This window comes from Pseudomonas sp. 1 (genome assembly GCF_056626735.1).
In genome coordinates this window covers 223,659-334,142 of record NZ_JBWXMQ010000003.1, presented here as the reverse complement: position 1 = coordinate 334,142, position 110,484 = coordinate 223,659, and the positions used below count along the sequence as shown (strand labels likewise).

The 110,484-nt window shown below is 58.6% G+C and carries 120 protein-coding genes and 1 tRNA gene (2 of these 121 running past the window's edge); 37 read left to right on the top strand and 84 right to left on the bottom strand.

From position 1 onward, the window contains the following. The 5 genes from AC1MDC_RS07135 to aceK form a co-directional block, all read right to left on the bottom strand. Nucleotides 1-24, bottom strand: the 5' end (the start) of a protein-coding gene (locus tag AC1MDC_RS07135; protein WP_085700642.1) for an anti-sigma factor family protein. It extends 213 nt beyond the left edge of the window; the window shows 24 of its 237 coding nt (coding positions 1-24); it begins with the start codon at nt 22-24; the stop codon falls past the left edge of the window. After that, nucleotides 18-629, bottom strand: a complete 612-nt coding sequence (locus AC1MDC_RS07130) for an RNA polymerase sigma factor (RefSeq protein WP_085700641.1) — start codon at nt 627-629, stop codon at nt 18-20. Before AC1MDC_RS07130 ends, AC1MDC_RS07135 begins: the two co-directional genes overlap by 7 nt. A gap of 149 nt (nt 630-778) precedes the next feature. Further along, nucleotides 779-1,900: a beta-ketoacyl-ACP synthase III gene (locus tag AC1MDC_RS07125; RefSeq protein WP_085700640.1), complete on the bottom strand. Its 1,122-nt coding sequence runs from the start codon at nt 1,898-1,900 to the stop codon at nt 779-781. 319 nt (nt 1,901-2,219) lie between these two features. Then, nucleotides 2,220-6,131: an ATP-dependent RNA helicase HrpA gene (gene hrpA, locus AC1MDC_RS07120; protein WP_480392748.1), complete on the bottom strand. Its 3,912-nt coding sequence runs from the start codon at nt 6,129-6,131 to the stop codon at nt 2,220-2,222. Between the two features lie 105 nt (nt 6,132-6,236). Next, nucleotides 6,237-7,958, bottom strand: a complete 1,722-nt coding sequence (gene aceK, locus AC1MDC_RS07115; protein ID WP_480392747.1) for a bifunctional isocitrate dehydrogenase kinase/phosphatase — start codon at nt 7,956-7,958, stop codon at nt 6,237-6,239. Between the two features lie 415 nt (nt 7,959-8,373). Here aceK and AC1MDC_RS07110 point away from each other — a divergent pair, with 415 nt between their 5' ends. Together AC1MDC_RS07110 and AC1MDC_RS07105 are read left to right on the top strand one after the other, a co-directional pair. After that, nucleotides 8,374-9,999, top strand: a complete 1,626-nt coding sequence (locus AC1MDC_RS07110; protein WP_480392746.1) for a methyl-accepting chemotaxis protein — start codon at nt 8,374-8,376, stop codon at nt 9,997-9,999. A gap of 84 nt (nt 10,000-10,083) precedes the next feature. Then, nucleotides 10,084-10,992 (top strand): DMT family transporter, encoded by a 909-nt coding sequence (locus AC1MDC_RS07105; RefSeq protein ID WP_085703801.1) that lies wholly within the window; start codon nt 10,084-10,086, stop codon nt 10,990-10,992. A gap of 57 nt (nt 10,993-11,049) precedes the next feature. Here AC1MDC_RS07105 and AC1MDC_RS07100 read toward each other — a convergent pair whose 3' ends face one another. Beyond that, complete coding sequence (locus tag AC1MDC_RS07100) at nt 11,050-11,913, bottom strand: DMT family transporter (RefSeq protein WP_480392745.1); 864 nt, start codon at nt 11,911-11,913, stop codon at nt 11,050-11,052. A gap of 451 nt (nt 11,914-12,364) precedes the next feature. Between AC1MDC_RS07100 and AC1MDC_RS07095 the strand changes: the two genes are divergently transcribed. Continuing rightward, complete coding sequence (locus tag AC1MDC_RS07095) at nt 12,365-12,910, top strand: hypothetical protein (protein ID WP_480392744.1); 546 nt, start codon at nt 12,365-12,367, stop codon at nt 12,908-12,910. Beyond that, a complete protein-coding gene (locus tag AC1MDC_RS07090) occupies nt 12,907-13,107 on the top strand; it encodes a hypothetical protein (RefSeq protein WP_085700632.1) in 201 nt (66 codons plus the stop codon). The genes AC1MDC_RS07095 and AC1MDC_RS07090 overlap by 4 nt, the downstream gene beginning before the upstream one ends. A gap of 57 nt (nt 13,108-13,164) precedes the next feature. Here the strand turns inward: AC1MDC_RS07090 and AC1MDC_RS07085 are convergent, their stop codons facing one another. Next, the gene (locus tag AC1MDC_RS07085; RefSeq protein ID WP_085700631.1) at nt 13,165-14,103 is read right to left on the bottom strand and encodes an aspartyl/asparaginyl beta-hydroxylase domain-containing protein; all 939 of its coding nucleotides are present in this window, start codon (nt 14,101-14,103) and stop codon (nt 13,165-13,167) included. Between the two features lie 187 nt (nt 14,104-14,290). Beyond that, the gene (cysK, locus tag AC1MDC_RS07080) at nt 14,291-15,265 is read right to left on the bottom strand and encodes a cysteine synthase A (RefSeq protein ID WP_085703805.1); all 975 of its coding nucleotides are present in this window, start codon (nt 15,263-15,265) and stop codon (nt 14,291-14,293) included. 128 nt (nt 15,266-15,393) lie between these two features. Between cysK and AC1MDC_RS07075 the strand changes: the two genes are divergently transcribed. From AC1MDC_RS07075 to AC1MDC_RS07065, 3 genes are all read left to right on the top strand, one after another. After that, nucleotides 15,394-16,470: a DUF748 domain-containing protein gene (locus AC1MDC_RS07075; protein ID WP_234204667.1), complete on the top strand. Its 1,077-nt coding sequence runs from the start codon at nt 15,394-15,396 to the stop codon at nt 16,468-16,470. A 176-nt stretch (nt 16,471-16,646) separates the two neighbouring features. Continuing rightward, on the top strand, nt 16,647-17,492 hold the full coding sequence (locus tag AC1MDC_RS07070) for an AAA family ATPase (RefSeq protein WP_007911294.1): 846 nt from the start codon (nt 16,647-16,649) through the stop codon (nt 17,490-17,492). 12 nt (nt 17,493-17,504) lie between these two features. After that, nucleotides 17,505-18,683, top strand: coding sequence for a vWA domain-containing protein (locus AC1MDC_RS07065; RefSeq protein WP_007956512.1), 1,179 nt, complete (start codon nt 17,505-17,507; stop codon nt 18,681-18,683). A 129-nt stretch (nt 18,684-18,812) separates the two neighbouring features. Here AC1MDC_RS07065 and AC1MDC_RS07060 read toward each other — a convergent pair whose 3' ends face one another. From AC1MDC_RS07060 to AC1MDC_RS07045, 4 genes are all read right to left on the bottom strand, one after another. After that, the gene (locus AC1MDC_RS07060) at nt 18,813-19,736 is read right to left on the bottom strand and encodes a 5-oxoprolinase subunit C family protein (RefSeq protein WP_480392743.1); all 924 of its coding nucleotides are present in this window, start codon (nt 19,734-19,736) and stop codon (nt 18,813-18,815) included. After that, entirely contained in the window at nt 19,733-20,437 is a 705-nt protein-coding gene (locus AC1MDC_RS07055) for a 5-oxoprolinase subunit B family protein (protein ID WP_266200396.1), read from the bottom strand. Before AC1MDC_RS07055 ends, AC1MDC_RS07060 begins: the two co-directional genes overlap by 4 nt. After that, the gene (locus tag AC1MDC_RS07050) at nt 20,434-21,186 is read right to left on the bottom strand and encodes a 5-oxoprolinase subunit PxpA (RefSeq protein ID WP_085605606.1); all 753 of its coding nucleotides are present in this window, start codon (nt 21,184-21,186) and stop codon (nt 20,434-20,436) included. Before AC1MDC_RS07050 ends, AC1MDC_RS07055 begins: the two co-directional genes overlap by 4 nt. 66 nt (nt 21,187-21,252) lie before the next feature. Beyond that, on the bottom strand, nt 21,253-22,539 hold the full coding sequence (locus AC1MDC_RS07045; protein WP_480392742.1) for an MFS transporter: 1,287 nt from the start codon (nt 22,537-22,539) through the stop codon (nt 21,253-21,255). A 146-nt stretch (nt 22,540-22,685) separates the two neighbouring features. Between AC1MDC_RS07045 and AC1MDC_RS07040 the strand changes: the two genes are divergently transcribed. Next, nucleotides 22,686-23,597, top strand: a complete 912-nt coding sequence (locus AC1MDC_RS07040) for a LysR family transcriptional regulator (RefSeq protein ID WP_085703809.1) — start codon at nt 22,686-22,688, stop codon at nt 23,595-23,597. Between the two features lie 54 nt (nt 23,598-23,651). Here AC1MDC_RS07040 and AC1MDC_RS07035 read toward each other — a convergent pair whose 3' ends face one another. From AC1MDC_RS07035 to ltrA, 4 genes are all read right to left on the bottom strand, one after another. Then, nucleotides 23,652-24,194, bottom strand: coding sequence for a DUF2937 family protein (locus AC1MDC_RS07035; protein ID WP_007956487.1), 543 nt, complete (start codon nt 24,192-24,194; stop codon nt 23,652-23,654). A 12-nt stretch (nt 24,195-24,206) separates the two neighbouring features. Next, complete coding sequence (locus AC1MDC_RS07030; protein WP_266200399.1) at nt 24,207-24,983, bottom strand: class II glutamine amidotransferase; 777 nt, start codon at nt 24,981-24,983, stop codon at nt 24,207-24,209. A 16-nt stretch (nt 24,984-24,999) separates the two neighbouring features. Further along, nucleotides 25,000-25,500, bottom strand: coding sequence for an MFS transporter (locus AC1MDC_RS07025; protein ID WP_085700623.1), 501 nt, complete (start codon nt 25,498-25,500; stop codon nt 25,000-25,002). Between the two features lie 95 nt (nt 25,501-25,595). After that, nucleotides 25,596-27,293, bottom strand: coding sequence for a group II intron reverse transcriptase/maturase (ltrA, locus tag AC1MDC_RS07020; protein WP_085703811.1), 1,698 nt, complete (start codon nt 27,291-27,293; stop codon nt 25,596-25,598). A gap of 1,150 nt (nt 27,294-28,443) precedes the next feature. On the opposite strand from ltrA, the gene AC1MDC_RS07015 reads away from it, so the two are divergent. Both AC1MDC_RS07015 and AC1MDC_RS07010 read left to right on the top strand, forming a co-directional pair. Beyond that, complete coding sequence (locus AC1MDC_RS07015; protein WP_266200400.1) at nt 28,444-30,498, top strand: S9 family peptidase; 2,055 nt, start codon at nt 28,444-28,446, stop codon at nt 30,496-30,498. 139 nt (nt 30,499-30,637) lie between these two features. Continuing rightward, nucleotides 30,638-31,111: a cyclic nucleotide-binding domain-containing protein gene (locus AC1MDC_RS07010; RefSeq protein WP_480392741.1), complete on the top strand. Its 474-nt coding sequence runs from the start codon at nt 30,638-30,640 to the stop codon at nt 31,109-31,111. Here AC1MDC_RS07010 and AC1MDC_RS07005 read toward each other — a convergent pair. Next, entirely contained in the window at nt 31,108-31,392 is a 285-nt protein-coding gene (locus AC1MDC_RS07005) for a hypothetical protein (protein WP_085700621.1), read from the bottom strand. The two genes, AC1MDC_RS07010 and AC1MDC_RS07005, sit on opposite strands and share 4 nt — an antisense overlap. 79 nt (nt 31,393-31,471) lie before the next feature. On the opposite strand from AC1MDC_RS07005, the gene AC1MDC_RS07000 reads away from it, so the two are divergent. The 4 genes from AC1MDC_RS07000 (at nt 31,472) to AC1MDC_RS06985 (ending at nt 33,704) form a co-directional block, all read left to right on the top strand. Next, a complete protein-coding gene (locus AC1MDC_RS07000) occupies nt 31,472-32,158 on the top strand; it encodes a spermine/spermidine synthase domain-containing protein (protein ID WP_085700620.1) in 687 nt (228 codons plus the stop codon). Between the two features lie 48 nt (nt 32,159-32,206). Continuing rightward, nucleotides 32,207-32,578 carry a YajD family HNH nuclease gene (locus AC1MDC_RS06995; protein WP_007944009.1) on the top strand — a complete coding sequence of 124 codons (372 nt, stop codon included), beginning with the start codon at nt 32,207-32,209 and terminating at the stop codon, nt 32,576-32,578. Between the two features lie 196 nt (nt 32,579-32,774). Then, nucleotides 32,775-33,245 carry an RNA methyltransferase gene (locus AC1MDC_RS06990; protein WP_007958066.1) on the top strand — a complete coding sequence of 157 codons (471 nt, stop codon included), beginning with the start codon at nt 32,775-32,777 and terminating at the stop codon, nt 33,243-33,245. 81 nt (nt 33,246-33,326) lie between these two features. Next, a complete protein-coding gene (locus AC1MDC_RS06985) occupies nt 33,327-33,704 on the top strand; it encodes a YgaP family membrane protein (protein WP_085683107.1) in 378 nt (125 codons plus the stop codon). 127 nt (nt 33,705-33,831) lie between these two features. Here the strand turns inward: AC1MDC_RS06985 and AC1MDC_RS06980 are convergent, their stop codons facing one another. Then, entirely contained in the window at nt 33,832-35,061 is a 1,230-nt protein-coding gene (locus AC1MDC_RS06980; protein ID WP_480392740.1) for a hypothetical protein, read from the bottom strand. 20 nt (nt 35,062-35,081) lie between these two features. Further along, the gene (locus AC1MDC_RS06975) at nt 35,082-35,531 is read right to left on the bottom strand and encodes a YcgN family cysteine cluster protein (RefSeq protein WP_085700618.1); all 450 of its coding nucleotides are present in this window, start codon (nt 35,529-35,531) and stop codon (nt 35,082-35,084) included. A 279-nt stretch (nt 35,532-35,810) separates the two neighbouring features. Between AC1MDC_RS06975 and AC1MDC_RS06970 the strand changes: the two genes are divergently transcribed. Beyond that, complete coding sequence (locus AC1MDC_RS06970) at nt 35,811-36,404, top strand: nitroreductase family protein (RefSeq protein ID WP_085700617.1); 594 nt, start codon at nt 35,811-35,813, stop codon at nt 36,402-36,404. A gap of 116 nt (nt 36,405-36,520) precedes the next feature. Here the strand turns inward: AC1MDC_RS06970 and AC1MDC_RS06965 are convergent, their stop codons facing one another. The 4 genes from AC1MDC_RS06965 to AC1MDC_RS06950 form a co-directional block, all read right to left on the bottom strand. Continuing rightward, nucleotides 36,521-37,453 carry a D-2-hydroxyacid dehydrogenase gene (locus AC1MDC_RS06965; protein ID WP_007958054.1) on the bottom strand — a complete coding sequence of 311 codons (933 nt, stop codon included), beginning with the start codon at nt 37,451-37,453 and terminating at the stop codon, nt 36,521-36,523. 106 nt (nt 37,454-37,559) lie between these two features. Then, nucleotides 37,560-37,853: a YcgL domain-containing protein gene (locus AC1MDC_RS06960; RefSeq protein ID WP_085703814.1), complete on the bottom strand. Its 294-nt coding sequence runs from the start codon at nt 37,851-37,853 to the stop codon at nt 37,560-37,562. Then, nucleotides 37,850-38,983 carry a ribonuclease D gene (gene rnd / locus AC1MDC_RS06955; protein WP_085700615.1) on the bottom strand — a complete coding sequence of 378 codons (1,134 nt, stop codon included), beginning with the start codon at nt 38,981-38,983 and terminating at the stop codon, nt 37,850-37,852. Before rnd ends, AC1MDC_RS06960 begins: the two co-directional genes overlap by 4 nt. A gap of 129 nt (nt 38,984-39,112) precedes the next feature. Continuing rightward, complete coding sequence (locus AC1MDC_RS06950; RefSeq protein ID WP_227234744.1) at nt 39,113-40,762, bottom strand: phosphoethanolamine transferase; 1,650 nt, start codon at nt 40,760-40,762, stop codon at nt 39,113-39,115. 297 nt (nt 40,763-41,059) lie between these two features. Between AC1MDC_RS06950 and AC1MDC_RS06945 the strand changes: the two genes are divergently transcribed. Continuing rightward, entirely contained in the window at nt 41,060-42,244 is a 1,185-nt protein-coding gene (locus tag AC1MDC_RS06945; RefSeq protein ID WP_480392739.1) for a cyanate transporter, read from the top strand. Between the two features lie 209 nt (nt 42,245-42,453). Further along, complete coding sequence (locus AC1MDC_RS06940; RefSeq protein WP_085700612.1) at nt 42,454-43,389, top strand: LysR family transcriptional regulator; 936 nt, start codon at nt 42,454-42,456, stop codon at nt 43,387-43,389. A gap of 3 nt (nt 43,390-43,392) precedes the next feature. On the opposite strand, the gene AC1MDC_RS06935 is transcribed toward AC1MDC_RS06940, so the two are convergent. The 6 genes from AC1MDC_RS06935 to AC1MDC_RS06910 form a co-directional block, all read right to left on the bottom strand. Beyond that, the gene (locus AC1MDC_RS06935; protein WP_085700611.1) at nt 43,393-43,758 is read right to left on the bottom strand and encodes a 5-carboxymethyl-2-hydroxymuconate Delta-isomerase; all 366 of its coding nucleotides are present in this window, start codon (nt 43,756-43,758) and stop codon (nt 43,393-43,395) included. A gap of 57 nt (nt 43,759-43,815) precedes the next feature. Continuing rightward, the gene (locus tag AC1MDC_RS06930) at nt 43,816-44,742 is read right to left on the bottom strand and encodes a LysR family transcriptional regulator (protein WP_085700610.1); all 927 of its coding nucleotides are present in this window, start codon (nt 44,740-44,742) and stop codon (nt 43,816-43,818) included. A 72-nt stretch (nt 44,743-44,814) separates the two neighbouring features. After that, nucleotides 44,815-46,911: a DUF6311 domain-containing protein gene (locus AC1MDC_RS06925; RefSeq protein WP_480392738.1), complete on the bottom strand. Its 2,097-nt coding sequence runs from the start codon at nt 46,909-46,911 to the stop codon at nt 44,815-44,817. Next, nucleotides 46,908-47,291, bottom strand: a complete 384-nt coding sequence (locus AC1MDC_RS06920) for a GtrA family protein (protein ID WP_480392737.1) — start codon at nt 47,289-47,291, stop codon at nt 46,908-46,910. The genes AC1MDC_RS06925 and AC1MDC_RS06920 overlap by 4 nt, the downstream gene beginning before the upstream one ends. Beyond that, complete coding sequence (locus AC1MDC_RS06915) at nt 47,291-47,998, bottom strand: class I SAM-dependent methyltransferase (RefSeq protein WP_085703818.1); 708 nt, start codon at nt 47,996-47,998, stop codon at nt 47,291-47,293. Before AC1MDC_RS06915 ends, AC1MDC_RS06920 begins: the two co-directional genes overlap by 1 nt. 3 nt (nt 47,999-48,001) lie before the next feature. Next, entirely contained in the window at nt 48,002-48,970 is a 969-nt protein-coding gene (locus AC1MDC_RS06910; RefSeq protein WP_480392736.1) for a glycosyltransferase family 2 protein, read from the bottom strand. A gap of 276 nt (nt 48,971-49,246) precedes the next feature. Here AC1MDC_RS06910 and AC1MDC_RS06905 point away from each other — a divergent pair, with 276 nt between their 5' ends. Continuing rightward, entirely contained in the window at nt 49,247-49,438 is a 192-nt protein-coding gene (locus AC1MDC_RS06905) for a YegP family protein (RefSeq protein WP_085700605.1), read from the top strand. 264 nt (nt 49,439-49,702) lie between these two features. Here the strand turns inward: AC1MDC_RS06905 and AC1MDC_RS06900 are convergent, their stop codons facing one another. Continuing rightward, on the bottom strand, nt 49,703-50,374 hold the full coding sequence (locus AC1MDC_RS06900; RefSeq protein WP_480392735.1) for a lipopolysaccharide kinase InaA family protein: 672 nt from the start codon (nt 50,372-50,374) through the stop codon (nt 49,703-49,705). Between the two features lie 1,599 nt (nt 50,375-51,973). Here AC1MDC_RS06900 and AC1MDC_RS06895 point away from each other — a divergent pair. Genes AC1MDC_RS06895 through AC1MDC_RS06885 form a run of 3 tightly spaced genes read left to right on the top strand, consistent with a single transcriptional unit; the run spans nt 51,974 to nt 55,210 of the window. Then, nucleotides 51,974-53,281, top strand: a complete 1,308-nt coding sequence (locus AC1MDC_RS06895; protein WP_480392734.1) for an HD domain-containing protein — start codon at nt 51,974-51,976, stop codon at nt 53,279-53,281. After that, the gene (locus AC1MDC_RS06890) at nt 53,268-54,452 is read left to right on the top strand and encodes a DNA methyltransferase (protein ID WP_471879167.1); all 1,185 of its coding nucleotides are present in this window, start codon (nt 53,268-53,270) and stop codon (nt 54,450-54,452) included. The genes AC1MDC_RS06895 and AC1MDC_RS06890 overlap by 14 nt, the downstream gene beginning before the upstream one ends. 17 nt (nt 54,453-54,469) lie before the next feature. Further along, the gene (locus tag AC1MDC_RS06885) at nt 54,470-55,210 is read left to right on the top strand and encodes a class I SAM-dependent methyltransferase (protein ID WP_471879166.1); all 741 of its coding nucleotides are present in this window, start codon (nt 54,470-54,472) and stop codon (nt 55,208-55,210) included. A gap of 2 nt (nt 55,211-55,212) precedes the next feature. Here the strand turns inward: AC1MDC_RS06885 and AC1MDC_RS06880 are convergent, their stop codons facing one another. The 3 genes from AC1MDC_RS06880 to AC1MDC_RS06870 form a co-directional block, all read right to left on the bottom strand. Beyond that, entirely contained in the window at nt 55,213-55,767 is a 555-nt protein-coding gene (locus AC1MDC_RS06880) for an AAA family ATPase (RefSeq protein WP_471879165.1), read from the bottom strand. Continuing rightward, nucleotides 55,743-56,720: a hypothetical protein gene (locus AC1MDC_RS06875; protein WP_480392733.1), complete on the bottom strand. Its 978-nt coding sequence runs from the start codon at nt 56,718-56,720 to the stop codon at nt 55,743-55,745. Before AC1MDC_RS06875 ends, AC1MDC_RS06880 begins: the two co-directional genes overlap by 25 nt. A gap of 264 nt (nt 56,721-56,984) precedes the next feature. Continuing rightward, complete coding sequence (locus tag AC1MDC_RS06870) at nt 56,985-57,779, bottom strand: DNA adenine methylase (RefSeq protein ID WP_480392732.1); 795 nt, start codon at nt 57,777-57,779, stop codon at nt 56,985-56,987. 173 nt (nt 57,780-57,952) lie between these two features. Between AC1MDC_RS06870 and AC1MDC_RS06865 the strand changes: the two genes are divergently transcribed. Next, nucleotides 57,953-58,387, top strand: coding sequence for a hypothetical protein (locus tag AC1MDC_RS06865; protein WP_480392731.1), 435 nt, complete (start codon nt 57,953-57,955; stop codon nt 58,385-58,387). A 60-nt stretch (nt 58,388-58,447) separates the two neighbouring features. Here AC1MDC_RS06865 and AC1MDC_RS06860 read toward each other — a convergent pair whose 3' ends face one another. From AC1MDC_RS06860 to AC1MDC_RS06700, 33 genes are all read right to left on the bottom strand, one after another. Continuing rightward, a complete protein-coding gene (locus tag AC1MDC_RS06860) occupies nt 58,448-58,984 on the bottom strand; it encodes a lysis system spanin subunit (protein WP_480392730.1) in 537 nt (178 codons plus the stop codon). Beyond that, nucleotides 58,966-59,529 carry a glycoside hydrolase family 19 protein gene (locus tag AC1MDC_RS06855; RefSeq protein ID WP_480392729.1) on the bottom strand — a complete coding sequence of 188 codons (564 nt, stop codon included), beginning with the start codon at nt 59,527-59,529 and terminating at the stop codon, nt 58,966-58,968. Before AC1MDC_RS06855 ends, AC1MDC_RS06860 begins: the two co-directional genes overlap by 19 nt. Nucleotides 59,530-59,859: 330 nt before the next feature. After that, nucleotides 59,860-60,909, bottom strand: coding sequence for a phage late control D family protein (locus AC1MDC_RS06850; protein ID WP_480392728.1), 1,050 nt, complete (start codon nt 60,907-60,909; stop codon nt 59,860-59,862). 74 nt (nt 60,910-60,983) lie between these two features. Further along, nucleotides 60,984-61,307 (bottom strand): hypothetical protein, encoded by a 324-nt coding sequence (locus AC1MDC_RS06845; RefSeq protein WP_480392727.1) that lies wholly within the window; start codon nt 61,305-61,307, stop codon nt 60,984-60,986. 88 nt (nt 61,308-61,395) lie between these two features. Next, nucleotides 61,396-61,602: a tail protein X gene (locus AC1MDC_RS06840; RefSeq protein ID WP_095049228.1), complete on the bottom strand. Its 207-nt coding sequence runs from the start codon at nt 61,600-61,602 to the stop codon at nt 61,396-61,398. Beyond that, nucleotides 61,577-62,422 carry a phage tail protein gene (locus AC1MDC_RS06835; protein WP_480392726.1) on the bottom strand — a complete coding sequence of 282 codons (846 nt, stop codon included), beginning with the start codon at nt 62,420-62,422 and terminating at the stop codon, nt 61,577-61,579. Before AC1MDC_RS06835 ends, AC1MDC_RS06840 begins: the two co-directional genes overlap by 26 nt. A 9-nt stretch (nt 62,423-62,431) precedes the next feature. Next, nucleotides 62,432-64,930 carry a phage tail tape measure protein gene (locus tag AC1MDC_RS06830; protein ID WP_480392725.1) on the bottom strand — a complete coding sequence of 833 codons (2,499 nt, stop codon included), beginning with the start codon at nt 64,928-64,930 and terminating at the stop codon, nt 62,432-62,434. Between the two features lie 155 nt (nt 64,931-65,085). Beyond that, a complete protein-coding gene (locus AC1MDC_RS06825) occupies nt 65,086-65,400 on the bottom strand; it encodes a phage tail assembly protein (RefSeq protein ID WP_480392724.1) in 315 nt (104 codons plus the stop codon). Nucleotides 65,401-65,411: 11 nt separating this feature from the next. Continuing rightward, nucleotides 65,412-65,915: a phage major tail tube protein gene (locus tag AC1MDC_RS06820; protein ID WP_480392723.1), complete on the bottom strand. Its 504-nt coding sequence runs from the start codon at nt 65,913-65,915 to the stop codon at nt 65,412-65,414. Between the two features lie 12 nt (nt 65,916-65,927). After that, complete coding sequence (locus AC1MDC_RS06815; RefSeq protein ID WP_480392722.1) at nt 65,928-67,094, bottom strand: phage tail sheath subtilisin-like domain-containing protein; 1,167 nt, start codon at nt 67,092-67,094, stop codon at nt 65,928-65,930. A gap of 102 nt (nt 67,095-67,196) precedes the next feature. Next, complete coding sequence (locus tag AC1MDC_RS06810) at nt 67,197-67,622, bottom strand: phage tail protein (protein WP_480392721.1); 426 nt, start codon at nt 67,620-67,622, stop codon at nt 67,197-67,199. Nucleotides 67,623-67,631: 9 nt separating this feature from the next. Then, complete coding sequence (locus AC1MDC_RS06805; RefSeq protein WP_480392720.1) at nt 67,632-69,134, bottom strand: phage tail protein; 1,503 nt, start codon at nt 69,132-69,134, stop codon at nt 67,632-67,634. Continuing rightward, entirely contained in the window at nt 69,131-69,736 is a 606-nt protein-coding gene (locus tag AC1MDC_RS06800; protein ID WP_480392719.1) for a phage tail protein I, read from the bottom strand. Before AC1MDC_RS06800 ends, AC1MDC_RS06805 begins: the two co-directional genes overlap by 4 nt. 1 nt (nt 69,737) lies before the next feature. Next, the gene (locus AC1MDC_RS06795; RefSeq protein WP_480392718.1) at nt 69,738-70,622 is read right to left on the bottom strand and encodes a baseplate assembly protein; all 885 of its coding nucleotides are present in this window, start codon (nt 70,620-70,622) and stop codon (nt 69,738-69,740) included. Then, nucleotides 70,619-70,945: a GPW/gp25 family protein gene (locus tag AC1MDC_RS06790; RefSeq protein ID WP_480392717.1), complete on the bottom strand. Its 327-nt coding sequence runs from the start codon at nt 70,943-70,945 to the stop codon at nt 70,619-70,621. The genes AC1MDC_RS06795 and AC1MDC_RS06790 overlap by 4 nt, the downstream gene beginning before the upstream one ends. Before the next feature lie 5 nt (nt 70,946-70,950). Then, the gene (locus AC1MDC_RS06785; RefSeq protein WP_480392716.1) at nt 70,951-71,181 is read right to left on the bottom strand and encodes a hypothetical protein; all 231 of its coding nucleotides are present in this window, start codon (nt 71,179-71,181) and stop codon (nt 70,951-70,953) included. A gap of 53 nt (nt 71,182-71,234) precedes the next feature. Then, on the bottom strand, nt 71,235-71,822 hold the full coding sequence (locus AC1MDC_RS06780; protein WP_480392715.1) for a phage baseplate assembly protein V: 588 nt from the start codon (nt 71,820-71,822) through the stop codon (nt 71,235-71,237). Next, nucleotides 71,819-72,340 (bottom strand): hypothetical protein, encoded by a 522-nt coding sequence (locus tag AC1MDC_RS06775; RefSeq protein WP_480392714.1) that lies wholly within the window; start codon nt 72,338-72,340, stop codon nt 71,819-71,821. The genes AC1MDC_RS06780 and AC1MDC_RS06775 overlap by 4 nt, the downstream gene beginning before the upstream one ends. A 1-nt stretch (nt 72,341) precedes the next feature. Continuing rightward, complete coding sequence (locus AC1MDC_RS06770; protein ID WP_480392713.1) at nt 72,342-72,998, bottom strand: hypothetical protein; 657 nt, start codon at nt 72,996-72,998, stop codon at nt 72,342-72,344. Further along, the gene (locus tag AC1MDC_RS06765) at nt 72,995-73,315 is read right to left on the bottom strand and encodes a head-tail joining protein (protein ID WP_480392712.1); all 321 of its coding nucleotides are present in this window, start codon (nt 73,313-73,315) and stop codon (nt 72,995-72,997) included. Before AC1MDC_RS06765 ends, AC1MDC_RS06770 begins: the two co-directional genes overlap by 4 nt. Nucleotides 73,316-73,317: 2 nt before the next feature. Then, nucleotides 73,318-74,313: a major capsid protein gene (locus tag AC1MDC_RS06760; RefSeq protein ID WP_460129528.1), complete on the bottom strand. Its 996-nt coding sequence runs from the start codon at nt 74,311-74,313 to the stop codon at nt 73,318-73,320. A gap of 60 nt (nt 74,314-74,373) precedes the next feature. Then, nucleotides 74,374-74,718: a head decoration protein gene (locus AC1MDC_RS06755; protein WP_471879155.1), complete on the bottom strand. Its 345-nt coding sequence runs from the start codon at nt 74,716-74,718 to the stop codon at nt 74,374-74,376. Beyond that, a complete protein-coding gene (locus tag AC1MDC_RS06750) occupies nt 74,715-75,857 on the bottom strand; it encodes a head maturation protease, ClpP-related (RefSeq protein WP_480392711.1) in 1,143 nt (380 codons plus the stop codon). The genes AC1MDC_RS06755 and AC1MDC_RS06750 overlap by 4 nt, the downstream gene beginning before the upstream one ends. After that, the gene (locus AC1MDC_RS06745; RefSeq protein ID WP_480392710.1) at nt 75,854-77,338 is read right to left on the bottom strand and encodes a phage portal protein; all 1,485 of its coding nucleotides are present in this window, start codon (nt 77,336-77,338) and stop codon (nt 75,854-75,856) included. The genes AC1MDC_RS06750 and AC1MDC_RS06745 overlap by 4 nt, the downstream gene beginning before the upstream one ends. Continuing rightward, nucleotides 77,338-77,544, bottom strand: coding sequence for a phage head-tail joining protein (locus AC1MDC_RS06740; RefSeq protein WP_266200793.1), 207 nt, complete (start codon nt 77,542-77,544; stop codon nt 77,338-77,340). Before AC1MDC_RS06740 ends, AC1MDC_RS06745 begins: the two co-directional genes overlap by 1 nt. 1 nt (nt 77,545) lies before the next feature. Continuing rightward, nucleotides 77,546-79,570, bottom strand: a complete 2,025-nt coding sequence (locus AC1MDC_RS06735) for a phage terminase large subunit family protein (protein ID WP_480392709.1) — start codon at nt 79,568-79,570, stop codon at nt 77,546-77,548. Nucleotides 79,571-79,574: 4 nt separating this feature from the next. Then, nucleotides 79,575-80,177, bottom strand: a complete 603-nt coding sequence (locus tag AC1MDC_RS06730; protein WP_480392708.1) for a terminase small subunit — start codon at nt 80,175-80,177, stop codon at nt 79,575-79,577. Nucleotides 80,178-80,343: 166 nt separating this feature from the next. Continuing rightward, complete coding sequence (locus AC1MDC_RS06725; protein ID WP_137215294.1) at nt 80,344-80,688, bottom strand: phage holin family protein; 345 nt, start codon at nt 80,686-80,688, stop codon at nt 80,344-80,346. A gap of 528 nt (nt 80,689-81,216) precedes the next feature. Next, nucleotides 81,217-81,576 carry a PA0613 family protein gene (locus tag AC1MDC_RS06720; RefSeq protein ID WP_480392707.1) on the bottom strand — a complete coding sequence of 120 codons (360 nt, stop codon included), beginning with the start codon at nt 81,574-81,576 and terminating at the stop codon, nt 81,217-81,219. Then, nucleotides 81,569-83,785, bottom strand: coding sequence for a VapE domain-containing protein (locus tag AC1MDC_RS06715; RefSeq protein WP_480392706.1), 2,217 nt, complete (start codon nt 83,783-83,785; stop codon nt 81,569-81,571). The genes AC1MDC_RS06720 and AC1MDC_RS06715 overlap by 8 nt, the downstream gene beginning before the upstream one ends. After that, nucleotides 83,775-84,005 (bottom strand): TraR/DksA family transcriptional regulator, encoded by a 231-nt coding sequence (locus AC1MDC_RS06710; protein WP_122611979.1) that lies wholly within the window; start codon nt 84,003-84,005, stop codon nt 83,775-83,777. The genes AC1MDC_RS06715 and AC1MDC_RS06710 overlap by 11 nt, the downstream gene beginning before the upstream one ends. Beyond that, nucleotides 83,998-84,516 carry a phage regulatory CII family protein gene (locus AC1MDC_RS06705; protein WP_480392705.1) on the bottom strand — a complete coding sequence of 173 codons (519 nt, stop codon included), beginning with the start codon at nt 84,514-84,516 and terminating at the stop codon, nt 83,998-84,000. Before AC1MDC_RS06705 ends, AC1MDC_RS06710 begins: the two co-directional genes overlap by 8 nt. 331 nt (nt 84,517-84,847) lie before the next feature. After that, on the bottom strand, nt 84,848-85,108 hold the full coding sequence (locus tag AC1MDC_RS06700; protein WP_480392704.1) for a hypothetical protein: 261 nt from the start codon (nt 85,106-85,108) through the stop codon (nt 84,848-84,850). 79 nt (nt 85,109-85,187) lie between these two features. Here AC1MDC_RS06700 and AC1MDC_RS06695 point away from each other — a divergent pair, with 79 nt between their 5' ends. Then, nucleotides 85,188-85,919 carry a LexA family protein gene (locus AC1MDC_RS06695; protein WP_471879148.1) on the top strand — a complete coding sequence of 244 codons (732 nt, stop codon included), beginning with the start codon at nt 85,188-85,190 and terminating at the stop codon, nt 85,917-85,919. A 38-nt stretch (nt 85,920-85,957) separates the two neighbouring features. Here AC1MDC_RS06695 and AC1MDC_RS06690 read toward each other — a convergent pair whose 3' ends face one another. From AC1MDC_RS06690 to AC1MDC_RS06680, 3 genes are read right to left on the bottom strand one after another with little or no spacing between them, the layout of a single operon-like run. Beyond that, nucleotides 85,958-86,773 carry a hypothetical protein gene (locus AC1MDC_RS06690; protein WP_480392703.1) on the bottom strand — a complete coding sequence of 272 codons (816 nt, stop codon included), beginning with the start codon at nt 86,771-86,773 and terminating at the stop codon, nt 85,958-85,960. 2 nt (nt 86,774-86,775) lie between these two features. Beyond that, a complete protein-coding gene (locus AC1MDC_RS06685) occupies nt 86,776-87,024 on the bottom strand; it encodes a hypothetical protein (RefSeq protein WP_480392702.1) in 249 nt (82 codons plus the stop codon). A 10-nt stretch (nt 87,025-87,034) separates the two neighbouring features. Further along, nucleotides 87,035-87,436 carry a hypothetical protein gene (locus tag AC1MDC_RS06680; RefSeq protein ID WP_471879145.1) on the bottom strand — a complete coding sequence of 134 codons (402 nt, stop codon included), beginning with the start codon at nt 87,434-87,436 and terminating at the stop codon, nt 87,035-87,037. A 253-nt stretch (nt 87,437-87,689) separates the two neighbouring features. Between AC1MDC_RS06680 and AC1MDC_RS06675 the strand changes: the two genes are divergently transcribed. From AC1MDC_RS06675 to AC1MDC_RS06640, 8 genes are all read left to right on the top strand, one after another. Next, nucleotides 87,690-88,280, top strand: a complete 591-nt coding sequence (locus tag AC1MDC_RS06675; RefSeq protein WP_471879144.1) for a hypothetical protein — start codon at nt 87,690-87,692, stop codon at nt 88,278-88,280. Between the two features lie 10 nt (nt 88,281-88,290). Continuing rightward, nucleotides 88,291-88,575, top strand: a complete 285-nt coding sequence (locus AC1MDC_RS06670; RefSeq protein WP_480392701.1) for a phage antirepressor KilAC domain-containing protein — start codon at nt 88,291-88,293, stop codon at nt 88,573-88,575. Between the two features lie 158 nt (nt 88,576-88,733). Beyond that, complete coding sequence (locus tag AC1MDC_RS06665) at nt 88,734-89,051, top strand: pyocin activator PrtN family protein (protein ID WP_122505817.1); 318 nt, start codon at nt 88,734-88,736, stop codon at nt 89,049-89,051. Nucleotides 89,052-89,108: 57 nt separating this feature from the next. Continuing rightward, nucleotides 89,109-89,528: a hypothetical protein gene (locus AC1MDC_RS06660; protein WP_471879143.1), complete on the top strand. Its 420-nt coding sequence runs from the start codon at nt 89,109-89,111 to the stop codon at nt 89,526-89,528. Further along, entirely contained in the window at nt 89,525-90,067 is a 543-nt protein-coding gene (locus tag AC1MDC_RS06655) for a phosphohydrolase (protein ID WP_471879142.1), read from the top strand. The genes AC1MDC_RS06660 and AC1MDC_RS06655 overlap by 4 nt, the downstream gene beginning before the upstream one ends. Beyond that, nucleotides 90,064-90,567, top strand: coding sequence for a hypothetical protein (locus AC1MDC_RS06650; RefSeq protein ID WP_480392700.1), 504 nt, complete (start codon nt 90,064-90,066; stop codon nt 90,565-90,567). Before AC1MDC_RS06655 ends, AC1MDC_RS06650 begins: the two co-directional genes overlap by 4 nt. After that, on the top strand, nt 90,564-90,779 hold the full coding sequence (gene xisR, locus AC1MDC_RS06645) for an excisionase family protein (RefSeq protein ID WP_471879140.1): 216 nt from the start codon (nt 90,564-90,566) through the stop codon (nt 90,777-90,779). The genes AC1MDC_RS06650 and xisR overlap by 4 nt, the downstream gene beginning before the upstream one ends. Then, a complete protein-coding gene (locus tag AC1MDC_RS06640) occupies nt 90,776-92,011 on the top strand; it encodes an Arm DNA-binding domain-containing protein (protein WP_480392699.1) in 1,236 nt (411 codons plus the stop codon). The genes xisR and AC1MDC_RS06640 overlap by 4 nt, the downstream gene beginning before the upstream one ends. Nucleotides 92,012-92,098: 87 nt before the next feature. On the opposite strand, the gene AC1MDC_RS06635 is transcribed toward AC1MDC_RS06640, so the two are convergent. From AC1MDC_RS06635 to dapA, 6 genes are all read right to left on the bottom strand, one after another. Beyond that, nucleotides 92,099-92,848, bottom strand: coding sequence for a restriction endonuclease (locus AC1MDC_RS06635; protein ID WP_471879138.1), 750 nt, complete (start codon nt 92,846-92,848; stop codon nt 92,099-92,101). A gap of 251 nt (nt 92,849-93,099) precedes the next feature. After that, nucleotides 93,100-93,189 (bottom strand) — tRNA-Ser (locus AC1MDC_RS06630). A gap of 83 nt (nt 93,190-93,272) precedes the next feature. Beyond that, entirely contained in the window at nt 93,273-93,986 is a 714-nt protein-coding gene (gene purC / locus AC1MDC_RS06625) for a phosphoribosylaminoimidazolesuccinocarboxamide synthase (RefSeq protein ID WP_007963288.1), read from the bottom strand. A 28-nt stretch (nt 93,987-94,014) separates the two neighbouring features. Further along, the gene (locus tag AC1MDC_RS06620; protein WP_085700603.1) at nt 94,015-94,773 is read right to left on the bottom strand and encodes an MBL fold metallo-hydrolase; all 759 of its coding nucleotides are present in this window, start codon (nt 94,771-94,773) and stop codon (nt 94,015-94,017) included. A 4-nt stretch (nt 94,774-94,777) separates the two neighbouring features. Then, entirely contained in the window at nt 94,778-95,893 is a 1,116-nt protein-coding gene (gene bamC / locus AC1MDC_RS06615; RefSeq protein WP_085700602.1) for an outer membrane protein assembly factor BamC, read from the bottom strand. Nucleotides 95,894-95,910: 17 nt separating this feature from the next. Beyond that, the gene (gene dapA / locus AC1MDC_RS06610) at nt 95,911-96,789 is read right to left on the bottom strand and encodes a 4-hydroxy-tetrahydrodipicolinate synthase (RefSeq protein ID WP_085683177.1); all 879 of its coding nucleotides are present in this window, start codon (nt 96,787-96,789) and stop codon (nt 95,911-95,913) included. Nucleotides 96,790-97,102: 313 nt separating this feature from the next. Here dapA and AC1MDC_RS06605 point away from each other — a divergent pair, with 313 nt between their 5' ends. Further along, on the top strand, nt 97,103-97,663 hold the full coding sequence (locus AC1MDC_RS06605; protein WP_007958014.1) for a glycine cleavage system transcriptional repressor: 561 nt from the start codon (nt 97,103-97,105) through the stop codon (nt 97,661-97,663). 10 nt (nt 97,664-97,673) lie between these two features. Further along, complete coding sequence (locus AC1MDC_RS06600) at nt 97,674-98,147, top strand: peroxiredoxin (RefSeq protein WP_064594118.1); 474 nt, start codon at nt 97,674-97,676, stop codon at nt 98,145-98,147. 34 nt (nt 98,148-98,181) lie between these two features. On the opposite strand, the gene AC1MDC_RS06595 is transcribed toward AC1MDC_RS06600, so the two are convergent. After that, nucleotides 98,182-99,252, bottom strand: coding sequence for an AI-2E family transporter (locus AC1MDC_RS06595; protein WP_085700599.1), 1,071 nt, complete (start codon nt 99,250-99,252; stop codon nt 98,182-98,184). Between the two features lie 32 nt (nt 99,253-99,284). Further along, nucleotides 99,285-99,524 carry a sulfurtransferase TusA family protein gene (locus tag AC1MDC_RS06590; protein WP_085700598.1) on the bottom strand — a complete coding sequence of 80 codons (240 nt, stop codon included), beginning with the start codon at nt 99,522-99,524 and terminating at the stop codon, nt 99,285-99,287. A gap of 97 nt (nt 99,525-99,621) precedes the next feature. Here AC1MDC_RS06590 and AC1MDC_RS06585 point away from each other — a divergent pair, with 97 nt between their 5' ends. Continuing rightward, a complete protein-coding gene (locus tag AC1MDC_RS06585; protein WP_085700597.1) occupies nt 99,622-101,055 on the top strand; it encodes a M48 family metalloprotease in 1,434 nt (477 codons plus the stop codon). A gap of 78 nt (nt 101,056-101,133) precedes the next feature. On the opposite strand, the gene AC1MDC_RS06580 is transcribed toward AC1MDC_RS06585, so the two are convergent. The 4 genes from AC1MDC_RS06580 to rpoE form a co-directional block, all read right to left on the bottom strand. Beyond that, the gene (locus tag AC1MDC_RS06580; protein WP_085700596.1) at nt 101,134-102,582 is read right to left on the bottom strand and encodes a DegQ family serine endoprotease; all 1,449 of its coding nucleotides are present in this window, start codon (nt 102,580-102,582) and stop codon (nt 101,134-101,136) included. 206 nt (nt 102,583-102,788) lie between these two features. After that, nucleotides 102,789-103,751, bottom strand: coding sequence for a MucB/RseB C-terminal domain-containing protein (locus tag AC1MDC_RS06575; protein ID WP_085700594.1), 963 nt, complete (start codon nt 103,749-103,751; stop codon nt 102,789-102,791). An 8-nt stretch (nt 103,752-103,759) separates the two neighbouring features. Beyond that, nucleotides 103,760-104,347 (bottom strand): sigma-E factor negative regulatory protein, encoded by a 588-nt coding sequence (locus AC1MDC_RS06570; RefSeq protein WP_011332903.1) that lies wholly within the window; start codon nt 104,345-104,347, stop codon nt 103,760-103,762. A gap of 31 nt (nt 104,348-104,378) precedes the next feature. Beyond that, nucleotides 104,379-104,960 carry an RNA polymerase sigma factor RpoE/AlgU gene (gene rpoE / locus AC1MDC_RS06565; RefSeq protein WP_003172477.1) on the bottom strand — a complete coding sequence of 194 codons (582 nt, stop codon included), beginning with the start codon at nt 104,958-104,960 and terminating at the stop codon, nt 104,379-104,381. Between the two features lie 556 nt (nt 104,961-105,516). Between rpoE and nadB the strand changes: the two genes are divergently transcribed. Further along, nucleotides 105,517-107,133 (top strand): L-aspartate oxidase, encoded by a 1,617-nt coding sequence (nadB, locus tag AC1MDC_RS06560; RefSeq protein ID WP_227234733.1) that lies wholly within the window; start codon nt 105,517-105,519, stop codon nt 107,131-107,133. Here nadB and AC1MDC_RS06555 read toward each other — a convergent pair. Both AC1MDC_RS06555 and AC1MDC_RS06550 read right to left on the bottom strand, forming a co-directional pair. Beyond that, nucleotides 107,102-107,554 (bottom strand): protein YgfX, encoded by a 453-nt coding sequence (locus AC1MDC_RS06555; RefSeq protein ID WP_480392698.1) that lies wholly within the window; start codon nt 107,552-107,554, stop codon nt 107,102-107,104. The genes nadB and AC1MDC_RS06555 overlap by 32 nt on opposite strands. Next, nucleotides 107,538-107,792 carry an FAD assembly factor SdhE gene (locus tag AC1MDC_RS06550; protein WP_007957989.1) on the bottom strand — a complete coding sequence of 85 codons (255 nt, stop codon included), beginning with the start codon at nt 107,790-107,792 and terminating at the stop codon, nt 107,538-107,540. Before AC1MDC_RS06550 ends, AC1MDC_RS06555 begins: the two co-directional genes overlap by 17 nt. 149 nt (nt 107,793-107,941) lie before the next feature. On the opposite strand from AC1MDC_RS06550, the gene ygfZ reads away from it, so the two are divergent. Both ygfZ and AC1MDC_RS06540 read left to right on the top strand, forming a co-directional pair. After that, entirely contained in the window at nt 107,942-108,883 is a 942-nt protein-coding gene (gene ygfZ, locus AC1MDC_RS06545; protein WP_480392697.1) for a CAF17-like 4Fe-4S cluster assembly/insertion protein YgfZ, read from the top strand. 35 nt (nt 108,884-108,918) lie between these two features. Beyond that, complete coding sequence (locus tag AC1MDC_RS06540; protein WP_085700590.1) at nt 108,919-109,740, top strand: HDOD domain-containing protein; 822 nt, start codon at nt 108,919-108,921, stop codon at nt 109,738-109,740. Here the strand turns inward: AC1MDC_RS06540 and AC1MDC_RS06535 are convergent, their stop codons facing one another. Then, a protein-coding gene (locus AC1MDC_RS06535; RefSeq protein ID WP_085683188.1) for a sensor histidine kinase crosses the window boundary here: on the bottom strand, nt 109,741-110,484 show its 3' portion. It continues 642 nt past the right edge of the window; only the last 744 of its 1,386 coding nucleotides appear in the window; its start codon lies beyond the right edge, outside the window; it ends in the stop codon at nt 109,741-109,743.

Genomic DNA, 110,484 nt, shown 5'->3' with positions numbered 1-110,484 from the left:
CACTTGCTCCTTGCAGGTCAACATTCTCCCGTCTCCTCAAAATGCTCCACGGTCGCAAAGACCTTCAAGCGTGCCCGATGCAGCAGCACGCGGACATTGGAGAGCGAGATCTCCAGAAGATTACAGATTTCCTCCAGCTCCAGGCCCTGCCGCTCACGAAGCGACAGCACGCTGCTTTGCAATTGCGACAGGCTCGACAGCGTGTGCTCAAGGCATTCACGCAGCTCGCCTTCGGTCAGCAGCGCTTCGGGTGTGTCCTGGTGCCAGGCGAACGGTGCGACCAGCCAGTGGCCGTCGCCGGGAGAAAAACGATCGTCGTCGATGGTGCCGTGGGGTGACGGCAGATCATCCAGCAACACTTCGCGACGATTGAGTTTGTAGCGGCTCTTGGCCGAGTTGGCAGTGATGGTCAGCAACCAGGTCTTTAGGCTGGAGCGCCCCTCGAAACGGCCGATATTGCGCACCACCGACAGCCACGCGTCCTGTACCACTTCTTCGACATGGCGCTGGCCGACAATCGCGTAGGCCACCGCGCGCATGGGGCTTTGATAGGTACTGACCAGTTCCTTGAAGGCTTTCTGTTCGCCTGCCAACAACCGTTCGAGCAGTTGTGTGTCGTCAACCGCCATCCATCAATCCCCTTTTTCCCGCCCGAAAATGATTGCGGCAGGAGGTCGCTTGAAGCGACGTCCTGCCGCAGTCTCCGAAAGTTACAGCGTTCTCGCTGATTCGGATGCAGGAAAGATTAGCGCGATTAAGAGGACATGAACGAGTCCACTCAACGTTTGCGCAGAATCACGCTGCCGATCGAGTAACCGGCACCGAACGAGCTCAGTACCGCCAGCGAACCGGCCGCCAGATCGTCCTGATATTTGTGGAACGCGATCACCGAACCGGCGGAGCTGGTGTTGGCGTAGGTGTCGAGAATCACCGGGGCTTCTTCTTCGGTGGCTTCGCGGCCCAGCAGCTTGCGCACGATCAAGTGGTTCATGCTCAGGTTGGCCTGGTGCAGCCAGAAGCGCTTCACGTCACCGACGTTGAGCTTGTTCTCTTCCAGATGCTCGCCGATCAGTTCTGCCACCATCGGGCAGACGTCCTTGAACACCTTGCGGCCTTCCTGCACGAACAGTTTGTCGCGGGCGCCAATGCCCTCTTCCGCTGCGCGGTTGAGGAAGCCGAAGTTGTTGCGGATGTTGTTGGAGAACTTGGTCAGCAGTTTGGTGCTGACCACATCGAACTGGTGCTTGGAGGTTGCCAGATCGGCGCGCTCGATAATCACGGCGGTGGCCGCGTCACCGAAGATGAAGTGGCTGTCGCGGTCACGGAAATTCAGGTGACCGGTGCAGACTTCCGGGTTGACCATCAGGATCGCCCGGGCCTGGCCCAGTTGCACGGTGTTGGCCGCTTGCTGGATGCCGAAGGTCGCCGACGAGCAGGCAACGTTCATGTCGAAACCGAAACCCTGGATGCCCAGCGCTTCCTGGACTTCGATGGCGATCGCCGGGTAGGCGCGCTGCAGGTTGGAGCAGGCGACGATCACGCCGTCGATGTCGGCGGCGGTCTTTCCGGCACGTTGCAGGGCTTGTTCGGCAGCGCCGATGGCCATCTGGCAGAGCACCGACCATTCGTCGTTGGAACGCTCCGGCAGGCGTGGCGTCATGCGCGCAGGGTCGAGGATGCCGTCCTTGTCCATGACAAAGCGGCTCTTGATGCCGGAAGCTTTTTCAATGAACGCGGCGCTGGACTCGGTCAGGGCCTGGACTTCACCGCTGGCGATGGCTTCGGCGTTGTCCGCGTTGAACTGGGCGACATAGGTATTGAAAGACTGCACCAGCTCTTCGTTGGAGATGCTGTTGGCCGGGGTATACAGGCCGGTGCCGCTGATGACGACGTTATGCATGGTCGTTTCTCTAATCTGTTCAGGCAGAAAATGCTGGCACCGACGTGCCAACACGCAAAGGGTCCATTCCCGTATCAAGGGACGCAAAAACCTGGCATCGCTTTATTCCGACCTCGCCCGCGGTTGAGAAGGCTCAAAACCGCGGGGCCGGCGTTTATAGGCGCGAAGTTTGCCATAAACCCGAGGTTTTGGCGCCTTTTGCTGATCGTTCCCACGCTCTGCGTGGGAATGCAGCCAGGGACGCTCCGCGTCCCAAAAGCGGACGCAGAGCGTCCGTGGAAGCGCTACCAAGCAGAGCGTGGGAGCGATCAGGCACTCGCTAGGGTTCTACCTGGCTCCACTGCTTGTTCAGCCGTTTGTCGGAGATCGGCACTTTCGTTCCCAACTGCTGGGCAAACAGCGAAACCCGATACTCCTCCAGCCACCAGCGATACAGCTCAAGCTGCGGATCACGTTTGCCTTCCTGTGCATGTTTGGCGACGCGGGTCTGGTATTGCGTCCAGAGCCCGGCAAGTTCGCCGCTCCACACTCGATCCTTCTGCACCTGCGCGCCCAGCTTCTCGAAACGCTGTTCGACCGCTTTCAGGTAACGCGGCAACTCCTTGAGCCACAGCATCGGCGTTTCCCGGACGAAGCCCGGATACACCAGATGACTGAGCTGCTGCTTGATGTCGTTAAGCGCTACCGCCTGGGCCAGATCGATCTTGCCCTTGAAGCGCTTTTGCAGACCGTGCCAGAGCTTGAGGATTTCCAGGGTCAGGCGTGCCACCCGCTCGGCGTGCTCGGTCCAGTTGCCGCGTTTGCGCTCAGCCAGTGCCGCCAGCCCGGCGCCGTCACGTGGCAACGGGTCTTCGCCATCGAGAATGCAGCTGTCGAGGCTGGCCAGCAGAATGTCTTCCACCAGCGCATCGATCCGACCCAGTTCGCGGTACAGCAGGCCCAGTTCGGTCAGGCCCGGCAACTTGCCGCGCAGGAACTTCGCAGGTTCAGCCAGCTGCTGCATCAGCAGGCGCTGCAAGGCGCGGCGATGCTGGAATTCGGCTTCGGCCGGGGTCGAGAAACGACCCTCTTTGACCGTACCGCCCTCTTCCACCAACGCCGGGTACACCGTCATCGACAGCCCGGCAATCTTCTGCTGAGTCTTTTCCGCCACCGGCGCGAAGACCTTGGCCTCCACCGGTTGCTGACTTTTCGCACTCTGCGGCACAGCCAGTGCAGCCTGACTGGCCTCGGCGAAACGCGCCGTCAGCTCCGCCAGATCCCGCCCTTCGCCGAGGAACTTGCCCTGGCCGTCGACGATTTCCAGATTCATCCGCAGGTGGCTTTCAACCTGCTGCGCCGCTTCGGCCCAGGCTTCGTCGCTGACCCGCGCGCCGGTCATGCGCAGCAGTTCACGGCCCAGCGCCTGCGACAACGAACCTTCGGCAAAGGTCATGCGTTGCAGCGCGGCCTTGATGAAGTCCGGCACCGGCACGAAGTTTTTGCGCAAGGCCTTGGGCAGGTTGCGCACCAGCGCAATGCACTTGGCCTCGATCAGCCCCGGCACCAGCCATTCCAGACGTTCCGGCGGCAGCATCGGCAACAGCGGCGCCGGCACCCGCAGGGTCACGCCGTCACGCGGGTGGTTCGGTTCGAAGTGATAACTCAGGGCCAGTTCCAGATCGCCGATGTGCAGGGTGTCCGGGTAATGCTGCGCGGTGACTTCACTGGCTTCGCGCGCCAGCACGTCTTCCTCGCGCATGATCAGCAACTGCGGGTCTTTCTGGCTGTTGACCCGATACCAACTGTCGAACGTTGCGGTCTGGTGAATCTCCGCCGGCAGTCGCGCGTCGTAGAACGCGTAAAGGGTTTCTTCGTCGGCCAGAATGTCCCGCCGGCGGGCCTTGGCTTCCAGTTCGTCGAGCTGTTCGAGCAATTGCTTGTTGGCGCTCAGGCATTTGGCCCGTGACTGAATCTCGCCCCGCACCAGGCCTTCACGGATAAACAGCTCCCGCGAAACCACCGGATCCACCGGGCCGTAATGCACCGGTCGCCGGCCGACCACGATCAGCCCGAACAGAGTGATCTGTTCGAACGCGACGACCTGGCCGCGCTTCTTCTCCCAGTGCGGTTCGAAGTGGTTCTTCTTGATCAGGTGCCTGGCCAGCGGCTCGATCCAGTCGGCGTCGATCTTCGCCACCATGCGCGCGTACAGCTTGGTGGTTTCCACCAGTTCGGCGGTCATTACCCACTGCGGGCGCTTCTTGCCGATGCCCGACGACGGATGAATCCAGAACCGCCGCTGACGGGCGCCAAGGTAATCGCCGTCTTCGGTTTTCTGGCCGATCTGGCTGAGCAGGCCGACCAGCACCGCTTTGTGCAGTTTCGGATAATCCGCCGGCTCCTTATTCAAGCTCAGCTGCAAGTCGCGGCAGATCAGGCTCAACTGACGATGGGAATCGCGCCACTCGCGCAAGCGCAGGTAGTTGAGGAAATTCTTGCGGCACCAGTTACGCAGCGGGCTCGCCGTCAGCGCCTGGCGCTGCTCTTCAAAACCGCGCCACAGATTGACCAGAGCAGCAAAGTCCGAATCGGCGTCCTTCCACTGCGCGTGGGCCTGGTCAGCCGCCTGCTGACGCTCCGGCGGACGCTCGCGCGGGTCCTGAATCGACATCGCGCTGGCGACGATCAGCACTTCCTGCAAACTGCCGAGCTTCGCCGCTTCGAGCAGCATGCGGCCCATGCGCGGGTCCACCGGCAGGCGCGCCAACTGGCGGCCGAGCGGGGTCAACTGACTGTTGCGATCCACTGCCGACAATTCTTGCAGCAGGTTGAAACCGTCGCTGATAGCCTTGCCGTCCGGCGGCTCGATGAACGGGAACGCGGTGATCTCGCCGAGGCGCAGATGGAGCATCTGCAAAATAACCGCCGCGAGGTTGGTGCGCAGGATTTCCGGATCGGTAAATTCCGGACGACCGAGGAAATCCTCTTCGCTGTACAAGCGCACACAGATGCCCGGCTCGACCCGGCCGCAGCGACCTTTACGCTGGTTGGCGCTGGCCTGGGAGATCGCTTCGATCGGCAGGCGCTGGACCTTGGCGCGATAGCTGTAGCGGCTGATGCGCGCAGTGCCGCTGTCGATCACGTACCGGATGCCCGGCACGGTCAACGAGGTTTCGGCAACGTTGGTCGCCAGCACCACGCGACGTCCCGGATGCGACTGGAAGATTCGCTGTTGTTCGGCCGGCGAAAGGCGCGCGTACAACGGCAGGATTTCGGTGTGCTTGAGCTGGGCCTTGCGCAGCATGTCGGCGGCGTCGCGAATCTCGCGCTCGCCGGGCAGGAACACCAGCACATCGCCAGGACTGCGGCGTTCGCTGCGTTCATACGCGGCGATTTCGTCGAGGGTGGCGAGGATCGCCTGATCCACGGTCAGGTCGTCCTCGACGCGGTTGCCCTCTTCGTCCTGCTCCAGGGTCAGCGGGCGATACCAGGTTTCCACCGGGAAGGTGCGGCCGGACACTTCGACAATCGGCGCATCGTCAAAGTGCTTGGAAAAGCGCTCCAGATCGATGGTCGCCGAGGTGATGATGACTTTCAGGTCCGGGCGACGCGGCAGCAGGGTTTTCAGGTAACCGAGCAGGAAATCGATGTTCAGACTGCGTTCGTGGGCTTCGTCGACGATGATTGTGTCGTAGCGTTCGAGGTAGCGGTCGTTCTGGGTTTCCGCCAGCAGGATGCCGTCGGTCATCAACTTGATCAAGGTGTTGGAATCGCTCTGATCTTCAAAGCGCACCTGATAGCCGACCAGCGCGCCCAGCGGCGTGCCGAGCTCTTCGGCAACCCGGCTGGCCACACTGCGCGCCGCGATCCGGCGAGGCTGGGTGTGACCGATCAGGCCATGTTGGCCGCGACCGATCTCCAGGCAGATTTTCGGCAACTGGGTGGTTTTACCCGAGCCGGTTTCGCCGGCGATGATCAGCACCTGATGCTTTTCCAGCGCCTTTTTGATTTCGTCACGCTTGGCCGCAATCGGCAGGCTGTCGTCGTAACGGATCACCGGCAGGCTGGCCTTGCGCGCCAGCACCTGATCGCAGGACGCCTGCATGCGCGCCACCCACTGGGCCAGCTTGGCCTCGTCGGGTTTCTTGCGCAGCTCAAGCAATTGCCGCCGCAGCCGGTGGCGGTCGGCGAGCATGGCGTGATCGAGGTTTTTCAGCAGTTTGTCGATGGAGGGCGATTCGTCGGTCATCGGGTACGCAATTCGGTCGTCTAGTGGCGCAAGGACGCGATTGTCGCAGATTTACGCCTGACTGTGATCGTTCCCACGCAGAGCCTGGGAACGATCAGTAACTGGTTATTCGTTATCGAGGCCTTTACGACGGTAAGGGAAAACATCGATCACTTTCCCGGCCCTGATCGCCTCCTGCAGTCCCTTCCAGTAATCGGCGTTGTACAACTCGCCATGCAACTGATCGAACAGTTTGCGCTGCTTGGTATCGGCAAACAGAAACGGCGGAAACTCTTCGGGAAAAACGTCCAGCGGCCCGATCGAGTACCACGGCTCGGAGGCCATTTCGTCCTCCGGCGTGCGCGGTGCCGGGATGTGGCGGAAATTGGCTTCGGTGAGGAAACAGATTTCGTCGTAGTCGTAGAACACCACCCGGCCATGGCGGGTGACACCAAAGTTCTTCAGCAGCATGTCGCCCGGGAAGATGTTGGCTGCCGCCAGTTGCTTGATCGCCAGGCCATAGTCTTCCAGTGCTTCGCGCACCTGGGCTTCACTGGCATTGTCGAGGTAGAGGTTCAGCGGCGTCATCCGGCGCTCGGTCCAGCAGTGGCGGATCAGTACGGTTTCACCTTCCAGCGACACCGTGGACGGCGCAACTTCCAGCAATTCCGCCAGGCACGCCGGCTCGAACTTGCTCAGGGGAAAACGGAAGTCGGCGAATTCCTGCGTATCGGCCATGCGCCCGACGCGGTCGACGCTTTTTACCAGTCGATACTTCTCGATCACCGTGGCGCGGTCGACGTTTTTCGACGGCGAGAAGCGGTCCTTGATGATCTTGAACACGGTGTTGAAGCCCGGCAGCGTGAACACGCTCATGACCATGCCGCGCACGCCAGGCGCCATGATGAACTGGTCGTCGGTGTTGGCCAGGTGATTGATCAGGGCACGGTAGAACTCGGACTTGCCGTGCTTGTAGAAGCCGATCGAGGTGTACAGCTCGGCGATGTGCTTGCCCGGCAGGATGCGCTTGAGGAAACCGATGAACTCCGCCGGCACCGGCACATCAACCATGAAATACGAACGGGTGAAGGAGAAGATGATCGACACCTCCGCTTCGTCGGTGATCAATGCGTCGATCTGAATCCCGCGTCCCTCGCGGTTCAGCAGCGGAATCACCAGCGGCCATTGATCGTCGTTGGTGTAGATGCGCCCGACCAGGTACGCACCCTTGTTGCGGTACAGCACCGAGGAAAACAGCTCGACGCTCAGCTCTGGATCCTTGCACACCCAGTCCGGCAGATTCTCGCGCAGTTGTGCTTCCAGACGCTGCAAGTCGCCGGGCAGATCGGCATAGGCCTCGCTGAAACGGTAATCGGCAAAGATGCTCGCGAGCATGCCCGAGATCTGCCCTTGCGGTTTATAGGTGCGGGTTTGCGCCGCCCGTGCCCGGCGCAGGCTCGGGCGCGTCGTGTGGATGAACATGCAGCCGTCGCTGATCAGGTCGTGGCTGAACAGGCTGCAGAAAATCGAGTTGTACCAGGTCTCGGACAGCTCATCGTCGAAACGCAGGTCGATGATGCTGATGTAGGCGCTTTTCACCAGTGGCCAGCAGGTGACGTCCATCAAGGTGTCCGGCTCGAAATATTCGCGCAGGCGGGCGACGGTTTCACCGACCTTTTCTTCATAGAGGTTGATCCGCGCGGCCGACGCCGTTTGCGTGTCCTGCCAGCGGGCCTGCTCGAAGCGCTCCCGGGCGCCGTCGGTGATTCGCCGGAAATGCTCGCGGTAATCGTCAAAGCCATCGAGGATCAGGCGGGCGATTTCGGTGGCTGGCCATTGCTGCGGCATAGATGAGACCTCTGCGGGAATTGGAGAATCTGTGCTCGAAGGCCTGAGCTTAGCCACGGAAGCGGGGGCAGGAGAAGCGCAATTTCTGCCAAATTCTCGACCGGGTTGTACAGCGACACAGTTTTTATCAAAGTTTTTTTAATCGACCGTTTGGTCAATTAACGTCTCGCACCGCTCACTGACCATCCCGGCGCCAGTCCGCGGTTTCGTTGGGGTTGGGATCCAATTGCTCAGCGACATCTCTAGTTCGCGGCTTTCCCTGATTGACCACACCTGCCGACTTCGCGCGGCCTCGAACATCAGTTCGGCCTTACCAAGATGATGGCACTTTGATATACACCCCGCCATTACCCGCCTCACAACAAGATCCTCGGTTCACGAGGACATCCTCTCTCTCATCCTAAGGAGCACATTGATGTCTATCCGGAATCTGCGTATCGGTTTGCGCGCCAGTTTGTGTTTTGCCGTTCTGGCCAGTCTGCTGGTGGTGGTCGGCCTGTTCGGGCTGGGCCAGATGAAAACCCTGCGCGAGAGCGCGGCGGTGATCGAGGAGTCGTGGATGCCCAGCATCGAAAGCATCCATGACACAGCGGCGAACATCGCCAGCATCCGTCTCGAATCCCTGCGCCTGATCACCAGCACCCAGGCGGCCGTTCGCGAACGCAGCAAGGGCCTTCTTACCGTGCAACGCCAAGAACTGCTCAAGCGCCTCGACGACCACAAAGCCCTGATCACCAGCGATCAGGAACAGACGATGCTGGAAGGTCTGAGCGCCGATACGGCCAAGTACTTGAGCATCCTCGACCAGATCATCAAACAGATCGACGCCGGACAGAACGAACAGGCCTACACGCGCCTGAACAATGAACTGGCGCCGCAGGGCACGGTGCTCGACAAAGCCCTGGAGCAGATGATCAGCCTCAATCAGCAGGGCGCGGATGCCGCGGCCAAGTCCGCAGCGGCGATGTATCAGCAGGCGCTGTGGATTGTCGCCACGATCATCGTCATCGCCCTGATTGCCACGTTACTGCTGGCCTGGCTGCTGACACGCAGCATCACCGCGCCGATCAATCAGGCGCTGAACGTGGCACGGCGAATTGCTTCGGGAGACCTCAGCGGTCGCATCGACAGCGACGGCCGGGACGAAGCGGCGCAGTTGCTCACGGCGCTGGCCGAAATGCAGGGCAATCTGCGCTCGACCATTCGCGGCATCAGCGAGTCGGCCCAACAACTGGCCTCCGCCGCCGAGGAAATGAGTTCAGTGATGGAACAGAGCACCCGCGGCCTGCAACAGCAGAACGACCAGATCGAGCAGGCCGCCACGGCGGTCACTGAAATGAGCACGGCGGTCGATGAAGTGGCCGCCAATGCGGTGTCCAGCGCCGAGGCGTCCGAAGCCTCGAACGAGGACAGCAAGCACGGGCATGTGCAGGTCAGTGAGACCATCAGTTCGATTCAGGAACTGGTCAGCGCCGTGCTCGGCGCCTCCGAACAGGCCGAGGGCCTTGCGACTCAGGCCCAGGACATCAGTAAGGTTCTGGAGGTGATTCGCGGCATCGCCGGGCAGACCAATCTGTTGGCCCTGAACGCCGCCATTGAAGCGGCGCGGGCCGGTGAGGCCGGACGCGGGTTTGCAGTGGTCGCCGACGAGGTTCGCTCGCTGGCCCAGCGCACGCAGAACTCCACCGAAGAAATCGAGCTGATGATCAGCAGCATCCAGCAAGGCACCGGAGCCACCGTCGATGCATTGCAAAACAGCGCCGAGCAGGCCAGCCAAACCCTGCGCCGGGCCAACAGCGCCGGCCATGCACTGGAGAAAATCACCGCGTCGATCTCGCAGATCAACCAGCGCAATCTGGTCATCGCCAGCGCCGCCGAGCAACAGGCGCTGGTGGCCCGGGAAGTCGACGAAAATCTGGTGACCATCCGCGATCTGTCGACCCAGACCGCTGCCGGCGCCACCCAGACGTCTGCTGCCAGTCAGGAACTGTCGCGGCTGGCCGTCGACCTCAACGGCCTCGTGACGCGTTTCGTGATCTGATCAGAACATTAAATGCCTGATTAACGGTTGCCATCGCCGGGGCCCTCGGCAACACTCTCGTCCCGATCAAGGAAGGAGTGGCCCGTGAGCCCTGTCGATATTTTCCGCATGTTGTCGCTGGCTGCCATCTGGGGCGCAAGCTTCCTGTTCATGCGCATCATCGCTCCCGCGATCGGTACGGTTCCGACCGGATTCTTCCGCGTTTCGATTGCCGCCGTCGGCCTGCTGGTGATCCTCGGTCTGATGCGCATCAGCTGGGATTTCAAAGGCAAACTCAAGACCGTGATGCTGCTGGGTGTTATCAACTCGGGCCTCCCGGCAACCATGTACTCCGTCGCCGCTCAGGTTCTGCCCGCCGGGTATTCGGCGATCTTCAACGCCACCACGCCATTGATGGGGGTGTTGATCGGCGGATTGTTCTTCAGTGAAAAACTCACGCTGGCCAAACTCGCCGGCGTGTTCCTCGGTCTGCTCGGGGTGGGCGTGCTGACCCGCGCCGGCCCGGTCGCGTTCGATCTGCACCTGCTGATGGGCGCGGTGGCCTGCCTGCTCGCAACCACCTGCTATGGCTTCGCCGGGTTCCTTGCCCGACGCTGGCTGGATCAGGCCGGCGGGCTCGACAGTCGTCTGTCGGCGCTGGGCAGCATGCTCGGTGCGACCCTGTTTCTGTTGCCGCTGTTCGGTTACAGCGTCATCACTGCGCCGCCGGTGAGCTGGGGTGGCTGGAATGTCTGGCTGTCGCTGCTGGGCCTGGGTCTGGGCTGCACGGCGTTTGCCTACATCATTTACTTCCGCCTGCTGAGTTCCATCGGGCCGGTGAAGTCGATGACCGTGACCTTCATGATTCCGCCGTTCGGCGTGTTGTGGGGGGCGCTGTTTCTCGATGAACCGCTGTCGATGGCCCACGTGTATGGCGGGGTGTTGATCGCGGTTGCGCTGTGGCTGGTGTTGAAACCCGCGGCGGTGAAGTCGGCAGAAATCGCCACCCGCTGACTGGCAGACGCACAAAGGCCCGGAAGTTTCCTTCCGGGCCTTTTTCATGCGCGGCGGTTAAGCTGATTTACGGAACACGAACACCAGACCGACGATGATCAACAGCATCCCCAGTACGCTTAACGCGGCCAGGCGATTACCGAAAATCAGGTAATCCATCACCGCCGTCACGGCCGGCACCAGATAGAACAGACTGGTGACATTCACCAGATTGCCCCGGGCGATCAGCCGGTACAGCAGCAACGTCGCCAGCACGGACACCACCAGTCCCATCCACAACACCGGCACGATGAAACCGGCGCTGTGCTCGAAGTGAAATGGCTGGAACGGCACGAATATCCCGCACAGCAGCAGACCGGCCAGGTACTGCACCGGCAGCGTACCGAGGGGATTGTCGGTGATGCGTTTCTGCATGATCGAGCCGAAGGTCATGCTTGCCAGCGCGAGCAGACCGAACAGCATCCCCGCCAGCGACATGCCGGCCAGGCCGATGCCTTGATAAACCACCATGATCAGACCGGCCAATCCCAGTGCCAGGCCGAACATCCGGCTCACCGAGCGCTGCCGCTCCATGATCACCACCGTAAGGATCGGCTGCACGCCCATGATGGTCGCCATCACGCCGGGGGTAACCCTCAGGTCCAGCGCCAGCAAATAGAAGATCTGATAGGCACCCAGCAGCACCACGCCGGTGGCCATCGCGTACAGCATCGGCTTGCCGCCCTTGGGCAACTTCAACTTGAGCAACGGCACCAGCACCACCAGTCCGCACAGCGCAATCACAAAACGCATCAGCAGAAAGGCAAACGGTGAAGCGTGGGCCAGGCCCCACTTGGAGAAGATCGCCCCGCTGCTCCACAGCAGAACGAACAGGCTCGTGGACGCGGCCGCGAGCGCGGATTTTTTCGAAAGGACAAACATGAATACCACCTGTAGTCAGGCAAATAGCCAACTCAGCCGAAGCTGAAATTCAGTAGGTTTTTTCAGGCGGGCACAGGGGTCAGCAGAAAACGCCAATCAGCCCGATACACCAACGCCCGGCGGTGATACGACTGCGCACACCGGCGTGCTACTGACAGGTGGAGGGTAATGACTGATCTGCACAGGCTGCTGATTCCCGCACGGCACGACGCCAGCGTTGACCGCTGAATCGACTACCGCGTTGATGGGGGATGCAGGCATCTGGGCTGATCTTTTTTGGAGGGTTGGACAGTGAGTCGTGCGACTCACGAGCGCCGACTATAACCAGCCCGCGACATGGATTGCAACGTTTTGGGCAAAGGGCCTCCAGCGACGGGTGGACGAGAGCTGAATAGTCTGTCGAGCAACGGCTACACCCACTGATGGGGAGACATGGAATGCTCGAAATCATATGCCAAGGGAACGCAATCATCTGCGGTATCAGTTGTATAAATCGCAAGCCAGGAAGCTTGCCCGTCTTGCCACGACTCAACTCCAGACTGACCTGGAGATGGCTGGCCCCACAACACTTGACCTTTCGAAAATACGTTTCGAACCCATCGACTCGTTGGCGCTGAGTGCTTTCGAGTGTTGGGAGAGCCCGCATTTTTCATGGGAAGAAGTCATTGGATGGAAATCGCGCGAACCTCTCGCTCTCGACATCGCGATCTGGTTTGAATCCGAACTGTGCGGACTTTGCTTTGCCAACCCGAATAAAAGTCGGCAACGCATTCGAATCGTACGACTGGAGGGGCGGCCCACAGAAACTCATCCATTGAAGAACCGTGTTGCACCGTTATCCGTTCTGGTTATAGAGCAATACGCCCGCATCATTGGAGGCAGCTTGATCGAGGTTCAAGAACCATTCCAGGGAGCAATACCAATTTACGAACAACTCGGCTTTGGTTTGGATAACGAGGGCCGTCTTGTCAAAACAGTAGGGAGCCTAGTATTGTGAAAAACGCTCAAATATTGATCAACCAAGGTGGGAACATGCGCAAAGAAATAAAAAAGTCCCCCAGAAAGAAAAAAGCGCATGCAATGAGGGAGGATTCTAATCTGACGGGGCTGACAGCCAGTCAAAGGCGGCTCTTACAGATCATTGCAACCGGCACCGCCATCGATGAACCAAGCTTGCTGGCGGGCCGTCCCTGATTCAGAAAAAATAAAAAACCGCTCACAAGGAGCGGTTTCATGTTTTCAAATCCAGCCTCAACCAAACAGCCAATACCCCAGCAACGTCAGCACCACCACCGCCAGCACCGGCCGCATCACGCGGTAGGCCTTTGGATTGCGGCGTTTCCACTGTTTGACCTTACCGCTGAACTTGTCGCTGAAGTTCTTGCTCCACGCGTAAGCCTGATTGATCCCGCCGACGCGCTCGTCGTCGAGGTTCTGCGGTGCCGTGGCACGGCCCAGCCAGGCGCTGATGAAGCGGTTGATGCGGGTCATGAGGCGATTGCTCAGCGGACGTTCGATGTCGCAGAACAGGATCACCCGGGTCTGTTCGGTTTCGTTCTTGACCCAGTGCACGTAGGTTTCGTCGAACATCACGTCTTCACCGTCGCGCCAGGCGTAGACCTGACCGTCGACAAAAATCCGACAATCGTCGGAGTTCGGCGTCGACAGGCCCAGGTGATAACGCAGGGAACCGGCGAACGGATCGCGGTGCGGGTTCAAATGACTGCCCCCCGGCAACAACGCAAACATCGCGCCTTTGACGTTGGGGATGGCACTGACCAGCGCCACGGTTTTCGGGCACAGGGTTTCGGCCGACGGCAGCGGTTTGTCGTACCACTTGAGGTAGAAACGCTTCCAGCCCTTCTTGAAGAACGAACCAAAACCGGCATCGTTGTTCTTCTCGGCGGCGCGAATATAGCCCTCGTCGAACAAGTGCATGGCCTCGTCGCGAATGGTCTCCCAGTTATCGCGCAACACGTCCAGTTCCGGAAACTTGCTGCGATCCAGATACGGTTTGGATGGCACGCCCGAGAACAGGTACATCAAGGCGTTGTAAGGTGCGAACAGCGCCGAATGGTTGACGAACTGACGCAGCACCGGCAAACGCGCCTTGCCGCGCAAATGCACGTAGAGGATGCTGCCCACAAACAGCAGCAACACCGACACCTTGGCGGCTAACGAAAAGGTCATCAACAACTCCTTGAAATAAGACAACGCCACGCCATGTCATTTGCCCGAGATGGCGGCCGGCCATGATAAACACTACCGGCTCCGGGAAAAACCCGCCCGACCCAAGATTCAGTGTTAAGAATTGCGCAACAAAGCATTTCTTAACATAACAATCCTGAACCCTGGCTGACCTGAATCAACGCGCCACTTACTGCTGGTTTTCCTGATCGGTGAACAGATCACTGAACAACATGCTCGACAGATAGCGTTCACCGGAATCGGGCAGCACCACGACAATGGTCTTGCCCTGCATTTCCGGGGTTTCCGCCAGGCGCACCGCCACCGACATGGCCGCACCGCAGGAAATCCCGCACAGGATCCCCTCTTCCTGCATCAGGCGCAGGGCCATGGCCTTGGACTCGTCATCGGTCACCAGCTCGACCCGGTCAACCATCGACAGATCAAGGTTCTTCGGCACAAAGCCGGCACCGATGCCCTGAATCTTGTGTGGGCTCGGCTTGATTTCTTCGCCTGCCAGCGCCTGGGTGATCACCGGAGAAGACGCCGGTTCCACTGCCACCGACAGAATCGGTTTGCCCGCCGTATTCTTGATATACCGCGACACACCAGTAATGGTTCCGCCGGTACCGACGCCCGCCACCAGCACATCAACGGCGCCATCGGTGTCGTTCCAGATTTCCGGGCCGGTGGTTTTTTCGTGGATGGCCGGGTTGGCCGGGTTGTCGAACTGGGCCGGCATGAAATATTTGCCCGCATCGCTGGCAACGATCTCCGCGGCCTTTTCGATGGCACCCTTCATGCCCTTGGCGGGCTCGGTCAACACCAGCTCGGCGCCCAGCGCCTTGAGCACCTTGCGTCGCTCGATGCTCATCGAGGCCGGCATGGTCAGCAGCAATTTGTAACCACGAGCGGCAGCCACGAAAGCCAGACCGATGCCGGTATTGCCGGAGGTCGGCTCGACGATGGTCATGCCCGGCTTGAGTTTGCCGCTGCTTTCGGCGTCCCAGATCATGTTGGCGCCGATCCGGCACTTGACCGAGTAGCCCGGGTTGCGACCTTCGATCTTGGCCAGAATGGTCACGCCACGGGGCGCGATGCGGTTGATCTGCACCAGCGGCGTGTTGCCGATGGAATGGGCGTTGTCAGCAAAAATACGGCTCATGGCTGGGTCCTTGTGCAGCGTTGAATTCAGCGCTCCAAGGTAAGCCTGTTGCCCTTCTCAGTCCAGTCGGGCCGAACGTCTGTGGCAAGCGGCAGTCAATCGCTTTACACCGTTCGGAATTTGCTGCCATGAAGCGTCGCTACCGTTGGCCATTGTGGATTTTCGCCACTCTCGTTGTATTACTGGTCGCCCTGCACATCGCCCTGCCCTACCTCGTGCGTGATTACTTGAATGACAAACTGGCCAACATGGGCGACTACCGCGGCCAGATCACCGACGTCGACCTGGCGCTCTGGCGCGGCGCGTACAAGATCAATGGCCTGAAAATCGTCAAGGCCGACGGCAAGGTACCGGTGCCATTCGTCGATGCGCCGGTTATCGACCTGTCTGTCAGTTGGCACTCGCTTTGGTATGACCATGCTGTCGTGGCGCAGGTGAAATTCTTCAAACCTCAGGTGAACTTCGTTGATGGCGGCGCCAACAAGCAGAGCTCACAGACCGGTCAAGGCACCGACTGGCGCGAGCAGCTGAGCAAATTGCTGCCGATCACCCTCGACGAGGTGCAGATCAACGATGGCCGTATCAGCTTTCGCAACTTCAACTCCAAACCACCGGTAAACATGAATGCGACCAATGTCGACGCCAGCATTTACAACCTGACCAACGTGGTCGACAAGGAAGGCAAGCGTGACGCTAGTTTCGAAGGCAAAGCCCTGCTGTTGGGCCATGCGCCGCTGGAAACCAGCGCCACCTTCGACCCGTTGAGCAACTTCGAAGACTTCGAATTTCGCCTGCGGGCCCGGGACATCGAACTCAAGCGCATGAACGACTTCGCCTCGGCCTACGGCAAATTCGACTTCAACGCCGGCCACGGCGACGTGGTCATCGAAGCCGCCGCCACCAACGGCCAACTCAAGGGCTACATCAAACCGCTGCTGCGCGACGTCGACGTGTTCAACTGGCAGCAGGATGTCGAGAACAAGAACAAGGGGATCTTCCGCTCGATCTGGGAAGCACTGGTCGGTGGCACCGAAACCGTGCTGAAAAACCAGGGCAAGAACCAGTTCGCCACCCGGGTCGAACTCAGCGGCAGCGTGCACCAGCAAAATATCAGCGCATTCGAAGCGTTTTTGCAGATTTTGCGCAATGGATTCATCCAGGCGTTCAATGCGCGGTATGAACGGCCGAAGCCGGATGCGGGTTAGCGCACTTGTTCAACTGGCCCTCGGCCGAAACCGAGTCAACATGTGACGCCCCATTCAGAGACTGAATAAGCCGTCTGCGTTCACAGTCGACCGGGCCGCGCGTTATAGTCGGGCATCCGATTATTTCGCCCCCGCCCTGCCCGTTCAGGTCGGCGTTACCGTTCGAGGATTAGCAGATGAAGTTCGAAGGCACCCAGGCCTACGTCGCCACCGATGACCTGAAGCTGGCGGTCAACGCCGCCATCACCCTGGAGCGGCCGCTGCTGGTCAAGGGCGAACCGGGCACCGGCAAGACCATGCTCGCCGAGCAACTGGCCGAATCGTTCGGAGCCAAGCTGATCACCTGGCACATCAAATCCACCACCAAGGCCCATCAGGGCTTGTACGAATACGATGCGGTCAGCCGTCTGCGCGACTCGCAGCTGGGCAATGAAAAAGTCCACGACGTGCGCAACTACCTGAAGAAGGGCAAGCTCTGGGAAGCGTTCGAGTCCGAAGAACGCGTCATTCTGCTGATCGACGAAATCGACAAGGCCGACATCGAGTTCCCCAACGACCTGCTGCAAGAACTCGACAAGATGGAGTTCTACGTTTACGAGATCGACGAGACCATCAAAGCCAAGAAGCGTCCGATCATCATCATTACCTCCAACAACGAGAAAGAGCTGCCGGACGCGTTCCTGCGCCGCTGCTTCTTCCACTACATCGCCTTCCCCGACCGCACCACCCTGCAGAAAATCGTCGATGTTCACTACCCGGACATCAAGAAGGATCTGGTCAGCGAAGCGCTGGACGTGTTCTTCGACGTGCGCAAGGTGCCGGGCCTGAAGAAGAAGCCATCGACCTCCGAGCTGGTGGACTGGCTGAAACTGCTGATGGCCGACAACATCGGCGAAGCCGTGCTGCGCGAGCGCGATCCGACCAAAGCCATCCCGCCGCTGGCCGGTGCGCTGGTGAAAAACGAACAGGACGTGCAACTGCTTGAGCGCCTGGCGTTCATGAGCCGTCGCGGCACCCGCTAAGAGGCTGATGCCATGTTGCTCAACCTGTTCAATGAAATGCGTGCAGCCAAGGTGCCGGTGTCGGTGCGCGAGTTGCTCGACCTGATCAACGCGCTGAAACAGCGCGTGACTTTCGCTGACATGGACGAGTTCTACTACTTGTCCCGGGCGATCCTGGTGAAGGACGAACGGCATTTCGACAAGTTCGACCGCGCGTTCGGCGCCTACTTCAACGGCCTGGAAAAACTCGACGATCACTTGCAGGCGCTGATCCCCGAAGACTGGCTGCGCAAGGAGTTCGAGCGCTCGCTGACCGACGAGGAACGCGCGCAGATCCAGTCCCTCGGCGGTCTGGACAAGCTGATCGAAGAGTTCAAGAAACGCCTGGAAGAACAGAAGGAGCGCCACGCCGGCGGCAACAAATGGATCGGCACCGGCGGCACCAGTCCGTTCGGCTCCGGCGGTTTCAACCCGGAAGGCATCCGGGTCGGCGATGCCGGCAAGCGCCAGGGCAAAGCGGTGAAAGTCTGGGATCAACGCGAGTACAAAAACCTCGACGACTCTGTGGAGCTGGGTACCCGCAACATCAAGGTCGCCCTGCGCCGCCTGCGCAAATTCGCTCGCCAGGGCGCAGCGGAAGAGCTGGATATCGACGGCACCATCGACCACACCGCCAAGGACGCCGGCCTGCTGAACATCCAGATGCGCCCGGAACGGCGCAACACGGTGAAGCTGTTGCTGTTGTTCGACATCGGCGGTTCGATGGACGCCCACGTGAAGATCTGCGAGGAACTGTTCTCGGCCTGCAAGACCGAGTTCAAGCACCTGGAGTATTTCTACTTCCACAACTTCATTTATGAATCGGTGTGGAAGAACAACATGCGCCGCACCTCCGAGCGCACGTCGACCCAGGATCTGCTGCACAAGTACGGTGCCGACTACAAAGTGATCTTCATCGGTGACGCCGCGATGGCACCCTATGAAATCACCCAGGCCGGCGGCAGCGTCGAGCACTGGAACGAAGAGCCGGGTTACGTGTGGATGCAGCGCTTCATGGAGAAGTACAAGAAGCTCATCTGGATCAATCCTTATCCGAAAGATACGTGGGGCTACACATCGTCGACCAATATCGTTCGGGACTTGATCGAGGATCAGATGTATCCGCTGACGTTGCGCGGTCTGGAAGAAGGGATGCGGTTTTTGTCCAAATAATCGGCTGCCTGCACTGACGCTATCGCGGGCAAGCCCGCTCCCACAGGTATCGGTGGTGTACATGAATTTCGTGTACATCTCGAACACCGTGGGAGCGGGCTTGCTTCGGGCGGCGTTCCGACGATGCTTTCAGCGGTCGATAAAGCGCTTCAGATACTCGACGTGTTCCCGATGTGCCACTTCCTGCACCACCGGGCGCAATCTGACCATCGCTCCCGGCAGACACTGTGCCAGACGCGCCAGTGCCAACGGCGTCAACGCGCCCAGTCGCGGATAACCGCCAATGGTCTGCCGGTCATTGAGCAACACGATCGGCTGCCCATCCGGCGGCACCTGTACCGCGCCCAGCGGAATGCCCTCGGAAATCATCGGCTTGCCCTGATACTGCAACGCCGTCCCCAACAGGCGAATGCCCATGCGATCGGCGCGACTGTCCAGCGTCCAGGCCTTGTTGAATGCATCGAACAGGCTCTGCCCGCTGAACTGACCGATCTGCGCGCCGAGTACCAGATCGAGCGGCGCGTCGAGGCGCAGGTCCGGTAGATGCTGTGCCGGAACCTCACGCATCAATAGGGTTTCGCCCTGATAACTCAGCGAGGAGCCCCTGGCCAATGGCAAGCCGAAACCATCGAGACCACCCAGTTCCTCACGGACCACCGTGGCACTGCTGCCCAGCACTTTCGGCGCACTGAACCCGCCGGGCGCCGCCAGATAGGCCCGCGCGCCCAGCAACGGCTGGGTGAACTTCAAGGCCTGCCCTTTGCGCAGTTTGAAACTGCGCCACGGCGCCAACGCCTCACCGTCGATCTGCGCGCCAAGATCGGCACCCGCCAATGCCAGCAAGCAATTTTCTTCAGCCACCACCGTAAAACCGCCGAGGGTGATTTCGATCACCGGCAAATCCAGCCCGTTGCCCAGCAGCCAGTTGGCCCAGGCCATCGACCGCCAGTCCGCCGCGCCGCCCTGGGTCACGCCCAGATGGCGCACGCCAAACCGACCGGCGTCCTGTAACAGGCACAGCGGCGTACTCGCCTCAATTGTCAGTCGGCTCATGCCAAGGCCTCCAGAGGCGTGTCGTCACCGCCAAGACGGATGAATTCGGCGTGGCTCACTGCTTCGAAACGCACGGTATCGCCGGGCTGCATCAGGCTGTAGCCATCGCGCTCGCGGTCGAACAGTTTTGCCGGTGTGCGACCGATCAGGTTCCAGCCACCGGGGGACACCACCGGATACGCCGCTGTCTGCCGTTCGGCAATGCCGACGCTGCCGGCGGCGACTTTCTTGCGTGGGGTGTTCAGACGCGGTGCCGCGAGGACTTCTTCCACCAGCCCCATAAAGGCAAACCCCGGTGCAAAACCGAGCGCGAACACCTGATATTCCCGAGCACTGTGACGGCGAATCACTTCTTCCACCGACAAACCGCTGCGTTGCGACAGCAAGCTCAGTTCCGGGCCGACACTCAGGTCGTACCAGACCGGCAGCATATGACACTGGCCGCCGGTGCGCGCATTCGGCGACAGGTCGATCAGCGCTTCGGCAATCAACTCCCGAGCCTGATTCGGATTCAATCCGGTCAGGTCGTAATGCACCATCAACGTGGTGTACGAGGGCACCAGATCGATCAGTTTTTCGCCGAACACTGTGCGTAAGCGCTCACTGGCGGCGAGCATCCACGGCATGTTGGTTTCGGCGATTTCATCGAACAGGCGCAGCATCAGGCAATCCAGCGCCACCACTTCCACCCGCGGATTCATGGCGCGCTCTGCTCGTTCAGGGCCTGACGAATGCGTTGCACGGCGGCCACTGAACTGGCGTTGTCACCGTGGACGCACAACGTGTTGGCTTGCAGATGCAGCGCGCTGCCGTCGCTGGCGGTGAGGTTGTCGCCACGGGCGATGGTCAGCGCTTGCCCGATGATGGTTTCGGAATCGTGGTGCACCGCACCCGGCAGCTGCCGCGAGACCAGTCGGCCGGCGCTGTCGTAGGCGCGGTCGGCGAAGGCTTCGAACCACAGGGTCACGCCGTATTCATCGCCGAGCTGTTGCGCGGCAGTGTTGTCGCGGGTGGCCATCAGCATCAGCGGCAAGCTGCGGTCGTAAGCCGCGACAGCCTGAATCACCGCTCGCAACTGCGCCGGGTTGGCCATCATGTCGTTGTACATCGCGCCGTGGGGTTTGACGTAACTGACTTTGCCACCCTGGGCGCGGCAAATGCCGTCCAGGGCCCCGATCTGGTAATGCAGGATGTCTTGCAGTTCCTGGGCGGTGTAGGCCATGGAACGTCGGCCGAACCCCACCAGATCCTGATAGGCCGGATGCGCGCCGATCTGCACGCCATGGCTCAGGGCCAGGCTGACGGTCTTGCGCATGATGCCCGGATCGCCGGCGTGGAAACCGCAGGCAATGTTGGCGCAATCGATGAAGGGCATGACCTCCGCGTCCAGACCCATGGTCCAGCTGCCGAAGCTCTCGCCGATGTCACAGTTCAATAGCAGGCGGCTCACGGTGAACACTCCTGTAGTTCTTTTCTTTTTTTGCCGTGGGACAGACAGTGCCCCGCAGGTTATCAGTTACTGCGCGTCCAGTTGTTTGCCACGGGTTTCCGGCAGGCTCAACGCCGCGAGAATCACCACGCCGTAGGACACTGCCGCGAAGGCACCGATGCCTACACTCAGCGGTACTTTCTGGCTGAGCAGCCCGATCAGCAGCGGAAACAACGCCGCCAGCGCCCGGCCGATGTTGTAGCAGAAGCCCTGCCCCGACCCGCGAATCCGGGTCGGAAACAGCTCGGTTAGAAACGCGCCCATGCCACTGAAAATCCCCGAAGCAAAGAAGCCCAGCGGGAAGCCCAGCCACAACATCACGCCGTTGCTGACCGGCAATTGGGTATAGAGCTGAACGATGGTGAACGAGCCGACCGCGAACAGGATGAAGTTCTTCTTGCGCCCCAACAGGTCGGTCAAATAGGCGCTGATCACATAGCCGGCGTAGGAACCGATGATCACCATCGCCAGATAACCGCCGGTGCCGAGTACGCTTAAGCCGCGTTCATTCTTCAGAAAAGTCGGCAGCCAGGAAGTGATTGCGTAGTAACCGCCGAGGGCGCCGGTGGTCAGCAGCGAGGCGCGGATCGTGGTGAAGAGCATGCCGGGGGCGAAGATCTCGTAGAACTTCGAAGGGCTTTCCGGGGTTTGTCTGGCCTTGGCTTCGCGATAGATCTCCGGGTCTTTCACCAGACGCCGGACGAAAATCACGAACACCGCCGGCACGATGCCGAGGATGAACAGTGCGCGCCAGGCGTCTTCCGGTGGCAGTACCGAGAACAGCAGCGCATACAGAATCGCCGTCAGCCCCCAACCCAGCGCCCAGCCGGATTGCACCATACCGACCGCTTTGCCGCGGTCCTTGGCGCGAATCACTTCACCAATCAGCACCGCGCCGGCAGTCCATTCACCGCCGAAACCGAAGCCCATCAGAGTGCGGGCGATCAGCAGTTGCTCGTAGTTCTGGGCGAAACCGCAAAGGAAAGTGAAGAAGGCAAACCACAGCACCGTCAGTTGCAGAGTGCGCACGCGGCCGATGCGGTCGGAGAGAATCCCCGCCACCCAACCGCCGATGGCCGAGGCGATCAGCGTGCTGGTGTGAATCAACCCGGCCTCACCGGTGGTGATGCCCCACATCGCGATCAGGGTCGGCACCACGAAGCTGAGCATCTGGGTGTCCATGCCGTCCAGACCGTAGCCGATCTTGCAGCTCCAGAACGTCCGGCGCTCCTGCTGATTGATGTTGCGATACCAGTCGAACGGGCCGGGACGGGCCGTCGTCTTGGGGAGGTCGAGGGTGTCGGGCGCACTCATGGCATGTCTCCGCAGGCTTTTATTGGTCTTGTTCGAAGCTCCGACGACGCCTATCGTGGGAACCGGATGCGTCGATTCTTGGGTGCGTCACCCGGTCGCGTCCAACGAATAAAAACCCGCCCAAGACATAAGAAAAATTTGTTGCCATGAACCTGAAGTTTCTCGAAACCTTCGTCTGGGTCGCCCGGCTGAAAAGTTTTCGCCTGACCGCCGACAAGCTGTTCACCACCCAGGCCTCGATCTCCAGCCGGATCGCGGTGCTCGAAGGCGAGCTCGGGGTGAAGCTGTTTGTGCGTGATTCACGCGGCGTCAGCCTGACGCCCGAAGGTTTGAAAGTGCTGGACTATGCCGAGCAGATGCTCGACACGATGCAGGCGCTGAAGCAGTCGATCGAGACCCGATCGAGCAAGGTCGGCCGGGTGCGCATCGGCGTGATGGACACGGTCATTCACACCTGGCTCAGCCCGCTGGTGGCGCAGATGACCGATCTGTACCCACGGGTGGAAATCGAGCTGGTGGCGGATACCTCGCTGAACCTCTGCGATCAGCTGCAAAAAGGCTTTCTCGATCTGATCCTGCAAACCGATCTGGTGCGCCATGAAAGCGTGCGCAGCCTGGAACTGGCCAGCCACCCCATCGGCTGGATCGTGGCCAGTAACTCGATCTACAACCGCGACTACCAAAGCCTCGCCGACCTGGCGCAGGAGCGGATCATCACCTACTCGAAAAACTCCCGGCCACATCAGGACATTCTGGCGCTGATGCAGGCCCAAGGCATGTTGGCGCCACGCTTGAACTGTGTGAATTCGGTGTCGGCGATCACCCGGCTGTTACGCGACGGGTTCGGCATTGGCGCGTTGCCGCCGGTGCTGGTGGCCGAGGAGCTGGCGCGGGGCGAACTGACCCTGCTCGACATCGAACAACGCCCGCCGAACCTGCAGGTCGTGGTGTCGTGGCGGGTCGGCGTGGAATGGGTCGAGGAGATTGTGACGCTGTGTCAGCAGGTGCTGGAGGGGTACGCGCGCAAGGTCGGCACGGATTACATCGTTCTGAGTTGATCGTTCCCACGCGGACGGTTCGACGCCTCGACGCGGGAACGATCTTCATAAGGCTCAGAGCCCGCGCACATCCCGGTCTTCGATCGGCCGGCTCTGGCGCAGGCGCTTGCCGCCCAGCACCACCCAGTCGATCAGACGAAACAGGCATTCAAGGCCGAACGACAGCAGCAACGCGCCGCTCATGCCCCAGATCATCGCTTCCGGCGTCAGCAGGATCTGGTAGCTGTAGCCGTTCCAGGTTTCCTTGCGGATGTCCGGGTCGGCGGCCAGCACCACTTGCAGGAAGCGGATGTACCACGGGCCTTGCATCGCCTGGAATTGCTTGTCCAGCGCCAGCTGGCGATTGAGCAAAGTGCTCAGGCTGTCGGCATCGCTGCGAAACACCGGGTCTTCGCTGGCGCGATAGTGAGCGACCAGCGCCTGGATATCACCCTTGAAAAACTGCTCGGCGGTGCCCTGGAAACCGCGCAGACCGGTCTGCGCCTCGATCAGGTGCGCTTCGACCCGCTTGGCGTAATCGTTGATGAAGCCGGGCACCTGGACACCGATCAACAGGCCCGCCGCAAACAACACCAGCCGTAGATAACTGAGCAACATTCGGGGAAATCCTTATTCGGTCGTGCCCTGGCTGACGCATTCGCCGCGTCGCCACAGGCTCCATTGGCCCGGCTCATAGCGGGTCCAGGTTTCGTTTTCGGTCAAGGGTTCGGTGGCAATCACCGTGACCACGTCGTTGGGCGTGGTTTCGGCCTGGAAGTCGACAATCACATCGACGTCCTTGAGCCGCGCCGGGCCGAACGGTGCGCGACGGGTGATCTGTGCCAGTTTGGTCGAGCAATAGCAGAACAGCCAGTCGCCGTCGCTGAGCAGGCAGTTGAACACGCCTTTACTGCGGTACTCGGCGCAGGCCGCGACCAGATCCGGCAGCAGCGCTTCGATATCGACCGGTTCCGGAAACGCTGCACGTACGCGGTTGAGCAAATCGCAGAACGCCGCTTCACTGTCGGTATCGCCGACCGGGCGGTAGAAACTCTTGATCGGGGAGAAATCGGCGAGCTGGCCGTTGTGCGCGAAGCACCAGTTGCGCCCCCACAGTTCGCGGACGAACGGGTGGGTGTTGGACAGGCAGACCTTGCCGACGTTGGCCTGACGGATATGACCGATGACCACTTCGCTCTTGATCGGATAGCGCTGCACCAGATTGGCCACTTCCGATTCGCTGCTGGCCGCCGGGTCCTGGAACAGGCGCAAGCCGCGCCCTTCATAGAAACCGATACCCCAGCCATCGCGATGCGGACCGGTGCGACCACCGCGCTGCATCAGCCCGGTGAAGCTGAACACGATGTCGGTCGGCACGTTGGCACTCATGCCCAGTAATTCACACATGTGCGGACTCTCGTGATTACAGACGCGGCTCGACGCGCCGACGCTGCGGATTGCTCGGCAGCGGTGGGCGGCCATAACGATCATCGCCGGCGCCGCCGAACGGTTGATCGCCGTCACGCTCATCTTCGGCACGGGCGGCTGCGCGAGCGGCTTCGGCCTGCTCCTTGCGAGCGTTCGACGCGCGCTCGATCGGGAAGCGGATCAGCACGAAAATCAGGTACAGGCCGAACGCGATCATGGCGTACATGAGCAGTTCGGAAATCGCGCGCCAGGCGTTGTTGCCGACCTTGAACGCCAGATCCAGCACGGTGATGGCGATCGCCGGGGCGAATTTTTCCTTTACCGGGTCAATGATGGTCGGGCTGAACAGCAACACCGCCATCAATACACGCAGCGGCTCGCGCAACCAGCGCCACATCCAGCGGGTCATGCGCATCCACACCAGCAGGCAGCCCACGGCGGCAAAGGCGTAAAGGCCCCAGGCGATCAGATAGTCGTTCTCGGTCATGGTGTCCATGGCAAGGCAGGCAAGTCGGGTAGAGACAGACCATTACTGGTCTGCCTCCCCCTAAGAACCGTACGTGCGCCTTTCAACGCATACGGCTCAAGTCTTTAAAAAGCCCCGGTTGGAGCCGGCTTGTTTACTGTCAATCCACGGCTGTGTAGCTGCTGATGACAAACTGGATGCAATAGTACTCGGTTATCCAAGGTGTCTCCACCGCCTTGGGAGCGGTGGATTACATGATGGTCGTGCCACCCGCTTTCCTTGGTAATCGGCTGATTGCACAGCGGACATAGACCTTTTTGGCTTTGAAAAAGACTTACGATCTGTTTCCGATACTTCAGCTTTTTAAGCATTCGCACCATTCGCAATTTCTCTCCCATTTCCTCCATGGAAGGATCGAAGGGGTTATATTCCCCGCTCACCTTTCTATGCCGCTCGATCGCAGTGCTCGCTATTGAGTACAGGGGAGCTATTGCTTTCGTCCCGTCCGTCCTCATCGCCGTGGTGGCGAATACCCAACTTCTGCCTTCATGGGGTTGGAAATAACCTCTCCTGACCCATTCCAACGATTTATTTGGATGTCGCCTTTTCGCCCAACGCCACAGAGCATGAAAAACAGAGTTATCCATTCTGCTAAACGCCTTCTTAGCAACCACCGGCTGGTGGTACATCGCCCAGCCACGCAGTATCGGATTCAGCCGTTGGATCAGATCCTCTTGCTTTGCCGTTTTGTTGGTACTGATGACGTCCTTCACCTTGCGATAGAACGCTTTCACGTTTTTCTTGCTTGGCTTGATCAGGAGCTTTCCCTCGTACTTGCGGAAATTCCATCCCAGAAAGTCAAAGCCTTCGTCTATGTGAACCACGCGGGTTTTCTCGAGTGACAGCTGCAATCCCCGCACAGCGAGGAATTGCTCCACCCAAGGTCTGATTTCGCTTTCCAGCATCTCTTTCGAGTTTCCGGTAATCACAAAGTCATCCGCATAACGCACCACATTGATTTTCAGCTTCTTGGCTTTCGTCACGCCCAGATGTTGCTTGAGCTGTGACTCCAGTCCATCCAGCACCATATTTGCCAAGGTTGGCGAGATAATCCCGCCTTGTGGCGTACCGGCGTCCGTTGCCTGAAGCTGACCTTTATGAATCACTCCAGCCTTTAGCCATTTCCGGAGGATCGTTTTGTCCGTAGGGACATTGGCGATCAGCCAGTCATGGTTGATGTAGTCAAAGCAGCCTTTGATGTCCGCCTCCAGTACCCATTCGGCCGAAACCTTCTTGGATAAGCAGATGAACAGCTGTCCCATCGCGTCAGCGGTAGAGCGTTCGATCCTGAAGCCGTAGCTGTTCGGATCTCCGGTGGTTTCTGCAATGGGCGCCAGAGCCAGCAGGTATAGAGCCTGCATGGCCCTGTCAGTCATGGTCGGAATGCCCAGAGGGCGTTCCTTCCCATTCGACTTCGGAATGAAGACACGCCTTAACGGCCGTGGCTTGTATCCGTGGCGCTTCAACCCGTTCGCCGCTTTCCATTTGGCATCGGGTGTATCCCAGAGCACGCGGTCGACTCCCGCCGTGCGCTTGCCCTGGTTTTCAGTGACTCGCCGAACAGCCAAATATCTGGCCGAACGAGAGCGGGTCAGCATTCGTTGCAGGGAGTTAACCCCGCGCCAATTGCCTTCCCGACAAGCCTTCGCAATCCGTAACTGCATCGCCCGGACATTCCGCTGAACACGCCACCAATCGATGTCATGCCATTGTTGCGGAGCGCCGGAAGGCGCAGACACGGCCGTAGGGCTGTGTACTTTCATGCTGCCTTCCTCTCAAATTGCCTGAGCTGAAGACGTACGCATCCCCTGACGGGAATGGACGTCCCGTCAGGGCTGGATAAATGGGAAACCTAAACTGCAGGTTTCTGAAATTATTGAGACAGGCTCAGTCAGAGTTCATGCGACGAAAGACCTCGCAGAAGTCTGCCCGGTTTCCCGTGGGGTGATGTTCCAACCCCTATTCGACCCATTACAGATCGACTTTCGCTTTATCTGCGATCCCATACCCGCACAGCCAACAGATCCCCTTGCGGTTCACCTGCCCGAAGGCAGCCATACGGGCTTACCACGTTCCCTGCCTGTCACACGATTGGTTTAGGGCCTGCCTTTTCGCCGGTGATCCTGATGACGACGTATCTCCAGCCTCTACAGAGATATCCGATCACTTTGCCTTTTGGCTCAAGCCTGACAGCTGTTTTGGCTTGTTTATAATTACGACGTTTATCAGCAGTTCACATATGTTGCCCATGCCAACCAGCCTGGCGCCTCAACCCGGTTCAGCTCCGAGCATCTCCACAGCCCCTCACGGTGGCTGCAGACCTTTTCAGGGGCTACGTTGTTAGAAAAGCTTCACACCTCATCGTTGCCGATGACGCATGTTTTCCTAGGCTATCGTTGGTCGCACAACGAGTCCGCTGCCGGCTTGCGAGCAAGCCGGGTGGACAATGACAGACAGAGCTTTCGCTCGAGTCTTCAGAGGGATAAGCAAGAACTAACAAAGTCAGCATGCTCAGAAAAGTGTTTCCTCCTGTTTCGGAAGCAGGAGAAAACCCTTGCGGAAATTCTTTCCCGCTGGGGTGGGGTTCTGTGAGAACCGAAGATTGAAGATGCATTCTAGAAAGAAAAAGATCCTTTCCCGGTCGATAGTATCGAATGCTGATCGACTGTGGGCACGCCCCGCCGCAACGGTAAGTCCTTGAAGGCAGTGGACTTCTTTGATGGATTATTATTCCGGAGATTGGGTACTCCAGCCTTGGCTGTAATCAGACAGCCCTTCAAGATGACCATCCACCTCGAAGTCTTGAAGACACGCTACGCGTGTCGCACAGAGGCGCTTATAGTAACGACTTTTCGCACGTCAGGCTTCCCCGCCGTCCGTGCGGCCCTTATTTGTCATGTCCGAGAGCTTTCCATGCCCGTATCCGCCAACGTCATCAGCGCCCCGATTGCCCACAAGGCTGCCGGTCACGACCCGTACGCCTGGCTGCAGGAACGCGACACCGACGCGGTGCTCGACTACCTCAAGGCTGAAAACGACTATCAACAGGCGCAGACCGCCGATCAGGCAGAGTTGCGCGAAACCCTGTTCGAGGAGATCAAGGGCCGGATCCTCGAAACCGACCTGTCCCTGCCGTCGCCATGGGGCCCGTATCTGTATTACACCCGCACCACTGCAGGTGACGAATACGCCCGTCACTACCGTTGCCCACGCCCGGCCGACGACAGCCTGACCCTCGACGAAAGCCGCGAACAGCTGCTGCTCGACCCGAACGCACTGGCCAACGGCGGCTTTTTCTCCCTCGGCGCGTTCAGCATCAGCCCGGATCACCAGCGCCTGGCCTACAGCGTCGATGCCTCGGGCGACGAGATTTACACGCTGTTCGTGAAGGAATTGTCCAGCGAACGCGTCAGCGAACTGGAATTCCAGGACTGCGACGGCAGCATGACGTGGGCCAATGACAGCCTGACACTGTTTTTCGGTGTGCTCGACGATACCCATCGCCCGCACAAGCTGTTCCGCTATCGCCTCGACGGTACTGCCGCCGAAGAGGTGTTCCACGAACCGGACGGGCGTTTCTTCCTGCATTGCTACCGCGCCAGCTCCGAACAGCAATTGCTGCTGTCGCTTGGCAGCAAGACCACCAGCGAAGTCTGGGCGCTGGACGCCAATCAGCCGCACCAACCGTTCACTTGCCTGGCGCCACGGGTCGAGGATCACGAGTACGACGTCGACCACGGCAAACTCGATGGCGAATGGACCTGGTTCATCCGCACCAACCGAGACGGCATCAACTTCGCCCTGTATCAGGCGCCGGACACCGGCATCGCGCCGAGCGAAGCCGACTGGCAGAACCTGATCCCGCACAGCGATTCGGTGATGCTCGATGGCGTGACCCTCAACGCCGAAGCCCTGACCCTGAGCCTGCGCGAAGGTGGTCTGCCGATCATCGAAGTTCGCCCACACGGTCTGGCGCCTTATCGCGTGCAATTGCCGGACGCGGCCTACAGTCTCTACGTGCAAAACAGCCTGGAGTTCGAAAGCGACCGCATTCGCCTGCGCTATGAAGCGCTGAACCGTCCGGCTCAGGTTAGGCAACTGATTCTCGCCACCGGCGAACAGACCGTGCTCAAGGAAACCCCGGTGCTCGGTCCGTTCGACGCCGACGCCTACGTCAGCCAACGCCTGTGGGCCACTGCGCCGGACGGCACCCAGGTGCCGATCAGTGTGGTGATGAAACGGGAAATGGTCGGCAAAGCGGTGCCGCTGTACCTGTACGGGTACGGCGCCTACGGTTCGAGCCTCGATCCGTGGTTCTCCCACGCTCGCCTGAGCCTGTTGGATCGCGGCATGGCATTCGCCATCGCCCACGTGCGTGGCGGCGGCGAACTGGGCGAGTCCTGGTACCGCGCCGGCAAGCAGGAGCACAAGCACAACACCTTCAGCGACTTCATTGCCTGCGCCGAATTCCTGATCCTCAACGGCATCACCACCGCACCACAACTGGCGATCAGCGGCGGCAGTGCCGGAGGACTGCTGATCGGCGCGGTGCTCAACCAGCGTCCGGATCTGTTCGGCGTGGCGATTGCCGAAGTGCCGTTCGTCGATGTGCTCAACACCATGCTCGACCCGGATCTGCCGCTGACCGTCACTGAATACGACGAGTGGGGCAATCCCGAAGAGCCGGAGGTCTACGAGCGGATCAAGGCTTACGCGCCATACGAAAATGTCACCGCCCAGGCTTATCCCGCGACACTGGTGATCGCCGGTTACAACGACAGCCGCGTGCAGTACTGGGAAGCCGCCAAGTGGGTCGCGAAGCTGCGCGCAACCAAGACCGATGACAATCTGCTGCTGCTCAAGACCGAACTGGGCGCCGGCCACGGCGGGATGAGCGGGCGTTATCAGGGATTACGTGACGTAGCGCTCGAATACGCATTTGTTTTCAAGGTTCTGGGCATTGCCTGAGGAACTCCGCCGGTCACTTGGGTCTTAATTCCAGACCCCGGCGGTCGATACACCACAGATCCCATTGTGGGAGCAAGCTCGCTCCCACAACGATCCGTGTAGTGCCTGCAACCTGTGAAAACAAAAAGATTGTGACGACATGTCAGAACCCACTCTACTGAACAACGAAATCCGCGACTGGCTGATGGACTGCGGCCTGTTCGATCAATTGCAACTGACGGATTTCGCCGCCGCGTCGGGCTATTTCAGCATCAGCACCGTGGCTGAAGGTGAAGCGATCTTTCGCGAAGGCGATGCCGGCAGTTTCATGTGCATCATCCACACCGGCCAGGTGGCCGTGCAGAAAACCGGCGGCGACGGCCAGGTCGTGACCATGGCTACCCTGCGCAGCGGCCGGGCGTTCGGCGAAATGGCCGTGCTCGACGGTGAGCGCCGTTCGGCGACTTGCGTCGCGGCGAGCAACTGTCAGTTGCTCAATCTCGGCAAGGATTCGCTGGAAAAAATGCTCAACGACGCGCCGAAGATTGCCGCCAAGATCATCCGCGCCCTCGCCGTTTCCCTGTCCAAACGCCTGCGCATGGCCGACGGACAACTCGCCGCCCAGCAGATCTAGCCTCCCGGGGATTTGGGTTTGCTGTCGGTCTGTTCCAGGCCCGGCAATGGCTGATCCTTGGTCGGCGGGCTGGGCATTTCGATCGGCACCAGCGGCGGGCCGCCACTGCCGGGGCCGGCCTTGGGAATCGGCACCGGGCTGATCTGCGGATACGGGGTTGGCGTCGCAGTACCGGGCGAGCCCGGTTGCGGTGTCGGGCTGACGGGAATCGTCTGTTGCGCCTGTACGGCAGTTATCGAGAGCGCGGCCAGGGTAATGGCCGTTAGAATGGTGCGCTTCATCAAGGGCTCCGTTGGCCTGAAGTCTGCCTTCAGGCTACTCCCAACGCGCCGGCTTGCCTTCCCCCCTGTAGAGATTTCCATGAAACGTTTCGTTCTGCTCGACACCACGCCGATCCCTGACAACGGCGGTGCCCTGTGCCTGTTCGAGTATGGCGAGGACTTCGTCATCAAGATCCAGGGCGGCGACGGCGGCCAATTGATGAACACCCGCATGCACGGTTCCGAAGACGCGCTGGCCGAGATCCCGTGCCGCAAGGTCGCTGGTCGGCCGAACTCGCGGGTGCTGATCGGCGGCCTGGGCATGGGCTTCACCCTCGCCTGCGCACTCAAGCATCTGGGCAAGAGCGCCGAAGTGGTGGTCGCCGAGCTGGTGCCTGGCGTGGTCGAGTGGAACCGTGGCCCGCTCGGAGAAAAGTCCGGACGTCCGCTGCTCGATCCGCGCACGGTGATTCGTCAGGAAGACGTGGCCAAGGTGCTGCAAAGCGAGCCGAATGGCTTCGACGCGATCATGCTCGACGTCGACAACGGCCCCGAAGGCCTGACCCAGAAGGCCAACAGTTGGCTGTACTCCGCCGCCGGTCTTGCCGCTTGCGCCAAGGCCATGCGGCCCAAAGGCGTGCTCGCGGTGTGGTCGGCCAGCGCCGACCGGCAGTTTTCCGACAAATTGCGCAAGGCCGGTTTCAAGGCCGAGGAAGTGCAGGTCTTCGCCCACGGCAACAAAGGCACGCGCCACACGATCTGGATTGCCGAGAAGCTCAAGGGCTGAGCTAAACTTGCCTCATAACCGTCATTAGTCTTCTGCAAAGGTGAACCCATGAGTTCGTCCACCCCGACCAACACTTCGAAGCTGGATCGCATCCTCGCCGACAACCAGCGCGACAAGGAAATGGGCTACCGCGACAAGGCCCTGAAGATGTACCCGCACGTGTGCGGCCGCTGCGCCCGTGAGTTTTCCGGCAAGCGCCTGAGCGAATTGACCGTGCACCACCGCGACCATAACCACGACAACAATCCGCAGGACGGTTCCAACTGGGAGCTGCTGTGCCTGTACTGCCACGACAACGAACACTCGCGCTACACCGACCAGCAGTACTTCGGCGAAGGCTCGCTGAGCACGCCGAAAATCGCCAAGGCCACGCACAACCCGTTTGCTGCCCTGGCCGGGCTGATGAAAAAAGAAGACTGAGCCACCACTCCGATCGTTCCCACGCTCCGCGTGGGAATGCAGCCCGGGACGCTCCGCGTCCCAAAGCGGACGCAGAGCGTCCATTGAGGCATTCCCACGCAGAGCGTGGGAACGATCAGCACCGCAGATCCTCAATCTGCCCGCCCTCCCCCAATCCCCGTATAATCGCCCTCTTTTTCCCGAAGGCACCCCGCTCGTGGCAGACAAACGGTACAGCTGCATTGGTTTATATAACCCCAAATCACCGGAAAACGTCGGTTCGGTGATGCGCGCCGCAGGCTGCTACGGCGTGTCGACCGTGTTCTACACCGGCAAGCGCTATGAGCGCGCCGCCGATTTCGTCACCGACACCAAGCGCGTGCACTACGACATCCCGCTGATCGGCATCGACGACCTGAAAAAGATCCTGCCGCTCAACTGCGTCCCGGTCGCCGTGGAACTGGTCGACGGCGCCCGCCCGTTGCCGGAATACACCCACCCGGATCGCGCTCTGTACATCTTCGGCCCCGAAGACGGCTCGCTGGATCAAGAGATCCGCGATTGGTGCGAAGACGTCGTGTACATCCCGACCACCGGCTGCATGAATCTCGCCGCCACGGTCAACGTCGTGCTCTACGACCGCATGGCCAAGGGCCTGAATACCCGCTCCGGACCGAAATTCCGCTGAAACGCCGCACATTCGATGGAACGAGCTGACCGCCTGCGCAGTCAGCTTGTTTATCGATTACTCATTGCCTGGAGAAAGATCATGACCGAGCTCAAACGCGTCGAGCGTATCGAATCCACCCCGTTCCAGAGCCGTTCCGAGCAGAACGTCGAAGGCTGGGAGCGCATCGGCTCGCTGGCCGGCGGCGTGATCATGGTCGGCAAGGGCCTGCGCCGTGGCGGGGTGTTCGGGCTGATTCAGGTGGCGATTGGCGGTGTGGCCATGGCCCGCGGCATCACCGGCCACAGCTCGGTAAAAAGCCTGCTGGAGAAAAGTCGTCAGGACATGAACAACGTGCGGGCAAAGATCGAGCGGGCCGGCGACGAGCTGAGCAAGCTCAAGGCCAATGCCGAAGCGGCGACCAACACCGCCACGGTGACCGGTAATGACTCAGTGAAATCGCCGAAAGCCGGGGTTTGATTCTGGATTTACCTTGAGGCTGCTGGCCTCATCGCTGGCAAGCCAGCTCCCACAATGTTTTGGGGTGGAGACCAATCGGTGGTCACCACACAATCCTGTGGGAGCTGGCTGGCCAGCGATGACGGTATTACTGCAGTAACGCGGTATCGAGGACTTTGGACGACTCGCCGAGAATGCTTTCGGCGAGTTGCACGAACGCTTTGGTGTCCACCGTCCCCAGATGCATCGCCCCGCGCAGCACGTCATCCAGCGAGCGCTTGTTGCGGGTCTTCAGGCGAATTTCGCCATCCAGCTCCTGCAACAGCAGCACCGCTTTCGACACCTGCGCCGGGCTGATCTGCTCGCCGCGCAGGGTCGTGACCTTCTGGCTGTCCTTGGCCAGCTTCGCCTGCAACGCCTGGTAACGCTCGTCGCTCATGCCCCCCGCACGGCGCACCAGTTCGATGGCGTAATACTCGGCAAACCCTTCGCTGATCCAGTCGCTGCGCCGCTCGTCGTTGATCCGTCCGAACACTTGCGCCAGCTCGCGCACCAGTGCGCTGCTGCCGCTTTCGCTGACCAGCGGCAACCGCGTGTTGAGGTAGATCGACTCCCGCGCCGCCAGGCTGCCGCGCCACATCGGGTCGTTGGCACCGACGATCAACAGTTTGCTCGGATGGCGCGGAAACACCGCCTGCACCTGCGGCCAGACAAACGTCAGCAGCGTCAGCACGTCCATCCGGCGCATGCCCTGCCCTTGCGGCGAGGCCACGGTGACTTCGGTTTCCCCCAACCGCGTGCGACGGCTGCCAAGGTGGCCGGCGAGCATCCAGCCGGTCGGGCGGTCGAACAGGCGTGACGGATTATCGATGCGGAATTTGTTCTTGCCGATGCGTGGCCAGGCGGTTTCGACGCTTTTCCAGCCGTCGGGCAATTCGAAGTGCAGGCGTGCGACCAGCTCGATGCCGTCCTGTTGATCGAGCCTGGCTGGCGGCACCAGTTCATCGCCGCGCATCAGCGCCCAGGTCGGGGTCATGCGCGTGTCGAAGCTGCCGTTCTTGCGACCATGGCTGATGCGCACGCGGTAGGTCAGGCTGGCCTTGTCCGCCGTCGGGCGCCAGACCCCACGCGCCGGTTTGCCCGGCGTCAGTTGCCACTGGCCGTCGGCCTTGAAATCGCTGTAGCGGCTGCCATCGCCAAGGTCGAAAACCAGGCTGCGCACCGCTTCGCCCCTGGCGAGGGTCATGCGCACTTCGGCCTGATCGCTCTGCGGCAACAGGCGTACCTGATAATCCAGATCGACTTTCTTCGCTGCCCACACCGGCGCACTCAGCGCCAGCAGCGTGACGATCAGCGCCCGGCGCAATCCCGTCGCCATACCTGCTCCTTGGTCAATCGTTAACCTGCGCGGAAAATCAGGTGATCTTCCCAGTCGTCTTCCGGCACGCTGCCTTCGGCGAGCATGCGCCCGGACTGGGAAATCCGTTCGTGGTGCACCGCGTCGCGATCACCGCAGACCAGGTGATGCCACAGCGGCAGATCCTTGCCTTCGCTGACCAGCCGATAACCGCAGGTCGGCGGCAGCCATTTGAATGCTTCGGCCTGGCCCGGGGTGAGCTGGATGCAGTCCGGAACAAACTTCATGCGGTTCGGGTAATCGCTGCACTGGCAGGTTTTCAGATCCAGCAGTTTGCAGGCGATGCGCGTGTAATAGACGCTGTTGTCTTCTTCATCCTCGAGCTTTTGCAGGCAGCACAGGCCGCAACCGTCGCACAGCGATTCCCACTCCTCGTGATCGAGTTGATCGAGGGTTTTGCGTATCCAGAACGGTTCGACTTTGGCGGCCATGGCTCAAGCATCAACATCAGGTGGTGAAAAGGCCGCCAGTCTAGTGCCCAAGGCCCCGTGATCCAAGCGCTGGCGACTGCCGGTTGTGCGGGGCTTGTCAGTTTTTGCGCGGCCAAGTAGTTTTGCCGGTCACACCAGGCCTTCGCCGGATGCCATTAACGCTCGACCGCGTTGCACCCGGTGAACTGCAGGCTTGCGCCACAACCCCATCGTTCAGCCCAACTGATCCCGCCGGGTTTCGCTTCCAACCTGTCCTCAAACGTAGCAAGGAATCTCTCGATGAGTGCCAACCCTCGCGTTGCCGAATACGCCATTCACCCGCAGTTCACCGATCGCTGGTCGCCCCGCGCCTTTACCGGCGAAGCGATTTCCGAAGAAACCTTGTTGAGCTTCTTCGAAGCCGCGCGCTGGGCGCCGTCGGCGTACAACTCGCAGCCGTGGCGTTTTCTCTATGCCCGTCGCGACACGCCGAACTGGGAGCGTTACCTGGGTCTGCTCAATGAATTCAACCGCAGCTGGGCACAGCACGCGTCGGCACTGGTGATCGTGATTTCGAAAACCACGTTCACCGCACCGGGCGCGACCGAGGAAACGCCAGCGCTGTGGCACACCTTCGACACCGGTTCCGCGTGGGGCCATCTGGCGCTGCAAGCGAGCCTGAGCGGCTGGCACACCCACGGCATGGCCGGCTTCGATCAGGAGCTGACCCGCAAGGAGCTGAACATTCCGCAAGGCTATGCGCTGCACGCCGCCGTCGCGGTGGGCAAGCTGGGTGACAAGGCAAGCCTGGCGGATTACCTGCAAGCACGGGAAACGCCGAGCCCGCGTCGTCCGCTGAGCGAACTGGCGGCTGAAGGCGATTTCACCCTCTAAGCCCCGTTTGATCGTTCCCACGCTCTGCGTGGGAATGCCTCAAGGGACGCTCCGCGTCCAGTGACGCGGAGCGTCACGGGCTGCATTCCCACGCGGAGCGTGGGAACGATCTCTAGTCAGTAACCGCGTGCGAAATCCACTTCGCCGCGCAGCGCCTCGCCCGCCTGATACGCCCGCAAGTTATCCAGAAACAACTGCACCATCATCGGCGGCGAGGTCGGTGCCGAGCTGTGCCCGGTCAGCAGCAGGCCCCACGCGGTCCAGAACGGGTGCCGTTGCGGCAACGGTTCCTGGCGGCAAACGTCGATCACCGCGCCAGCCAGATGGCCTTCTTTCAACGCTTCCACCAGATCCGCGTCGACCACCGCGACACCGCGCCCGGCGTTGATGAACAACCCGGTCGGCTTGAATTGCTTGAACAGTGCAGCGTCGTAGATGTCGTGGGTGTGCTCGGTGTTGGGCAGCAGATTGACCACGTAATCCGCTTCGCCCACCAGACGCGGCAAGTCCGCCATCGAGCCGACTTCGACAAACGGCGCCTGCTCGCGAGCGCTGCTGGCGATGCCGTACAACTCGACGCCGAACGGCAGCAGGAACTGCGCCACGCTCTGGCCGATGTCACCGGTGCCGACGATCAGCACCTTGCGTCCGACCAGACTCTGGCCGGTGCGGTTGTCCCACTTGCGCTCGACCTGGCTGACCAGTCGCGCCAGCACTTCGCGCTCATGGCCGAGCATGTAGGTCAGCACGTATTCAGCCATGACCTGGCCGAAAATGCCGACCGCCCGGGTCAAGCGGTAATCCCGGCGCAGGCCGTCGGCCAACAGCGGCGTGATACCGGCCCAGGTCGATTGCAGCCATTGGGGCTGGTGGCCCTGACGCAGCAGGGTCGCCAGCAGATCCGGCTGACCCAGCCACACCGGGCAATCGACGGCCTGACGGGCCAGTTCGGCGGAGTCACCGCTGGTCAGCACTTCAAGCTCCGGGGCTGCCTGACGCAGCAGTCGGGCGTATATCGCGTGGTCGTGTTCAGCAATCAGAACGCGCATCTTCAAACCTTTCGCAAACCGTGCAGGCGGCCGTCCACTTCGTGGCAGCCGTCGCCGTAAAAACCGTTCCAGGGGTTACAAGAGGCCCAGGACAGGGCCTCGCGGATCAGACCGGGTCGTTGCGTCGCAGCAACTCTTCGGGCAAGTGCTCGATGTACTCTTCCTCGGCCGGTGGCATCTGCAGGTGATAGCCCTGCTTGTCGAGGTTTTCCAGGACCACGGCGATGTCTTCGCTGGCGAGCTTGCGCTCGGGGGTCAGCACCAGATCGAAGGAGTGCTTCGCCTTGCCGAACGCCGCCATCAGGCCTTCCGGCACACGCTCCAGCGCATCGCTCTTGAGCACGTACAGATACATGCCGCTTTTCTTCGAACTTTGATAAATGGAACAAATACGTTTCAAGGCTGTTCTCCGGCGGTGGCCAGGCTGTCGAGCAGCTTCTGGCCCATCAATTCGCGGCGCCAGCCACGCAGCGAATCAGGCAATTGGTAAGGCCCCTCGGGGAAACCGCTTTTGACCAGCGCTTCGAGGGTTTTCTTGCGCAGCATCAGTTCCGGCGCGATGCCCAGACGCTCAGCTTCGGCCTGACCGAGCGCCCGCAGCTGTTTGATCAGCGCGGCGGCTTCGATCGGCAATGGCTCCGGCACAGCTGGCGGCCATTGATCAGGCCCCACACTGCCAGAGCGCTTGATCAGATCAAGCAGAAACTCGCCGTCCTGACGCACGGTACGCGGATGCATGTCTTCGATCTTGCCCAGCGCGCTGAGGCTGTCCGGTTGGGTCCGGGCCAGCGGCCACAGCGAGTGTTCACGGACGATGCGGTTGCGCGGCAGATCGCGGGCGCGGGCCTCGCGTTCACGCCAGGCACACAACTCACGCAGTACGGCGAGTTGAGCACGGGACAGTTTCCACGCCAGTTTGGCCTCGCGATACACCTCGTACGGATCGGTTTCGCGGCGCAGGTTGGCGACCAGTTCGGCGCCGTCCTCCAGCACCCAGGCGTATTTGTCGTCGGACAGTTTCGGACGCAGTTGTACGAAAACCTCCGCCAGATGCACGGCGTCTTCGGCGGCATAGCTGATTTGCGTGTCAGACAACGGACGCTGCAACCAGTCGGAACGGGTTTCACCCTTCGGCAGTTCGATGCCGAGCACTTCCTGCACCAGACGCGAATAACCCATCGAGAACCCGAGGTTCAGGTAGGCGGCAGCCAGTTGGGTGTCGAACAGCGGCGCCGGCAGGCTGCCGGTCAGGCGCAGCAGGACTTCGAGGTCTTCGCTGCAGGCGTGCAGGACTTTGAGTACCGCCGGGTTTTCCAGCAAGGCGGCCAGAGGTTGCCAGGCGTTGATGGTCAGCGGGTCGATCAGGTAGGCGCGTTTGCCGTCGCCAACCTGCAACAGGCCGGCAATCGGGTAGAAGGTGTCGACCCGCATGAATTCGGTGTCGAGGGCAACGAACGGCAGCTGCTGCCACTCGGCGCAAAACTGCGCGAGGCTATCGTTGTCGCGAATCCAGTGAATATCGATGGCCACACGGCTCTCCCTTCAAGAATGGCGCGCAGTATATATCGCCACCGGCGCTTTCCGCGCCTCTACAGGGCAAGAGCTTGATGAAATCTCCTGCCTGAGGGAAAGAATAGTCTTACAGATTGAGTCTGCCGGTCAGTCCTTGGCCAGCACCCCGTCGATCACCGCGCCCCGGCAGCCGGCAAACATGTCCAGATCCGGCTGGTACACCTTGCTCTGCACCTCCAGCAGGCCGAGCATCGAGTGGAACAGGTTGTCCTGGCTCAGCGGCTTGTCGCGGCTCATTTGCAGGCAATGGGTGTCGACCGAGTAAGACTTCTGATAGCTGTCAGAGAACCACGCCAGCATTGCCACGTGTTTTTGCTGCTCCGGCGCCAGCATGTACGGCGTGCCGTGCAGGAACAGGTTGTACTCACCCAGGGATTCGCCGTGGTCAGACAGGTAGAGCATGGCGGTATCGACCTTGTCCTGATTGCTGCGCAGCACATCGATCAGGCTCGACAGCACATGATCGGTGTACACCAGCGTGTTGTCGTAACCGTTGACGATGCTTTCGCGGCTGCAATTGTTCAGCGCATTGCTTTCACACACCGGGGTGAAGCGCTCGTATTCCTTTGGATAGCGCTTGAAGTATTCCGGACCGTGACTGCCCATCTGGTGCAGGACCAGCACGGTGTCCTTGTCCAGGTGATCGATGAAGCTTTGCAGGCCTTGCAGCAAAATCTCGTCGCGGCATTCGCTGTTGGCGCACAGCGCCGGGTCTTTCAGATTGCTGACATCCTGCAGGGTGACACGGTCGCAGGTGCCTTTGCAGCCGGACTGGTTGTCGCGCCAGATCACGTCGATCCCGGCCCGTTTCAGCACATCCAGCAACCCTTCCTCATTCTTCGCCTTGCTGGCGTCGTAATCCTTGCGGCCCATGTTGGAGAACATGCACGGCACCGACACAGCGGTTTCGGTGCCGCAGGAATGCACGTCAGTGAAGGCGATCAGGCCGGTTTCCTTGTCCAGTTTCGGTGTGGTGTCGCGGTCATAACCGAGGATGCCGAAGTTTTCCGCCCGGGCACTTTCCCCCACTACCAGCACCGTCAGGGATTTGCGCGGATGGTTCTGCACGGCGGCGTTACGCTGGGCGTCTTCGCCAAGCGTGACGAACGGTTGATGCGCCGAAGCCACCTGCTCACGCAGATAACCGGCCGAGGCGCCGATGTAATTGCTCGGCACCAGCATCAGGCGAATTTCGTGGTGATTGCGAAACAGCGACGACAGCCCTTGATAATTGGCCAACGCGACGCCGCCAATAACCGCGACCGACGCGACACTCACCACAACTTTGCTTAATAACTCGCGATGCCAGCGACGATAGTTGACTGGAACTTTCCACAACAACCAGGACGGCAAGACACCCAAAAACAAGATATAAACCAGCAACTTCAAAGACAGCAGATCGCGAACTTCGGTGGCATTGGTTTCGGCAAAGTTGCGAAACATGCCGGCATCGATCAATACACCGTATTGGCTCATGAAATAAGCTACGCCGGCACTGACCATGAACAACAACGTCAACACAGGTTTCAAAACAGGTCGAAACGCCAGCAGCGTCAAGACGATGTTATACGCCGCGAAGATCATCACCCCGAACGCAATGCGCATCGCAATGCCCTTGCCGTCCGCGGCGGTGATGTCGAACAGGTGTTGCCAGAGAACGAAATTGAATCCGGTCAAAAGAAAGGCGCTGGCAAACAACGTCACCCATTCCGGGCGCACGGCTTTTAACTTGAACATGGCGAGGGACTATTTCCTTGAAAGAAGTGCCGTCGCCAATTGTGAAAATTTCATTGACGCAGACCACACAAACTCTAAGCAGGCAACCATCAATTTTTTGTGAAAAAGAAGCCAACGATTAGTTGGCCGATGAAATAACCATGAAATATGCAGCGTATTTGAGAATGATTCAGCTGTGGTCAAGACGCGGGCCACGAGGTGCCGTATCGAGTTTCTCGATAGCGGTCATGACATTCTGATTTGCCGCCCCGCTCGCCTGCCCGCCTAATCAACAGCCCCTGGTTCAAAGGTCTGAAGATGGAAAACGTTCGCGCCACTGCCCGCCCCGCTGTCTGGCTCATGCTCGGCATCATCCTGGTCGCCCTCAACCTGCGCCCGTCGATGGCGGCGGTCGGCCCCTTGCTCTCGGCCATTCGCGGCGATATGGCGCTGAGCTTCAGTCTCGCAGCGTTACTGACCCTGCTACCGGTGATGGCGATGGGGCTGGCGATGTTTTTCGGCATGGCGGTCAGCCAGCGCCTCGGTGAACAGCGCACGGTGCTGCTGTCGCTGGTGATCATTGGCTTGGCGACGTTTTCGCGTTTGTTTCTCGATTCAGCGGGCGGATTGATCGCCAGCGCCGTGCTGGCCGGGATCGGTATTGCACTGATCCAGGCCCTGATGCCCGCGCTGATCAAATCGCGATTTCCCGACAACGTGGCGCTGTGCATGGGCCTTTACGTCACTTCGATCATGGGCGGCGCGGCGCTGGCCGCTTCGTTCGCACCGTGGGTGATGATGCAGACCGGCAACTGGCGGGCGGGACTGGCTGTCTGGGCGGTTTTGGCACTGCTCGCCCTTCCTGTCTGGTGGAAAAACCGCGCCTCGTCACCGAACACCAGCCGGGCCGTTGTCAGAAAAGAATCCTTCTTCACAAATTCCCGCGCCTGGCTGCTCGCGATCTTCTTTGGTCTCGGCACCGCGTCCTACACCTGCGTGCTCGCCTGGCTGGCGCCGTATTACGTGGAAAAGGGCTGGAGCGAACAAAACGCCGGCCTGATGCTGGGTTTTCTGACGGCCATGGAGGTGATTTCAGGGCTGGTGGTGCCGGCGATCGCCAATCGCAGCCGTGACCGACGCCTGGTGCTTGGCGCCCTGCTCGGCCTGATCATCACCGGGTTTGTGGGGCTGATCCTCAGTCCCCTGCAATTGAGTCTGCTATGGCCGTGCCTGCTCGGGCTGGGTATCGGCGGGTTGTTCCCGATGAGCTTGATCGTATCCCTCGATCACCTCGACGAACCGCAACGTGCCGGCGGGCTGACCGCATTCGTACAAGGCATCGGCTACCTGATTGCCGGGCTCTCGCCGCTGATGGCCGGGATGGTGCGCGATCAGTTGGGCAGCTTCGAATGGGCCTGGTGGTCACTGACGGCAGTGATGGCGCTCATGCTGTTGATGGTGCTGCGTTTTGATCCACGGCATTACACCCGGCACATGGGCTGATCGGGCGAACGGCAGGCCGCCTCGTCTGGATAAAGGCTTCTGGCCAGCTTTTTCGGGTTTGATTGTGTACGTCGTGTTACTAAAACTTTCTGTCCCACAAGTGACAGTGAAACGTCCTACAGGGCTTTCTCCTGGCACCATCGTTCCGTTACGATCATGCGCACACGTTTGCGCGGATTCGGCGCAAGGAGCACAGCGAGACAGAACGGATGCTGAACAGTAACTTGCTTAGAAAGCTCGACATGCAGGATCTCATGGTGTTTGTCGCCGTGTATGAGCAAAGCAGCGTCACCGACGTGTCGGAGTCGCTGTTCGTCAGCCAGTCCACCGTCAGTTACTGCCTGAAAAAACTGCGTACCAGCTTCGAAGACGATTTGTTCGTCAATACCCGCACGGGCATGCGCCCGACCTACAAGGCCAGCAGCATGTATGGCCATGTGCAGAAAATCCTCGAAAGCATCAACCTCTGCCACGCCGGCGCCCCGACCTTCGACCCGATGGCGCAACCGGTGACCTTCAACATCTGTGCCCCGGAATACTTCGAGCAACTGATCCTGCCGCGGATGTTGAAGCGCTTTGACTTCGATGACTTGCCGGTGATGGTCAACATGCACAAGTTCGAAACCGACGTGCCGGTCGAAGAGTTGCGCGACGGCAGCCTCGATCTGGTGATCTGTTTCGGCCCGCACTTCCATCGCAGTCACGCCGACCTGAAATCACGCATGTTGCTGGAAGATGATCTGGTCTGCGTTTTCGACAAACGCGCCACGCCGCTGGAGCCGCGACTGAGTCTGCAAGCTTTTACCGAACGCCGGCATGTGTTTCCCACGCCGTGGACGTCGACCACCAACATGGTCGATGGCTGGCTGGCGCGCCAGGCGCAAAAACGCCAGATCGTCGCCCGCTCCAACAGTTACAGCGCGGCGTTGAAGATGATCACCGGCACCGATTTCATTCTCACCCTGCCCCGGCGGATCCAGCGTTTACTGACCAACGACGCGGTGTTCAACCACTGCGAGGCGCCGAATGGCCTGCCGGGGTTCACCCTCGACATGCAGTGGAGCCACAACGTCGATCAGGACAGCGCCAACCTCTGGCTGCGCGAGCAGGTCATCAAGACCTGCGCAGAGCTGGAAGCGGCCTGAGTCCTACACGCCGATGGCGGTCTTGTTGTAGGACTCGCGGTCGATGTCGAGCAGTTCCACACTCAACTGCACCTCAACCCCGGCCGGCCATTCGCACAATTCCTGCAATACCGCCAACAGGCTCTGCGACAGTTGCTTCTTGATCTCCGGAGAGCGCCCGCTGAGCAGCGCCAGCCTCACCGCCACAAAGGCGCGCTCGTTCATGGCGGTGCCGACCTTGAAGGTTTCAACCTTGAGCGCACGGCTCTTGATATCGAACTCCGCCGAGAACTGACCGGAACCCACCAGTGTGTTGTTGAGCCGGATCAACGCCACGTCAGCGTTCAGTTGCGGCAGGTTGGCGGTGTATTCCAGGTGCAGGTGTGGCATCTCGGTGCTCCAGTGGTTCGGCGGAAAGGTCGTACATATAACACAGCAACGCATGACTCACGCCAACGACGACATCACCGGACGCTCACTCATGAACTGCTCCAGCCGCGAACGCAGCCAGCGCTCCGCCGGGTCGCTGTCGACGTGGCTGAGCCAGACCATCGACAGGTCAAGGGTCGGGGTCTTGAACGGGAACGGCTCCTTGAACAGGAACCCGGAAGCGGCCATGGCTTCGGCGGTGTAGTCCGGCAGGCTGGCAATCAGATCGGTGCCGGCCAGCAACGCCGGCAACGAACTGTACTGCGGCACCGACAGCACCACCTGACGGGTGCGACCGATATCCGCCAGCCACTCATCGGCGTAGCCACTGACATTGGCTGTGTGGGAAACCAGCACGTGGGGGCGTGCGCAATATTCATCGAGTGTCAGCGGCGTGTCGGATTTGTCGGCGCGCAGGATGCTCGGCTGAATATGCCGCAGCAGTTTGCGCTTGGCGTTGGCCGGCAGGCCGCGGGTCTGGCTGATGCCGACAGTGATATCGCCGGCGGCCAGCAGATCGGGAATCCGCCAGTAATCGACGTGCTGCACCACGAACACCACGTTCGGCGCCTCCTGGCGCAATACCCGAAGCAATGGTGGCAACAGGCCGAATTCGACGTCATCCGACAGACCGATGCGAAAGGTCATGGTGCTGACGGCCGGGTCGAAATCCCGGGTCAGGCTCAGCGCCACCGACAGCGAGTCAAGCGCGGGCTTTAGATGGCGATAAATGTCTTCGGCGCGGGCGGTCGGCTCCATGCGATGGCCGACGCGGATGAACAACGGATCGTTAAGCATGGTGCGCAAACGATTGAGCGCCGAACTGATGGTCGGCTGGCCGAGAAACAGTTTCTCGGCGGCCCGGGTCACGTTGCGTTCGAGCATCAAAGTCTCAAACACCACCATCAGGTTGATGTCGGCCTTGCGTAGTTCATTGCGGTTCATCCATTGCCCCCCGATCCCCAGATTGCGGCAGTGTAGAAAGGCCGTGGGGGCGGCGTCCATCGAAACGGTGCGTCATTGCACCGTCAACGTCTTCAGCCCCAGACCCATGACCCGCGAATCGTCGTTGATCCCCAACTGTCGGGGGCTGACGGCATCCGGCAACTGTAATTCGATTTCGAGCCGGGCATCGTTCCCGAGGCGCTGGTTAAGCTGGGCGCTGATCGGAATTTCCAGGCGATTGCCTTGAAACTGCGTCAAACGGGTATCCAGCACTGGTTGGCCGTTCAGACTGATGATCACCCGCTGGCCGGGGTGCCCGGGCTGTATGAATGCCAATGCGTCGATCACGATCGAACTCGCCGGGGGCAACACGCGCAATTGGATTTTCGCCTGTTGACCTTCCGTCCACGTCCCCCAGCTTTCAGGCTTCGACCAGCCGCTGGCCAGTTGCCGGTTTCGATAATTGAAGACCAACGCCTGTCCCGGGCGAGTCAGGGGAAGGAGTGAAATCCGTCGCCCCTCATCCTGCACGGACAGGCACTGCACACAACGTTTCCAGCCCGGCGCCAGTACCGTAATCCCGTCCACGCGCGTCAACAGATCGGTTTCACTGTTGATGGTTCTCGCGGCATCGACCAAAGCATCGTCGTCCAGGACGTACAAGGAATCTGCGTCGTACTGCCCCGAATCGAGCATCGCGCGGGCGTTCTGCTGTGCCCGCACCAGCGCCGAAGTGCTCATGCGTCCCAGATAGACAGCATCGGTCTTCATGCCGTGGGTCGCTGCGAAACCGGCAATCATCTGCCAGCGCTCTCCCTGATTCTGTGGCATCACGCTGCGGACATTGGCATAACGCGCAGCGGCGCTCGCCCAGAAAGGATCAGTCATCGGGCTGGCCCAGACCGACGAAGGTGCCACCATTTTTCCCTGCCGCAGCCCCATCCAGCCGTTTCGGGTATCGACAACCTGGATCAGCAGCGCCACCGCGAGCAGACCGATGGCGACGCGCGGCCGATAACCGCGTACCACCAGAAAAATCGCGGCCAGGATGCAGACATACAGAACCGGCCAGAACATCCGGCCCGAGGCACGAAAGATATTGGCCAGCGCGACAAAACTTTTCGGCAGCGGATAATCGAGATTCAACGCCCCGATACCGATCTGATTCGACAAAGCGAACAGCCATAAACCGAACAGCGCCATCAGCAGCCATGGACGCGCGCGCACCTGATCCTGCAAGGGTTGGCGGTTTCGAAATCCGGCAATCAGCGCCAGCGGCGCCAACAAGAGAACGCCCGGACCAAGGTAGTTGAAACCTTCGTAATCCCCGTCGGCCTTCGGCAGATCAGGCAGGATCAATGACCAGCCGGCCGGGTCGAGGGGCGACAGCAGATTCATCCGGTACAAACCAAAGCCACCGGATGCCGCGCCATCGGCAATGCTGAAATACCCGGCCTGCCAGCAACACACGCTTACCAGAGCGAAAAGCATGCCCCCTTCAATCATCCCCTGACGCCGGGTCAATGACTGATTGAATGTCTTGCCCAGCAGATCCGCCACCCAGATCAGCGCAACCATGGCGAGCAGGTAGGCGTGCACCCATGCCGTTACAGCAAGCAAGGTTCCCCAGGCGACACGACGTCGGCTCAGGTTCGGCAACAGCGTCAGGTACAGCGCAGCCAGGATCAGGAAATGGCCCGCCAGCGAGAGGTGCGCGCCCATGCGCAAAAACATCGCAGGCGAGAACACCAGCAACCCCGTCCCTAGCAGTCGAATCAAGGTTTGGGTCGTCATCAGCCCCATTAGCTTCCAGCCAAACCAGGCTTGCAGGACACAACAGGCCAGCAGCCACAAACCGAAATACTGAAAGGTCTCCGGCAACCAGGCACTGAACGGTTTGAACAACAGCGCGAGCAGTGGATTGGAGTCGGAAAAAATGATCGCGCTGCCCAGTTCCAGGCCGTAAGAAGGATTGAGCCCGAGCGGGAACGTCCAGGGCGCCTGCCGAAAAAACGCCCAGCCCAGATAATGCGTCGCCGGATCGCCCTGCTCCAGCCAGGCGATGTTCTGCGGATTCAGCGCTTGCGGCCCGACCACCAGAAAAAACACCAGAACACCCAATAGCAGCGGCAACAGGGAAAGTGCCGGGTGCTCCCGTGAATCCTTCATCGATACGTCCAGAAGTTATGCAGTACAAAGGTGAATGCCGGAATCGTCAGCGCCACGGCAACGATTCCGGCCAGATAGTGCAGCCCGGCCATCTGCGCCGCCCAGGCCACGAACATTGCCAACAGAAAGCCGCCCGCCGAAACCATCAGAAAACGCATCAGAGTCTTGCCGTGCAACCGGGCGGAAAAACTCCAGGTGGTGTTGATCACGTAGGACACCACCGTCGCCACGATAAAGGCGACGCCGTTGGCCAACGCAGGCACAGGACTGACGAAATTGATGAACAGCACTGCCACCAACGCATGCAGCGCCGTGACGAACAGACCGGTGACGGCAAAACGCACACCGCGCTGAATCAGTGCGGACCGTTTCGTCGCCATCACGGCTTGCGCGCCAGCACGAACACACTCAGTCCGCCTGCGCGGTTGATGCCCATCAGCGGCAGCTCGAGGCTGCACAGGGTTTTGAGCAGTCTATTGACCAGCGGATGGTGTTTTTTCAATTGCGAACGCGGTGCCGAACCCCGAGCGCCGGGTATCAGGCGCGACGCCAGCGCAATCGGGAAGACCGCGCCGAAGTAATAGGCGCCCCGCTCCACCGTCAATCCGGCCTTTCGGGCGAGAGTTTCGAATTGCCCCAGAGTGTAGCGACGCTTGTGTTCGAGAAAATCATCGTGCCCGCTCCACATGAACTGGAACGCCGGCACGGTCATCAGGAAGCGACTGCCGGAGGGCACTTTGTCGACGTAAGACTCGAGCAGGCCGAGGTCGTCATCGACGTGCTCCAACACATCCATCAGCAACACCAGATCAGCATCCACGGTGTCGATCGAGCGACGGTAATGCACCGGTTTGCCGGCAGTGGTGGCGCTGGAGTCGGCCGGGTAGCTGATGTCCACGCACCAGGCTTCGCGTGCCGCCGTGTGCGTTAACAAATGATGGGAAAAAAATCCTGAACCGGCGCCGACGTCGAGAATTCGTTTGATGGGCGCCTCACCCAGCAGGCGGCGGGTCGCCGCTGCCTTGGAGCAGTAATACCAATGCTCGCCGATGCTGTCGCCGAGAATGTCGGTTTCCTTGAGATCCATCTGTCAGTCCTTGGATTCGTAAATGCGGCGCACCAGGAAAACCGGCCGGCGCTTCGCTTCGATGTAGGTGCGGCCCAGGTACTCGCCGAGCACGCCAATGCCGATCAGTTGCAGGCCGCCGAGGAATGTCACCGCCACCATCAGCGACGCATAACCTGGCAGATCGACACCGTGCAGCACCGTACGCAGCACGATGAACATCGCAAAGGCGAACGACACCAGAGACACCAGCGCCCCCAGATACGTCCAGATCCGCAACGGCTCGGTGCTGAAACTGGTGATGCCTTCCAGCGCGAAATTCCACAGTCGCCAGCCATTGAACTTGCTCTGCCCCGCCGCCCGCTCGGGGCGTTCATATTCGACCTGCGTGGTGCGGAAACCGACCCAGGCGAACAAGCCTTTCATGAAGCGCCGCGACTCGGGCAAGGTCAGCAACGCATCGACTACACAGCGATCCATCAAGCGAAAATCGCCGACATTCTCGGGCAATGGCTGATCGGCAATCCGGTTGTGCAGGCGATAGAACCAACTGGCGGAGGTCTGTTTGGCCCAAGTGTCGTTGCGCCGGCTGATGCGGTGGCCGAGCACGACCTCGAAACCCTCCCGCCAGCGTTCGATCATCTGCAAAATGACTTCGGGAGGATCCTGCAGATCAACGTCGATCGGTACCACGATCTGCCCGGTGGCAATCTGCAAACCGGCGGACATGGCCGCTTCCTTGCCGAAATTACGACTCAGATCGACGATGCGGATGCGTGAATCGCTCTGCTGACGGATCAGGAGCCGTTCCAACGTCGTATCGGAACTGCCGTCGTTAACGAACACCAGTTCCAGGTTGATCAGCGCTTCACGCTCGAACACCTGACGAATGCGCAGGAGAAAGCCGTCGAGGCTGTCCTCTTCATTGAATACGGGAATCACCAGCGACAACTTCACCGGGCCCGCGTGTTGCGTTCCGTGCAGATGAGCCAATGGACTGCTCTTTCTTATAGTGATTGTCGGTCGTCGAACGCCGTTCGACGCCATGAGCCGCACCGTATTAAGCAGCAGCCCGATATGTCATGCAAGGGGCAAACGACGGCGTTCCGGCCAATCCGGAGGACGATCCCTGCGCTCTGCCCAGTGCCTTTCAGAAACATTCACGAACGATTGGAAACAAATCCCCGATAGCCAAAAATCCGCGCTCCGCTAGGCTTGCGTCGAGGCGTCACACAGGCTGTCGCACATAAATCGCATGGAGCGAACTGAATGTATTTCGAGATTTACAGGCAATCCAAAGGCACCCCGAGCACCGGAAAGGGCCAATGGCGCTGGCGGCTGCGGGCAGGCAACCACGAGACGGTCGCCAGCGGGGAGTCGTATGTGAACAAGGCGGATTGTCTGCATGTGATCGAGTTGATCAAGGGTGTCCAGGGGGATACGCCGATCAAGGAGATCTGAGGACTGTTCAGGACGCCGGGCTGCCTGTGTTGGCAGCTCCGGCGACTTCTGATGTTGCTTCAGGGCATCAGGTCGCCCTGGAGATGGCGGAACAGACTGAGTTTGGAATATGCCTTGCGACGGTCGAGTCCTGACCGTCGCTACCCAGCCAGAATCAGCCGATAGAAGAATCTTTAATTTAAGAGGTGACTCTATGTTTTAAGCACTTGTTGATATCTTCAGAAGTTACAACTGGCGGGCCTGCTGAGTGCTAAGAAAACCAGCTTAGATGGTTCTACCAATTGCTTGCTCGTAGTATGAAAGGAAATGCCGCCACTGCGACTCATCCCAGTAAGAATGCCGTCTGAGTTGAGGAATGTCGTGACGAGCTGCTCCCATCGCCGTAGCACGACCGCGTGACTTCTCTAAATCAAGCAACGCCAGCTCGAAGTCAAATACCGCATCCGTAATCGATGCCTTGATAAAGATGTGTTTGGACCGCATGCAACCGTGCTGCCACTTGCCCGAGTGCATTCTCGCCAGCATTTGCGCCAAACGCTTAAATAGTTGCTCATGTTGTTCCGTCGTCAACATGCTGGCAGCGCCTTGGCTATACCAAGTATCCAGATCTATGAAGCCGCCCAGGTCTTCTGTAACCAAAACACCTTGCCATACCCCGTCGACTTTTCTCGCCCCATAAAATACGGGTCTTGGCGCGTTTACACCCAGTTTCTCGAGTCTGGAGAGGGCAACCCCCTCACGCAGAGCGGTGGGTCTGCCAGTGGGATAACGCAGGCTGCGAAACAGATGGCCGGTTTGACGCTTGACGAAGAAGGTTCTGTTATCTTGAACAACCAGCTGGACACCACTAGTACCGCTTCGGCGCACATTGGGCGGTTCAACCCACGATCCGGATGTACCCCACCAAAATTCAAACTCTTTGCCTGACCCGCCCATTACGCGCTCCATTATTTAAAAGTTTTCTGCGCCGTTTTATTTTGATCGCAATAGCAGCTCAGTCCATTCGTGAATATAAATAGTTCCCCGCAAATTGCAGGTTTTTTACCAGCTCGAGATCTTGCTCTTTACAGAGCCGGACATTCAGAGCGACCACGCTCAAGACAAGCGATTTGGAAGATTTTTGCGTCCACGATTGGCCGATGGTGGTTACTGGCAAACCTCTGCTTATCGCTGGAAGCGGTCGGTCAGCCTACTAAGCTTTTACCAAATATTTGCTGGACGATCTTCGTTGGATTTCATTCGTCCCCTCATAAGTCCCTCTGAAAGGTATTCAGCCAGCCTTAGAGCATCAAGTCCGTCGTTAACTATGTAAGCAACGCCAAGCACGTCGAAAAAATTTGGCAAACGCCGATTCGTCTACATCAGCAAGAGCGATGTAGAGCCATTCGAAGCGCTCGTAGACACCAAGAGCATGGCCGGTGTCGTGTCAAAAATGCTGGGGTTTTAAAACGGACTAGAGCCGCATGACGGGCAAGGCATGCCCTGGAAATGTTTTAAATATATCGACAGGAACGAAAAAGCCCCCGTAATCATCAATGATTACGGGGGCTTCGTCTTGTTCAATAATGGCGGAGAGATAGGGATTCGAACCCATTCCAGCGTGCGCGTAGGCCGCGTAAGGCCAGTAAACACAGTAATTTCACCTCGGGTAGTCGGCATACGCCGGCGCATAGCGGCCCACAAAATGCCCTAAATTTGCCCTAATCTCATTATTGCTACCCGCATCATCCATATAGTAGTCAAGCCGCATCGCCAAACGTACTAGCCTGGCCACGGCCTGCTTAATCTGCTGAAGATGCTTCACACGCTTACCGAACATCCGACCACAGCAGATCTCCTGCTCATGTGGATCAGGCACATCCATCTCCAGACAAGGCATACCAGCGAACTCCCGCGAAGCGGCTCAGTGATGACACTGAAGTTTTTGCGCAGGCTCTGGGCGTTGACCTTGGCCAGCTCCATCGCGGACCCAGAGTGTTCAAGCGCACTTTCATACGCCGACCGCACGTCACTTCGTTATTTTCGCAGCACCCAATCCACTTAACCGTGTCGTAGATATTCCCCACGTCACCGGTTTGGGCCTGCAAGCATTTAGCTGTGTGGTTATCCAGCTTGGCCAGGTTTTTTGCCGGAGCGATGCCGACGCTCAACGGGATGCCAGCGCAGCAATTGGTTGCGGATCTGCCGTCCGAATGCGTCTAAGCAATCTTTCCCTGTCATGTCGGCGCAAGCCTCATCTATACGTATACCGCAACCGCTGGCACCATCGACTTGACCAAGGTCATAACGCGCACCCTCGTGTCTCCATGTAACGCGGAATCGAGGATGCCGCGCTGCCGAAGCTTGTGCTGGCTCCAGAAGCATGACCTGCCATCGATACCGGTTTTCATATGTAATCGTATGTGTAAAACGCCCATTTTGTCGGCTCTGAAGGCAATGTGAGATCACCGGATAGCATATGATCTGCTGACCTTTAGCGTGTACAATCGATCAATTTGGGTTGTAGACCCCCGATACGCTTGAATGAAGGGCCATATGGAATTCCACGACATTTTGCATGGGCTCATACGGTTTTCTGATGAAAACCTAACCTCGTTGCTGGCTGATCTCATAGATAGCCCAGAGATTCATCGGCTTCGAAACATGCGTCAAATGAATTTTGATGTACCTCTTATCCAAGAGCTGGGAAGATCCAGACGTCTCCCCCACTCTATTGGAGTTACTTTCCTAGCAGTTGAACTAGCTCACAAAAGTAACCTCAGCGTTGATGCAACCAAGGTTCTACTTTCTGCTGCTATTCTGCATGATGCAGCGATCCCCCCTTACGGGCACCTCGTAGAATCTGAACTTAAACGAATCGACCAAAGTTTCAACCACGAAGAAACTCTTTCCCGAATGATCCGTGGAAATATGAGCGACGACAACGCATACCTGGAAATCGTATTTGGTAAGCATTTGGACCTGGCAAACATTCTACAAAGGCACAACGTTGATCAAGATGCAGTAATCGATCTCGTATGCCCCAAAAAGGGACGGCACAGCGCAGTGTCTGCGGACATCGATATTGATAACATTGATAACGTACATCGTATGGCCGCTATGCTTGGCTGGGAAAACGCTAGAGAGAATATTGTAGAAATACGAAAAAGTATGAGGCTAAACGAAAAAAAAGGCCTATCTTTCAATATCTCGGCGATTGAACCACTAAAAATTTGGCTAGACTTTCGGCAACGCATTTATACAATGATAATTGCGCATCCTGAGTGTATTCCATACAACGCACTGCAGACAGATCTGGTTCGGCTCGCAGTGAAACACAAAATAATCACTCCTGAACATTGGTACATAACTGAACCAGTATTTGAAGAAAACCTACGCTCCAACGAAAACACAAAGGACTTGGCACAACAGCTAATCTCCGGATGCAATTATCAGTTAATCGATTACGTATGGTTTAAAAACTTCGAAGCATCTGCGAAACATAAAAACGCAGAAATCGCAGAATTCATGCATAACAATGTAAAAAAGAAGCCCGTAAAAGACTTTGGTTATTTTGTCTGGAACGAAAAAGGACTAATAAGTCGAAAGATTGAAGTCTCAATAGAAGATAGCAATAAGACAATCATTTTAGGCAAAAACTCGACTAGCTGCATGATTGCGCTAGTGCAGAAAAATCAAGGGAAGGGTAAACCTACTAAATTAGAGCTTTCCGCTTGGAGACAGGAAGTCACCGCATTATTTTGCGACCTCTTTGGGGTCACTACCTTCGAAGCTGATTTCCCAGAAACATATAAAGGAAGCTTCTACGCCGGAACGGATGAGCTACGACTTGAACTTAACTGAACATTTAGCAACCATTGATTGGTCTTTCCCTAACCTCAGCAATTCGGGAATACACTCTCTTCATTGGTATCCTGCAACATACGTAGCGGCGATTCCTGGAACGCTTATTCCTGCATTCACGCAAAAAAATGACGTCATCCTTGATCCATTTAATGGATCAGGGACTACAGGCGTAGAAGCCATCCGGTTAGGAAGAAAGTTCATCGGGATAGATACTAACCCTATTGCCCTGCTAATGAGCGAGGCAAAGCTGTATTTCCCCGAACCAAAAACACTTAAAAAGCAGATTGACTTTATAGTCGAAGAATCTGAAGGTCTCTTCGGCAGAGCAGAAGTTGACCCACACCCTCATCATGACGAACTCAAGGCATGGTACCATCCAGACACCCTATTTACATTGAATCGGATTTTAACATCGATTATTAAAACCGATAATTTACAAATCAGAAAGTGTCTTCTTGCAATCTTCTCTGGAATACTGAAGAACGCCTCGTCTCAAGGAAGACACTGGGGCTGGGTGTGTGACAACGTAAAACCTAAGCCCTTTGAAATCATATCCAAAGATGCCTTATCGATCTTCCTGAATGCTGCTAATGAATATGTAAAGCTCACAGAACTCTCTCATAAGGCCGTACAGGTTCACGTCGAGGCTGAAACAAGAAAGCAAACACGTGCAAGGTATAAACTCCTTGCTGGCGACTGCGTCACCAACATGAAATCCATCAAGAGCGAGTACGTAGATTTTATCGTAACGTCTCCACCCTATTACGGTGTAGCTGATTATATAAAATCGCAAAGATTGAGTTATCTATGGTTTGACAAAGACGAACTAGCCCCAGAAAGACTTGGTTTTAGAGATTTCGAGAAACTACGATCGTTCGAGTCAGGCGCCAGGTCTAATCGCACTAGAAAGAACAGCCATGAAACATACATGAAATTCATCGCTGCGTTCTTTGAGCAAAGCTTTCGAGTTCTGAAGCAAGGATCTTCAATGGCCTTAGTCGTTGGCGAATCACAAGCGAGAGCATCTACAACTGATGAACTCATCGCCGCGGCGCAGGGACAAGGCTTCACCCTAGCTCTTCGGAAAGAAAGAGACATCAAACTGAGCCGTAGACGCTTGATGGCAAAAGTAAAATGTGAAGACATTCTAATATTTATAAAAAACTAAATCCGAGGGAATGGAGCATGTCCGAATTCGAATTCGAAATGATTGAGCCTGGCGTATTGAAGGTTAAAAACGGTATTAAAGGCCCGAAAGAAACTGAACACGAGGGAAACAAGTACTTTCGATTCATGGACGTTTTCTACACTCGAACTGAGGATCTAGACCAACTGAGCCCTGAAGAGGTTAGCAACCTTTGTCGCGCTCGTGCCAGATTCCCAGACTTGATAAGTCAACCCAACATCGAAGTACGCTCACTGTTCAAAGCTCTTGCTATGGAAATTAATCCTACTCGCCTGTTGGAAATAGGAGCAGGCCGGAATCCAGTTTTTGCAAGTACCACGTCAAACAATATGCATTACGTTATTTCAGATGCCGACCACGAGGTGGTTAAATCACACACCAGCACTGAAACTGAATGCTACATTTTTTCTGAAACTGCATGCGTCCTTCCATGCCAGGAAGGCCACTTTGAAATGGTCATTGCAGTGTTTGTACTTCATTTCCCATTTTACAAAGCACAACTATCAGAGCTATACCGCACACTAAACAATACCGGCGTGATTGTTGCCAACGTCTACCGCCGCAGCACCAATGCCAGACTGCAACTGGCGTCAGACATAGAGAATTCAGGCTTTAAAATCTTAGTAGTAAAAGATACGAAAGACCTATGCCTCAATCACGAATACTGGATCCTGGGGAAGAGCGAAGCGCAGATGAAAGCGTGCGCAACCACTCTAGAAAAACTCATAGGACTTGATTAGCTCTATGAAGCCCAATCTTTAAGAGTCTGATCAATTTTTTTCTTTAGACTCTCAAAGTCACCATCATTGCTAATTATCTTATCTGCTCTCAAAATCAGATCAGGAACTGCTAACTCGCTACGAGACCGCACAAGACCATCAAAAACATCACGTGAAATATCAATATCCTTAAATTCCTCTGACTCGCGCACGGCTCGATCATAACGAACATCTGGATCCGCAGTAATAGCCAGCAATTTAAAGCCTTCAACCTCAGAATACCGGCTTATCTCTTCTGGATAACGTATTCCGTCGACAACAATCCTTCCCAAGTGCAAGTTATCCATTCGATATTTTGCGATAATATCGTTGCCTAACACCTTGAATATAGAATCACCAAGCGCCCCCAAATTTGCTCTATTTTGAGCAACACCAATACCTGCCAAGATCCTTCTCAGCACGTCAGAGTTGGACGCAGAAGTGTACCCATAGGTTTCAACTAGGTACTTGTTCACCGTTGTCTTTCCGGCCCTTATAGGACCAACAAGACCAATTATTTCAGGAAACTTGGAGGCCATGTTAACACCATCATTGAATAAACATATACACTTACTAAAACCACCATCCCGACAGATGCCTTGGTGGTCGGAGCATCAGCTCTCTTAGTATTACTCCTATCACCCTCGCGAGGGAAAACTTTAACTGCATAATACTCCAATTTTTTACCTAGCGCGAAAAATAGAAGCAACGCAATCAAAGCTATATCGCCCCATAGAGCTTGATATGGAGTGGCAACAGAGGGTGAATTTACGCTCACGAGCCAAGCACCAGCAATACAGATTACAGATATAGAGCAATAAGTCAGCACCCCCTGAATGATACCTGTAATCTTTTCACCAAAAGTTACAAGCGGAGGGTTATGAGGGCTGTACATTACATCTGTAATTATATCCCACACAAAATATACCGAAAACACCCACATCATCTGAAGTGCTTCAGGCCTTGCTGAGGTGGTGCCAACAAAAGCAGCAACGGATTTGCCCTTTACATATTCAGAAAAGTTTTGCTCCATCGTTTTAGCAATTGCAAAATATAATACAACTAAAAAAACCTCCACAAGGAGAATAATAAACTCCTTCGAAAAGATGGAGGAAATTTCGGTCTTATGTCCTCCTGCCTGAGATTTCGACCACATTACCCAACTCATAGCTACCAACAACAACGCTAAACAAGAATGACTAACTGATGCAAACAGCATCCCGTTACCCAGCAACAAATTTTCCCACATTTTTGAGGGGCTAGCTGCCAGATCCCAACCTCCGGTGACTACAAACAACATCTCGGAGATCTGTTGAGCAATAGTTGCCGCCACCAACGCGAACAACATTGCGATGAATGTTCTCCTCAATTCATTCTGACTGACCGGTGGGGTTGCTAATACCGTCGTGATAACGGTGGGGTTCTGGCTGCCGGCATTTGGATTAGCTACAGCATTCGAACTTGCACTATTACTTTGAGTCACACTACTCATGGTCACTCCTTTGATGTATGAAATTGGAAATCTAGAGTAGCCATGCTGCATGGGTGCTTCCTTTCACCGCTTATTCACCTAGCGATCAAAGCGCTCTGCATTCGGCTCCCAGGCACCCTACCGGATGCTGGCAAATTTTGCGATATGATCATTATCAGCGCCCTTGCGACTGCGGTCGAACGAGAGCACATTCGATTTTCCTGTAACAAGTCAGGTAGGCGAGCGCCGCTTCCAAGACAAACGCAACCGCCTTTCACTGTTTAGTCAAAACAAGCCCCCTAGCGATGCTGGCTCCCAATTCATGATCACCAACTCGCCACTGACTTCGGCCTTCCCTTGCCGCTGATTGGTGTTGCTGTAGCGAATGTCCAGGGTTTCAAAATGAAAGCCCTCGAAGACTCGGCGAATGTCTGGATGGTCGTTGATGCTGACCATCACTTTGCCTTTGCAGCGACGCATGAAGTCGGCCATCCGTTCGTAGTTCTCGAACGGAAAGTCCACGCCATATCCGGCGGTCTGCCAATAAGGCGGATCCATGTAGTGGAAGGTGTGGGCACGGTCGTAGCGTTCTGCGCATTCAAGCCATGGGAGATTTTCGACGTAGGTGCCGGACAGGCGCTGCCACGCAGCCGAGAGGTTTTCTTCAATCCGTAGCAGATTGATGGCCGGTGCGGTGGTCGCCGTGCCGAACGTCTGACCCGAGACCTTGCCGGCGAAGGCGTGGTGCTGCAGGTAGAAGAATCGGGCGGCGCGCTGGATGTCTGTGAGGGTTTCGGGGCGGGCCATTTTCTGCCATTCGAACACCTGCCGCGAACTGAGCGCCCATTTGAACTGGCGCACGAACTCTTCGAGGTGGTTCTGCACGACGCGGTAAAGCGTGACCAGGTCGCCGTTGATGTCGTTGAGGACTTCGACCGGCGATGGCTGGGGCTTCATGAAGTACAGAGCGGCGCCGCCGGCAAAGACTTCGACGTAGCATTCGTGTGGCGGAAAAAGTGGAATGAGGCGATCGGCCAGGCGGCGTTTGCCGCCCATCCAAGGGATGATGGGTGTAGACATTGAAAGCAAGACCTTTACTGTATGGATAGACAGGTGCTAGGCTCGCCGCGCTTTGTGCACGAAGCAGAAGCCTAGGCTGGACTTGCAGGGGCAATCTGCGGGTACGGCGGCCGGATGAAGTGTTGACGCACTTGATCCGGCCGCTTCTTTATTTGACTAAGGACGTTGCCTCCATGATTAAAAAAATGCTGGTTCTGCTGACCGTGTTGCCGTTGGCTGCATGCTCAAATCAACCTTCCAGTGCCTTTGACAGCGGCTGGACAAGCAAAACCAACGAAGAAGCCTATGCCAACTGCGGCAGCTTTCGATTTAACAAAGGCTTTCAGGATCCATCGGTAATTCAGCGTCTCGTTGAATCGCGCCAGCTCACAGCCGAACAAGCTGCGCAGGCAGTGCAACGCAATGTGAAGGTAGGAGATCCTGAGTGTTTGGCCTTTGCAGTGTATGGTCTCGATGTCCAAAGATTTGATATCTACAGGAACAACGAAGGAGAAACGACCGCGAGAGCCGTAACGTATTCCTGCAGTCAAAGCGATGTGCCCTGCCCTGGCCTAACTGTGACGTTCTCCGACGGTAAAGTGGTAAGCAAGGTCATCACTAACAAATAAAAGCATTCAATTTACGTTGCGTGATGGTGAGTTTCATGGCGCACCATCAATCGCTCGTTCTCATTTAGAGACAGTCTTCGCATAGGCCTGACAGGCTTGCAACGCAATCAATCCTCGGTCTCCTTCATCGGTGATGGCGACAATTCGTTGAGCATGCGCCGGGTCAAGTTCGGCTCTTGTGGAGTCATGAACCACGCCGCTGGTGGCGGTGGTGGCTGACACTGATCTGTTGCCGGTATCGGCGGTGGCTTTGAGTAGGACTGACAGGCGCAGATCAGCAGTGGCAAGGCGGTCGCGCAGGCGACCTTGATCACGTTGGACATCGCTCAAGGCTCGGTAATGGGTTTGTTCGCTGGATGCCAGGCGCTGCTCGAGCGCGAGACGTTTGTCCTGTTCGGCACGCTGTTGCGCGGCCGAGGCCAGATTCAGTTGGTTGAGGGTTTCAGTGTGCAGCTGGGACTGCTCGCTGAGGCGACTACCGTAGCGCCAGTCCTGCACCTGCCAAGTGATTGCTGCGGATGTGCCGGCCAAGGCGATCAGTAGCACCGGTTTGACCATCAGCCGATACTGCGCTGGCATCAAGTCGCCGAAACGCATAACACCGCCCTCGCCCTCTCCCACAGTTCGAGCCGATCCTGCAGGCCATTTAAACCGCCGTTGATTCTGCGGGTGATCGCGTTGAATTCGTTTTGATCCGCAAGCGTGTTTAACCCATTCACCGACCAGAACCACGCGGCTGACTCAGCGGCCCATTGCGGCAGCTCCAGCAGCTCAGGAGTGCGTAGCAATCGCTCATCGCCGAACAGCGCCAGGCTGCAGCGCAGGTAGTTGTCATGGCCGGTGACCTGGATCAGTCCGCGACCGCGATAGCGTTGTCCATCGCCATCCGCTGAAGGGGTGTTGCCCAGTTTTGCGGCCAACGTACCCGTGTCGTATTTGCTCAGGTATTGATCGCCGCCCAGCTCGCGCACGTACTGCAGTTGACCAGACTCGTGACCGACTTGAGCCAAGAATGCGGCTTGGCGTTTCGGTGTGTTGATCTGTCGATGCGCCATAGCTGCGTTGAGGGCGGAAACAAAAACGCCCACTTGGCGGCGGGCGTTGGGCATGATGATTTGAATCTGCTGGGTCGTTATCTGCATAAATGCTCCAAATGAAAAAGCCCGCTTTACGCGGGCTTCTCAGTTAATTGACCTTTCGATCAAAGGGTACATTTCGAGGTGGTAGGGTGGCGGATCATTTCATGCGCGCATTCTAAGTCAGCATTCCTCTTCTCAACGAATGGCGGCAACGCTGCTGCTGCAAATGCGAGCATCGGCACGAAATACAACGTTAGGTACAGTCTTCCAAACATCACAAGCTACCTTTCTGGTGGGTTTCAGAGACGCTAACGAAAAGCCAAACTCCGTGCCATCGAACACGATGTAATTACTCGAAGGGGGTTCAATTTCCATACGATCAGGGACGCTTCGCTACTGCTTGAGCTGAACGACCTTCAGATCCTTCATCGCTTTTTTCTTCCTGCCTTTCGCTTTCGCCTTGCCCTTCTTGCCACCGTTGCACTCGACCGTTGTGCTCCAGCCTGACTGGGTGAACACCTGCTCCACCGAGTCGACCAAGTATTCACCATCGAGACCAATCTTGAACCCTTGGGCATTGATCGATCGCTCAGCGAACAGATCGGTGCGTCCTGACATTTCCAACCGGACACCGGCCGTGGACCGGTTGAAGGCAGCCAGCCGCGCCTTGGCCGCTTCTTCAGCTGCAGACTTGTTCGGGTAGATGTGGCGGTCGGTATGCACAGGCGGCAAGCCGTCCGGTGATTCGTCGTTGTCGAGAGTGACGACCGCGAGCTTTCCGGTTTTCTTGTCTTGGTGCTTGGTCGACACCGCTTTGTGCGTATTGCGATCACCGAGGCGAAACTGGAAGCGACTCACGTCGCGCCGCTGGATCAATACAACGCTAAAGCTCTCGCCCGAGGCGCTCTGCCCCGCTTGGCGCGGCATCACCAGCAGCTTGCCATCGGCGACCTTGGCCGTGCAGTCGTACTGCTTGGCCAGGCGGGTGATGAAATTGAAATCCGATTCGCTGAGTTGATCCGCGCGAGGCACCTTGGTTTGCACCGGACACACCGGCTGCCAGCCATTGCGTGCGGCGACGTCGGCAACAATCCGCGATAGCGGCACGTTCTCCCAACTGCCGCTGCGGGTGGTCTTGCCGCTGCCACGCATGTCGCTGGCTTTGCCGGTGATCACCAGCGTATCCGGTGGACCGGACAGCTCAATCTCGTCGACGACATAGCGGCCGATGCGGGTCAGCGACGTTTCGACGTAACCAAGGAAGATCTCGATGCTGGCTCCGCGTGGAGGCAACACCACCGCGCCGTCGCGGTCATCGATGCGCAGCTCGAACTCATCGGACTCCATGCCGGGCTTATCAGTTGTTTTCAGCTGCAGCAGTCGGTCATTGATCAGTGCCGTGATGTCGGCGCCATCTGCCACGACGCGAAAGGCTGGGGTCATTTGTTCCATCCATAAAAAAGCCCGCACTAGGCGGGCTGAGTTGATCGCATGCTGCAGGCGAAAGGGATCGCCGGTCAGTCGATTTTGATGAGGACGAGACTGTCTTCTCGCACAGCCATACAGCTACCGCACACCGGGCAGGCAAAGACATCTGTCTTGGGGTCTACAGGAAGCGTTTTAGTGCAGGCCGGGCAGTTGCCCTGAAGGAAGGTTTCACGGAATCCAAAGGTTTTATAGAGGATTGCCAATACCAATCCCAAGGCCAGGAGCCAGCCCAATACAGGAATGAAGCACAGGAGAATGGCACCGATGGTGCCGAAGACTATCCAGTTCAATCGGTAATTGAATTCCCCCCAAAGGCTCCGTTTTACTTTCCTTAACGCTGTCGATCTTTCCATAAGGGGTCTCTCGTACCTTCCAAAAAAGGGAAAGTCTATCGAGGCTTGAAACCTGCGGCAAACTGCCACCACTGAAGGTAAGCACGCTTCAGCCCCACAACATCACGTCGCCATTGCTGGGTGCCGGCAGATCCGGCAGCTCAATCACGATGCCGGCGCGGTAAGGTTGAGGCTCATCGGCCAACCCCTGATTGGCATCGAGCACCGCCTCGACAGTGCCTTCCAGATGGCCATAGGCGTGATAACACAGGGTATCGAGCAGATCTCCGTCAGACGTTCTGCATGTCATCGCCATAACGCGCGAACTCCAAAGTAAATGCCTGCTTGCGCGGGATCCCGCCCTGCAGCAGCGCGCTCTGTTCTTCTTCAACGTTCTTCAGGCACCAGGTGCCCAGCACGTCGCCATAACCGGTGGTGAGTGTCAGCGGTTTCAGCTGGGAACCGAGACTACGCAGGGTATCCAGTTGTTTGAGGCCACCTTTGAAGCCCGGGAAGATCGCTCCTTTCAGAGTGATTTTTTCCTCGCCGATGCCCACCGCTTGTTGCGCCGGCCGGCGGGTCAGGCGTTCCTGCGACGCCCAGCGAAACTCCGTCGAGCGCCGCAGCTCATCAAAGGCTGCTGTGTCCAGATTGAAGTAGTACGGCTGAGCGTTGGGATCGAGCGGCTGCACGATCAGCAAGTGCGGGAACGGCTGGACCGCTTCCGGTAACGGCGTAGCGTCGCCGGCCAGCGAACCAGTCGGCACGATGTTGGCCAGCGACGGGCTGACCTTGCCGGCGATCTTGTTGATCGCGGTGGAGGCACGTGCCGCCTGCTCCTTGAGTTCACCCATGCGTTCATCGATCTGCGACACGGCGCGAGTGGCCTTGTTGTAGGTCGCCACGACCTGACCGACCTTGGCTTGAGCCGCGTTGACGCTGCGCATCACGCGCTGCAGTTTGGCCCCAACCGCCGGCCCCACGATGGGGATGCCTTCCAGCTCCGAGGCCGCGCCGCTGATCTCGCTGATAGCACCGTTGACCGGTCCCATCATACCGTCGAGGCTACGGCGTCCAGTCTCCCCCGCTGCCGCCAGATTTTTCAGACCAGACTGCAGCTGTTCCATGTAAGCCATCGATCCTCCTTACACATGTGGTTCGTCATACAGCTTGCGGTTCTGCAGCTGCTGCGTGGCCTGCTGCATCTGCTGTTCGATGAAGGGCCGCAGCTCGCGAGCCATTTGTGCCGGGTCCTTCGCATCGCCTTGCACGGTGATGTGCAGCGGCGCCGAGATCTCGATGCGCTGCTCGATCTTTGGAGGCTCGACCATGATCGCTGAAGGCGGAGGAGCTAGCAGTGCCGGTACGCTCGGCGGTGCGGGTGCGCTCAGGGAACGTGTCACATCTCCCATCGCAGCCGCATCGGCGGCGCGCTCAGGCAACAGGCTCTGCACGGCCGAGGGCGTTGATGCACTTGGGGCAACCGGACTCGCGGCGCCAGGCGCAAATGATCGGGCGATGTTGCCCATCACCGGTGGCAGGTGCTGCCCAGCGTTGGCCATCATCAGTGGCCCGGCATCGGGTACCTTCTTTAAGGTCTCGTCCGCGCCGAACAGCGACTTGCCAAGCGACCCACCTAAGGCATCGCCGCCCATATAACCGAGGTAACCACCGATCAGGCCACCGACGATGTTGCCAATGATCGGTACAGCCGAACCGATAGCGGCACCCGCAGCGGCGCCGGCCAGCGTGCCAGCCAAACCACCGGCTGCTTGGCCGTAACCCTCGGCTTTTTCGTCTTGGGTTTCGGCATTCTGATAGGTGTCGTAAGCCTGATAACCCGCCTGGGCAACGGCGAGAATCGCCGGGCCTTTCATGCCGCCACCGATCTTGGCGCCACGGCCTCCACCGCCTCGGCCGCCTCCCTTTCCACCTTTGCCCTTCTTGCCATTGCCGTCGGCATCAACGCCACCGCCATCCAGTCCAGCGCCACCGGGCGGCAAGTTGGTAACGATGACTTTTTGCGGGATATTCGGGTTGCCCATCACAGTGCCGCGTCCGATGTTCATCAAACCCTTACCGACCTTAAAAGCGCTGACTACCCCCTTGAGTGCAATCAAGCCGGCGACGGCGGAGCCGATACCGGTCGTGACTCGCGGGAACTCATCGGAGAACCCTGCCAGCTTGCGGCTGACATTGTTCATGCCGTCAGCCACCGCATCGGTCACCGGGCGTATCGCATCGCCAATGCTGCGCATGGCATCGTCCATGCTCTGGGCCATCTCGGACCATTTCTGCGCGGAAGTTTGCCGGCGCTCGGCGAGGTTCTTGTCGAGGATGCCGGTGGCGTCGGCCGAATCCTTTTTCAATTGGTTGTACAGATCCTTGTTCTGCATGTACGCAGTCAACGCGGCCTTGACCTGCATGTCGGCAAACAGGTCACCAGTGCGCAAGGCCTCTTCCAACGCTTTCATCATGCCCTTGGCTTTTTCCGGGTCGCTTTCCTTGCTGATGTTGGCCGCGGCTTCGGCCATCAACTGTGCTTTCTTCGGATCGGTGGCGGCAATGTATTTCTGTGCCAGGGCAAAGCTGGATTCCAGCGTCGACATGCCGTTCTGCAGACCGGTATTCATCGACGCCTGATAATCGATGCCCGCCTTTTTGTAGGCATCTACCGTCTCACCCGAGCCGATCTTGCCCATCCAGTTTTTCAGGTTGTTCGCCGCTTCATCTGCGCCGCCGGCTGTCTTCATCTGCACCTGCAGCATCGAACCCAACTGCGTTACGGCGTCCATACTGTAGATATTCAGGTTGCCCATGTTGGCCAGCAACTCAGGGAACCAGCGGGCCATGTCCGCTGATTCGAAACTGCCCGCCTGCCCTTGAAAGGCGATCGCTTCGAGCGCCTTTTGCATCATGGCCGGGTCGGTGATCTTGGCGTTCTGACCCAGCGCGTTGATCATCTTGGCCGTCTCGGTACCGTCCGAACCTTGGCCGACAACGAACTTGGCGGCGGTCGGGGCATAATCCAGCGCTTGCTTCAAATCCATGCCGGCGCCGACCAAAGCATTGACCACCTCGGCCACTTGATTGCGCGCCATCCCGGTATCTTGCGAGGTGGTGATGATGGTGCGCGACATGTCCTGCTCTTGCGCCGTATTGGCGATGCCGGCCTTGATCGCGATATCGCGAATAATCGCGCCATAGTCGGCACTGACCTTGGTCGGGATCGCGGCGGCTGCGGTGAACGCACCGGCTTGACCGATGGTGCTTTTAAGCCCCTGCCGGCCTTCTTCCATTTGCCGGTGACCCAGTGCTTTCAGTTCGGCGCCGGCAGCCACGCGCCCCATCGTGGCGTAGGCCTTGCTCAAGCGCCCGACCTCCACGCCTTGCTGCTTCAACAGGGCGAGGTTCTTCTCGTACTTGCTCAGCAGCTTGTCTGCGCCTTCGGCGCCGGCCATGTGCGCCTTACGCCATTCATCACGCAGACGCATGGTGTCGCCGATGGTGTTCTGCAGGACACGGGCTTTGCTGCCGACCGTGTCCAAATGTTTGATCTTGCTTTCAACATCCTTGAAGGCTTTGCCCACCGTCGAATCGACGGCGCCGCCAATGACAAAGCCAAGCGCGAGGTTCTTCGCCATGTGCGTGCCTTATGCGTTGGGGAGTTGCCGTGGTGGCTCACTCAGAAAGCCACCACACCATTTCGTTGAAGGGCATGGCCATGATCTCGGCAGCGGAGAATCCAGTCTCTTTCGCCAAGCGTTTGGCCAGCGCCTTCAACGTGAACCCGTCGCACTTAGTCGTCCGTGACCAAGCGAAAATAGCCGGCCTGCAAACGCATGTAGTCAACCATCTTGAGCGCCACCAGATCCGTCTCGGGAGTCTGAGTCAGCGAAGCAAACAGCGACAGTTCGCGCTGTTCGGCATCGCCGTTGGAAGCGGCCTGTGCGGCGCGCACGTCACGCACACACGGCGCGCGCATCGACACGACGTCGACCAGAACGCCGCTCAGCTCAGTGGGGTATTTAAGGCCGATACGAAAACCGTCTTCGGTGAGTTCCAGCCACTTTGGCAGCGGCTTATCGGGTGTGGTCTGGATTGCTTGAGTCATTGCATATGTCCTTAAAGGCCAAGGGCCGAACGTTCTTCTGCCAGTTGATCGACGCCATCGACCACCAACACCATGCCGACCATGTCGATCTCGTAGATCAACCGACCGCCGACTTCGAGCTTGTAGTAGGTCAGCGCCATGTTGTGTTTGCTCTCGGCCTTTTCACCGGCCTTCCAGTCGCCCATGTCGACCTCTTTGAGTCCGCCGCGCATGGTCACAATGACCGGCGTGACCTTGCCCTTGAGGCCTTTGAACGAGGCTCTAAAAACGGCGTTGCACGCTGTGCGGTCGGACAGGCCGAACCATTTCAGCGCCTCTCGACGCACGCCGTTGGTGGTGAACCCGGCTTCTAGTTTTTCTACACCGGTCGGGATCTCGATCTCGCCGGCCATGCCGCCGCCCCGGTAGGTTTCGGTTTTCAGCACAACCTTGGGCAAAGTCAGGCTCGGCATCTCGCCGGCAAAACTCACGCCGTCGATAAACCCGGCGCAGTTGGACAGAACTTCAGGAATCATCAGGTGGCCTCCTTAGGCGGCTTCAAGCACTTCGGTCATCCATTCGTTGGTGACTTCGAAGAGGAAATTTGGGTTCTCGGCCGGCGGCACGTCGGTGAAGCGGATCCGCCAGTACACCTTGCCCTGCTCGATCTGGGTGGCCGTGTTGAGTTCCTGATCGGCGTACACCTCGAAGTTGATCACTGCACCCTGATTTTTCAGGTCGCGCATAAACGCCTCAAGGCCGTCGGTGACGTCCTTGACGTAGGTCTTGGTGATCGAGCGGTCGACCGCCCATTTGTGGCCGGCCTGCACCGCGTCCATGAGGATAAACAGCGTGCGTACGCGCGTGACGAACGCCCATTTCGGATCGCTGGACAGCGTGCGGTTACCCCAGAGGCGGTAACCATCGTCGCGAATGATCGTGGTGATGTTCGCGTTATTGAGCAGGTTGGCCCGGCAGGTTTCGTCGCCGTCCAGGTATTCGACGGCGCGGGTGGTGCCGGTGATGCCGGTGAATTCCTTGTTTGAGGGCGAGGCCCAGAAGCCGTAGGTGGCATCGGTCCATGCGAACAGTCCAGCCGTCCATGCCGAACCAGGTGCATCCACTGTCTTGCTCTCGCCGGTGTCCCAGAACTGCACGCCGGGATCGACCATGAACAAGTTGCGGCTGCCAAAGTTTTTGGCATAGGCCATCGCGGCCTCATCAGTGGTGCATGGCCCGTCGATGATGCCGATTGCCCGCAACTTCTGTGCCAGGCTGTCCATGGCCGTGGCCACGGCTTGGGTGGCGGAATGGCCCGGCGCGATAAGCAAGCGCGGCTGGGCGTTGAACAGGCTCTTGCCATCAAGCAGCGCCTGCAGGCCGGTACGTTGGCCGGACGCCAAAACGCCGCCGATGATCGCCGAGGTCTGCAGCGCGGGATCGTCCATCTTCGGTACGCCGATGGCGACAATAACCGCTTTGGCCTTCGTATAAATCGCTTGGCATGCTTTCGTGATCGCCGAGTCGGCGCCGAACGCGGCAATGGCTTCGCGCTCGGTGGTGATCAGTTTCAGCTCACCGGCCTTGGCGGTACCACCGCCGATCAGGCCGGGTGTGAAGGTGTCGCACAGGCCGATGATCGAAGAGGACGGTAACGAGATAGTGCGCGCGCCGGTATCGACCGAAGTGGTCGTGACGCCGTGAAAGAAACTCATAGAGGTCAATCTCCAGAAACGAAAAAGCCCCGCATACGCGAGGCTGTGAGGTGTCCGTGTTACGCGTAACGAAATAGAAAACGCCCCTTCAGTGCGGGGCGCTTATTGAATTCGCTCGATCAACCAAGGCGGTGCGATCGGGCGGTGGTCGACTAGCGGGAATTCCCCCGCCTCCGGCCAATTGCGCAATGAACGGCGGTACACCTGAAGTTCGGTGTATTGATCAGGGGATAAAGTCGTCTCGACGCTCGCCTCCAGCTCGTCCCGATGCCGAGCAACAACGCCGTCAGTAGCGGCTAGCTGCACGTCGCGCCATGACCGTTCAACTTCCGCGAAATATTCAGAAGATGGCAAGGGCGGATCGATGAGCAACGGGTAGCCATCTTCACCCCAGCCAATGACTTTTCCCTGACCCTGCCCAGCCATAAGCGCGGCATGCGCTTCGGCGGTGATTTCCACCACATCGCCGGGCATTGATATGTGAATAGCTGAGTCGTAAAACCCGCCAGAAGATTTCGAAGCAAACATAAGGCCTCCCTAATAGCCGACGGCGATCCAAGAAAATTGATCAGGGTACGTTGCCGCGGCGTTTCGATACTTGAACGCGGTAGCCGTCAGGTAGTTGTTATGGAAGCTGGTACTTCCCTCATTCTGTCCAAAGACCAGCGACATCGGCCCAACTGGGAACGCGACGGGAAAGGTAACCAAGTAATCAGCCGCCGTCGCCAGAGCGCTGCCCCATTGAATAATCAAACCGCCCGGCAGCTTCTGATAGCCGTTAGCCGCAAGAACTGACAGGCCTGTGCCACCGACTGCGATCCAGCCTGTTCCCGAAGAAACGAACTCTGATGCAACACCCTCGCCAAGAACGAGAGTGGACAAACCAGCCGGAGCGCCATTAGGCCCGGAGAAGTTGCCGTTTACGGACGCTACCGTAATCTTCGTGCTCCCCGCTGACGCCTGAATATAAAACTTTGTCCCCGCAGGCAGTAACGTCAGATCGGGCAACGTAAGGGTGATGGACACACCGTTTGCATAGATGTACTTGCCAGCGTCCGCAGCCGTTAAAACTGTGTTTACTGAGTAAGTAACGTATCCGGCCAGACTGCCCGAGGCCCGACGCACAAACTCGGTCGTAGCGAGCTTCAGGGAGTTATCAAACAGAGCCGGCGTGTTTGCCGTTGGATTTACCAGCGCCGGAGCAATGATCGGAGCAAAACCCTGCGTCACATTCTGGAAAGTCAGCGCCGTGGTGCCCAAGACAATCGCCCCGTCGGTGATTAACTGCCAGCGAGTGTCAGCCAAGGTGGCGCCCTGCTCGACCGACACCAGCAACGCCGAGGTCACCTCAGTATTCGAGTCCGCATCTGCCGCACGCGACCAACCGGCCGCCGCCGCCACCCAAATGCCATTGTCCTTGGCAGCATTCTGGTTTTTTACCAGCACCCGATCACCGACAGCCACTGCCACGCCGTCAATGGACTGAAGCCCGGCCAGCGCAATGTTGCCCACGGTCGCGACTCGCACCGACTGCTTGCTGTCGAGCTTGTACAGTTCATCCTGAATCTTCGCGTCGACGTATTCGCGAGTAGCCAGCACCACCGCCGGGTCAATCTTTAGCGTGATGTTGCCGGCGCTAGTAACAACGAAGTTCATCCGCACGATCTGGGTGCGGCCAGAGCCCTGCGACAGCAGAGGCTTGAAGCTAGGCGCACAGTTGGCCACCGCCACCAGGTCACCGTCCGAGTCGTACAGTCCGATCTCGCGGATCCATTTACCGCCTTCATCAGCAGGGATGACCTGTTCGGCAATGATGATCGCTGGATTGTTTGGGTCGACCTTGAGTTGATTCAACGGCCGCCGTCGCCACTCGTTGATCAGTTTGGTTTGGAGCCGATCAGGAATGGGATCAGTGCCATTAGCATCGCCCACGCCCATTTGGCTGATCAGCCAGGGAACGCCGAGTGCATCGGCGTTCGCTTGTTTCGCCTCTCCGACCTTGGTCAGGATGGCAAAAAATTGCGAGTTCGCATCAATCATGGGTAAACGTCCAGAGTGTCTACTGAGTGTTCGCGCCCGACCACGCCAAAGCTGCCGGTGACTTCAATGTCATGCATCACGGGTGGGTACACGTCAATTACGTCGCCCTCGTACAAAGCGACACCGATGTTCAAGTTGCCTTGAGTTTCAAGGCTGATGGCGAGGCCGGTGAGTTGCCGACTGACGGGTTTGGCGTCATCAATCAGGCGGTCCAGTTCGCGGTACATTTCTTCGGTGATACCCGTGTCCAGAACGCCCACCTTCAACGCAAAGGTGCCCGGCACGCCCTCCGGCAGGGTCTGCCACCATTCCAGCACTTCAATCAGGTAACCCAGTGGCTCGACTACCCGGCGCAGCGCGCCGATGGTGCCTTTGTGTTTGTGGATATAGAACGAAGCCCTAATAGCGGCGCGCTTGACAGGTTCTGGCCAAGCCGGATCCCAGCGGTCGACCGACCAGGCCCACGCCAGATGCGGCAGCAGATGAACCGGACAGGTATCGGGGTTGTACAGCGTGCGCAGCGGAATCAGCGTGGTCTCGGCAAACGTCGCCTCGATAGCTCGCTCCAAGGGGGTGCTGTTGAGCGGCAAAAGACTGCGCATATCAACCTCCCAACACGACGGTGCAATCGGTGCAGTACGCCGCCTGCGCCTTGGTCGGTTTCAGATCTTTCCAGTCTTTGAGTTCGACGCGTGCGACACCCGCGACATGCAGCTGCGCGTCGACACCGGAACGTGCCACCTCGACGCCCAAACGGCGGCGAGGATTGATCCACGCCGCCAATCGCTTGATGGCCTCGGCCAGCGCGGCATCGTTTTCCGGACCGGTGCCTTTCATGTGCAGTACGGCATCAATCCGGTACGGCAGGATCTCGGCGCCGCGCACTTCCACCCGATCACCAACAGGGCGCACGTCGTCGTCATTGACCGCCTCGGCAACCAACGCCAACAATTCAGGACCGACCGCTCCGTCGCCTTCAAGTCCCAGCACCGTGACATCCACGCAGGCCGGTTTCGGACTTTCGGCGGTGGCATCAGCGACCAATGCAGAGGCATTACGTGCATGTAGGATGTAGCTATTGCGTGGCCCTGCTGTGGTCAATCCCTCGTACGCCATCTGCACCCGCTCGCGCAGGGCATCGTGAGATTCCATCACCGCCGCGACCGGCGGAACGGCCAGCGGATCAGCCGCCTGAATGACCAGGCGTTTCAGATTGACGTTGGCAGCCAGCTGATCAAGGTCAGCGCCGATGGCGTAGGCCAGAAATTGAGCCTTGGCCGCATCGTTGACGCGCGCTCGGTTGCCGACCTTGATGTAACTGCCGACTTCCAGCAGCTTGGTCACCGGATCGCTTTCCAGCGCCGCCGTCCAGTTGTCGCCCATGTAACCGCGAAAAACGTTTAGCGCTTCGCCGTACACCTCCTCGAAATCGAGCGGCTCAAGAACGTCCGGCGCCGGCAGTTCGGTCAGATCCACCAGCGTACTCATACCCACACCTCCAACGTGCCGCGCTCACCGAGGTACTCGCCGCTGACTCTGAAATTGATTTTTCCGCCCAGCACCGAGGTGACGACGATGCGCTCGATCTTCAGTCGCGGTTCCCACTGGCGCAGCGCCCGCGCCGCTTCCGCTTGAGCGGCACTCTTCCAACCTTCATTGATAGGCAGGTCAACCATGCGCCGCAGCTTGCTGCCGTACTCCGGACGCTCGCGGCGGCTCAGCAGCGGCGTGCCGAGAATGTCCGCCACCGACTGACGTAAATGCTCGATGCCGGAGATGGGTTGCCCGGTGTGGCGATCCATTCCGATCATCGGGTTTACTCCTTGAGTTGCTCGAACTCGGTATGGGCTTTGAGGCACTTCAACGCCACATCGTCGGTGCTATCAACCGACACAACAGCTTTCGCTACGGCAAGCGTGCGGCCATCGGGCAGGATGACTGTGCGCGAGGTGTAAAGCGTGTCGCGAAAATTTACCGTCGACGTCATCTGCACTGCGCTGATTGGGACGGACTCAGGCGCAGCCAACTCATCTTGATGTTTGGCCATGATTTCTCCAGGCATGAAAAAGCCCGCGCGCGGCGGGCTGAATGAATGATGGGTCAGTGCTTGTGGTGGTTGTCACTTTGGCCGACGGCCAGGATGTCGGCATCGCTGGTGATGCTCTGTGTCGCGTGCAGCAGACCGTCAATGTTGACCGGCCCTTTGAAGTTCACGGCGCCTTCCAGATCGATCGTTCCGGACTTCACACTGACCGCGTTATCGGTGAGTTCGGCCTGCGTTGATCCGACCTTGATGGTGACCGTCCCGCTCGGCAAAGTGATGCTGTAGCTTTTGGCCTCCCAGTCGTAGATTAGGGAACCGCCATCTTCAAAGCGCCAGACCTCCACGTGATCGCGGTTGTCCGGCGGCGGCCCCCCATTTCCGTAAAGTCCCGGAATGAACGTACCCTGCGCTACGTCGCCGCTTGCACTGATCAGGGTGCCCTGCTCATCAATGCTCGGTGCTCGCCAGTGCCGCGCCTTGCCGGCGGCGATACTGTGCCAGCGCACCCAGCCGCTGACCCATTCGCCGTCCGAAACCCGGCATACCGGTGGTGACGCGGCGAGATCCACAGCCACCACGTAACAATCCTTGACTAGGCCGGCGAGCATGCGGTCGTGCTGGGCCGCGACGTAACCGGAACTCATGACACGTCCTCCGGACGGAGCGGGCCGTCGCCTGGCTCAATGTTCAGCAGCAGGGTGCCCGGTGGCTGATCCGGCCAAGGCCATTCGGCCTCTCCGAGGTAGATCTGCTGTGTCCATTCCACAACCCAGACCGTGTAGCCGTCCAGTTCGGGCTTGGTCCAGTCCTGCATGGCCTGCACGAACTCGGCCGGCTCGACCTCAACGCCCCAGCACTGCATGCGCAGCAACGCGGCGAGGTGGCCCGCTAGGAACACCGCCTGTTGGTGATGATCCGGCTGAATCGGATCGGTGATCACCCGTGCCTCGAACTTGCAGGCCAGGCCAGTTTCACCGGTTCCCGGATCGAGACCAGGCTCCATCTCGGCCAATTCGATCAGCACCGCTGGCAGCGGTAGGCGATCCAAATCATCCGGCCACATGGACACCGTCTGCAGGCCCGGGAAGTGATCCTTAATGCGCCGCTCAATGGCTTGATACAACTGCTCAAGATTGAACGGCTCGTCGACTTGATCCGTCACGTCATTTCCCCTTCAAGTGCTTCTGCACTTCGAAATTGAGTTCCTGCTGTAGGACATGCACCAGGTGTTCGTCGGCTTTGCGTACCCAGCTTTCGAAGTGCGGTCGGGCCTGCTCCAGAGACACCTTGGCTTTGGCCAGCGGGAAGCGGTTGTCGTGTTCGGCGATCCAGCCCGAACTCGCGCCGATCGCCCCGCTGACATCACTGTCGGGGTAATCGTCTGCCCTGAAATGTTTGCTGCCGGTGCGGATCCAGACATCTGCGCTGTTGCCGTAGACCTTCTTGAAGAACGCACCTTGAAAGCGGCGCCCCGCCACCGACACTCCGGAGCGGCTCTGCCGAGGTCGGCCGATGCGGCTGGCTTCTATTGCATTGAGACCGAACCACAATTTGCCGCTGTTGGCTCCGCCATTGACCGGGTAGGCCCGCAGGCGCTGCCGAACGGCGGCGACCGCAATGCGTTCCTGACGGCCGACGGCGCGGGCAATTTGAGTGGCGAGCCAGCGCAGGGTTTTGTTGATCGCACGGCGTTGGGCATTGGCCGCTGCTTTTGGTACGACGGCGGCAAAAACCTGAAAGGCTTTCAGGTCTGCCGCCGAGGTCTGCAACGAGATCATTCCGCCGCCGGCCGAGGGCTTGAAGTGGCTGCCGACGCTCATGGTCGTTTCCTCAGTATCAAGGCGACGAGGCCGTCTCCGCCCGGCTCCAGCTGCAGCAGGTCGTAGTCGCCACCACCGTCCAGCGCCGGCAGATCCACACTGACGAGCAGCCCTTTTCTCAGTCCATGCGAATCGCGGACGCGGATCTCGAACTTCGGTTCACGCAACGCCGTTCTTATATTGCCCATCTTGGGTTGCAACCAGGGCGCGGCGAACATGCCCAGCACCGGTTCGTCGTAGCCCTCGATCCGGGCCGTGTCGCCCAGCGTTTCGAACACCGTGTCGTCGATGTCCTCCAGCAACTCCCGGAACGCCACGGTCAAAGCTCCAGAAGAACCTGCGCACGTGGTCGCGTGCACAGATGCAGCGGGTTGGACTGCGCTTCACCGGCCATGCCTTTTTTGAACGGCAGCGGCTCGATCATGCTGTAGTACGGAATGCCTTGGGTGTTGACCGTCTCCATGTAGTCAGCCGGTGCGAACACCGAGATGTACAGATCCGGCACGCCTTCAGGGATCAACAGCGCCTTGTCGTCGTGCACGAACGACACGCCCGCCACCTTGCCACGGTAGCGCTCCCAGATGATTCCGCCGAATTCGAAGCTCTCACGAGCATCACCGCGCAGAGCGGCTGCCTGCTGACTATTGAGGTAGGTCTCTTTGACCGACTTGTGAACGATCAGCTTGTTCCAGAAGTTCTTGCCGCAGAAGGCGCGAGAACCGGTGCTGGTCACGCTGCCGAGTGCGTCCTCTTGCATATCCAAGGCTTCACCGCACTTAACCCGCAACTCCGTGCCCGCATCCGTCAGTCCCATCGACATTTTTTGGCGCCCCACACCGAAGCGGTCATAGAGATCCAGCAGTACGGTCTTGCCGTCAGCGTCGAGGATCTGGCCATTCAATGCGCCCATGCGCTGAAATTCGTGTGTGGCGTCCAACTGACGCCGCGCCTTGGCCAAGCGCGCATTGACCACGTCCTGTACTGCTTGTAACTCGGTGCGAGTGCCGAAGGCGCGAATGCCTTGAATCTCGTCGGCCTTGATGGTGAAACGCTCCGGCAGGTGCACGGTGTTGAACGGGATCAGGTTGCGCTTGCTGGCAGCAACCACCAGACCAGAGGTGCCACGCTCACCCGCCGGTACCAGGGCCAGGGTGTCACCGTCCTTCTCGATTTGCACGGTCAGGGTGGTGATGCCCTCCTCGCGAAACAGGCCCAGCGCGCTGATGCGTCCTGGCAAGTAAGGCTGGTCGTTCAACGCAGCCGTCAGCGAATCGACGCTAAAAGCTTCGTCATCAAAAATGGCGATATCGGCCATGGGTACTCTCCAGAAACGAAAAATCCCGCGCGCGGCGGGATGCATTTAAAAAGGATCGACTCAGCGGACGATCAGATGGTGTGCGGCGAGCGCTTTCTCGGCGGCCGGGTCCAGGCCTGTCAGGTGGACTTCGCTGACCTCGGCAAGCCGGACAACAGCGCGACCGCGACGAACGACGTCTGACTCGCCGAGCGGGCCGTAGAGTATGGCGACGGCGTTTTCAGTGCCGTCTTCGGCGGTCGGGTTGTACGGGGCGAACTCGCCGGTTGCGGTCTCCAGGCCGAGGATCTGTCCGGGTTCCAGAGCGGGGCCGGCCGCGACGTTGATCGCCTCGCGAGAAATGGTTCCGGCGCCTTCAGACAGCAGGAACTCGCCTGCATGCATCGGTTCGCGTTTGATGGTCATGGTCTTGCTCCTTTAGAGGCTTGAGATTGTGCGGCCTGACGCGCTGCCCAAATCGAGGGCGGATCGGGTTGCTTGGCTTGAATCTTGGGTGCCGGGTCTTCGTTCTGTGGCAGGCTGTTGTCGATCTCGAAGCCCCCACCTTTCCCTACAACTTTGTCGAACAGCCGGGCACGCACGGCGCTGGTATCGAGTCCGGCCTGTACGAACTCCACCGCAAACTCTGGCAACCGGGCAGCCACACACAGATCGCGGATCGACTTGGCCTGAGTGATCGCAGCTTTCACGGTCGCTTCATCTACCAGCTTGGTAGTGGCAAGCAGTGGCTCGATCAGGTTGCTCATTCCGCCTTGGTTGCAGGACTTGGTGATCAGCAGAGCCAGCGCCGCCGCATCCGCACTAGGCGCCGATGGCTCAGGCTTGTCGACCACCGGTTCGGTCGGTTTCGTGGGTTCGTTGAGCAGATCCAGCAGCGCCTGGGGCGTGCGCTGGTATTTCTGCATGACGGTGCCCTGCCCCAGACAAGCCTTGATCTGCACGCCGTCGCCGATCTCATCGGCCAGCCCGAGGGCCACCGCTTCGCGGGCTGTCAGCCAAGTCTCCGCATTGACCAGACGTCGTAGCTCGACCTCGTCGATGTCGGGCGCCTTGGCTTTGTAGGCCGCGATGATGACCTCCAGCGCCTGATCCAGCGCCGCCGCAACCTTGCGCAGATCCTCGGCACCGCCCGAGGCATACGTCCATGGGTTATGGATCATCAGCATGGCGTTTTCCGCGACCACCACTCGGTGTGCACCGCACACCGCGACACTTGCTGCACTGGCGGCCAAGGCATCTATCCGGCCGGTGCATCGCTCGCCTAACCGCGACAAGGCGTTGTGAATTGCCACCCCGTCGAACAGGTCACCGCCGATGCTGTTGAAGGCTGCAACGACCGGCGACACACCATCATCCAGCGCAGCGAGGTCACGTATAAATTGATTGGCGGTGATACCCCAGGCACCTATCTCGCCATAGACGTAAATCTCGATAGTGCGTTTTTCGGCTTCGCCGCTGGCTTGAAGGCTGTACCAGTGTTTGTCTTGCACGGGCAGTTGCCCGTCCAGTTTGTTGAAGATTCGTAGAGGGAACGGCGGTTTCATGGTTTCTCCTGATCGTCAGGGTGGGTATCGACCTCGACGAGCGTTCGGTAATTGAGGCCCAAATCGCGGGCACGTTGAGCGTCGGCCGCGTTCTCCGCGTCGACCGTTTCGGCGTCGTAACCAGTACGCAAGCACATCTCACTGCGCGAACCGAATCCCGCATTGACCTCAAGCATTCGCGCCTGCACATCCTGCACCGGCTGGATGTAGGCCCAGCCTTGCGGCACCCAACGCGTACGCAGAAATTCGCGACGACGCTTGGCGTAGTCCGGCAGTTCGATCACGCCGCTCAATACCGCCATGTCCAGCCAAGCAGCGCGAACCGGCCGGCAAAGCTGGTGGATGTACACGTTGAATTGCAGTTGTTCGAGGCGGCGCCGGAACTCGTTGAGTACGACGCGCAACGCACGGTCGTTGATGCCTTTCATATCGCCCGTGAGGATCTCGTAGGGCGTGTCGGTCCCCGCTGCCGCTGCCATCAATTGCTGACGCATGAAGTCCGGATAGTTGTTGCCGGCATCCGGCGGCTTGGAGAATTCCACCTCCTCACCTGCGCCCAGCTCCTGCATGGTGCCGGGTTCCAGCGCGACCATTGGCGTGAAGCCGTCGCGGTCGGCGGTGATCAACTGGCCGGTGACCGGGTCGCGAGGTACCTGGCCCATGTCCGGCGACGGACGTTTGATGAAGCCGGCGAACAGATTGGAGACTTCCTGCCGGAACAGCACCGCGTCGTCGTAGTTGTCGAGACTGCGCAGACGTTTGAGTACCGGTGACATTCGCGGCACGCCGCGCAACTGCCCAGGCTCTAGAGGTTCGAAGATATGTAGTACCTGGCTGGCCGGAACGCGCACCAGTTGGTTGTAGCCGCTGTTGAGCGACGACGCATCACGCGGGTGCGAGCGGTACATCCAGTAGGCCACGCGCTTGCCGGCCGGGTTGAACTCGATCCCGGCACGGATGATGTTGCCGGTCTTGGTCATCTCGAACTTGTCGTGCGGCACGAACTCCGGTGCCAGGGACTGCAGCTGCAGCGGCACCACCAAGCCTTCGTCCAGACTGCGCGGACGCAATCGCACAAAGCACTCGCCTGCCGTTTCGACGGTGCGAGCCACCAGCGCCTGCTGGCCGTAGAAGTCGCAGAGACCGTCGGCATCCGACTCGTCGGCCCAGTCGTCCCACAACTCTTGCAGTAGGTTGCGCAGCTCTTCGTCTTTAACCTTTGGGCGTGGCGTGATACCTGTGCCGATCAGGTTGCTGACCCGTTTGTTGATGGCGTTGGCCGCATACGGGTCATTGCGCACCGCCGCCCGTGAGCGGGCACGCAAGTTACGCAGCGCCGGGGTGTTGATGCTGTTGATGCCATTGTCGGAGGCATCCCAGCTCGCAGATCGGCGACCCTCCCCGGCGCCTTCGTAGCTGGCCTTGATGTTTGATGGCAGCAAGAATCCGCTACGGGAAAGCGCCGGGAATTGTCGAGCCATCAGATTCCCTTGCCTCCGTGACTGAGCCGCACAACCCGCGAGCGGGGGCCGGCAGCGCTGGTGAGCGAACTGCGGATTTCTTCACGGGCGCGGAGCAGTTCGTCGACGTCGCGGTATTCCACAGTTCGGTCGCTGTAGCGCACGGTCTTTTCGCCACGCGCAATGGCGCGCTCGATGGCGTCGAGGTGTTTTTGAGTAAAGGACATATCAGCGTCTCTTCAGATAGCCACTGTTGGAGCTACGGCGTTGAGGGGGAGCTGCCGGTCGCGATTGCGCAGCCGGTGCGGTGGGTGGTGGTACAGACTGAGCCTGACGCACTGCCGCAGGCGCAGGTGTTCGCTCGTCATTAACTCGCTCACCTTGAACAGGCTTGACGCCCAAGGCGTCGTCAAACAGGCCCGACTGAGCGAGGGCTTGTCGCACCCTGTCCCAATCGTGTTCCTGATAGCGGTTGATGCCGAGGTAGTGCGCCATCGCGAGGCAGTACACCATCAGATCTAGCGCTTCGTTGCGCTCAGCCTTGCCCTTCACCCATTCGATGCGCTTGTGTCCGCGCACGTAGCGCACGACTTTGCGCTCGGCGACGCACTGGGCGAAGAACTCGTCCGGCAGGTCATTGGCGAAGTGCAGCGAACCGGGGCCGTCCGGGAACGGGTAGCGGTTGTAGATCCAGTCTTTGGCAGTGTCGGTACCGACAAACCACAGCTCGGCGCCGTTGCGTTCGGTCTGGCCCTTCCATGTCACGTCGACCATGGACGGGCGCTGTGCAATCACCGGTCGGCCCGGCTTGCTCGCGCCCTTGATGGCGAAGATGTTGCGCCAGCGGCGAACGCGGCAGAACTGGTAGACCTCATCGGTGTGGTGACCGCCGGAGTCGACGCCGACGGCGAGAATCGCCAGACCGACACCACAGGGATGCCGGTAACGGGCCTTGAGTTTCTCGTCCAGGACAGCCCAGGTGCGCTCGTCTGCCGGATCGCCCCAGATGATCTGGTGGTCGACCACCCAGCGCTCCATGCCGACGCCAAAGCCCATCACCATCAGTTCCAGGCGGTTGGCCTGGACGTCGACGGCGCCGGTCAGCATCAACACACCGGCAGGCATCGTACCGAGGGTGTAATTCTCCAGCCGCGCCCGAGCGATCAACACCTCGGCCTTGGTCTGTTCGAGTGCACTGTCCCAGACCTTCGCGAGACGCGTGTTGTAGAACACCTGCATCAGGCTGGTATCACCTTGAGCCTGAGCTTTTTTGGCGTCTTCAAATTCGATGGCAAGCGAAGCCCAGTCCATCCACCCGGTCGGTGAGTACAGCGCATTGAGATGAAAACCAACGGTCTTGCCGTCGCCCGCCGCATGGGCGCGCCACTCGCCTCGGGCAAGCATGTCGCTCTTGTGGTGCTCCTCAATCAGCACGTCGCATTCAGGGGCCGCGCACTCGTAATGCACAGTGCTGAAGTCCTTGCTGTAATGCAGCCGCTCCCACTCCAGCACCTGCATGCGACCGCAGTTAGGGCATGGCACGTAGTAATAGCGCTGGTCGCTGGACTCGAACAGGTCAGCGATCCGCGAGGCGCCTTTGATCGTCGGCGAGCTAGAGAAGTAGATCTTGGCGTTGCGACCGAAGTTGGTTGCCCGCGTCTCTGCCAGCTTGATGGGGTCACCCTCTTGGCCGACGTCGTTCTCCCAGCGGTCGACTTCGTCGCCGTAGATATAACGCGCCGACAGCTCCGAAAGGTTGGCCGCAGAACCAGCGGTGGTGACATACAGAGAGCCACCCTCGAATTCCTTGGTGTCCATCGTGTTGCGTGCGTCCCGCGAGCGGGTGGCCGCGACCCGCTCGCGCAGAACGGGAGTGGCCTTAATGGTTTTGCTGATTCGCCCCGAAACCCGCTTGGACAGGCCAAGGCTGGGGAGAAGCGCCAGGATGTTCGACGGCGCCATGTGGATCAGGCCACCCATCCAGTTGAGGGCGATCTGGGTTTTCATCAACTGCGAGGCCACCATGGTGACCACGCGTCTGCAGGGGTGAGCCGGCGACAGGCAGCGCATTGGCTCGCGGGCATAAGGTGTCCGTGAGGTGCGATACTGGCCGGGCTCAGGGGCACCGGTGTCACGCGGGATTCGCATGTACTCGTCGGCCCATTCATCAATCCAAAGATCTGGATCCGGGCGCAGTCCACGGAAATAGTTCTCACGGTACACCTTTGCACCGTCAGAAAATTCCGTGTGCATGGGTTCAGTCCGGTGTCAGGGCATGTTCAAGATCTGCTGAAGAGAGGCGCTCAGCCTCTTCCAGCGTTTTGCGAAACGTGGCCGCTAGATGCTTTTCGATCAACCAAGGGTCGGTCATGGTGGCCAGGTCATGGGACAGCTGAGGCAGCGGCCCGAACAATTGATCGCGCAGCAGTCGGCCTGCGTCGTAGGCTCCAGTTTCGACCGCTTTCTTGGATACCAAAGAACCCTGAGCCTTCAGCCGCTCGATCTCGGCAAGCATGGCCATGTTGTGTTCGCGCAGAGCGCGGGCCTTCTGGAAGTCGGGCTGCTTGCCATCGCTGGTGAGAACCTGCGGCGGCGCAGCCGTGGAAGTCGGCTCGACCGAGGTGGAGAGTTGGCTGTAAACGTCACGCTGAATCCGGTCTTGTTGGTGCCGATCAGCGACGGCGGTTTTGCTTGGGTAAGCGGTGTCGCGAATCAACGCTTCGCTGGCCTGTACGTCCACCAGTTTTCCGTCCGGCGACAGCACCAGGCGGTTGTTGTTTTTCAACCAGGTGATGTAGCTCGGCGCCCTGCCGATCCGCGCCGCGAAGGCGCTTTTTGACAGGTAAGTTGGTTCTGTCATAAGCCCTCCTTTCAACGGCTTTTCAATGCAGACCTTTCAATTTCAATGGATTGAATTTCAGTAAGCTGGGGGCGCTCCCGCTAACAGTTTCCCGCGGGTTTCCGACCCCGTGTCCTTCAGATACCCCTAGGGTCCCCGGCGGTTTTCGGCGCCCCAGATCGGTGCATCACCCCTGCGTGCCCCCGGTGGGCGGGACTTCGCTGACGCCCAGACGCTTGGCAGCCCATCGTTCGTACAATCCGATGGCCACATCCGCGCCGGCCATCGCCGTGAGGCATCCCAAGGCGCCCGCCGTCCAGATCGTCATGCCGGCCGCGATCATCAACATCATCGCCGTCACCCCGCAGACAATGCAGGCCCCGGACCGAAGCGCGAGCCTGCGCAACAACGCCCAGCCCCGCGCCCCATCCTTGTCGGCCCGCCACATCTCCCCCGATACGCCACCGACCAGAGCCAGGACGATCACTAACCAGATCGGCATTTCTGCCAGTGCTTGTTGCTCGCTTGTCATCGCCTACCTCATGAACGCAAAAACCCGGCGCAATGGCCGGGTTTGGTGGTGTGGTGCCTGCCGCTCTCTGCGGTCGCACCTATCGAAGATGACTACTTTTTACAGGTCGATTCCGGTGGCAGCAACCCTGTTTTAATGCCACCCGGTGAATAAGTGGGTAACGCAGGGTGAACGTCTAGCGAATGTCGGCGAATACACCTCCCCGGCATTCTCTTGCCTCGGCGGTGTCCCATACGTCCCACTATTCAGAGTCGAAGTAGGACACCTGAGAGCGCCTGAATTCGGGGCCTCGCCCCACTGTCCTACTTATCTTTCTACTTTCTCGTGTAAAGGAAGAAATTTAAAGAACACGCGTTCGCGCGTAAGCGCGTACTGCTCGCCCGCTACGCTCACACGGGCGGGAGGCACTACTAGGCGGGACGGTGGGACAACCCAACAACGACAAGGCCCGCAGCTGTCCCACTGCATCAAAACACAGCGAGACAAGACGGACCAGTGGGACAACAACAGCCGGACAGATACCTGGGGTCACGCAGCCAGCCCCATCATCACGCCAAAGATCTGCAGATGCGCATCATGCAAGCGCTGGTAGTACGTGTCGCGACCACAACCGCAGTGGGCATACCGCAAGCGCATATCCACATCGAGCGTGCAGTAATGCTCACGCACCACCGTCACCAGCTCTGGCGCGAGGTGCTTGGTCACGATCAGCTCGATGTCCAACGAACTCTCCAGCGGCGCACGAAATGCGCGCCGCCCCCTGATCAGTTGCCCGTTGCTCTCCATCATCATGGCAACCATGTTTCCCCCAGCCAGCCCTCCTTTTGAATGTTCCGAGTGCAGCTCATGCGCCCACAACCGAAGCAGCGAATCGATCTCCTTAATCAAAGCAAGGCTCCTCGAACTCCACTCGCTGCAACGCCGACGCACCGCCCCACCCTGCCGGCTTCTTGTATGCCCAAGGCCGCTGGCCGCTCTTTGCCAACGCCGGCAACCGAACACGCCGCCAGCCCAACCGATGCATGATCGCGCCGACGCGCATCTGCTCCGGTTTACCCCAATGCCCGAAGTCCAACTTCAACGCACTTGTGAGCACGTCACTACCGGTGGTGGTCTCGCCGATCTGCGACTCTTCCAGCCAGGTCAGAATCGGCCCTTCCCATTCATCCACCACAAAGCGCTCGTCCTGCTCTTCGCCGAACATTGCCGCCTCATCCAGCGTCACCCACCAGAGGTCGCCCGCGTCGTAACAGAACACCGCTTCGGCCCACAGTTGATCGCGCATCGAGCGCAACAACTCCAGATCCACCTTGGTACACGCGACCGGCCAGTAGCGCCGGTTGCCGGTGGCGTCCTTCAGGTACTCGTCCTGGTTGGTCGTACCCACGAAAACACACTGGCGTGGCACGTCCATTGTTCTGCGGCCGTAGCTCTCGCGGTAAGTGTCGGTGGACGCCGAGAAGAACTGCTTGGCCTTCGTGCTCTCAGCTTTGTTGAAGCTGTCCAGCTCACCCAGCTCAACGATCCACTTGCCCCGGATCGCCTGAAAGCCGTCCTTGTCGCCCAACGCAAACGGCGTGTCCATGAACCACTCGCCGCCGAGAATGCTCATCGCGGTCGACTTACCAGCGCCCTGCGCACCTTCCAGAATCATCACCGAGTCAGCCTTGCAGCCCGGCTTCATCACTCGCGCCACGGCCGACAACATCCAACGCTTGCCAACTTTTGAGGAGTAATCCGTGGCCTTAACGCCCATGACCTCCGTCAACCAGCTTTCAAGACGCGGCACCCGATCCCACTCAAGTTTGCGCAGGTACTGCCGCACCGGATGAAACGCATGGTCATGCGCAACCACGCTCACCGCTTCGATCACATGCGAGGCCTTGACCCGCAAGTTGTACTGCTGCGCGAGCCACTTCATCACCCGCACATCATCAATGTCCGCCCAATCGCCCGTGCCGCCGCCATAAGGCGCCGCACGCAGCTTGACGATCTTCGAACTAAACGCGCTGTAACTGATGACCCCGGCCCAACGCTCATCATTGGCCAGGATCAACTCGACATTCTGCATGTGCGCAATCAGCGCGCCGCTTTCGCTGCGTGCCAGCAGATCCTTCCAACCACCAGCGGCCGGGGGTTTGACCACCGCCAACACCTGACGGCGCACCGCCTCCAAACCTTCAGCGACATGCAGGTCGTTGAAGTCGGTCCACTTGGCTTCCCGCTCACTGGAAAAGATCGGCGCAACCACCTGGCCACCGACTATCAGCGCCGCGTTGTTGGCTTTCTCTTCACCGGGATTCCACGCGTCACCATTCGGCTTCGTGGTCTTCCAGTCATCGTCTCGGCAGATGATCAGCGGGCAACCGGCAAAACGCTCGCGCATGGCCTTGCAGACCACAAGCAAATTTCCCGCATCAAACGCAACGGCCACGGTCAATGACGTGGCCATATGCAGACTTGCGCCAGTCGCGTAGCCCTCACACACCAGCACCGGCTCGCCCGGATCCGGGTGCGGCCCGATCAGATGGAAAGCGCCCTCCTTCGACATGCCGTAAGGCCAATAGGACTTATCCCGGCCGGTATCCTCTTGCTTGGTTGGGAACACCACCTGCAGGCCGACAATCTCGTCGCGTACGTTGCTCATCGGTACCAGAAACGCACCGGTGCGCGGCGCATAACGAACGCCAAAGCCGACGATCTGCTTGCGATCCAGATAGTCGCTACGGCCCTTCTCCGGCATGCGTTTGAACATACCCGCTGCACGCTTCGCCGCACGACGTGCCGCGTTGGCCGATATCTCAGCCGCGCGGCGTTTGGCCTCTTCCTGCCGAGCGCGCATAACTTCGCGTTCTTCAGGCGACATCCGCCCAGCCTTGACCTTGATCTTCTGAGACTCGCCCGAACGCCAGTCACCGAACGCACCGAAAATCAACGTTTCGCCTTTCTCGGTGCGCTGCTCGTGAACGACATACCAGCCGTTCTTTTCCTTGCCCTTGTCCTGTGTCGTCTTGCAACGGGTCAGCTTGCCGAACACCAATGGCTGCGCGGGCTCAAGACCGTAATCCGCGAATTGCCCCAATACCTCATCGAGCATGGCGTGCCCCTTTCAATTCCGCGAGCGAAAGGCAATCGACGCACTGGGTACAGCCGGGCTGCGCCAAACGGCGAGCCTCCGGGATCGGCCCATCGCACGCTTCACAGAACAGAAACGAATGTGCCGCCAAAGCTGGCTTGGCGGCGAGGAGACGTGCAGCGAGCGCTTGATCAATACGCTCCTGCACCAGGTCATTAGCGAAGTCGACGATATCAACCACGTTCAGTACCCCGCGTCGTTTGATTGACGTAGGTGGCGCGGTTGAACAACCCCAACAGCCCTTGAATGCCTCGAAACACCTGCAGGCGAATCGCGGCCAGTTCTTCATCAGAAACCACACCGTCGCCAATGCTCTTGGCCCAAGTATCCGCCAGATCCGCGACCTGCCGGAAGTACTCGGCTATCCCGGTGGTCAACGTCTCGGGCATGTCATTGGTGTACGCCTCAGCCAGCTCCTGCCAAGTCGTGTCACCGACCAACGCATGCACCGCATCCAGAATGCGGCGATCCTTGGTCAGCTCCAAAATCTCGCCGAACTCTTGAATGTTCACCGTGTGGCTGGGATGGGTTGGGGACAGCTTGTGCTGCAGAGTGGTCGCATTCCGGCCGGTGGTGGCAGCGATAGCAGCGGCGCCGCCAGGGTAATCCCGGGCAGCATGGTAAAGCGCGAGATCGAGCGGCAAAACTTCCCGCTGCGCCCGCTCAACTGAACTCAGAGCGATACGGCTCATGGCATTAATCCTTGTAAGTTGCCAGTGCCGCGCGACATGCAGTGGTGATACATTTGCCGCGTGGCTTGAAGAGGCCCAAACACCGGCTAGATCTTAGGGATCGATACCGGCACCGTGCCGGGGCGAGCAGTCCGTTGCTCACCCCTGGCGCAACAGCTGCCCAATCTGTGGTGGAAAAGGCAGCAACACCAAGGCTTCCAAGCCTTGGAAAAGCGCGATAAAGAGAGGTGGTTGCATGTGGTGTGCCCGCCTTCCTCTATTGCGACCCGACAGCGCTGTGGTGGTGCGAGCCGGGAGGAACTGGGCGACCTTTGGGTCGCCTTTTTTCTCGCTACGCTGCAGCTTTTTGTGGAGCCGAAGCGTTCAACAGCCAAGCCGCTTGGAATGCGTTGCCTCTCTGCTTTGCAGCAGTCGCCAACAACTCAGCGTATTGGGTTTCACCTGTGTAATCCGTTCGCGGCAGGCATGCAGCCTGACGCCATTTGTTCAGTGCTTGGTAGCTTCTATTGCATACCTTAGCGGCGGCCCCGATGCCGCCAACGGCTTCAAAGGCGTACGCAATCGCGCTCGGAAAATCTGCGGGGTCCAACATGACAACCTCCATTTATCAACTTGCGGTTGATGTTATAGATCAACTGACTATTGCGCAACCTTTATGAGACTCTCAACTCATGGTTGATAAAAATTCTCTACGCGCAGCTTTCAGCGAGCGCCTACACGAAGCCCTCGATGATGCCGGCGTACGAAGCCGGGGTCGTGGTGTGGATATTCATCGTCAGCTTAAAAGTTTTGGGGTGGAAAAGACCACTCAGGCCATTAGCAAGTGGCTTAACGGCGAAGCTATGGCTGAGGCAGACAGTATGTCTGCCCTTTGCTCATGGCTGAAGGTTAGGAGGGAATGGCTCGAATACGGTGTGCTGCCGAAAGAGCAAACTGGCGATAGTAACGTTCGTACGATAGCCGCTAATGACGTGAGCAACATCCGTGAGATCAATCAGCGCTTTGGTAAAGTACCTTTGATCTCGTGGGTTCAGGCAGGGGCTTGGTGCGAGGCGATCTCAAATTTTGAAGCTTACGAAGCCGATTCTTGGCTTTCGTGCCCTGTTCAAATTAGTTCCAACGGATATGCGTTGAAGGTACTTGGGGATTCGATGACGAATCCTGGACCTGGCCGTAGTTACCCAACAGGATGTATTATTTTCGTGGATCCTGAGGCAGAAACCAAGACGGGTGACAGGGTAATTGCCAGGGTTCCACGCACCAACGAGGCTACTTTCAAGATATTAGTCGAAGATGCAGGCCGTCAATTTCTTCGACCGATTAATCCGCAATATCCAATAATTGATATTACGGAAGAGACTCACATCTGCGGAAAGGTTGTGGGAAGCTTCATCCCCGAGTAACTTCCGCAGTTATGCTCCAACCAAAAAAAAAATCCAAATTACTTAGTGGACGTTTCTACAGATGAGACCGGAGCATTCTGTTCAGCTCGCTTATCAGCATCCAAGTGAGTATTCATTGCCGGAGGATTCATTGTGTAAAGAAAAACGAAAGCGGCTAAAGCTCCACCGGAACGCAACCATTTGCCAAGTTTGACCTCAATAAAACCTGGATACATAGCAACTACACCTGCGCCGGCGATAGCTCTGAAAGTGTGTAGAGTCGCATATTGATAATCACTAGGATGCGGAAGAAAGAAGCTAATCACAACGGTCAGCAAAATCGCTATCACACCAAAAGTTGACGACAATATAATCTGAAGTTTCTTACTCATAAAGTCCTTTTCTTCGTTATCAAAACCATACACTGGCAGAGACGCGGTTACAAAAGCCTCCCTTATTGGCTCGCCAACATCAGGCTCAAGGTATTTCTTCACCATTCGCTGCATATTGGCAAATGCAGTCTTGCTTGGGAGAGTGACAGCCGGGGCAATTGAGGAATGCTTTGAAAACTCGACTTTCAACAACTCATAGTACTCAGGCATCTCGTCTAGAATCGCTGCGCAATCTTCAGCATAACCTTGGGCCCAAAGGGCGGTTTTATGAGCCCCCAACAGCGAACTCTCGCCCACAAAAGTTTCTACGTAATTAAAGTAAGTGGACGCAACGTCTTGCAGGTTCAATATTGCAGCTAAAGCATTATCCGAACTTACGGGAGCAGAGGTCAAATAAAGCTTTATAGCATCTTTATACAACCCCCTCAATTCCGTTATTTTCTTTCGCGCCTTAAGTACACTTTTTTCATTTACCCTAGGCATCCTTAGCCCTTTGATTTAGCAACTTGGATAGCAAGTGCAAGCAGAGTTTTTATTTCAGAATTATCAATCCCCTGCAAGTCCAGATACAATTGATCAGGGCAGACCTTAGCAACAACGACATGAACATCTTGAAGTGTTGGAGAATGCAACTTCGACAGTTGACGAGCAATCTCCACCAATTCTACATCGGTGGGCTTCCAATTTAGAATCCGACAAACCTTAACAATTTCTTCTTTCAACTGCTCTAACATTTTACGACCCTTATCTTTTTGCGACTTGGAGAGCAAGCGCCAACATCACTTTGACATCCGAATTATCAATACCGGAATAGCTAAACTTTCCCGCTGTAGGACAGTACATATGCACTGCATTGAACAAGTCAGACTCACTTGGAATCTTCCCTGAGTCTTGAACGGCCGCTATATATGCCTTGATTTTTTGAAGCTGATAACTGGTTGGTTCTCCAGCCCCTGTGCCGAACCTCATCATAATTAAATGAGATAGATTCTGATCCGACATATAAAATCCTTTTAGCTTGTTGAAAGTAGGTATGGAATTAATTAAATAAATTGGCGCTACATGCGCGCACAAGAAAGCTACCAATTCGCCATCATTCTGTCCAGCAAAGACCTGAGGCCAAATCGACAAAAGTCTAAAACCCATTAAAATCAACCAGTGGTTGACATGATGTAAGCCAATGGTTGATATTGCTCGAACTCTTCACCACAGAGCGAGCCGAAATCATGCACACCACAGCAACACTGCACGTCCACCCAGCTGCTGCAACACCCCTCATAATCTTCGAGATTCGCCGACTAGCTCGCGAGAGCGGCTGCTCGTTTGTCACCACCAAACAGAAGCAGCAACCACCCACTGCCTCCACTCCATTCGATCCGAACGGCGGAGGGCACGCGGCATGATCAAGTTCAAAATCGACAACCGCACACTGCAGTTGCTAAACGCCCAGGTCAACCTGTCCGAGACCTTCAATCACTTACTCCGCACAGAGCCCAAGCGCGAGTGTCTGGCGTTCCGCTTGAAGGCTGAACGTGGAACTACGGAAAGCACTTTCGTTGTCGAGCTGGGCAGCGAACGCCACACGCTGACCCTGCCGAACGAAAAGAAGATGCATCTCAAGCTGGCCGACTTCATCGAAGAAATCGCCAACGGCCCGTTCGACGCGAGCAATACCAGCGACCTCCTGCACCGCCCACACGCCAGCCGCGAATACGGCCGCTTTGAAGTCTCGGACAAGCAGCGAGTGTTTGAGCTGGTACACACCGGCGGTGTGCTGAACCTCGACATGGGTTTCGACTACCCGCTAATCGTCGCGCTTCATCGCACTCAGTCTCGCTCAGGTGTCACCACCATCCTGAGCATCGGTAACAAAAGTCCGCACACCCGTTGCTTCACCGTGTACGGCAGCGATGTCGAGATCTACGGCAAAGTCAGCGAGTCCATCAACCACCTTGCTGCAGCGGCAACTCCAGCTGCGCACGCGGCATGAGGGGCGCACCATGGAACGCACCCTCGCCCAAGCCGCTACCCACCTCGGTCTGACTCGGCCGAAGCTCATCGCACGCATGCGTGAAAAAGGTCTGCTTAACGAGCGGAACCTACCGGCCTATCCCAACCGTGATTGCGACTTCCTGCGAATCAAGGACGGCCAGTGGTACCACGATCAGCTCGGCATGCAGTACAGCCAGTCGACCAAGGTGAAACAACCTGGCATCCGCTGGCTAGCGGAACAGTTGGGTATCGATCTGCCTGCAATCCCGGCAGACAGCCGTGACGTGGCCTAGGGAATACGCCCGCCAGATCATCGCTATGCGGACACGAGAGGAGCGCAACGCCGCGCTCCTCGAAGTGCCCGAACATCTGCGCGAGCTGACCAGAACACATTGCCTGAACGCCTGGAACCACCCGACCAGAAAACAACGCAAGGAGGCCCAACAAAACCATGAGTAACACAGCACAAAACCCCCTGCGCCTGCACCCGGCGCCGGAATCAGCCACCGTCGAATTGCTTTACCGCATCTTCGGCGACGTTCTGATCCCGCTCGACAAAGTGCGCGAGCAGTATTTCCGCAACCTCAACGAGCAATCGTTCGTGGCCGAGATCAGCAGCGGCCGCATCCAGCTCCCCATCACCACGCTGGACACCAGCCGCAAGGCACCGAAGTACGCCCACATCCGGCACGTCGCCTCTCTGATCGACATCCGCGCCTACAAGGCCGACGAAGACATGCAGCGGCAGCAGGACGGCCCGGACGAATAACCACCGCAAACCGAATGGCTGCCACCACCAGCCAATGACATCACAGGAGCACACCACATGACCGCAATTCAGATCTGCACACTCATCGCTCTGATCGCGTTCGCCGCCCTCCTCGTCTGGGCCAGTTACAAAATGGGCCACAGCGACGGCAAGACACTTGGAAATAAAGAAAGCGACGAGATCCAACGCGCTGAAAGCGCCAAGACCATCTGCGAACTGAAAGCGTCTCTCAACTTCAATAAGACTGATCACAGTCATTTGGTGCAGTTCAGCAAGCGCCTCCAGAAAGTGTCGGCATGCGGCGAAATAGAACGTCATTTGCTATTGGATATCGCCGAGAAACTCCGGATTGCCGCGGAGATCTACAACACGTTCCGCACCGGCAAAAAGCTGGAGCGCGACACTCGCGCATTGCGTGATCAAGTGCTCGCCATGGCCGTTCTGCTAGAACCAACAACGCAGGGGAGCGCAGCATGAGCGAGATCCTAACCTTCACCAGCAAATGGTTCGACCTGCACGAGCCTGACGCAGATCTGATCGACCCGCGAGACATCACCCACTCGCTGGCCAATCTGTGTCGTTTCAACGGCCACACCCGCGAGTTCTACAGCGTGGCGCAACATAGCTGTCTGGTCGCAGATCTCGTGCCCGAGCAGGACAAACTAGCCGCGCTCCTCCACGACGCGACTGAAGCCTACGTCGGCGATATGGTGAGCCCCCTGAAGCAATGGATGCACGCATATCAGGATGTCGAGAGTTGGATATGGGAACGCATATGCACCCGGTTCAACCTCGCATCTGATCTCCCGGCCTCCGTCCGCCATGCCGACTTGATTGCTCTAGCTACCGAGCGTCGCGACCTCATGCCACCCAATCCGGCCACCTGGGATTGCCTGATCGGTATAGAGCCCACGACAGAAACCATCCGCCCATGGTCACCCACCGAAGCCAGGCTTACGTACCACCAGCGCTTGATGGATCAACTCTCTATCGAACTTCGCAGGAAAGCGACATGACTCATTCTCAGAACGGCAACCGGTACCAAACCGCGTTGCTCCGCAGTACCAGCGGGATAGACACGCCTGTAAAAAACAGTCTTTGCTGCGTAGCAGCAGGCATTACCGCTCCTTCCTGCAGTGCAGCCGATTTGCCTACCCCCCACGAAAAGCTGCGCGAGGCAGCCGCACCCGATGCAACGCGAAACGCTCATAGCCGCCCGCCCGCGCAGCCTGTTGTGGGGTATACGCAAGCTAACTTCAACCCCAAAAGTCCCTCACAAGCAGCCGTCAACGAGGTGCTGATCGACGAGCGCACCGAGTTCGAAATAGAGTTCCCCGTGCCCGAAGGCCTGCAGTACTGCGCACAGCGCAAGACGTACATCACCGCACACGGTTCGAAGACATCCGATTCGTTCGCTCGTGAGCATTACGCTTACCGGGCGGGCTTTGCTGCTTGGAAACGCAGAGCGTGGAAGCATGCAGCACTCGTTGGTCAGCAACAGGAGACCGAGGTATGAGCGCCGCAGAAAAAATTGATTTTCAAATAACACCAGGCGCTTGGTTCCGCCAAGACCTGCTTTATCCAGTGTTCGGACTCAGCACGGAAGCTGTCCGCAAGTATCGTTCTCGCGGGCTTTGGCTGGAGGGCAGGCATTACCGTACAGACCCCGCCAATGTGCTGGTTTACAACAAGGAAGCAATTGAAAAGTGGATGGCAGGCCAACCATGAGTGACAAGATGCCCACAGGTGTCGAGATGAACGGCAAACAGCTGCGCATCTGGTTCATCTTCTATGGCCAGCGATGCCGAGAACCACTGGAAGGGATCTCGAAGGTGAACAAAGCTGCAATCGCCTACGCCGACAACAAACGTCGCACCATTCTTGCTGAGATTAAAGAGGGCCGCTTCGACTATGCGGCGCACTTCCCCAACTCTCCCAGGGCAGCAATGTTCACGGGAACTGGCGGGCCTTCTCTGAAGCGCACCGTGAAGGAAGGTATCGATCGATGGCTGGAAGTTCAACGCGCACTCAAAGCATCTAGCACCGTCGTTAACTATGTCAGCAAGGCTAAGCACGTCGAAAACAGATTTGGCAAACGCCGGATCGTGGACATCAGCAAGAGTGATATAGAGCTGTTTCAAGCACAGCTGCTGAAGCAAGGCCTATCCCCAAAGACGGTAAACGACGTCTTCACCGTCGTCCGAGGCGTCTGGGCTGACGCCTTCGGCGACGGCATCTTGAAAGCCAACCCACTGAACCGAATCAGCAACGTCGGTTCGGACGTCGACCTCGAGCACGCCGATCCCTTCAGTCGCACCGAGATTGATTTGATCGGCAAAGCGGATCCGGATCGACGACCCGATACCAGGATGATTGAGTTCAACTGCTGGGCCGGACTTTCGCTATCCGAACTTATCGCACTCGCTATTGAGGACATCGACTTTGATGCCGGCCTGGTGCATGTCCGGCGCGCGTTAGTCGTGGGCGAGTTCAAAGTTCCGAAAGAACGCTCCAGGGTGAGGGTCGTCGAGCTGATAGACCCCGCACGGGAACTGATGCAAGAGATCGTTGCTGAGGCCAGGGGAGCCCCCACAGAAGAGATCACCGTAATCCAGCGTGACAACATCACGTCAAAGAAGATGAAAGTCAGATTTCTTTTCCGCAGCTCGACCAGCGGTTTGCTATGGAGCGGCAAGACCCTGAGCAATTGGTTCACCGCGCACCTGAAAAAGGCGGATGTTCGTCATCGCGGGGCCAACCAGTGTCGCCACACCTTTGCCAGCCAGATGTTGTCGAGCTACGTTCCGGTCGAATGGGTAGCTCGTCAGTTAGGACACGCTGATACGACGATGGTGAGAAAGCACTACGGGCGATGGATACCAAACGACACCAAGAGCATGGCGGGCATTGTGTCCAGTATGCTTGGATTCAGAAAGGAGCAAGATGGGGAGGAACTGTGACGCTCGACAGGTCAGTACCAAGCCCACCAACTTAACTCCGTCCCCGGTTACCGCACGAAATGCTTGCTTCAACTTGCATAGCGATAATTAGGTTTTGTACTTGTCACGCAGTACTCGGAACTCTGCAAGTGCAGCCTCGCCGTAGTCCAAGGATGACTCAAGAAGCTCGCGGTAGCCGGTTTCGTCCAGGATATGATCTGGAACACCGCTTAAATATGGCTGCGCAATACGCTGTGCTCGCAGCGGAAGAGGAGGAATGGGCTGCTTTACTTCGCGGCGAGTGTATGGCCCTAACGACTGCATTAACCATGCGAACAAATCATACTTTTCCTTCAGCGATGAATAAGTCCATTTATCGTCTTCAGACATTTCTACGTACCACGCGGGTACAAGATACTCCGCGTAGGTCATCAGGCCGCCTAACCTTTCGTGGATCTGCATAGTGAAGAATTCTTCGAACCAACTCTCTTCGAAGATATCTTGAAACTCATGCCAGGTAACGAGCCTCAAATTCGTCAAGTCGCTCGCGGAAATCGCTCCTGACTGGAATCCCTCCATGGAGATGATGTAGCCGATATTAGCCCCAATATCCTGAACCACAGTTCGGAATCCGTGCACGACATTTTGCGGGATACGTGTCTTCCAGTATTTGCACTCACATACGATGGCATACTTTCGGCCGCGAACTGTTTCCTCCGCGTACACATCCAACTCCACCGCCCCTCGAACTGCAGGGGTCTTTTTCTCGACCTCAACGTCGAATCCGCATTCCTGAAGAATACGTCCGACTTCGGTCTGCAGCTCTTGCCAACTGTTGGGGGCGTTTCGGCTAATCATTACGACTTATTCCTTGAGCTTCTCAGCCATCGAAATGATGAAGCGGGCGGCGATACCACTCGATTCTGAATACGAAGTGAAAAACCCTCGATCCACGAGTAGCTATTAAGGATTCAATCCATAGCCCACGACCGGTCTATAGCGGCACTGAGGACACATATTTTGCCCTAAAAATGCCCTAACTCAATTGCCAAAAACGAAAAAACCCCTGAAACCTTTAACGATTTCAGGGGCTTAGTCTTGTTCAATAATGGCGGAGAGATAGGGATTCGAACCCTAGGTACCGGTGAAGGTACAACGGATTTCGAATCCGTCCCATTCGGCCACTCTGGCATCTCTCCAACGGCGCGCATCATAACAACACTTTTACCGAAAGCAAACCCTCTTTCGAAAATTTCTCCGTGCTATCAGATGCTTGCGTCGATTAAAGCGGTACGCCCAGACGGTTGGCGACTTCTTCGTAGGCTTCGATGACGTCACCGAGGCCCTGACGGAAGCGGTCCTTGTCCATCTTCTTCTTGGTGTCCTTGTCCCACAGACGGCAGCCGTCCGGGCTGAACTCATCGCCCAGGACGATGGAGCCGTCGCTGAACACGCCGAATTCAAGCTTGAAGTCCACCAGCAAGAGGCCTGCGTCGTCGAACAGTTTGCTCAGGACTTCGTTGACCTTGAGCGACAGTTCCTTCATGCGCGCCAGTTGCTCGGCGGTGCCCCAGCCGAAGGCCACGACGTGGGATTCGTTGATGAACGGGTCGCCCTTGGCGTCGTCCTTCAGGAACAGTTCGAAGGTGTACGGGTTGAGCTTCATGCCCTCCTCGACGCCCAGACGCTTGACCAGGCTGCCGGCGGCGTAATTACGCACGACGCACTCGACCGGGATCATGTCGAGTTTCTTCACCAGGCACTCGTTGTCGCCCAGCAGTTTGTCGAACTGGGTCGGAATGCCGGCCGCTTCGAGTTTCTGCATGATGAAGGCGTTGAACTTGTTGTTCACCATGCCTTTGCGGTCGAGCTGCTCGATGCGCTTGCCGTCGAACGCCGAAGTGTCGTTGCGAAACAGCAGGATCAAGCGGTCAGCGTCGTCGGTCTTGTAAACCGATTTGGCTTTGCCGCGGTAGAGTTCTTCACGTTTTTCCATGATGGGCTCCGCTTGCTAAGTAGATGGGCTAGGCGATGTGGCGCCAGTCGAGCCCTGAATCTTGATCGGCCAGTTGCAGCCAGTCCGGGTCGCACCCGAGGGTGTCGACAAAACATTGCCGGGCCAGCTGCGGCAGGTTGTTCTTGCTGCTCAGATGGGCCAGGACCAGGTGTTGCAGGCCTTGCCAGCCCAACTCGGCCACCAGGAATGCCGCCTGATGGTTATTCAAATGTCCCAGCTCGCCGCCCACCCGCTGCTTGAGAAAGTACGGGTAATGACCACGGGCCAGCATGTTGCGACAGTGATTGGACTCGATCATCAACGCATCGAGATCCCGATAGCCGTCCAGCACCCGTTCACAGTAAGAGCCCAGGTCGGTCAGCAGGCCGAAGCGCCGTTCACCGTCACTGAACACGTACTGAGTCGGTTCCCGCGCATCATGGGCCACGGCAATGACCCCGATGTTCAGAGCACCGATCTGCAACTGCTCGCCACCGGTCACGAAACCGGCAGGTTCAATCGGTTTGCGCATCCCTCGCAGTGTGCCGCGACTGAGGTAGACAGGCAGATTGTAGCGCCGAGACAGCAAACCCACGCCATGCACGTGGTCGGCATGTTCGTGGGTTACGAGTATCGCGCTCAGTTGCGCCGGGTTAACCCCCAGGCGCAACAGGCGCTTTTCGGTTTCCCGCAGGGAAAAACCACAATCCACCAGCACATACGTATCAGCACTGGCGATCAGCGTGCCGTTCCCTTGGCTACCGCTGCCGAGAACGGCAAAACGCATTGGATCAGCCCAGGTTGTCCTGAATCACGCTCAACACTTTGCGGGCCACATCGGCCGGCGCAACGGTGTTGATGTTTTTCTCGACGGTCACCTGAACGTTCTCGCCGACCTTGCTCAGGCGAACCTGATAACGCTCGGCACGGGCTTCAACTTCTTCCTTGGTCGGCGCGCTGCCGAACAGGCTGCTGAAGAAACCTGGCTTCTCGTCTTTCTTCTCGGCCTTTTCGGACAAGTTGATGTAGTAGAGACCCAGGCTGCGGTTGATGTCTTCAACGCGCCATTCGCCCTGTTCCAACGCACGACCGACGCTCGACCAGGCACGATCCAGATCCGTACCGACGTTCAGTACCGGGTTGCCGCTGCCGTCTTCGCTCAGGCTGACACGGCTTGGGGTGTCGAAATCACGCGAAGCCAGCATCGACACCGAACCACCCTTCTCGGAGGTCCGGCTCATGCTCGCGAGCATGTCGTCAACCAGCGCAGCGTCCAGGCCAGTGTTGACCGAACGGTTGGTGAAATCGACATTGGCGGTGCTGCCGGCAGGACGCTCGGCGCTGACCACGTAGACTTCACTGGTGTTGCGCTGCACGCCAGGCTCGATGCGCACCCGCACGCGGGTTTCGCTGTCGGTGCTGACGCCGGCGGCGCTCAGGCGCTTGGCCATGGCGGCGGACAGTTCATCGGAATGCTGCCAGGTGGTGGTGAATTCGCCGGTTTGCGGGCGCTGTTCATCCAGACGGAAACCGTTGTCCTGGAAGTACTGCACCGCCACTGGCCAGACCTCGGCCGGTGGGTGCTGGGCCATGACCCAACGCGAATCACCGCTCTTTTGCAGCGAGTAGTCGCTGGCATCGGCAACGGTCGACAGCGGTTGAGGACGCGGAACGACGTATTCACCCTTGGCGGTGTCGTCGGCCACGTTGCGCGGGATCGGCAGCAGCGGATCCAGGCGCTTGGAAGTGCTGACGTCTGGTGGCAGTTGCATCGGTGCAGTCTGTTGCGCTTCCAGGTAATCGCTACCACGGTCACGGAAATAACCTTCCGGGCCCCAGATCCATCCGCAGCCACTGGTGCTGGAGATAATCAAGGCAAGTGCGGAAAGTCCGGCCATTCGCTTCATGCGTTGTACTTCCTCAATTAAACCAGGACGTTGCACTGGCGCAGGGCCGAGCGCAGCGTTTCATGACAAGGAGCGCTCAGCCAGGTCAGCGGCAGGCGAATGCCTTCGTGCATCAGGCCCATTTCGACCAAAGCCCACTTCACCGGAATCGGGTTGGCTTCGATGAACAGGTCCTTGTGCAGCGGCATCAGTTTTTCATTGATGGCCCGTGCGGTCTCGGCATCGCCCTTGAGCGCGGCCTCGCACAGGTCGGCCATTTCGCGCGGGGCGACGTTGGCGGTGACGGAGATGTTGCCCTTGCCGCCCAGCAGGATCAGCTCGACTGCGGTCGGATCATCGCCGGACAGCACGATGAAGTCCTTGCTCACGCCGTCGATGATCGCCTTGGCGCGTTTCAGGTCGCCGGTCGCTTCCTTGATGCCGATGATGTTCGGCACGGTGGACAGGCGGATCACGGTCTCGGCCTGCATGTCGCAGGAGGTGCGGCCAGGAACGTTGTAGAGAATCTGTGGGATGTCGACCGCTTCGGCGATGTGCTTGAAGTGCTGGTACAGGCCTTCCTGGGTCGGCTTGTTGTAATACGGGACTACGAGCAGGCAGGCATCGGCGCCGGCTTCTTTGGCATTGCGGGTCAGCTCGACCGCTTCGCGGGTCGAATTGGCACCGGTACCGGCGATCACCGGAATGCGACCGGCAACCTGTTTGACCACGGCTTTGATGACGGCGATGTGTTCTTCTACATCAAGAGTTGCCGACTCGCCGGTGGTGCCGACCGCGACAATGGCATGGGTGCCGTTCTTGAGATGGAAGTCCACGAGTTTGCTGAGGCTGTCCCAGTCAAGACGCCCTTGTGCATCCATGGGTGTGACCAGTGCCACCATACTGCCCGCAATCATGAAACCGCTCCTGCCGGAAAAAGAGAGCGGTAATGGTACTGGCGCCAAGATGCTTGCACAAGCGAAGTACTGTGCCGCCATTCCCCTTGGCGCCGCTTTTCGCTACCCTTCAGACTTTGATCGGTACTGATCAGCTTGTACGCCGGGTTCCAGTCTCCCGTTTCGGCCTACCGGGCTCCGTTCCAGTGTCGTTGCCGTACGCTTGCTTGTTCATGGAGCCGTAGCGCCACACGAATCGGGCCTTCCGGACAGTCATTGCCCCGGCAATCAACGCCCTCTCCCTACCGACCGCTCATCGCTTTAGGAATGCTGCATGTCCACCCCCACAGTTCGCGAACAATTCCTTGTCATCAGTGCCCTCGGCGCCAATCCCATGGAGCTGACCAACGTCCTGTGCCGCGCCAGCCATGAAAACCGCTGCGCAGTCGTCACCTCGCGCCTGACCCGCCACGGCGAATGCAGTGCGCTGGTGCTCGAAGTCTCCGGCAGCTGGGACGCCCTGGCTCGCCTTGAAGGCAGCCTGCCGGTGCTGGCCAAGCGTCATGCGTTCACCGTCAACGTGGTACGCAGCGCCGCCCTGGAAAATCGTCCGCAGGCCCTGCCGTATGTGGCTTACGTGTCTTCGGCGTACCGCCCGGACATCATCAACGAGCTGTGCCAGTTCTTCATGGATCACAACGTCGAGCTGGAAAACCTGACGTGCGATACCTATCAGGCACCACAGACCGGCGGCACCATGCTCAACGCCACGTTCACCGTGACCCTGCCCGCCGGCACCCAGATCAGCTGGCTGCGCGACCAGTTTCTGGATTTCGCCGACGCCATGAACCTGGATGCACTGATCGAACCGTGGCGCCCACAGAACCCAATGTAAGGAAGCTTTCATGGCCGTTGTCATTGACCAACCGGTTACGGATTTCGAAGCACCTGCCACCAGCGGGCAGACCGTCAGCCTGTCAGCCCTCAAGGGCAAGCAAGTGGTGATCTACTTCTATCCGAAGGACAGCACTCCGGGCTGCACCACCGAAGGCCAGGGCTTTCGCGATCAATACGCAGCGTTCAAGGCTGCCAACACGGAAATCTTCGGGATTTCCCGCGACAGCCTGAAATCCCACGAGAACTTCAAGTGCAAGCAGGAGTTTCCGTTCGAGCTGATCAGCGACAAGGACGAAGCCGTCTGCCAGCTGTTCGACGTGATCAAGTTGAAAAAGCTCTACGGCAAGGAATACCTGGGCGTTGATCGCAGCACCTTCCTGATCGACAAGAACGGCGTACTGCGTCAGGAATGGCGCGGCGTGAAAGTGCCAGGACATGTCGATGCAGTGCTGGCTGCTGCTCAGGCGCTGAACAAGGCCTGATGCTGTTGGCGCCCTTGCGGGCGCCCCTTCATTTTCAAAGCAGCGGCGCCACCGCCGGCTCCTTGCGCGGCCAAGCATCCAGCACAGCCTTGAACAGGGTCGCCAGCGGAATCGCGAAGAACACGCCCCAAAATCCCCAAAGCCCACCAAACAACAGCACCGCGCAGATGATCGCCACCGGATGCAGGTTGACCGCTTCGGAGAACAGCAACGGCACCAGCACGTTGCCATCCAGCGTCTGAATGATGCCGTAGACCGCCATCAGATAGATGAACTGATCGCTCCAGCCCCACTGGAACAGCGCAATCAGCAGAACCGGCACGGTCACCACCACCGCTCCGACATACGGCACCACCACCGACACGCCGACCAACAGGGCCAGCAACGCTGCGTAGTTGAGCCCCAGCGCGACAAAGGCAATGTATGTCACGCCACCACAGATCACGATCTCGATGACCTTGCCGCGAATGTAGTTGGCGATCTGCCGGTTCATTTCTTCGGCGACCCGGGTGATCAGCGCTCGCTCACGCGGCAAATAGCCGCGCACCCACTCGCCGATCATTGCCCGATCCTTGAGGAAGAAGAACACCAGTATCGGCACCAGCACCAGGTAGATCATGATGTTCACCAGCAGCGGCAAGCTCGACAACGAAAACGTCAGCGCCCACTGGCCGAACTTGCCGATTTCACCCCGCGCCGCTTCGATCGCTTGTAGCACCTGCTCGTCGGACACCAGATGCGGATAACGCTCCGGCAGTAACAGCAGCAGCGATTGCCACTTGGCGAGCATCCCCGGCAGTTCGTTGAACAGGGTGATCAACTGATGCCAGAGCAGCGGCAGCACCACGACGATAAACACCATCAGCACGCCCATGAACAGCGCAAACACCAGACCGACCGCCGCGCCGCCGGGTACGCGCAGGCGTTCGAGCGTGACCACCAGCCCCTGCATCAGGTACGCCAGCACCATCCCGGCCAGCACCGGCGCGAGCATTCCGCCCAGCGTCAGTACAGCGGTGAAGGCGAGAAACAGCAAAACCGCCAGTACCACCGCTTCTTCATCGGAGAAGTAGCGCTGAATCCAGTCGCGCAACACTTTGAACATCAATTTTCCTTAGGTCATTTACGCGGTCGGTTTCAGGCTTTTTTCAGCCAGTAACGGTAGACACCCGCCTCGTCTTCTTCACGCAGCAGCGTATGACCGGCCAACTTGGCGAAGGTGCGAAAGTCGCGCTGCGAACCGGCATCCGTTGCAATCACCTTGAGTACCGCTCCAGTGGGCAGCTTGTTCAGCTCCATTTTGGCCTTGAGCAACGGCAACGGACAATTCAGGCCACTGGCGTCCAGCTCACAGTCATAGGCTACAGCGTCGGTCATGCGTCACTCCGGATCAGGTGGTCAGGCTGCCTAGAATATCTGGTCGCAAGCTCGGTGTCCGGCTACAGTAAGGTCTTTGTCGACTAAGGCTTTGTGCATGACTTTTTTGCGCCCCACCCTGCTGACGCTCGCTTGCCTGCTCGCCTCACCGGGCTTCGCCGACGACCTGCCGTCACTCGGTGACGCCAGCTCTGCCATCGTCTCGCCACAACAGGAATATCAATTGGGTCGCGCCTGGCTGGCATTGCTGCGCAGCCAGGTTTCGCAGCTCAACGATCCACAACTCAAGGACTACGTCGAGTCCAGCGTTTACAAACTGGTGGAAACCAGCCAGGTCAATGACCGACGCCTGGAATTCATCCTGATCAACAGCCCGCAGCTCAACGCTTTCGCGGCGCCGGGCGGAATTGTCGGGGTCAACGGCGGCCTGTTCCTCAATGCCCAGACCGAAGGCGAATATGCCTCGGTACTGGCTCACGAACTGGCGCACTTGTCCCAGCGTCACTTCGCACGCGGCGTCGAAGCCTCGCAGCGGATGCAGGTGCCGATGATGGCGGCGCTGCTGGCCGGTATCGTGATCGCCGCGGCCGGCGCCGGTGATGCTGGCATCGCGACGATTGCCGGCACCCAGGCGGCGGCAATCCAGGAACAACGGCGCTTCTCGCGTCAGAACGAGCAGGAAGCCGACCGCATCGGCATCCTTAATCTGGAAAAGGCCGGATACGATCCGCGCTCGATGCCGACCATGTTCGAGCGTTTGATGCGCCAGTATCGTTTCGACGCCAAGCCACCGGAATTCCTGCTGACTCACCCAGTCACCGAGTCGCGGATCGCCGACACCCGCAACCGTGCCGAACAGGCTAAACCCGGGGGCATCGAAGACAGCATGCGCTATCAACTGATCCGTGCGCGGGTGCAGTTGACCTACGAAGAAACGCCGGGCCTTGGTGCCAAGCGCTTCCGCGCCCAACTCGATGAGAACCCGAAAAACGACGTGGCTCGCTACGGCTTGGCGATCGCCCAGATCAAGGGCGGCCAGTTGAACGAAGCACGGGCGAATCTCACGCAACTGCTGGCCAAATCACCGAACGAGATCATCTACAACCTGGCGCAGATCGATCTGGACATCACCAACAACAAACTGGCCGATGCACAGACTCGGGTTGACCGGATGCTCAGTCAGTATCCTGGCAATTACCCGCTGAATCAGGTTCGCGTCGATCTGCTGCTGAAACAGAACCGCACCGCCGATGCGGAGAAGGCGCTGGAAGGTTTGTTGAAATCACGTCCGGACGATCCGGACGTCTGGTATCAAGTTGCAGAAACTCGCGGGCTGTCCGGCAACATCATCGGCCTGCATCAGGCGCGTGCAGAGTACTTCGCGCTGGTCGGCGATTATCGCCAGGCGATTCAGCAACTGGACTTCGCCAAACGCAAGGCCGGCAGCAACTTCCCGCTGTCCTCACGTATTGATGCCCGCCAGCGCGAGCTGATGGAGCAGGAGCGCATGGTCAAGGACATGATGGGTTAAGCCCGCGCCGAGACAAATTCCGGACAAAAAAAACCGCCTCTTTCGAGGCGGTTTCTTTTTACTTCTTGGACAACTGGATCATTCAGCCAGTTTGAAGGTGATGAAGCTGGCACGGCCCTGACGCAGTACGCGCATCGACACCGAACGGTTCTTTGGCAGCGCCTTCGCAATCTCGGCAAACTCCTTGGAAGAACCAATGGCCTGGTTGTTCAGATGGGTGATGATGTCGCCCGGCTGTAGACCGATCAGAGCTGCAGGACCGTCCTGCACTTCCTTGATCACCACACCGCCCTTCAGGTCGTAGGTTTTCTTCTGCTCGGCGCTCAGCTCTGCCACCGAAACACCCAGACGATTGCTGTTGGTCTCGGCACCGGATTTCGGCAGGGCATCCAGCTCCTTGTCTTCGTCCGGGATGGCGCCGACCGTCAGCTCGACATTCTTGCGCTTGCCGTCACGAATCACTTCGAGGTTGGCCTTGGCACCCGCCTTCAATGCCCCCACCAGATGTGGCAGGTCAGCGGACATGACGATCGGTTGGCCGTTCATGCTCAGGATCACGTCACCCACTTGCAGGCCGCCCTTGGCAGCCGGGCCGTCATCCTGAATCTGAGCAACCAGCGCACCGGCCGGTTTGTCCAGACCGAACGACTCGGCCAGATCCTTGTTCACTTCCTGGATGACGACACCCAGCCAACCACGGCTGACCTTGCCGCCGCTTTTCAGCTGGTTGGAAACGTCCATCGCCACGTCGATCGGAATGGCGAACGACACACCCATGAAGCCACCGGAACGGGTGTAGATCTGCGAGTTGATCCCGACCACTTCACCGTTCAGGTTGAACAGCGGGCCACCGGAGTTGCCCGGGTTGATCGGCACGTCGGTCTGGATGAACGGCACGTAGTTTTCATTCGGCAGGCTGCGGCCGACGGCACTGACGATGCCTTGGGTCACGGTGTGGTCAAAGCCGAATGGAGAGCCGATTGCCACGACCCACTGACCGGCTTTCAGATCCTGGGATTTGCCAAGCTTGAGCACTGGCAGATCCTTGCCTTCGATTTTCAACAGCGCCACGTCGGAGCGTGGATCGGTGCCGATCAGCTTGGCTTTCATCTCACTGCGATCAGCCAGACGGACAAGGATTTCATCGGCATCGGCGATCACGTGGTTGTTGGTCAGAATGTAGCCATCCGGCGAAATGATGAAACCCGAACCCAACGACTGCGCTTCACGCTGACGATCACCACGCGGAGAACGCTGTTGCGGCGGCATGCCGCGCTCGAAGAACTCGCGCAACATCGGCGGCAAGCCTTCCAGATCAGGCATCTGCTGGCTCACTTTGCGATCCGGCAGTTTTTGCGTGGTACTGATGTTCACCACGGCAGGCGAGGCCTGTTCGACCAGTTGAGTGAAATCAGGCAGGTTGACCGGACTGGCTGCTTCGGCCGCCTGGACTGCAGGAACAGCCTGACCGAGCACCAGCACAGTGGCGAAAATGGAGAGATAAGATTTCAAGCTTGGTATCGACATACAGCTCCCGTTACGACGAGCAGGGTTAAGCGATATGGAGCAAGGAACACCGGAAACCACAGGCCGGCATTTTTGTTCCGGGAACAACAAACAAGGCCAGAGCCGAGAGGCTCTGACCTATAAAAAATTTTCGGGTGTTTTGCAAATGAAAAAGCTCAGCAAACATTTCACGTCTCGAAGACGAAGTGGAGATAGCTGGAATCAGCTCACTGCTTGCTGGTTGCAGCGCCATCATTGCGCATCGACAGAGCAATTCGTTCGGCGGTCCCGATAGGGATCTCGCCAACCACCGTGACCATCATTTCGCCTTGAGGCGTTGTCAAACGGCGGGATACGGCAACGGTCGGGCCCAGTTGAGTCCGGGTATCGGTAACGGTTGCGCCGTTGAGCGGCTCCAGGAAGACAGAGAAACGGGCGAGACCATCGTCGTACATCAGGCTGTTGACCTGGGTCTTGGTTTCCGGATCCTTGTGCGAGGAGCTGCTGGTGAGCTCGAAGCCAGGAGGCAGCCAGTCGGAACGCCAGACCTGGGCGGTCTTGACTGCAGACGCCTTGTCGCTGTCTAGAGTAACCGTCTTGCAATCGGAATCGGCTTGCAGATCTTTATCGGACGGGACATCAGACGTGTCCAGCCGCGTGAACTGGAATCTTTCGAGCAACTGTCCCTTGTCGTTCAACAGCAGCGACTTGAGCGGCAGACCCGTTTCCTTGTCCAGATGCAGTTCGAATCCATAACGGTGCTGATCCCGCGGCGTCAGCGATACGATCACCGCTTCCCGCCCGGCTACGCGCGACTTGCCGATGACGGCAAGGTCATACCAGTTCTTAAGCTTTTGAGGATCCAGAGGACGAGCAGCAGTATTGGGAGAGTCTCCCAGACCCGCAATCAGGGTGCCGCTGACGCATTGAGTATGTCCATCAATGCGCACGACTTCCTGAGCCGAACCGTCGAGCTGAAGCAAACGCTCGCGGACCTGGCCATTCTGGACCCGATGCCAGATGTTATGGGTAGAGAAACTACCGTTACGCTCGTAAACGAAAGTGCCGTGAAAGCTTTGCTGCTGCTCGGCCCGGCCCAGACGGGTCAACCAGTCCTGAGCCTCGTCGGCGTGGGCTGGAACAATGAACCAGCCGCTGAGCAGAAGCGAAAGTAGAGGTATGGCGCGCATGATCCCCCTTAACGGTTTTCCAGGCTTGCTGCGCGTGCATAGGGCAGCGCGCTTTCGGTGCCTTTCAAGGCAGCCTGTTGAGCGTGTTGACGCAGGTAACCTGGCAGACGCTGATCATGCCAGCCTGGCTGACCTTGCAATACGCCATTGGCCATTGGGCCTGTGGCTTCCGAACTCTCATTGTAGCCCGCCAATACCGCCGGGCCTTTGACCTGAGGAGTGGCCAACACTGGCTGATTGGATTGCTGGGCGAGTTCCACGCCGGCGATTTCGTCCTGGTTGTACAGGCGAACACCCGCCAGAACGGCAACGGTCACCGAAGCGGCTACGGCCAGACGACCGAGGCTGCGCCATGGACCGCGGGACACTTTGGCAGGGGTTGCTTCGTCTTCCAGTGCAGCAGAAACAGCCGCAGCGAGATCCAGACGTGGAAGCAACAGATCCTTGTGCATGGCTGCCCGAGCGATCTGGTAACGAGCCCAGGTTTCACGGGTTTCAACATCGTCCAGCGCATTGAGCACTCGACGCAATTCCAGTTCGTCCGCTTCGTTATCCATCACTGCGGACAGCGATTCCTGCAGGGCTTCACGACTCATGGCGTTCCTCTCTTGGCTGTCGCCGCTGTCTTTAGTTTTCCTGCAACAACGGCTGCAGGGCTTTATCGATGGCCTCCCGGGCGCGGAAAATCCGGGAGCGCACGGTACCAACCGGACATTGCATGACGCTCGCGATGTCCTCGTAACTCAGACCATCGAATTCACGCAAAGTTAACGCCGTGCGCAAATCCTCTGGCAGTTGCTGAATGGTTCGATGGACGGTGCCCTCGATCTCATCCCGCAGCAATGCACGTTCAGGCGACTCGAGATCCTTCAGGCCGTGATCGCCGTCATAGAACTCTGCATCTTCGGAACTTACATCACTATCCGGCGGCCGACGGCCGCGTGAAACCAGATAGTTCTTCGCCGTGTTAATGGCGATGCGGTACAGCCACGTATAAAACGCACTGTCGCCGCGGAAATTTCCAAGCGCTCGATATGCCTTGATAAAGGCTTCTTGTGCGACGTCCTGGGCTTCATGGGTGTCGTGCACAAAACGCACGATCAACCCGAGAATTTTGTGCTGATACTTCAGCACCAGCAGATCGAAAGCTCGCTTGTCGCCACGCTGAACGCGCTCGACCAGCTGCTGATCCTCTTCCTGGGTTAGCATGAACACTCCTCGATAAACTCGGAGGAGGCTTGCATGACCAATCGACCGGACTTGCAAACATAGACTCGGGCTTTTCGCAAAAGTTCTCCCCCTCCAAGCAAGTTTCCTGCGAGCTCTGATTTGGCACGCACGAAAAACGCAGCGCGGGATGAACCGGCTGCGCGAATAATCTTGTCATCGGCTCGCCGGCAAGAACCCAACCGCAGGTTCCGCATTGAAGCCGACACTGTCCCTTGTTTCGGGCAACTGTCTATTGATCTTGGGCCTCTGGCAAAAGTTCCAAATATTTATAGACGCGTCGCACCGACCTTGTGCAACCGTGAGCGGAAAAAGCCTGTTTCATCGTCGATACAGTCGCTTTTCCCCAAAACCGCTGAAAAAACTGACGACAAAGCGTCGGGATTTTCCGTCACGGTAGTTTCACAATGCCATATCGGCCCGGCTATTGTGCCGCCCAACCCCTCTATATACTAGTGGGCTGTGTGGCTGCCTCGACTCGCCCATCCGCCAGTCCTGCGCCAACCCCGACCCGGGTCGCTTTGAGCGGAATCCTGAAATGAGCCAACAGTTTCAACACGATGTTCTGGTGATTGGCAGCGGTGCTGCCGGTTTGAGTCTCGCGCTGACCCTGCCCGGTCACTTGCGCATCGCCGTATTGAGCAAAGGTGACCTCGCCAACGGCTCGACCTATTGGGCACAAGGTGGCGTCGCGGCCGTGCTGGACGACACCGACACCGTCGAGTCCCATGTCGATGACACTCTGAATGCCGGTGGCGGCCTGTGCCATGAAGACGCGGTGCGTTTCACCGTCGAGCACAGTAAGGAAGCAATCCAGTGGCTGATCGACCAGGGCGTGCCGTTCACGCGCGACGAGCAGTCCGGTACGGAAGACGGCGGTTTCGAATTCCACCTGACCCGCGAGGGCGGCCACAGCCATCGCCGGATCATCCACGCAGCTGACGCCACTGGCGCTGCGATTTTCACGACCCTGCTGGCCCAGGCCAAAGAACGCCCGAACATCGAATTGCTCGAACAGCGGGTAGCGGTCGACCTGATCACCGAGCGTCGGTTGGGGCTGGAAGGCGAACGTTGCCTGGGCGCCTACGTGCTCAATCGCAAAACCGGAGAAGTCGATACCTTCGGAGCACGCTTTGTGATCCTGGCGTCCGGCGGCGCCGCGAAAGTCTATCTATATACAAGCAACCCCGACGGCGCCTGCGGTGACGGCATCGCCATGGCCTGGCGTTCGGGCTGCCGCGTGGCAAACCTGGAGTTCAACCAGTTCCACCCCACTTGCCTCTACCACCCGCAAGCCAAGAGCTTTCTGGTAACCGAAGCCCTGCGTGGCGAAGGCGCCCATTTGAAGCTGCCGAACGGCGAACGCTTCATGCAACGTTTTGACCCACGTGCAGAACTGGCACCACGGGACATCGTCGCCCGCGCCATCGACCATGAAATGAAGCGCCTGGGTGTCGATTGCGTCTACCTCGACATCAGCCACAAGCCCGAAGCCTTCATCAAATCGCACTTCCCGACTGTCTACGAACGCTGCCTCGGCTTCGGCATCGACATCACCAAGCAACCGATTCCGGTCGTACCGGCGGCGCACTACACCTGCGGCGGCGTGATGGTCGATCAACAGGGCCGCACCGATGTGCCCGGCCTGTACGCCATTGGCGAAACCAGCTTCACCGGCCTGCACGGCGCCAACCGCATGGCCAGCAACTCGCTGCTCGAATGTTTCGTCTACGCCCGCTCAGCTGCAGCGGACATTCTCGAGCAACTGCCCGACGTCGCGATCCCGCGCGCCTTGCCCGCCTGGGACGCCAGCCAGGTGACCGACTCCGATGAAGACGTGATCATCGCCCACAACTGGGACGAATTGCGGCGGTTCATGTGGGACTACGTCGGCATCGTGCGCACCAACAAGCGCCTGCAACGGGCACAGCATCGCGTGCGTCTGCTGCTGGACGAAATCGACGAGTTCTACAGTAACTACAAGGTCAGCCGTGACCTGATCGAGCTGCGCAACCTGGCGCAAGTGGCAGAACTGATGATCCGCTCGGCCATGGAACGCAAGGAGAGCCGGGGCCTCCATTACACCCTCGACTACCCGGACCTGCTGCCTGAAGCGCTCGACACTATTCTGGTGCCGCCCACCTACGCCGGCTGAACTTGAGGCGTACCCGCAGGCGTCGGTGCAAATCCGACGCCTGCGCATCCCGCGGCACGCAGATCGACCTGACGCGCCGCTCACCACGCAATCGAAAACGCAACACCACGATCAGCGGCAGCGCCAGGCTGTCCGGGCGCAATTGCACCGCTTGCCAGCCATCGGCCTTGTTCCACAGCTGCCAGCCATCCGCGTCCCGACGGAATCCGCAAAATGCCTTGGGATGACTCAACAGAATCTGCCGTGGCAACACCCAGACAGCATGGGCGAGACATGCGAATGCCCCCAGCAGAGAACCCCATAAAGGAATCGACAACAGAAACAAAGAACCCAGCGCGAATGCCTGGGCCAGCAGATACGCCGCCAGCAACTGCCGTGAGGCGTGCCAGCGGCATTCGAACGTGTTACTTGGGCTGGACACGATCCAGAATCATGCGAACCATGCGTTGCAGCTCGGGATCTTCCGATTCGCTGCGCTCCATGAACCAGCCGAACATGTCCTGATCCTCGCACTCGAGCAGGCGGACATACAACGCGCGATCCACCTCATTCAGATTGGCGTAGACCTCTTTCACGAACGGCACCAGCAACACGTCGAGTTCCAGCATGCCGCGACGGCTGTGCCAAAAGAGGCGATTCAGTTCAACTTGTTCGACCATGGAGCCCTCCTCAAATAGGCCGCAAGTATACAGGCCCGAAGCGGGCCGAACAGTCGGCTTTGGTCGGGCACCACCGATCCTTTATCAACTACCCATTTCAACAGCACCCCCTTATGATGTGCCCCAGTCTATTTACCCTGCGATGACCCATGGCCGATTCTGCTTTTTTCTGCACCCTCTCTCATGAAGGCGTTCTCGCGGTTCGCGGCGCGGATGCCGGCAAATTCCTGCAAGGCCAACTGACCTGCAACATCAATTATCTGAGCGAAACCCAGGCCAGCCTCGGTGCACGCTGCACGCAGAAAGGCCGCATGCAGTCGAGTTTCCGCATCGTGCTGGAAGGCGACGGCGTGCTGCTGGCGATGGCCGGCGAGCTGCTGGAGCTGCAACTGGCGGATCTGAAAAAGTACGCCGTGTTCTCCAAATCGAAACTGACCGACGAAAGCGCCTCCTGGGTGCGCTTCGGCCTCGATCATGGCGATGCGGCCCTGAGCAGTCTGGGTCTGGAACTGCCGGCAGAAACCGACAGCGTGGCCCGCCACGAAGGTCTGATCGCGATTCGCGTCTCCCCGAACCGTGCCGAACTCTGGGTGCCCGCCGATCAGGCCGACACCGTCAAAGGCAAATTGACCGCGCACTTGAGCGAAGCCGAACTCAATCAATGGCTGCTGGGCCAGATCCGCGCCGGGATCGGTCAGGTCATGCCGAGCACCCGCGAGCTGTTCATCCCGCAGATGCTCAATCTGCAGGCCGTCGGCGGCGTGAGTTTCAAGAAAGGCTGCTACACCGGTCAGGAAATCGTCGCGCGCATGCAGTACCTGGGCAAACTCAAGCGTCGCCTGTACCGCGTGCAACTGGACGCCAGCGAATTGCCGGAGCCGGGCACCCCGCTGTTCGCCCCGAGCCACGGCAGCTCCATCGGCGAAGTGGTACTGGCTGCCCGTGCCGAAAAGAATATTGAACTGCTGGCGGTGTTGCAGGCCGAAGCTGCCGACGCAGGCGATTTGCATCTGGGCGCAGCCGAAGGCCCGGCGCTGCACTTGCTCGACCTGCCTTACGAACTGGATCGCGACCGCGAAATCCAGCGTTGATCGCAGCATTTGTTGCAACACCCTAGAGAAACGACATGAGTGAGCTGGCGGATAAGGTCCAACAGGATTTGGTTGAGGCCATCGATAACGATGACCTGGTTCTGCCAACGTTACCGGAAGTGGCCCTGCAGATTCGCAAGGCCGCTGAAGATCCGGACATCAGCGTCAGCGACCTGAGCAAAGTGATCGGCCGCGACACAGCGTTGTCGGCGCGCCTGATCAAAGTGGTCAACAGCCCGCTGCTGCGTGCGACTCAGGAAGTCACCGACCTGCACACCGCCATCACTCGGCTCGGCGTCAACTACAGCAGCAATCTGGCGATCGGTCTGGTGATGGAGCAGATCTTCCACGCCCGCTCCGACGTGGTCGAACAAAAGATGCGCGAAGTCTGGCGCAAGAGTCTGGAGATCGCCGGCGTCAGCTACGCCCTGTGCCGCCGCTACACCCAACTCAAACCCGATCAGGCCGCGCTCGGTGGACTGGTTCATCAGATCGGCGTGCTGCCGATCCTGACCTACGCTGAAGACCACTACGAATTGCTGTCCGATCCGGTCAGCCTCAACCATGTGATCGACCACATTCACCCGCTGCTCGGCGACAAGCTGCTGCGGGTCTGGGAATTCCCCGAGCGTCTGGTGGAGTTGCCGGGTCTGTATGAGGACCTCAAGCGCGAATCGCAACAGATCGATTACGTCGACATCGTGCAAGTGGCCAGCCTGTATTGCCACAAGGACACCGACCACCCGATGGCCCGCATCGATCCGTTCAGCGTGCCGGCGTTCCGCAAGCTCGGCATCGATCCGGAAAACAAGGCGCTGTGCGCCGATCTGGAAGAATCGCGGTCGATGTTCTACTGATCAACCGGCGACAAAACTCACCCGCACCTTCAAACCCGCCTGTTCCCCATCGTGCAGACTGATCTGCGCCAGATGCGCGCGGCAGATTTCCCCGACGATCGCCAGCCCGAGCCCGGAACCGGCCACCTGCTGGTTGCGCCGGTAAAAGCGTTCGAACACCCGATCCCGCTCCTCCAGCGGAATGCCCGGCCCATCGTCTTCAACCTCCAGCACCGCCGGCGCCGTGACCCGCAGGATCACGTTGCCGCCCGGCGGCGTGTGCGCCAGCGCGTTATCCACCAGATTGCTCAGCAACTCGTTGAGCAACGTCGGCTCGCCACGCAGCCAGACCGGCTCGTCCGCCTCCAGCGCCAGCGCGACACCCCGCGCGTGGGCCAGCGGCGCCATGGCCATGCCCAGTTCCCGCGCCAACTGACTCAGATCGAGCAACTGCGCACCGCCCTCGGCAATCGCCCGGGCGCCGTTTTCCACGCGGGCCAGCGACAACAACTGGTTGGCCAGATGGGTCAGGCGATCCGTGCTTTGCGCCGAAGATTCCAACGTGTCGCGCCAGGTCTGCGGCTCGTTTGAGCGCAAGCCCAGTTCAAGCCGCGCCTTGAGCGCCGCCAGTGGCGTGCGCAACTCGTGGGCCGCATCGGCGATGAACTGCGCCTGCCGCTCGAACTGCCCGCGCAGGCGCTCGGTAAAGTGATTGAGCGCTCGCACCAATGGCCACAACTCGTGCTGCACTTCGACCAACGGCAA

What these genes read in the sequence shown, in the direction of transcription:
- AC1MDC_RS06980 (WP_480392740.1), bottom strand. Translation starts at nt 35,061, where the DNA reads ATGGCGACGGGATTGCGCCGGGCGCTGATCGTCACGCTGCTGGCGCTG.
- AC1MDC_RS06600 (WP_064594118.1), top strand. Translation starts at nt 97,674, where the DNA reads ATGGCCGTTGTCATTGACCAACCGGTTACGGATTTCGAAGCACCTGCC.
- AC1MDC_RS06605 (WP_007958014.1), top strand. Translation starts at nt 97,103, where the DNA reads ATGTCCACCCCCACAGTTCGCGAACAATTCCTTGTCATCAGTGCCCTC.
- AC1MDC_RS06785 (WP_480392716.1), bottom strand. Translation starts at nt 71,181, where the DNA reads ATGGCCAAACATCAAGATGAGTTGGCTGCGCCTGAGTCCGTCCCAATC.
- AC1MDC_RS06550 (WP_007957989.1), bottom strand. Translation starts at nt 107,792, where the DNA reads ATGGTCGAACAAGTTGAACTGAATCGCCTCTTTTGGCACAGCCGTCGC.
- AC1MDC_RS07100 (WP_480392745.1), bottom strand. Translation starts at nt 11,913, where the DNA reads ATGTTTGTCCTTTCGAAAAAATCCGCGCTCGCGGCCGCGTCCACGAGC.
- AC1MDC_RS06975 (WP_085700618.1), bottom strand. Translation starts at nt 35,531, where the DNA reads ATGGCCGCCAAAGTCGAACCGTTCTGGATACGCAAAACCCTCGATCAA.
- AC1MDC_RS06965 (WP_007958054.1), bottom strand. Translation starts at nt 37,453, where the DNA reads ATGCGCGTTCTGATTGCTGAACACGACCACGCGATATACGCCCGACTG.
- AC1MDC_RS06690 (WP_480392703.1), bottom strand. Translation starts at nt 86,773, where the DNA reads ATGCCTAGGGTAAATGAAAAAAGTGTACTTAAGGCGCGAAAGAAAATA.
- ltrA (WP_085703811.1), bottom strand. Translation starts at nt 27,293, where the DNA reads ATGAAAGTACACAGCCCTACGGCCGTGTCTGCGCCTTCCGGCGCTCCG.
- AC1MDC_RS07065 (WP_007956512.1), top strand. Translation starts at nt 17,505, where the DNA reads ATGTTGCTCAACCTGTTCAATGAAATGCGTGCAGCCAAGGTGCCGGTG.
- AC1MDC_RS07095 (WP_480392744.1), top strand. Translation starts at nt 12,365, where the DNA reads ATGCCAAGGGAACGCAATCATCTGCGGTATCAGTTGTATAAATCGCAA.
- hrpA (WP_480392748.1), bottom strand. Translation starts at nt 6,131, where the DNA reads ATGACCGACGAATCGCCCTCCATCGACAAACTGCTGAAAAACCTCGAT.
- cysK (WP_085703805.1), bottom strand. Translation starts at nt 15,265, where the DNA reads ATGAGCCGTATTTTTGCTGACAACGCCCATTCCATCGGCAACACGCCG.
- AC1MDC_RS06730 (WP_480392708.1), bottom strand. Translation starts at nt 80,177, where the DNA reads ATGACAGAACCAACTTACCTGTCAAAAAGCGCCTTCGCGGCGCGGATC.
- AC1MDC_RS06755 (WP_471879155.1), bottom strand. Translation starts at nt 74,718, where the DNA reads ATGACCATCAAACGCGAACCGATGCATGCAGGCGAGTTCCTGCTGTCT.
- AC1MDC_RS06995 (WP_007944009.1), top strand. Translation starts at nt 32,207, where the DNA reads ATGAGTTCGTCCACCCCGACCAACACTTCGAAGCTGGATCGCATCCTC.
- AC1MDC_RS06660 (WP_471879143.1), top strand. Translation starts at nt 89,109, where the DNA reads ATGACCGCAATTCAGATCTGCACACTCATCGCTCTGATCGCGTTCGCC.
- AC1MDC_RS06840 (WP_095049228.1), bottom strand. Translation starts at nt 61,602, where the DNA reads ATGGCGATGACATGCAGAACGTCTGACGGAGATCTGCTCGATACCCTG.
- AC1MDC_RS06770 (WP_480392713.1), bottom strand. Translation starts at nt 72,998, where the DNA reads ATGAGCGTCGGCAGCCACTTCAAGCCCTCGGCCGGCGGCGGAATGATC.
- AC1MDC_RS06970 (WP_085700617.1), top strand. Translation starts at nt 35,811, where the DNA reads ATGAGTGCCAACCCTCGCGTTGCCGAATACGCCATTCACCCGCAGTTC.
- AC1MDC_RS06830 (WP_480392725.1), bottom strand. Translation starts at nt 64,930, where the DNA reads ATGGCGAAGAACCTCGCGCTTGGCTTTGTCATTGGCGGCGCCGTCGAT.
- AC1MDC_RS06790 (WP_480392717.1), bottom strand. Translation starts at nt 70,945, where the DNA reads ATGATCGGAATGGATCGCCACACCGGGCAACCCATCTCCGGCATCGAG.
- rpoE (WP_003172477.1), bottom strand. Translation starts at nt 104,960, where the DNA reads ATGCTAACCCAGGAAGAGGATCAGCAGCTGGTCGAGCGCGTTCAGCGT.
- AC1MDC_RS06925 (WP_480392738.1), bottom strand. Translation starts at nt 46,911, where the DNA reads ATGAAGGATTCACGGGAGCACCCGGCACTTTCCCTGTTGCCGCTGCTA.
- AC1MDC_RS06905 (WP_085700605.1), top strand. Translation starts at nt 49,247, where the DNA reads ATGTATTTCGAGATTTACAGGCAATCCAAAGGCACCCCGAGCACCGGA.
- AC1MDC_RS06705 (WP_480392705.1), bottom strand. Translation starts at nt 84,516, where the DNA reads ATGAGCCGTATCGCTCTGAGTTCAGTTGAGCGGGCGCAGCGGGAAGTT.
- dapA (WP_085683177.1), bottom strand. Translation starts at nt 96,789, where the DNA reads ATGATTGCGGGCAGTATGGTGGCACTGGTCACACCCATGGATGCACAA.
- aceK (WP_480392747.1), bottom strand. Translation starts at nt 7,958, where the DNA reads ATGCCGCAGCAATGGCCAGCCACCGAAATCGCCCGCCTGATCCTCGAT.
- AC1MDC_RS06760 (WP_460129528.1), bottom strand. Translation starts at nt 74,313, where the DNA reads ATGGCCGATATCGCCATTTTTGATGACGAAGCTTTTAGCGTCGATTCG.
- bamC (WP_085700602.1), bottom strand. Translation starts at nt 95,893, where the DNA reads ATGAAGCGAATGGCCGGACTTTCCGCACTTGCCTTGATTATCTCCAGC.
- AC1MDC_RS06875 (WP_480392733.1), bottom strand. Translation starts at nt 56,720, where the DNA reads ATGAGTAGTGTGACTCAAAGTAATAGTGCAAGTTCGAATGCTGTAGCT.
- AC1MDC_RS06985 (WP_085683107.1), top strand. Translation starts at nt 33,327, where the DNA reads ATGACCGAGCTCAAACGCGTCGAGCGTATCGAATCCACCCCGTTCCAG.
- AC1MDC_RS07125 (WP_085700640.1), bottom strand. Translation starts at nt 1,900, where the DNA reads ATGCATAACGTCGTCATCAGCGGCACCGGCCTGTATACCCCGGCCAAC.
- AC1MDC_RS06700 (WP_480392704.1), bottom strand. Translation starts at nt 85,108, where the DNA reads ATGTTGGACCCCGCAGATTTTCCGAGCGCGATTGCGTACGCCTTTGAA.
- ygfZ (WP_480392697.1), top strand. Translation starts at nt 107,942, where the DNA reads ATGGCCGATTCTGCTTTTTTCTGCACCCTCTCTCATGAAGGCGTTCTC.
- AC1MDC_RS06850 (WP_480392728.1), bottom strand. Translation starts at nt 60,909, where the DNA reads ATGACCCCAGCCTTTCGCGTCGTGGCAGATGGCGCCGACATCACGGCA.
- AC1MDC_RS06740 (WP_266200793.1), bottom strand. Translation starts at nt 77,544, where the DNA reads ATGTCCTTTACTCAAAAACACCTCGACGCCATCGAGCGCGCCATTGCG.
- AC1MDC_RS06815 (WP_480392722.1), bottom strand. Translation starts at nt 67,094, where the DNA reads ATGAGTTTCTTTCACGGCGTCACGACCACTTCGGTCGATACCGGCGCG.
- AC1MDC_RS06795 (WP_480392718.1), bottom strand. Translation starts at nt 70,622, where the DNA reads ATGAGTACGCTGGTGGATCTGACCGAACTGCCGGCGCCGGACGTTCTT.
- AC1MDC_RS07110 (WP_480392746.1), top strand. Translation starts at nt 8,374, where the DNA reads ATGTCTATCCGGAATCTGCGTATCGGTTTGCGCGCCAGTTTGTGTTTT.
- AC1MDC_RS06945 (WP_480392739.1), top strand. Translation starts at nt 41,060, where the DNA reads ATGGAAAACGTTCGCGCCACTGCCCGCCCCGCTGTCTGGCTCATGCTC.
- AC1MDC_RS06870 (WP_480392732.1), bottom strand. Translation starts at nt 57,779, where the DNA reads ATGTCTACACCCATCATCCCTTGGATGGGCGGCAAACGCCGCCTGGCC.
- AC1MDC_RS07130 (WP_085700641.1), bottom strand. Translation starts at nt 629, where the DNA reads ATGGCGGTTGACGACACACAACTGCTCGAACGGTTGTTGGCAGGCGAA.
- AC1MDC_RS06695 (WP_471879148.1), top strand. Translation starts at nt 85,188, where the DNA reads ATGGTTGATAAAAATTCTCTACGCGCAGCTTTCAGCGAGCGCCTACAC.
- AC1MDC_RS06655 (WP_471879142.1), top strand. Translation starts at nt 89,525, where the DNA reads ATGAGCGAGATCCTAACCTTCACCAGCAAATGGTTCGACCTGCACGAG.
- AC1MDC_RS06810 (WP_480392721.1), bottom strand. Translation starts at nt 67,622, where the DNA reads ATGTTTGCTTCGAAATCTTCTGGCGGGTTTTACGACTCAGCTATTCAC.
- xisR (WP_471879140.1), top strand. Translation starts at nt 90,564, where the DNA reads ATGAGCGCCGCAGAAAAAATTGATTTTCAAATAACACCAGGCGCTTGG.
- AC1MDC_RS07075 (WP_234204667.1), top strand. Translation starts at nt 15,394, where the DNA reads ATGAAGCGTCGCTACCGTTGGCCATTGTGGATTTTCGCCACTCTCGTT.
- AC1MDC_RS07055 (WP_266200396.1), bottom strand. Translation starts at nt 20,437, where the DNA reads ATGAATCCGCGGGTGGAAGTGGTGGCGCTGGATTGCCTGATGCTGCGC.
- AC1MDC_RS06935 (WP_085700611.1), bottom strand. Translation starts at nt 43,758, where the DNA reads ATGCCACACCTGCACCTGGAATACACCGCCAACCTGCCGCAACTGAAC.
- AC1MDC_RS07035 (WP_007956487.1), bottom strand. Translation starts at nt 24,194, where the DNA reads ATGTTGCTCAGTTATCTACGGCTGGTGTTGTTTGCGGCGGGCCTGTTG.
- AC1MDC_RS06715 (WP_480392706.1), bottom strand. Translation starts at nt 83,785, where the DNA reads ATGCTCGATGAGGTATTGGGGCAATTCGCGGATTACGGTCTTGAGCCC.
- AC1MDC_RS06640 (WP_480392699.1), top strand. Translation starts at nt 90,776, where the DNA reads ATGAGTGACAAGATGCCCACAGGTGTCGAGATGAACGGCAAACAGCTG.
- AC1MDC_RS06950 (WP_227234744.1), bottom strand. Translation starts at nt 40,762, where the DNA reads ATGTTCAAGTTAAAAGCCGTGCGCCCGGAATGGGTGACGTTGTTTGCC.
- AC1MDC_RS06860 (WP_480392730.1), bottom strand. Translation starts at nt 58,984, where the DNA reads ATGCGTTTCGGCGACTTGATGCCAGCGCAGTATCGGCTGATGGTCAAA.
- AC1MDC_RS06880 (WP_471879165.1), bottom strand. Translation starts at nt 55,767, where the DNA reads ATGGCCTCCAAGTTTCCTGAAATAATTGGTCTTGTTGGTCCTATAAGG.
- AC1MDC_RS07010 (WP_480392741.1), top strand. Translation starts at nt 30,638, where the DNA reads ATGTCAGAACCCACTCTACTGAACAACGAAATCCGCGACTGGCTGATG.
- AC1MDC_RS06930 (WP_085700610.1), bottom strand. Translation starts at nt 44,742, where the DNA reads ATGAACCGCAATGAACTACGCAAGGCCGACATCAACCTGATGGTGGTG.
- AC1MDC_RS06540 (WP_085700590.1), top strand. Translation starts at nt 108,919, where the DNA reads ATGAGTGAGCTGGCGGATAAGGTCCAACAGGATTTGGTTGAGGCCATC.
- AC1MDC_RS07085 (WP_085700631.1), bottom strand. Translation starts at nt 14,103, where the DNA reads ATGACCTTTTCGTTAGCCGCCAAGGTGTCGGTGTTGCTGCTGTTTGTG.
- AC1MDC_RS07030 (WP_266200399.1), bottom strand. Translation starts at nt 24,983, where the DNA reads ATGTGTGAATTACTGGGCATGAGTGCCAACGTGCCGACCGACATCGTG.
- AC1MDC_RS06665 (WP_122505817.1), top strand. Translation starts at nt 88,734, where the DNA reads ATGAGTAACACAGCACAAAACCCCCTGCGCCTGCACCCGGCGCCGGAA.
- AC1MDC_RS06680 (WP_471879145.1), bottom strand. Translation starts at nt 87,436, where the DNA reads ATGGGTTTTAGACTTTTGTCGATTTGGCCTCAGGTCTTTGCTGGACAG.
- AC1MDC_RS06735 (WP_480392709.1), bottom strand. Translation starts at nt 79,570, where the DNA reads ATGCACACGGAATTTTCTGACGGTGCAAAGGTGTACCGTGAGAACTAT.
- AC1MDC_RS06800 (WP_480392719.1), bottom strand. Translation starts at nt 69,736, where the DNA reads ATGCGCAGTCTTTTGCCGCTCAACAGCACCCCCTTGGAGCGAGCTATC.
- AC1MDC_RS06805 (WP_480392720.1), bottom strand. Translation starts at nt 69,134, where the DNA reads ATGATTGATGCGAACTCGCAATTTTTTGCCATCCTGACCAAGGTCGGA.
- AC1MDC_RS06920 (WP_480392737.1), bottom strand. Translation starts at nt 47,291, where the DNA reads ATGGCGACGAAACGGTCCGCACTGATTCAGCGCGGTGTGCGTTTTGCC.
- AC1MDC_RS07000 (WP_085700620.1), top strand. Translation starts at nt 31,472, where the DNA reads ATGAAACGTTTCGTTCTGCTCGACACCACGCCGATCCCTGACAACGGC.
- AC1MDC_RS07040 (WP_085703809.1), top strand. Translation starts at nt 22,686, where the DNA reads ATGAACCTGAAGTTTCTCGAAACCTTCGTCTGGGTCGCCCGGCTGAAA.
- AC1MDC_RS06580 (WP_085700596.1), bottom strand. Translation starts at nt 102,582, where the DNA reads ATGTCGATACCAAGCTTGAAATCTTATCTCTCCATTTTCGCCACTGTG.
- AC1MDC_RS06595 (WP_085700599.1), bottom strand. Translation starts at nt 99,252, where the DNA reads ATGTTCAAAGTGTTGCGCGACTGGATTCAGCGCTACTTCTCCGATGAA.
- AC1MDC_RS06670 (WP_480392701.1), top strand. Translation starts at nt 88,291, where the DNA reads ATGGAACGCACCCTCGCCCAAGCCGCTACCCACCTCGGTCTGACTCGG.
- AC1MDC_RS06780 (WP_480392715.1), bottom strand. Translation starts at nt 71,822, where the DNA reads ATGAGTTCCGGTTACGTCGCGGCCCAGCACGACCGCATGCTCGCCGGC.
- AC1MDC_RS06685 (WP_480392702.1), bottom strand. Translation starts at nt 87,024, where the DNA reads ATGTTAGAGCAGTTGAAAGAAGAAATTGTTAAGGTTTGTCGGATTCTA.
- AC1MDC_RS06590 (WP_085700598.1), bottom strand. Translation starts at nt 99,524, where the DNA reads ATGACCGACGCTGTAGCCTATGACTGTGAGCTGGACGCCAGTGGCCTG.
- AC1MDC_RS06750 (WP_480392711.1), bottom strand. Translation starts at nt 75,857, where the DNA reads ATGAAACCGCCGTTCCCTCTACGAATCTTCAACAAACTGGACGGGCAA.
- AC1MDC_RS06650 (WP_480392700.1), top strand. Translation starts at nt 90,064, where the DNA reads ATGACTCATTCTCAGAACGGCAACCGGTACCAAACCGCGTTGCTCCGC.
- nadB (WP_227234733.1), top strand. Translation starts at nt 105,517, where the DNA reads ATGAGCCAACAGTTTCAACACGATGTTCTGGTGATTGGCAGCGGTGCT.
- AC1MDC_RS06865 (WP_480392731.1), top strand. Translation starts at nt 57,953, where the DNA reads ATGATTAAAAAAATGCTGGTTCTGCTGACCGTGTTGCCGTTGGCTGCA.
- purC (WP_007963288.1), bottom strand. Translation starts at nt 93,986, where the DNA reads ATGGAAAAACGTGAAGAACTCTACCGCGGCAAAGCCAAATCGGTTTAC.
- AC1MDC_RS07045 (WP_480392742.1), bottom strand. Translation starts at nt 22,539, where the DNA reads ATGAGTGCGCCCGACACCCTCGACCTCCCCAAGACGACGGCCCGTCCC.
- AC1MDC_RS06725 (WP_137215294.1), bottom strand. Translation starts at nt 80,688, where the DNA reads ATGACAAGCGAGCAACAAGCACTGGCAGAAATGCCGATCTGGTTAGTG.
- AC1MDC_RS06885 (WP_471879166.1), top strand. Translation starts at nt 54,470, where the DNA reads ATGTCCGAATTCGAATTCGAAATGATTGAGCCTGGCGTATTGAAGGTT.
- AC1MDC_RS06900 (WP_480392735.1), bottom strand. Translation starts at nt 50,374, where the DNA reads ATGGGCGGGTCAGGCAAAGAGTTTGAATTTTGGTGGGGTACATCCGGA.
- AC1MDC_RS06635 (WP_471879138.1), bottom strand. Translation starts at nt 92,848, where the DNA reads ATGATTAGCCGAAACGCCCCCAACAGTTGGCAAGAGCTGCAGACCGAA.
- AC1MDC_RS07060 (WP_480392743.1), bottom strand. Translation starts at nt 19,736, where the DNA reads ATGAGCCGACTGACAATTGAGGCGAGTACGCCGCTGTGCCTGTTACAG.
- AC1MDC_RS06895 (WP_480392734.1), top strand. Translation starts at nt 51,974, where the DNA reads ATGGAATTCCACGACATTTTGCATGGGCTCATACGGTTTTCTGATGAA.
- AC1MDC_RS06845 (WP_480392727.1), bottom strand. Translation starts at nt 61,307, where the DNA reads ATGGAAAGATCGACAGCGTTAAGGAAAGTAAAACGGAGCCTTTGGGGG.
- AC1MDC_RS06835 (WP_480392726.1), bottom strand. Translation starts at nt 62,422, where the DNA reads ATGGCTTACATGGAACAGCTGCAGTCTGGTCTGAAAAATCTGGCGGCA.
- AC1MDC_RS06575 (WP_085700594.1), bottom strand. Translation starts at nt 103,751, where the DNA reads ATGCGCGCCATACCTCTACTTTCGCTTCTGCTCAGCGGCTGGTTCATT.
- AC1MDC_RS07005 (WP_085700621.1), bottom strand. Translation starts at nt 31,392, where the DNA reads ATGAAGCGCACCATTCTAACGGCCATTACCCTGGCCGCGCTCTCGATA.
- AC1MDC_RS07015 (WP_266200400.1), top strand. Translation starts at nt 28,444, where the DNA reads ATGCCCGTATCCGCCAACGTCATCAGCGCCCCGATTGCCCACAAGGCT.
- AC1MDC_RS06820 (WP_480392723.1), bottom strand. Translation starts at nt 65,915, where the DNA reads ATGATTCCTGAAGTTCTGTCCAACTGCGCCGGGTTTATCGACGGCGTG.
- AC1MDC_RS06855 (WP_480392729.1), bottom strand. Translation starts at nt 59,529, where the DNA reads ATGCAGATAACGACCCAGCAGATTCAAATCATCATGCCCAACGCCCGC.
- AC1MDC_RS06620 (WP_085700603.1), bottom strand. Translation starts at nt 94,773, where the DNA reads ATGCGTTTTGCCGTTCTCGGCAGCGGTAGCCAAGGGAACGGCACGCTG.
- AC1MDC_RS07025 (WP_085700623.1), bottom strand. Translation starts at nt 25,500, where the DNA reads ATGGACACCATGACCGAGAACGACTATCTGATCGCCTGGGGCCTTTAC.
- AC1MDC_RS06585 (WP_085700597.1), top strand. Translation starts at nt 99,622, where the DNA reads ATGACTTTTTTGCGCCCCACCCTGCTGACGCTCGCTTGCCTGCTCGCC.
- AC1MDC_RS07070 (WP_007911294.1), top strand. Translation starts at nt 16,647, where the DNA reads ATGAAGTTCGAAGGCACCCAGGCCTACGTCGCCACCGATGACCTGAAG.
- AC1MDC_RS06745 (WP_480392710.1), bottom strand. Translation starts at nt 77,338, where the DNA reads ATGGCTCGACAATTCCCGGCGCTTTCCCGTAGCGGATTCTTGCTGCCA.
- AC1MDC_RS06825 (WP_480392724.1), bottom strand. Translation starts at nt 65,400, where the DNA reads ATGACTCAAGCAATCCAGACCACACCCGATAAGCCGCTGCCAAAGTGG.
- AC1MDC_RS06940 (WP_085700612.1), top strand. Translation starts at nt 42,454, where the DNA reads ATGCTGAACAGTAACTTGCTTAGAAAGCTCGACATGCAGGATCTCATG.
- AC1MDC_RS06675 (WP_471879144.1), top strand. Translation starts at nt 87,690, where the DNA reads ATGATCAAGTTCAAAATCGACAACCGCACACTGCAGTTGCTAAACGCC.
- AC1MDC_RS06570 (WP_011332903.1), bottom strand. Translation starts at nt 104,347, where the DNA reads ATGAGTCGTGAAGCCCTGCAGGAATCGCTGTCCGCAGTGATGGATAAC.
- AC1MDC_RS06915 (WP_085703818.1), bottom strand. Translation starts at nt 47,998, where the DNA reads ATGGATCTCAAGGAAACCGACATTCTCGGCGACAGCATCGGCGAGCAT.